This is a genomic window from Streptomyces cinerochromogenes (genome assembly GCF_014648635.1).
GTDB lineage: Bacteria > Actinomycetota > Actinomycetes > Streptomycetales > Streptomycetaceae > Streptomyces > Streptomyces cinerochromogenes.
On record NZ_BMRM01000013.1, the window covers coordinates 169,406 to 284,748 of the forward strand.

Annotated in this window: 82 protein-coding genes and 1 pseudogene (2 of these 83 running past the window's edge); 39 read left to right on the plus strand and 44 right to left on the minus strand. The window is 74.8% G+C overall.

What is annotated here, in order from left to right:
- Together IEZ20_RS24980 and IEZ20_RS24985 are read right to left on the minus strand one after the other, a co-directional pair.
- Window positions 1-114, minus strand: partial view of an FAD binding domain-containing protein gene (locus IEZ20_RS24980; protein ID WP_189302541.1) — the beginning only. 879 nt of this gene lie to the left of the window's left edge; the window shows 114 of its 993 coding nt (coding positions 1-114); it begins with the start codon at window positions 112-114; the stop codon falls past the left edge of the window.
- Window positions 111-692 carry a (2Fe-2S)-binding protein gene (locus IEZ20_RS24985; RefSeq protein WP_189302543.1) on the minus strand — a complete coding sequence of 194 codons (582 nt, stop codon included), beginning with the start codon at window positions 690-692 and terminating at the stop codon, window positions 111-113. Before IEZ20_RS24985 ends, IEZ20_RS24980 begins: the two co-directional genes overlap by 4 nt.
- Before the next feature lie 294 nt (window positions 693-986).
- Between IEZ20_RS24985 and IEZ20_RS24990 the strand changes: the two genes are divergently transcribed.
- Window positions 987-1,610 (plus strand): TetR/AcrR family transcriptional regulator, encoded by a 624-nt coding sequence (locus IEZ20_RS24990; RefSeq protein WP_189302545.1) that lies wholly within the window; start codon window positions 987-989, stop codon window positions 1,608-1,610.
- A gap of 123 nt (window positions 1,611-1,733) precedes the next feature.
- On the opposite strand, the gene IEZ20_RS24995 is transcribed toward IEZ20_RS24990, so the two are convergent.
- Window positions 1,734-2,231, minus strand: a complete 498-nt coding sequence (locus IEZ20_RS24995; RefSeq protein WP_189302547.1) for a CBS domain-containing protein — start codon at window positions 2,229-2,231, stop codon at window positions 1,734-1,736.
- A 420-nt stretch (window positions 2,232-2,651) separates the two neighbouring features.
- On the opposite strand from IEZ20_RS24995, the gene IEZ20_RS25000 reads away from it, so the two are divergent.
- The 4 genes from IEZ20_RS25000 (at window position 2,652) to IEZ20_RS25015 (ending at window position 5,912) form a co-directional block, all read left to right on the plus strand.
- Window positions 2,652-3,107, plus strand: a complete 456-nt coding sequence (locus IEZ20_RS25000) for a cyclic nucleotide-binding domain-containing protein (protein WP_189302549.1) — start codon at window positions 2,652-2,654, stop codon at window positions 3,105-3,107.
- Window positions 3,108-3,286: 179 nt separating this feature from the next.
- The gene (locus IEZ20_RS25005) at window positions 3,287-4,651 is read left to right on the plus strand and encodes an MBL fold metallo-hydrolase (RefSeq protein ID WP_189302552.1); all 1,365 of its coding nucleotides are present in this window, start codon (window positions 3,287-3,289) and stop codon (window positions 4,649-4,651) included.
- 59 nt (window positions 4,652-4,710) lie between these two features.
- Window positions 4,711-5,166 (plus strand): rhodanese-like domain-containing protein, encoded by a 456-nt coding sequence (locus tag IEZ20_RS25010; RefSeq protein WP_189302554.1) that lies wholly within the window; start codon window positions 4,711-4,713, stop codon window positions 5,164-5,166.
- Complete coding sequence (locus IEZ20_RS25015) at window positions 5,163-5,912, plus strand: sulfite exporter TauE/SafE family protein (RefSeq protein WP_189302556.1); 750 nt, start codon at window positions 5,163-5,165, stop codon at window positions 5,910-5,912. Before IEZ20_RS25010 ends, IEZ20_RS25015 begins: the two co-directional genes overlap by 4 nt.
- 177 nt (window positions 5,913-6,089) lie before the next feature.
- Here IEZ20_RS25015 and IEZ20_RS25020 read toward each other — a convergent pair whose 3' ends face one another.
- The gene (locus IEZ20_RS25020; RefSeq protein ID WP_189302558.1) at window positions 6,090-6,377 is read right to left on the minus strand and encodes a metal-sensitive transcriptional regulator; all 288 of its coding nucleotides are present in this window, start codon (window positions 6,375-6,377) and stop codon (window positions 6,090-6,092) included.
- A gap of 84 nt (window positions 6,378-6,461) precedes the next feature.
- Here IEZ20_RS25020 and IEZ20_RS25025 point away from each other — a divergent pair, with 84 nt between their 5' ends.
- Window positions 6,462-7,040: a rhodanese-like domain-containing protein gene (locus tag IEZ20_RS25025; protein ID WP_189302560.1), complete on the plus strand. Its 579-nt coding sequence runs from the start codon at window positions 6,462-6,464 to the stop codon at window positions 7,038-7,040.
- Between the two features lie 35 nt (window positions 7,041-7,075).
- Here IEZ20_RS25025 and IEZ20_RS25030 read toward each other — a convergent pair whose 3' ends face one another.
- Complete coding sequence (locus IEZ20_RS25030; RefSeq protein ID WP_189302562.1) at window positions 7,076-7,981, minus strand: universal stress protein; 906 nt, start codon at window positions 7,979-7,981, stop codon at window positions 7,076-7,078.
- 191 nt (window positions 7,982-8,172) lie between these two features.
- On the opposite strand from IEZ20_RS25030, the gene IEZ20_RS25035 reads away from it, so the two are divergent.
- Entirely contained in the window at window positions 8,173-8,868 is a 696-nt protein-coding gene (locus tag IEZ20_RS25035; RefSeq protein ID WP_189302564.1) for a response regulator, read from the plus strand.
- 32 nt (window positions 8,869-8,900) lie between these two features.
- Here the strand turns inward: IEZ20_RS25035 and IEZ20_RS25040 are convergent, their stop codons facing one another.
- A complete protein-coding gene (locus IEZ20_RS25040; RefSeq protein ID WP_189302566.1) occupies window positions 8,901-9,914 on the minus strand; it encodes a 2-hydroxyacid dehydrogenase in 1,014 nt (337 codons plus the stop codon).
- A gap of 169 nt (window positions 9,915-10,083) precedes the next feature.
- Between IEZ20_RS25040 and IEZ20_RS25045 the strand changes: the two are divergent.
- Window positions 10,084-10,525: pseudogene (locus IEZ20_RS25045) on the plus strand (GNAT family N-acetyltransferase); the annotation flags it as partial.
- A 284-nt stretch (window positions 10,526-10,809) separates the two neighbouring features.
- Complete coding sequence (locus IEZ20_RS25050; RefSeq protein WP_189302568.1) at window positions 10,810-11,814, plus strand: sporulation protein; 1,005 nt, start codon at window positions 10,810-10,812, stop codon at window positions 11,812-11,814.
- A gap of 312 nt (window positions 11,815-12,126) precedes the next feature.
- On the opposite strand, the gene IEZ20_RS25055 is transcribed toward IEZ20_RS25050, so the two are convergent.
- The 3 genes from IEZ20_RS25055 to IEZ20_RS25065 form a co-directional block, all read right to left on the minus strand.
- Window positions 12,127-13,401 (minus strand): MFS transporter, encoded by a 1,275-nt coding sequence (locus IEZ20_RS25055; protein ID WP_189302571.1) that lies wholly within the window; start codon window positions 13,399-13,401, stop codon window positions 12,127-12,129.
- 245 nt (window positions 13,402-13,646) lie between these two features.
- On the minus strand, window positions 13,647-14,570 hold the full coding sequence (locus tag IEZ20_RS25060; protein ID WP_189302572.1) for an aminoglycoside phosphotransferase family protein: 924 nt from the start codon (window positions 14,568-14,570) through the stop codon (window positions 13,647-13,649).
- Between the two features lie 61 nt (window positions 14,571-14,631).
- Window positions 14,632-17,586: an AfsR/SARP family transcriptional regulator gene (locus IEZ20_RS25065; RefSeq protein ID WP_189302574.1), complete on the minus strand. Its 2,955-nt coding sequence runs from the start codon at window positions 17,584-17,586 to the stop codon at window positions 14,632-14,634.
- A gap of 399 nt (window positions 17,587-17,985) precedes the next feature.
- On the opposite strand from IEZ20_RS25065, the gene IEZ20_RS25070 reads away from it, so the two are divergent.
- A complete protein-coding gene (locus IEZ20_RS25070; protein WP_189302576.1) occupies window positions 17,986-18,540 on the plus strand; it encodes a thioredoxin domain-containing protein in 555 nt (184 codons plus the stop codon).
- Window positions 18,541-18,620: 80 nt separating this feature from the next.
- Here IEZ20_RS25070 and IEZ20_RS25075 read toward each other — a convergent pair whose 3' ends face one another.
- Complete coding sequence (locus tag IEZ20_RS25075; RefSeq protein WP_189302579.1) at window positions 18,621-19,421, minus strand: GNAT family N-acetyltransferase; 801 nt, start codon at window positions 19,419-19,421, stop codon at window positions 18,621-18,623.
- Window positions 19,422-19,477: 56 nt separating this feature from the next.
- Between IEZ20_RS25075 and IEZ20_RS25080 the strand changes: the two genes are divergently transcribed.
- The 3 genes from IEZ20_RS25080 (at window position 19,478) to IEZ20_RS25090 (ending at window position 22,258) form a co-directional block, all read left to right on the plus strand.
- Window positions 19,478-19,729, plus strand: coding sequence for a hypothetical protein (locus IEZ20_RS25080; protein ID WP_189302583.1), 252 nt, complete (start codon window positions 19,478-19,480; stop codon window positions 19,727-19,729).
- A gap of 411 nt (window positions 19,730-20,140) precedes the next feature.
- Window positions 20,141-21,310: a carboxylate-amine ligase gene (locus tag IEZ20_RS25085; RefSeq protein WP_189302585.1), complete on the plus strand. Its 1,170-nt coding sequence runs from the start codon at window positions 20,141-20,143 to the stop codon at window positions 21,308-21,310.
- 108 nt (window positions 21,311-21,418) lie between these two features.
- Window positions 21,419-22,258 carry a maleylpyruvate isomerase family mycothiol-dependent enzyme gene (locus tag IEZ20_RS25090; protein ID WP_229896250.1) on the plus strand — a complete coding sequence of 280 codons (840 nt, stop codon included), beginning with the start codon at window positions 21,419-21,421 and terminating at the stop codon, window positions 22,256-22,258.
- Between the two features lie 89 nt (window positions 22,259-22,347).
- On the opposite strand, the gene IEZ20_RS25095 is transcribed toward IEZ20_RS25090, so the two are convergent.
- Window positions 22,348-23,448, minus strand: a complete 1,101-nt coding sequence (locus IEZ20_RS25095) for a PP2C family protein-serine/threonine phosphatase (protein ID WP_189302737.1) — start codon at window positions 23,446-23,448, stop codon at window positions 22,348-22,350.
- A gap of 565 nt (window positions 23,449-24,013) precedes the next feature.
- On the opposite strand from IEZ20_RS25095, the gene IEZ20_RS25100 reads away from it, so the two are divergent.
- The 5 genes from IEZ20_RS25100 (at window position 24,014) to IEZ20_RS25120 (ending at window position 33,018) form a co-directional block, all read left to right on the plus strand.
- A complete protein-coding gene (locus IEZ20_RS25100; protein ID WP_189302587.1) occupies window positions 24,014-26,806 on the plus strand; it encodes a SpoIIE family protein phosphatase in 2,793 nt (930 codons plus the stop codon).
- 187 nt (window positions 26,807-26,993) lie between these two features.
- Window positions 26,994-28,016 carry a LacI family DNA-binding transcriptional regulator gene (locus IEZ20_RS25105; protein WP_189302589.1) on the plus strand — a complete coding sequence of 341 codons (1,023 nt, stop codon included), beginning with the start codon at window positions 26,994-26,996 and terminating at the stop codon, window positions 28,014-28,016.
- A 219-nt stretch (window positions 28,017-28,235) separates the two neighbouring features.
- Window positions 28,236-29,354, plus strand: a complete 1,119-nt coding sequence (locus IEZ20_RS25110; RefSeq protein ID WP_189302592.1) for a glycoside hydrolase family 12 protein — start codon at window positions 28,236-28,238, stop codon at window positions 29,352-29,354.
- A 228-nt stretch (window positions 29,355-29,582) separates the two neighbouring features.
- On the plus strand, window positions 29,583-31,766 hold the full coding sequence (locus IEZ20_RS25115; protein ID WP_189302594.1) for a glycoside hydrolase family 3 N-terminal domain-containing protein: 2,184 nt from the start codon (window positions 29,583-29,585) through the stop codon (window positions 31,764-31,766).
- 157 nt (window positions 31,767-31,923) lie between these two features.
- Window positions 31,924-33,018, plus strand: coding sequence for a lytic polysaccharide monooxygenase (locus IEZ20_RS25120; protein WP_189302596.1), 1,095 nt, complete (start codon window positions 31,924-31,926; stop codon window positions 33,016-33,018).
- 52 nt (window positions 33,019-33,070) lie between these two features.
- Here the strand turns inward: IEZ20_RS25120 and IEZ20_RS25125 are convergent, their stop codons facing one another.
- Complete coding sequence (locus IEZ20_RS25125) at window positions 33,071-33,508, minus strand: PPOX class F420-dependent oxidoreductase (protein ID WP_189302598.1); 438 nt, start codon at window positions 33,506-33,508, stop codon at window positions 33,071-33,073.
- Window positions 33,509-33,538: 30 nt separating this feature from the next.
- Window positions 33,539-34,777: a PucR family transcriptional regulator gene (locus IEZ20_RS25130; RefSeq protein WP_189302600.1), complete on the minus strand. Its 1,239-nt coding sequence runs from the start codon at window positions 34,775-34,777 to the stop codon at window positions 33,539-33,541.
- Between the two features lie 222 nt (window positions 34,778-34,999).
- On the opposite strand from IEZ20_RS25130, the gene IEZ20_RS25135 reads away from it, so the two are divergent.
- The gene (locus IEZ20_RS25135) at window positions 35,000-35,998 is read left to right on the plus strand and encodes an esterase/lipase family protein (RefSeq protein ID WP_189302603.1); all 999 of its coding nucleotides are present in this window, start codon (window positions 35,000-35,002) and stop codon (window positions 35,996-35,998) included.
- Window positions 35,999-36,023: 25 nt separating this feature from the next.
- Here IEZ20_RS25135 and IEZ20_RS25140 read toward each other — a convergent pair whose 3' ends face one another.
- Entirely contained in the window at window positions 36,024-36,410 is a 387-nt protein-coding gene (locus IEZ20_RS25140; RefSeq protein WP_189302605.1) for a nuclear transport factor 2 family protein, read from the minus strand.
- Window positions 36,411-36,546: 136 nt separating this feature from the next.
- Between IEZ20_RS25140 and IEZ20_RS25145 the strand changes: the two genes are divergently transcribed.
- A complete protein-coding gene (locus tag IEZ20_RS25145; protein WP_189302607.1) occupies window positions 36,547-37,122 on the plus strand; it encodes a PadR family transcriptional regulator in 576 nt (191 codons plus the stop codon).
- Between the two features lie 131 nt (window positions 37,123-37,253).
- On the opposite strand, the gene vioD is transcribed toward IEZ20_RS25145, so the two are convergent.
- From vioD to IEZ20_RS25175, 6 genes are all read right to left on the minus strand, one after another.
- Window positions 37,254-38,426: a capreomycidine synthase gene (gene vioD / locus IEZ20_RS25150; protein WP_189302609.1), complete on the minus strand. Its 1,173-nt coding sequence runs from the start codon at window positions 38,424-38,426 to the stop codon at window positions 37,254-37,256.
- Between the two features lie 94 nt (window positions 38,427-38,520).
- Window positions 38,521-39,684, minus strand: coding sequence for a methionine adenosyltransferase (gene metK / locus IEZ20_RS25155; RefSeq protein WP_189302611.1), 1,164 nt, complete (start codon window positions 39,682-39,684; stop codon window positions 38,521-38,523).
- Between the two features lie 84 nt (window positions 39,685-39,768).
- Complete coding sequence (locus IEZ20_RS25160; RefSeq protein WP_189302613.1) at window positions 39,769-40,830, minus strand: aminotransferase class I/II-fold pyridoxal phosphate-dependent enzyme; 1,062 nt, start codon at window positions 40,828-40,830, stop codon at window positions 39,769-39,771.
- On the minus strand, window positions 40,827-41,951 hold the full coding sequence (locus IEZ20_RS25165; RefSeq protein WP_189302615.1) for an iron-containing redox enzyme family protein: 1,125 nt from the start codon (window positions 41,949-41,951) through the stop codon (window positions 40,827-40,829). Before IEZ20_RS25165 ends, IEZ20_RS25160 begins: the two co-directional genes overlap by 4 nt.
- 67 nt (window positions 41,952-42,018) lie before the next feature.
- Window positions 42,019-43,200 carry a KamA family radical SAM protein gene (locus IEZ20_RS25170; protein ID WP_189302618.1) on the minus strand — a complete coding sequence of 394 codons (1,182 nt, stop codon included), beginning with the start codon at window positions 43,198-43,200 and terminating at the stop codon, window positions 42,019-42,021.
- Between the two features lie 52 nt (window positions 43,201-43,252).
- A complete protein-coding gene (locus IEZ20_RS25175; RefSeq protein WP_189302620.1) occupies window positions 43,253-44,275 on the minus strand; it encodes a C-terminal binding protein in 1,023 nt (340 codons plus the stop codon).
- Window positions 44,276-44,903: 628 nt separating this feature from the next.
- On the opposite strand from IEZ20_RS25175, the gene IEZ20_RS40455 reads away from it, so the two are divergent.
- Window positions 44,904-47,324, plus strand: coding sequence for a helix-turn-helix transcriptional regulator (locus IEZ20_RS40455; protein ID WP_189302622.1), 2,421 nt, complete (start codon window positions 44,904-44,906; stop codon window positions 47,322-47,324).
- Between the two features lie 34 nt (window positions 47,325-47,358).
- Here the strand turns inward: IEZ20_RS40455 and IEZ20_RS25185 are convergent, their stop codons facing one another.
- From IEZ20_RS25185 to IEZ20_RS25235, 11 genes are all read right to left on the minus strand, one after another.
- Window positions 47,359-48,531 (minus strand): acyl-CoA dehydrogenase family protein, encoded by a 1,173-nt coding sequence (locus IEZ20_RS25185; protein WP_189302624.1) that lies wholly within the window; start codon window positions 48,529-48,531, stop codon window positions 47,359-47,361.
- Window positions 48,528-49,268, minus strand: coding sequence for a thioesterase II family protein (locus IEZ20_RS25190; protein WP_189302626.1), 741 nt, complete (start codon window positions 49,266-49,268; stop codon window positions 48,528-48,530). The genes IEZ20_RS25185 and IEZ20_RS25190 overlap by 4 nt, the downstream gene beginning before the upstream one ends.
- Window positions 49,265-50,704, minus strand: a complete 1,440-nt coding sequence (locus IEZ20_RS25195; protein WP_189302628.1) for an FkbM family methyltransferase — start codon at window positions 50,702-50,704, stop codon at window positions 49,265-49,267. Before IEZ20_RS25195 ends, IEZ20_RS25190 begins: the two co-directional genes overlap by 4 nt.
- Window positions 50,701-51,861: an alpha/beta fold hydrolase gene (locus IEZ20_RS25200; protein ID WP_189302630.1), complete on the minus strand. Its 1,161-nt coding sequence runs from the start codon at window positions 51,859-51,861 to the stop codon at window positions 50,701-50,703. Before IEZ20_RS25200 ends, IEZ20_RS25195 begins: the two co-directional genes overlap by 4 nt.
- The gene (locus IEZ20_RS25205) at window positions 51,861-52,820 is read right to left on the minus strand and encodes a chlorinating enzyme (RefSeq protein ID WP_189302632.1); all 960 of its coding nucleotides are present in this window, start codon (window positions 52,818-52,820) and stop codon (window positions 51,861-51,863) included. The genes IEZ20_RS25200 and IEZ20_RS25205 overlap by 1 nt, the downstream gene beginning before the upstream one ends.
- A complete protein-coding gene (locus IEZ20_RS25210; RefSeq protein WP_189302634.1) occupies window positions 52,817-54,649 on the minus strand; it encodes an amino acid adenylation domain-containing protein in 1,833 nt (610 codons plus the stop codon). The genes IEZ20_RS25205 and IEZ20_RS25210 overlap by 4 nt, the downstream gene beginning before the upstream one ends.
- A 78-nt stretch (window positions 54,650-54,727) precedes the next feature.
- The gene (locus tag IEZ20_RS25215; protein ID WP_189302636.1) at window positions 54,728-54,928 is read right to left on the minus strand and encodes an MbtH family protein; all 201 of its coding nucleotides are present in this window, start codon (window positions 54,926-54,928) and stop codon (window positions 54,728-54,730) included.
- 205 nt (window positions 54,929-55,133) lie between these two features.
- The gene (locus IEZ20_RS25220; protein ID WP_189302638.1) at window positions 55,134-60,536 is read right to left on the minus strand and encodes a non-ribosomal peptide synthetase; all 5,403 of its coding nucleotides are present in this window, start codon (window positions 60,534-60,536) and stop codon (window positions 55,134-55,136) included.
- Window positions 60,533-65,329: a non-ribosomal peptide synthetase gene (locus IEZ20_RS25225; RefSeq protein ID WP_189302641.1), complete on the minus strand. Its 4,797-nt coding sequence runs from the start codon at window positions 65,327-65,329 to the stop codon at window positions 60,533-60,535. The genes IEZ20_RS25220 and IEZ20_RS25225 overlap by 4 nt, the downstream gene beginning before the upstream one ends.
- Window positions 65,326-68,754, minus strand: coding sequence for a non-ribosomal peptide synthetase (locus tag IEZ20_RS25230; RefSeq protein ID WP_189302643.1), 3,429 nt, complete (start codon window positions 68,752-68,754; stop codon window positions 65,326-65,328). The genes IEZ20_RS25225 and IEZ20_RS25230 overlap by 4 nt, the downstream gene beginning before the upstream one ends.
- Entirely contained in the window at window positions 68,747-69,523 is a 777-nt protein-coding gene (locus IEZ20_RS25235) for a thioesterase II family protein (RefSeq protein ID WP_189302645.1), read from the minus strand. The genes IEZ20_RS25230 and IEZ20_RS25235 overlap by 8 nt, the downstream gene beginning before the upstream one ends.
- A gap of 461 nt (window positions 69,524-69,984) precedes the next feature.
- Between IEZ20_RS25235 and IEZ20_RS25240 the strand changes: the two genes are divergently transcribed.
- From IEZ20_RS25240 to IEZ20_RS25255, 4 genes are all read left to right on the plus strand, one after another.
- Window positions 69,985-73,395 carry a non-ribosomal peptide synthetase gene (locus IEZ20_RS25240; RefSeq protein ID WP_189302647.1) on the plus strand — a complete coding sequence of 1,137 codons (3,411 nt, stop codon included), beginning with the start codon at window positions 69,985-69,987 and terminating at the stop codon, window positions 73,393-73,395.
- A 146-nt stretch (window positions 73,396-73,541) separates the two neighbouring features.
- Window positions 73,542-74,432 carry a GNAT family N-acetyltransferase gene (locus IEZ20_RS25245; protein ID WP_229896253.1) on the plus strand — a complete coding sequence of 297 codons (891 nt, stop codon included), beginning with the start codon at window positions 73,542-73,544 and terminating at the stop codon, window positions 74,430-74,432.
- A gap of 53 nt (window positions 74,433-74,485) precedes the next feature.
- Window positions 74,486-75,562, plus strand: coding sequence for a guanitoxin biosynthesis L-enduracididine beta-hydroxylase GntD (gene gntD / locus IEZ20_RS25250; RefSeq protein ID WP_189302652.1), 1,077 nt, complete (start codon window positions 74,486-74,488; stop codon window positions 75,560-75,562).
- A 70-nt stretch (window positions 75,563-75,632) separates the two neighbouring features.
- The gene (locus IEZ20_RS25255) at window positions 75,633-77,108 is read left to right on the plus strand and encodes a condensation domain-containing protein (RefSeq protein WP_189302654.1); all 1,476 of its coding nucleotides are present in this window, start codon (window positions 75,633-75,635) and stop codon (window positions 77,106-77,108) included.
- Between the two features lie 47 nt (window positions 77,109-77,155).
- Here the strand turns inward: IEZ20_RS25255 and IEZ20_RS25260 are convergent, their stop codons facing one another.
- Window positions 77,156-79,633, minus strand: coding sequence for an amino acid adenylation domain-containing protein (locus IEZ20_RS25260; protein WP_189302656.1), 2,478 nt, complete (start codon window positions 79,631-79,633; stop codon window positions 77,156-77,158).
- 221 nt (window positions 79,634-79,854) lie between these two features.
- Here IEZ20_RS25260 and IEZ20_RS25265 point away from each other — a divergent pair, with 221 nt between their 5' ends.
- Both IEZ20_RS25265 and IEZ20_RS25270 read left to right on the plus strand, forming a co-directional pair.
- Window positions 79,855-81,222 (plus strand): condensation domain-containing protein, encoded by a 1,368-nt coding sequence (locus IEZ20_RS25265; protein WP_189302658.1) that lies wholly within the window; start codon window positions 79,855-79,857, stop codon window positions 81,220-81,222.
- 46 nt (window positions 81,223-81,268) lie between these two features.
- The gene (locus tag IEZ20_RS25270; protein ID WP_189302660.1) at window positions 81,269-81,562 is read left to right on the plus strand and encodes a phosphopantetheine-binding protein; all 294 of its coding nucleotides are present in this window, start codon (window positions 81,269-81,271) and stop codon (window positions 81,560-81,562) included.
- Between the two features lie 251 nt (window positions 81,563-81,813).
- On the opposite strand, the gene IEZ20_RS25275 is transcribed toward IEZ20_RS25270, so the two are convergent.
- Window positions 81,814-83,961: an FUSC family protein gene (locus IEZ20_RS25275; RefSeq protein ID WP_189302662.1), complete on the minus strand. Its 2,148-nt coding sequence runs from the start codon at window positions 83,959-83,961 to the stop codon at window positions 81,814-81,816.
- A gap of 248 nt (window positions 83,962-84,209) precedes the next feature.
- Between IEZ20_RS25275 and IEZ20_RS25280 the strand changes: the two genes are divergently transcribed.
- The gene (locus IEZ20_RS25280; RefSeq protein WP_189302664.1) at window positions 84,210-85,421 is read left to right on the plus strand and encodes a glycosyltransferase; all 1,212 of its coding nucleotides are present in this window, start codon (window positions 84,210-84,212) and stop codon (window positions 85,419-85,421) included.
- Between the two features lie 80 nt (window positions 85,422-85,501).
- Window positions 85,502-87,685 (plus strand): RNA polymerase recycling motor ATPase HelR, encoded by a 2,184-nt coding sequence (gene helR / locus IEZ20_RS25285; RefSeq protein WP_189302665.1) that lies wholly within the window; start codon window positions 85,502-85,504, stop codon window positions 87,683-87,685.
- A gap of 20 nt (window positions 87,686-87,705) precedes the next feature.
- Here the strand turns inward: helR and IEZ20_RS25290 are convergent, their stop codons facing one another.
- The 3 genes from IEZ20_RS25290 to IEZ20_RS25300 form a co-directional block, all read right to left on the minus strand.
- Window positions 87,706-88,566, minus strand: coding sequence for a C40 family peptidase (locus IEZ20_RS25290; RefSeq protein ID WP_189302668.1), 861 nt, complete (start codon window positions 88,564-88,566; stop codon window positions 87,706-87,708).
- 141 nt (window positions 88,567-88,707) lie between these two features.
- Window positions 88,708-92,604, minus strand: coding sequence for an nSTAND1 domain-containing NTPase (locus tag IEZ20_RS25295; protein ID WP_189302670.1), 3,897 nt, complete (start codon window positions 92,602-92,604; stop codon window positions 88,708-88,710).
- 217 nt (window positions 92,605-92,821) lie between these two features.
- Window positions 92,822-93,190, minus strand: coding sequence for a hypothetical protein (locus IEZ20_RS25300; protein WP_189302672.1), 369 nt, complete (start codon window positions 93,188-93,190; stop codon window positions 92,822-92,824).
- 674 nt (window positions 93,191-93,864) lie between these two features.
- Between IEZ20_RS25300 and IEZ20_RS25305 the strand changes: the two genes are divergently transcribed.
- Entirely contained in the window at window positions 93,865-94,659 is a 795-nt protein-coding gene (locus IEZ20_RS25305; protein WP_189302674.1) for an SDR family NAD(P)-dependent oxidoreductase, read from the plus strand.
- Window positions 94,660-94,694: 35 nt separating this feature from the next.
- Here the strand turns inward: IEZ20_RS25305 and IEZ20_RS25310 are convergent, their stop codons facing one another.
- The 3 genes from IEZ20_RS25310 to IEZ20_RS25320 form a co-directional block, all read right to left on the minus strand.
- Window positions 94,695-95,924, minus strand: a complete 1,230-nt coding sequence (locus IEZ20_RS25310) for a glycoside hydrolase family 88 protein (protein ID WP_189302676.1) — start codon at window positions 95,922-95,924, stop codon at window positions 94,695-94,697.
- A gap of 141 nt (window positions 95,925-96,065) precedes the next feature.
- Window positions 96,066-96,509 (minus strand): ester cyclase, encoded by a 444-nt coding sequence (locus tag IEZ20_RS25315; protein WP_189302678.1) that lies wholly within the window; start codon window positions 96,507-96,509, stop codon window positions 96,066-96,068.
- Between the two features lie 116 nt (window positions 96,510-96,625).
- Complete coding sequence (locus IEZ20_RS25320; RefSeq protein ID WP_229896255.1) at window positions 96,626-97,093, minus strand: hypothetical protein; 468 nt, start codon at window positions 97,091-97,093, stop codon at window positions 96,626-96,628.
- A gap of 172 nt (window positions 97,094-97,265) precedes the next feature.
- On the opposite strand from IEZ20_RS25320, the gene IEZ20_RS25325 reads away from it, so the two are divergent.
- Entirely contained in the window at window positions 97,266-98,375 is a 1,110-nt protein-coding gene (locus IEZ20_RS25325; RefSeq protein ID WP_229896256.1) for a pyridoxal-phosphate dependent enzyme, read from the plus strand.
- 217 nt (window positions 98,376-98,592) lie between these two features.
- A complete protein-coding gene (locus IEZ20_RS25330; protein ID WP_189302680.1) occupies window positions 98,593-99,249 on the plus strand; it encodes a maleylpyruvate isomerase N-terminal domain-containing protein in 657 nt (218 codons plus the stop codon).
- Between the two features lie 30 nt (window positions 99,250-99,279).
- Here the strand turns inward: IEZ20_RS25330 and IEZ20_RS25335 are convergent, their stop codons facing one another.
- On the minus strand, window positions 99,280-100,035 hold the full coding sequence (locus IEZ20_RS25335; RefSeq protein ID WP_189302682.1) for a VCBS repeat-containing protein: 756 nt from the start codon (window positions 100,033-100,035) through the stop codon (window positions 99,280-99,282).
- 185 nt (window positions 100,036-100,220) lie between these two features.
- Here IEZ20_RS25335 and IEZ20_RS25340 point away from each other — a divergent pair, with 185 nt between their 5' ends.
- The gene (locus IEZ20_RS25340; RefSeq protein ID WP_229896257.1) at window positions 100,221-100,976 is read left to right on the plus strand and encodes a hypothetical protein; all 756 of its coding nucleotides are present in this window, start codon (window positions 100,221-100,223) and stop codon (window positions 100,974-100,976) included.
- 16 nt (window positions 100,977-100,992) lie between these two features.
- On the opposite strand, the gene IEZ20_RS25345 is transcribed toward IEZ20_RS25340, so the two are convergent.
- On the minus strand, window positions 100,993-101,889 hold the full coding sequence (locus tag IEZ20_RS25345) for an NAD(P)-dependent oxidoreductase (RefSeq protein WP_189302684.1): 897 nt from the start codon (window positions 101,887-101,889) through the stop codon (window positions 100,993-100,995).
- Between the two features lie 258 nt (window positions 101,890-102,147).
- On the opposite strand from IEZ20_RS25345, the gene IEZ20_RS25350 reads away from it, so the two are divergent.
- From IEZ20_RS25350 to IEZ20_RS25360, 3 genes are all read left to right on the plus strand, one after another.
- Window positions 102,148-105,000: an AfsR/SARP family transcriptional regulator gene (locus tag IEZ20_RS25350; protein ID WP_189302686.1), complete on the plus strand. Its 2,853-nt coding sequence runs from the start codon at window positions 102,148-102,150 to the stop codon at window positions 104,998-105,000.
- Between the two features lie 39 nt (window positions 105,001-105,039).
- Entirely contained in the window at window positions 105,040-105,573 is a 534-nt protein-coding gene (gene cpt, locus IEZ20_RS25355; protein WP_189302688.1) for a chloramphenicol phosphotransferase CPT, read from the plus strand.
- Window positions 105,574-105,699: 126 nt separating this feature from the next.
- Window positions 105,700-107,343 carry an AfsR/SARP family transcriptional regulator gene (locus IEZ20_RS25360; RefSeq protein WP_229896258.1) on the plus strand — a complete coding sequence of 548 codons (1,644 nt, stop codon included), beginning with the start codon at window positions 105,700-105,702 and terminating at the stop codon, window positions 107,341-107,343.
- A gap of 321 nt (window positions 107,344-107,664) precedes the next feature.
- Here the strand turns inward: IEZ20_RS25360 and IEZ20_RS25365 are convergent, their stop codons facing one another.
- Window positions 107,665-108,819 (minus strand): CPBP family intramembrane glutamic endopeptidase, encoded by a 1,155-nt coding sequence (locus IEZ20_RS25365; RefSeq protein WP_189302692.1) that lies wholly within the window; start codon window positions 108,817-108,819, stop codon window positions 107,665-107,667.
- Window positions 108,820-108,956: 137 nt separating this feature from the next.
- Between IEZ20_RS25365 and IEZ20_RS25370 the strand changes: the two genes are divergently transcribed.
- The 3 genes from IEZ20_RS25370 (at window position 108,957) to IEZ20_RS25380 (ending at window position 112,799) form a co-directional block, all read left to right on the plus strand.
- Window positions 108,957-111,299, plus strand: coding sequence for a sensor histidine kinase (locus IEZ20_RS25370; protein WP_189302694.1), 2,343 nt, complete (start codon window positions 108,957-108,959; stop codon window positions 111,297-111,299).
- Window positions 111,300-111,304: 5 nt separating this feature from the next.
- Window positions 111,305-111,964 carry a response regulator gene (locus IEZ20_RS25375; protein WP_189302696.1) on the plus strand — a complete coding sequence of 220 codons (660 nt, stop codon included), beginning with the start codon at window positions 111,305-111,307 and terminating at the stop codon, window positions 111,962-111,964.
- An 85-nt stretch (window positions 111,965-112,049) separates the two neighbouring features.
- Window positions 112,050-112,799 (plus strand): SDR family oxidoreductase, encoded by a 750-nt coding sequence (locus IEZ20_RS25380; protein WP_189302698.1) that lies wholly within the window; start codon window positions 112,050-112,052, stop codon window positions 112,797-112,799.
- 72 nt (window positions 112,800-112,871) lie between these two features.
- Here IEZ20_RS25380 and IEZ20_RS25385 read toward each other — a convergent pair whose 3' ends face one another.
- A complete protein-coding gene (locus IEZ20_RS25385) occupies window positions 112,872-113,936 on the minus strand; it encodes a YihY/virulence factor BrkB family protein (RefSeq protein WP_189302701.1) in 1,065 nt (354 codons plus the stop codon).
- 47 nt (window positions 113,937-113,983) lie between these two features.
- Window positions 113,984-115,343, minus strand: partial view of an MFS transporter gene (locus tag IEZ20_RS25390; RefSeq protein ID WP_189302703.1) — the 3' portion only. It continues 206 nt past the right edge of the window; the window shows 1,360 of its 1,566 coding nt (coding positions 207-1,566); its start codon lies beyond the right edge, outside the window; its stop codon occupies window positions 113,984-113,986.

Sequence of the window (115,343 nt, forward strand, 5' to 3'; positions counted from 1 at the left end):
CATGAGGTCGACGAGGTTGGTGCCGCCTCCGAGGAAGCGGGTGTCCGGGTCGGCGTCGAGCAGTGCGACGGCGCCGGCGACGTCGTACGCCCGCTGGTAGTCGAACTCCCTCATGCCACGGTCTCCTTCGCGTTCGTCCCGGACTCCACGCTTCCCTCGTCCGTCCGGGCCCGCGCCGCGCGGGCCACCGCCTCGACGATCGAGACGTACGCGCCGCAGCGGCACAGGTTGCCGCTCATCCGCTCCCTGATCTCGTCGGCACTCAGGGCCGGCGGCCCCGCTTCGGGGCGGACGTCCTCGGTGACGGCGCTCGGCCAGCCCGCCGCGTGTTCCTCGATCATCCCGATCGCCGAGCAGATCTGGCCCGGTGTGCAGTAGCCGCACTGGTAACCGTCCAGATCGAGGAAGGCCTGCTGCACGGGGTGCAGCCGCTCGCCGTCCGCCACGCCTTCGATGGTGGTGATCTCCCGGCCCTCGGCCGCCACGGCCAGCTGCAGGCAGGCGACGGACCGGCGGCCGTCCAGCAGGACCGTACAGGCCCCGCACTGTCCCTGGTCGCACCCCTTCTTGGTGCCGGTCAGGTCGAGCCGCTCGCGCAGGGCGTCGAGCAGGGTGGTGCGGTGATCGACGGGCAGTGTGTACTTCTCGCCGTTGATCTTCAAGGTGATGACACTGGACGTCGAAGAGGCCATGAGCAAGCTTCTTTCGCATTTCAGGACAGACGGAGGACCTGCAGCCGGGGTCTGGGCGGCGGGGAGGTGCGTCGTGCTGGGCGGCGAGGGGGAGTGCGTCGTACGGGCCTGTGCCGCGGGGCCGTAGCGAAGGTGCGGGGGTGCCGGGGCCGAACAGTGCAGCTGACGACTGCCGTAGGGGCTCGTCCGCCGCTATGGTGGACGCGACCGGACAGCTGTCCGCTACTTGGAAACTTAACGGACAGCTGTCCGCTTAGCAAGGGCGAGGTTTTGGCCACGCCTCGAGGAGGACGAGTGCCTCAGCAGAAGGACTCACCCCGGCGTTCGGACGCACAGCGCAACCGCGAGCGCATCCTGGAAGTGGCCCTCACCGAGCTGTCGCGCTGCGCGGACGCCCCGCTGAGCGCGATCGCCAAGAAGGCCGGGGTCGGACAGGGCACCTTCTACCGCAACTTCCCCAACCGCGAGTCCCTCGTTCTGGAGATCTACCGCCACGAAATGCAGCAGGTCGCCGACAGCGCGCAGCGCCTGCTCGACACCCGGGCCCCCGACGAGGCCCTGCGCGCCTGGATGGACCGGCTGTCGGAGTTCGCCATGACCAAGGCCGGGCTGGCCGACGCGATCCGGCAGGTCACCGGCGCGCCGGGCGGCCCCGCGAAGCCGTCCCCCACGCCGGTGGCCCGCGCGGCGGAGCTCCTGCTCCGCGCCAACGAGGAGGCCGGCACCGTACGGCCCGGCGTCACCGCGGACGACTTCCTCCTCGCCATAGCGGGCCTGTGGCAGCTCGACCCGCGCGACGACTGGCGGCCTCGCGCGACCCGGCTCCTCGACCTGGTCATGGACGGACTGCGCACGGGAGCGGCCGGACGGTGTGAGGGGGCGGCGGCCGAACGGCGCGCGGGTGCTGCCGGCGCCTGAAGCGCCGCGGCCAGGGGAACGGGTGCCGCCGGCGCCTGAAGCGCCGCGGCCAGGGGAACGGGGGTTCGCCCGCTACGGAGGCTCGGACCTCAGGAACGCCCACGCCCGCGGAGGGTTCGCGCCCTACGGAACCGGTATGCCGTACTCCCGCTCCCTTCGGCGCGGCGGCAGCCCGGGCAGCGTGGCCCGCACCCATGGCGCCTGCTGCGCCGGTCCGGTCCGGCGGTGCAGACCGGCGGCGGCGGCCACGTAGTCCCGCGCCGTCAGCAGGCCGGTCAGCCGGCCGCGGGGGTCGGTGACCGGCAGCGCGTCGATCCGTTCCTCCGTCATCACGGCCGCCGCGCGCGGCGCCGGATCCTCGGCATGGACCGTGACCGTGCGGCGCCCGCGGACAAGGTCGCGCACCCTGCGGCGGGACAGCGTCACGGCCGGGTCCGCGCACGCGACGGCGAGTTCGGCGCGGTCCAGCAGCCCGGCACAGCAGCCGTCCCGCCGGACCACCGGCAGATGGCTCTGCCCGCACCGCTCGACCACCTCCCAGGCCATCAGCACGGTCTCGTCCTCGCCGATCGCGTACGGCGCTCCGTCCATGAGGGCGCCCACGGAAAGCCTCTCGTCCACGGCTGCCTCCTCCCGGTCAGCACCGGCCGCGTTCGGCGGGAAGCCGCTCGGGAGCGGCCCCGGACGGCCGGCCGGCGGCATGGCCGCCCCTTCCGCCCGGCACCACCGCCAGGGCGCGGAACAGCGGGACGCCGCAGCAGTACCGGATCACCACGGTGACTCGCCTCCTGAGGGGTGCCGGGAGCGCGGGCCCGGCGCCCGCGTCTCCCCGACCACCCACTCCCCACCCTCCACCGGTCCCTCGAGCGCGTCATGGGCCGGTGAGGCCGAGGCGAGGGGCCGATGGGCCCCCGTGCGGGACGGGGCGCGCGGTGCGCCGCATGGGCCGAAGAGCCCCCGTCCCGGGCCCGGGCGACCGGTGGTGCGGGGACTCGCCGGCGCGCAGGCTGGGATCAGGATCCCAGGAAGGGAGCCGGTGTGATGACCTCCGCCAGCATGACCGCGGCGCTCGAGCCGGTCTACCGGGAACAACTGATGGGGCTCGCCCGTGAGGTCTCGTTCGAGGCCGGGACCCGCCTCTTCGAGGAGGGCCGGCGCGCCGACCGCTTCTGGATCGTGCGCACCGGCACCGTCGCCCTCGACCTGCACGTGCCCGGCCGGCGCCCGGCCGTGATCGAGTCGCTCGGCAACGGCGAACTCGTCGGCTGGTCCTGGCACTTCCCTCCGCACCTGTGGCACCTCGGCGCCGAAGCGGTGGGCCCCGTACGGGCCTGGGAGTTCGACGCCGAGTCGGTGCGGACGATGTGCGCCGCGGACCCCGAGCTGGGCCGGGCGGTGGCGGTGTGGGTGGGTCGCGTGATCGCCCAGCGGCTGCACGCCACCCGGATCCGGCTGCTCGACCTCTACGCCCCCTACGGCAGCGGGGGCCTGACATGACCGCCGCGTCCCGGGCCACGCCCGCCGGGTGACCGGCCGGCGTGACCGAAGATCCGCTCGACCAGCACGCCGCACACCCCCTCACGCTCCTCCCACCCCTCCAAAAATACCCCCCGGGGTAATCGTGCTACCGTCCAGATATACCCCCGGGGGTAATTTTCACTGGAAGGGAGCACCCCGTGTTCTTCATCGACACGATCGAGGTGGCCGGGCTCGGCAACCGTGGTTATCTGGCAGGCGGCGGGCGGACGGCCGTGGTGGTCGACCCGCCGCGGGACATCGACCGGGTGATCGCGGCGGCGGCACGCCGGGGGGTGCGGATAGCCCAGGTCGTCGAGACGCACGTCCACAACGACTACGTCACCGGCGGCCTGGAGCTGGCCCGCGTCACGGGCGCCGCCTACCTCGTCCCCGCCGGGGCCCGCGTCTCCTACGACCGCGTCCCCGTGCACGACGGCGACCGCCGCGAGGTCGACACCACCGCCGGCCTGACCCTGCGCGCACTGGCGACGCCCGGCCACACCCCGCACCACACCTCCTACGTGCTGGAGGAGCACGGCACGGCCGTCGCCGTGTTCACCGGCGGCTCGCTGCTGATCGGCACCGTCGGCCGCCCCGACCTGGTCGAGCCACGGCTGACCGAGGACCTCGCGCGGGCGCAGCACGCCTCCGCGCGGCGCTTGGCCGCCGAGCTGCCGGACGACACGGCGGTGCTCCCCACGCACGGCTTCGGCAGCTTCTGCTCCTCCGGCCAGGCCGAGGGCGGGTCCACCACGATCGGCAGGGAGAAGACCTCGAACGAGGCGCTCACCCGGGACGTCGACAGCTTCGTCGCCGGCCTGCTGGCCGGCCTGGACGATGTTCCCGCGTACTACGCCCACATGGGGCCGGCCAACGCCGCGGGGCCGGCGCCGGTCGACCTCACCCCGCCCGCCGTCGCGGACGCCGAGGAGATCGCCGCCCGGCTGGCCGCCGGGGAGTGGGTGGTCGACCTGCGCAACCGGGTCGCCTTCGCCGAGGGGCATGTGGCGGGTTCCCTGAACTTCGAAGCGGAGGGACAGCTCGCCACCTACCTCGCCTGGCTGATTCCGTGGGGCAGGCCGGTGACGCTGCTCGCCGAGTCCGCCGAACAGCTCGCCGCCGCGCAACGGGAGCTGGTCCGGGTCGGCATCGACCGTCCGGCCGCCGCGGCCACCGGGGACCCGGAGCACTGGGCACGCCGGGGGGAGGCCCTCGCCTCGTTCCCCCGCGCCACGTTCGCCGACCTCGCGGAGCATCCGGGGGACGGTGTGGTCGTCCTGGACGTCCGCCGGGACTCCGAGCGGGCGTCCGGCTTCCTGGACGGGTCGGTCCACATCCCCCTCCACACCCTGCACCGCCGCCTCCACGAGGTGCCCGCCGGGCAGGTCTGGGTGCACTGCGCCGGCGGTATGCGCGCCGCCGTCGCCTCCTCCGTGCTGGACGCGGCGGGCCGTGACGTCGTCGCCGTCGACGACCCCTTCGCCGCGGCCGAGAAGGCCGGGCTCACCGTCCGGACGCCCTGACGGCAGCCACCGCGGACCAGTCGCACCGGACGACCGAGAGGAAAAGAAGGAGAAGCACGATGGGCCTCTTCAGAGGCGACGCGGGCAGGTCGGGCCATCCAGGCAGGCCGGGCACCCCGGGGGACCCCGGCGATCCCCACGAGCCGGGCGGGCCACTCCGGCTGACCGTGCGGGAGGCCGCCGCCCGCACCGGGCACGACGGCCGGGTGGCGGCGGTCGCCGCAGCCGCCGGGCTGAGGGACGTACGGGAACCCGACGAGTGCCGGACCGGTCACGCCCCCGGCACCGTCCCGCCGCCGCTCGCGGCGCCGGCCGCCGGTGCCGGGCTGCCCGCCGCGGCGGACGTCCGGCCCATGGTCGTGATCTGCCGGTCGGGGCAGCGCTCGCGGCGGACCGTCGAGCTGCTCCGGGCCCAGGGGGCCGAGGCCGTCGACGTCAGGGGCGGCGTGCGGGAGTGGGCCGAGGCCGGCCTGCCGGTCGTGGACGGGCGGAGCGGGAACGGAACCGTCGCGTGAGCACTGTGATACTCGCCCTGGCCGCCGGCGCCGTCATCGGCCTGGCGCTCGGAGCGCTCGGAGGCGGCGGCAGCGTGCTGTCCGTCCCCGTCCTGATCTACCTGCTCGGCCTGACCCCTGTCGCGGCGACCACGACCAGCCTGGTCATCGTCACCCTCACCTGCGCCACCGCCCTGACCGCGCACGCCCGTGACGGCCATGTGCGCTGGCGTGAGGGGCTGCTGTTCGCGGCGGCCGGTATCGGTCCGGCGATGCTGGGCGGCGTGCTCGCCGGGCACCTTCCGGCCACCGTGCTGACCGTGGCCTTCGCCGTGGTGGCGGCCGCCGCCGCGGCCCGGATGCTCAGACCCCGCTCCTCCGCCCCGGACGGCACCGTCGCCGTGCGGCCGGGCCGGGCGGCGGCCGCCGGGGCCGGACTGGGCGGGCTGACCGGAGTCCTCGGCGTCGGCGGCGGCTTCCTCGCGGTTCCCGCGCTGGTCGGTGTCCTGGGGATGCGGATGCGCTCGGCGGTGGGCACCAGTCTGCTCGTCATCACGGTCAACTCGCTGGCCGCCCTGGCGATGCGCGCCGGTACGGCCGACGGTCTGGACTGGGTCGTCACGGGACCCTTCGCCGGGGCGGCGGTCCTCGGCGCGTGGGACGGCAAGCGCCTCTCGGCGAGGCTGTCCGGGGACACCCTGCAACGGGCCTTCGCCCTCGTCCTGCTGGCCGTGGCCGGCCTCATGCTGCTGGACGTGCTGGTGTGACGCCCACCCGAACGCGAGCCGACAAGCCGGAAACCCCCTGGCCGGAAGCCGACATACCGGCACCCCCCCGACCGGCACCCCCCCGACCGGCAACCCCCCGACCGGCAACCGCCCGACTGGAAGCCGGCAGACCGGAAGCCGGCGAGCCGGCGCGTCCGTCACGCGCCGGCGTGTCCCTCACGCCAGTGACAGGAACAGCCGCTCCAGCCGCGCGCGCATCGCCTCGGTGTCCTCGCCGTTCTTCCGGCCGGACTCGATGTCGGTCACGCACTGCTGCAGGCCGGTGGCGATGATCGCGAAACCGGCGCGGTCGAGCGCCCGCGAGGCGGCGGCCAGCTGCGTGATGACGTCCTCGCAGTCCCGTCCCTCCTCGATCATCCGGATCACTCCGGCGATCTGCCCCTGCGCACGCCGCAGCCGGTTCAGCACCGCCTTCAGGGACGCGCCCTCAAGCTCCAGTTCCACCATCACTCCTCGAAACCCATACCCCTAGGGGTACTGTACGTCCCGGTTCGGGACGGCGGCGACAGATCAAGGATCACCTCTGCCATGACCACTCCCCTCACCCTCGGCACCGACCAGGCCCACGCCCGGCTGCACGAGCTCACCGTCATCGACGTACGCACCCCCGGTGAGTACGCCTCCGGCCATCTGCCCGGAGCCCTCAACATCCCCCTGGACCGGATCCGGCGGGCCCTGCCGGAGATCCGGCACGCGGCCGTCCGCGGCGAGGTCCTGCTGGTGTGCGCCTCGGGCGCGCGCTCGGAGAACGCCGGCAGGGTCCTCGCCGAGCACGGCGTCCCGACCGCCACCCTGGCCGGCGGGACCCACGCGTGGGCCGCGGCCGGGCACGACCTGCGGCGGCCCGCCGTCCGCGACACACGGGCCGGCTGGAGCATGGAACGCCAGGTGCGCTTCACCGCGGGCACCGCGGTACTGCTGGGCCTGCTCCTCGGCCTGCTGGTGCACCCGGCCTTCCAGGTCCTCTCCGCCGGCGTCGCGGGCGGCCTCGTCCTCTCCGCGCTCACCGACACCTGTGGCATGGCCCTCCTGCTGGCCAGGCTGCCCCACAACCGCCCCCGCCCGGCCGACCTCGCCGCGACACTCGCCGCACTGCGCCGACACTGACGGGGGCGGTGCGCGTCGTCATGGCGGCCCGCGGGTCAGTCGTGTGCCACGACCGCTACGGGGGCGGCGACGTGGTGCAGGGCGGCATGGGTGACATGCCCGATACGAGGGCCGAGGGGCGCGGCACGGACACGCCGGCCCACGACGACCAGGGACGCGTCCCGGGCGTCGTCCACGAGGCGCTGTGCCGCGCTGCCGCAGCGGCTCGCCGCGATCACGTCGACGCCCGGGAACCTCTGCCGCCAGGGACGGAGCACCTTGCCGAGGAGGGCGGCCTGTTGGCGTGCGAGCGCGTCGTACAGGTCGGCGTCATCGCTGAAGCCGTGGAAGGAGGTCGGCGGCTCCCACCAGGCGTGGACGACGCGCAGCGGGGCTCTGCGGCGCGCGGCGGCGTCGAAGGCGAACTCCAGCAGCGCGTCGTCCGGGGCGTCGATGTCGAGGCCGAGGACGACGGGCCGGAAGGGCGCCGCGGCGGACGGCACGCCCGCCGGATCCTTCGCGTGCTCGTCGGCGGCCTGCTCCCCCGCCCGGACCAGCACCACCGGACGCTCGGCGCGGGCCACGACGGCGAGGCTCACCGAGCCGACCAGGAACCCGCCCAGCGCGCCGCGGCCCCGCGAGCCCAGGACCAGCAGCTCGGCGAGGTCCGCCGCCGCGCGCAGGGTGGCGGCCGGGGTCCCGGTGAGCCGCTCGCCGACCACCTCGATACCGGGGTGCCGGAGCCGGATTCCTTCCGCGGACTCGCTCACCATCCGCTCGGCCCACTGCCGGTATGCCCCGGGATCCCACAGCGGGGACCGGGCGATGCTCGTGGGCGCCGGTTCCTCGACGTGCACGATCCTCAGCGGGAGCCCCCGCAGCAGTGCCTCCCGCGCCGCCCACTCGGCCGCGGCCCGGCCCTCGGGCGAATCGTCGAGGCCGACGGTGACAGGTGCTGACATGGTCTCCGCCTCCGGGCTGGAAGCCTCTCCCCCCGGCCGGCGCCGCACGATGTCCGGCTCCCTCCAGCGTGTGCCGTGGGGGCGGAACACACCAGGGGCCGGTCGGCCCTGGCCGTCACCGCGCCGACGGCTCATGCTCGAATTCCGGGGGAATCGGCAGTCCGCCGTCGTCCGCGGAACGCGAGGTCGCCATGGCCGAGGAACGCACCTTCAACGAGCAGCACCCGATCCGCGTGTTCCTGCTGGACGACCACGAGGTCGTACGGCGCGGACTGGCCGACCTGCTCGACACCGAACCGGACATCCGTGTGGTCGGCGACGCGGACACCGCGGCTCACGCGCTCGCGCGGGGACCGGCCCTGCGCCCGGACGTCGCGGTGCTGGACATCCGTCTCCCCGACGGCGACGGCATCACGGTCTGCCGGGAACTGCGCGACCGGATGCCGGAGCTGGCGTGTCTGATGCTGACCTCGTTCGATGACGAGGAGGCCCTGCTCGACGCCATCATGGCCGGCGCCTCCGGCTATGTACTCAAGCAGATCAGGGGCTCGGACCTGGTGTCGGCGGTGCGTACCGTCGCCTCGGGACAGTCCATGCTGGATCCGGCGACGACCGCCCGGCTCATGCGGTCGCTGCGCGCCGAGCCGGCCGCGTCGGTGCCCTCCGTGCCGCCCGAGGTGGCCGCGCTGTCGCCCCGGGAGCGGGACATCCTGGCGCTGATCGGTGAGGGGCTGACCAACCGGGAGATCGGCAGGCGGCTGTACCTGTCGGAGAAGACGGTCAAGAACCACATCTCGCGGATGCTGGCCAAGCTGGGTGTCCAGCGCCGGGTCCAGGCGGCGGTCCTCGCGTCCCACCTGGACCGGCACGGTTCCGAGGGCGGCTGAACGGCGCGGGAGCGCGGCGGGACGTCGCCGGTTCAGGCTGCCCGGGCCCTGACCAGCGTGTTGTCGCTGGTGCGGCCCGCGAGGTGGTCCTGGACGTTGTCCACCGTGCTCTGCGCGATCTGGGCGACGGCGTCGCGGGTGAAGTACGCCTGGTGCGAGGTGACCAGTACGTTGCCGAAGGTCATCAGCCGCGCGAGGCGTTCGTCGGTCATCACCTCCAGCGACTTGTCGCGGAAGAACACGCCGGCCTCCTCCTCGTACACGTCGAGTCCGACGCCGGTCAGCCGTCCCGCGCGCAGGGTCTCCAGCAGGGCGCCGGTGTCCACGAGACCGCCCCGGCTGGAGTTGACCAGGATGGCGTCGTCCTTCATCCGCGCCAGCGCCCCGGCGTCCACGAGGTGGTGGGTGTCCGGCAGCAGCGGCACGTGCAGGCTGACCAGGTCGGCCTCGGCGAACAGCAGCTCGCGCGGTACGTACTCCATGCCGAGCGCGAGGCAGTCGGGATTGTCCACGAGGTCCCAGCCGAGCAGCCGCATCCCGAAGCCGTGGGCGATCCGGGTGAACGCGGCCCCGATCTTCCCGGTGCCCACCACGCCGGCCGTACGGCCCCGGAGGTCACGGCCCATCAGCCCGTCGAGCCGGAAGTCGAACTCCCGGGTGCGGTGCGCGGCCCGGACGATCCGGCGGTTGACCGCGAGCGCGAGGGCCCAGGCGAACTCGGCCACCGAGTACGGCGAGTAGAAGGACACCCGGGCCACCGACAGGCCCAGGTCCTCGGCGGCGCCGAGGTCGATGTTGTTGTAGCCGGTGGACCGCTGGGCGATCATCCGGGTGCCGCCCTCGGCCAGTGCGCGCAGGACCCCGGCGTCCAGGGTGTCGTTGACGCTGCTGAGCACGACCTCGTGGCCGCGTGCGGTGGGCGCGGTGTCCCGGTCCAGGAAGAGTGCCAGACAGCGCAGTTCGTGCCGGTCCGCGAACGCCTTGTCGAACGCCTCCCGCAGCAGCGGCTCCTCGTCCGACTGGACGCCGTACGCAAGGATCTCCACGTGGTCCTCTTCCGTCGCTTCGGGTGGTCTGATGACCACCGTAGGCCGTGGCCGGGCCCCGGACAGGGGCTCACAGGGCCGGGCAGGTACCCCATCGGCCCTGTCCCGGGGGCGTCCGCGCACGATGAGACGATCGCCACGACGGACGCCGACCGCGTGAGGTGAGAGGGGCCGGGCCGGCACCTACGTGCCGGACGTCGCGGCCTTCTGCGCGGTGTCCGGCGACCCCGGCTCGGCGGCCTGGGCCGACCTGGCCCGGCTGCTCGGTCCGGGTGAGTTCGCCGGCATGTTCGGCTGCCCGGTGATCCCGCCGTCGGACTGGGAGCCGGTCTTCGTCCTGGAGGGCCGGCAGATGATCTGGTCCGGTGACCGCCGACCGGACCACCCGGACGCCGTGAGCGGCACCGGCGTGGTGGAGCTGGGTGCGTCCGACGTGCCCGAGATGCTCGACCTGGTCGCACGGGCCCGGCCCGTTCCGGCCGCGTACCCACGAACTCGGCACCTACCTCGGCGTCCGCGACAACGGCAGGCTGGTGGCCATGGCGGGCGAACGGCTCCGGCCTCCGGGATGGACGGAGATCAGCTCGGTCTGCACCGCACCGGAGGCACGAGCCGGAAACCCGTGACCTTCCGCGGCTTCCGCACTCCGTGAGGGGCCGCGGCACTCCCTGGACGACGCTCGTCCGGCAGGGCCGGTGCACGCTGTGCCGCAAGGCCGTGCCGGGCGTCGGACAGTGCGCTCTCGCGGGCATTCCCGCGCCGGGGCCGCCGCACCGCCGTCGTGGTGTGCTCGAACAGCCCTATGCTTCTACTCGCTTGTAGAGAACGACTGGGGTGCTCCCGGTCGTCCTCACGGACCTGGAAGACATACGCACATGAAGGAGTGGACGCCTCGATGGTGTTCAAACGGCTGCTCGGCTCACTCGGCATCGGCGGCCCCTCGGTGGACACGGTCCTCGATCCCGGGCCCGCTCTGCCGGGCCGCGGCCTGACCGGGCAGGTCCATCTGCGGGGCGGGGACGCCGACTTCGACATCGAGCACATCACGCTGGAGCTGGTGGCGCGAGTCGAGGCCGAGCACGACGGCGGGGAGAGCGAGGGGGTCGTCGCCTTCGACCGGTTCACGGTCGGCGGCGGCTTCCGGCTCGTGGCGGGTGAGCAGCGCAGCGTCCCGTTCAGCGTGACGCTGCCCTGGGAGACCCCGGTCACCGAACTGTACGGACAGCCGCTGGGCATCGTGCTCGGCGTGCGCACCGAGCTGGGCGTGGCCGGCGCCAAGGACAAGGGCGACCTCGACCAGCTGACCGTCGGACCGCTGCCGGCCCAGGAGGCGATCCTCGAAGCGCTGGGCCGGCTGGGCTTCGGCTTCAAGTCCGCCGACCTCGAGTACGGCCGCATCGGGGGCACGGGCCAGCAGCTGCCCTTCTACCAGGAGATCGAGCTGACACCGGCCCCGCAGTACGCGCACCAGGTCAACGAGATCGAGCTGACCTTCCTCGCCTCCCCCGCCGGCCTGGAGGTCGTCCTGGAGGCCGACAAGCGCGGCGGCCTCTTCTCCTCCGGCCACGACGCGCTGACCCGGTTCACCGTCGGCCACCACGACACACGGGACTGGAACGCCGAAGTCGACGGCTGGATCCGACAGTTGGTCGAGCACCGGGCCGCGTACGGCTCGCACGCCGCGTACGGGCACGGCGATCCGTACGCCGGCGGCCACGGGTATCACGGGCACGAGCATCACGAGCACCACGAGCACCACCGTTCCGGGCCGGGCATCGGCACGGCGGTCGCCGCCGGTGCGGCAGGTCTGGCCGTCGGTGTCGTGGGCGGCATGGTCGCGGCCGAGGTCGTGGACGAGATCGGCGACTTCTTCGAGGACGACGAGGACGACGAGGGCTGAGACCGGCGAGCGGACGGCGCGTCAGGAGCCGACCGTCTGCAGGAAGTGGCCGGCGTCCTCGCTGTCGGCCGCCCCGGGTGGAGCCCCGAACCGTCCGTGAAGCGCAGGTGGAGGTGGCGTTGGCCCGGCTCCCGGTGGATCCGGGCCTCGCCGTGCGCGTACTCCGTGACGATGTCGAAGTCGTCGGCCCTGAGTCGGGGGTGAGCAGCGGCGGGCGCCTGGGGCTGGGCGACTGCCCGTACCAACGCGGCAGCACCGGGCCTGCGGTGGGCTCGCCGTCGACGTCCGCCGGTGCACGTCCACGGGACCTGGTCAGGGTGCCGAGCGCCGGCCCGCGGTGGCGGCGACGGCCGGGAGGACGGCGAGGGCGAGGACGCCGCCGGCGAGGGCGAGGACGGGGTAGCCGGCGGTGGAGACGACGATGCCGGAGGTGAGGCCTCCGGTGGCGCCGGCGATGGCGATGGAGACGTCCACCAGGCCCTGGGTCCTGGCGCGCGTGGCGAGCGGTACGGCGTCGGTGACCATGGCGGTTCCGGAGACGAGGCCCAGGTTCCAGCCGATGCCCAGCAGCACCAGGGCGACGGCGAGCAGGGCGACGGAGTCGCCGGGCACGGTCGCGGCGGTGACGCCGGCTGCGAGGAGTGTGACGCCGGAGGCGGCGGCGACCGCGGTGGGGCCGCGGCGGTCGACGAGCCGGCCGGTCACGGGTGACGGCAGGTACATCGCGCCGACGTGGAGCGCGATGACGAGGCCGGAGGCGGCGGTGCCGTGGCCGTGGTCGTGCAGGTGGACGGGGGTCATCGTCATGATCGCGACCATGACGAGCTGGGTCAGGATCATGGTCAGCGCGCCGGGCATCAGGCCGGGGCCGCGGCCGGGCGCCGGACCCGGTTCGCTGTCGCCCGCGGTCCGCGCCGCGGCGGCCGCCTGCTGCTGGAGGTGGAGGCTGCGGGCGAGCAGCAGCGGGTCGGGACGCAGACGGACCGCGAGGACGAGGGCGGCCGAGGCGTAGGCGGTGCCGGAGAGGAGGAAGGGCCCGGCCAGGGCCGGGATGCCCAGGGAGCCGGCGAGGTCGCCGGTGGGAGCGGCCAGGTTGGGACCGACGACGCCGCCGAGGGTCGTGGCGACCAGGACGGTGGAGACCGCCCGGGCGCGGTGGGCGGGAGCGGCGAGGTCGGCACCGGCATAGCGGGCCTGGAGGTTGGTGGCGGTGCCGGCGCCGTAGACGAAGAGGGCGGCGAACAGCAGGACGGGGCTGTCGGCGACGGCGGCGGCGATGACTCCCGCGCTGCCGACGGCGCCGGTGAGGTATCCGGCGGCCAGCCCGGGACGGCGGCCCCGGGCCTGGGACAAGCGGCCCACGGCCACGGCGGCGAGCGCGGAGCCGGCGGTGAACAGGGCGCTGGGCAGGCCGGCGAGGCCGGTGGAGCCGAGCATGTCCTGGGCCAGCAGCGCGCCGACGGTGACGCCCGCGGCGAGCCCGGCGCCGCTGAGGAGCTGGGAGGCGACCAGGACCGTCAGGATGCGGCGCTGCGCCTCGGGCCGGGCCGGTATGCCCGTGGGGGTGTCCGGGGCGGTGCTCGTCACGGACGGGGTCTTCCGGTGAGGCGGCGGGAACTTCACGGCGGTGCCTTACGTGATCGGCCGGGAGGCGGGGGCGGTGGCAGGGGCGGCGGGGACTCGGGAGATCCCGCTGTGCGTGCGTGACGTCAGGTGTGTCGGGCGGTGTCCGGTGGAGGGGGCGGGGGATCCGGACACGGGCAGGAGTGGCGGCCGTGCGCCGATGCGGCACCCGGGATCCCTCTCGCCTCGGTGGGCGGCAGGGGGACGCGTCATGCCGTGCCGAACCAGGCCTCCGCCAGCGACGGCAGCGTCGCGTCGGCCGGTACGTGGAGTTCCCGCATGTACCAGGGGAGGTTGCTGTACACGTGCAGCAGGGTGTACGCGAGCAGCTGGGACGGGTCGAAGGTGTGGCCGTACGCCTTGCTGAGGCGGGTCATGAGGCCGGGGTCGCCGCGGGTGACGAAGAGGCCGACACCCACGAAGTCGTAGGCGCGGTCGCCGATCATGGCCGGCTCGAAGTCGAAGAACCCGGTCAGGCTCCAGCCGTCGGGGTCGACCAGGAAGTGCTGCCGCATCACCTCGGTGTGCAGCAGGGAACGGTGGGGGTCGCGTGGCAGCGGGACGGAGGCGAGGAAGTCCGGGATCTGTTCCAGCCACGCGGCCGGCAGTCCGCGGTCCCACTGCTGTTCCACGGCACCGGAACGCCGGCGGTCCAGGAAGGCTCCCCAGTCCCCGGGGCCGACGGCGTCGGCGAGGGGGCCGGGGTCGAGGGAGTGCAGCACCGCCAGGGTTTCACCGATCTCGGTGACGAACCGCTCACGGTGGCAGTCCGGTGCGAGGTCCCAGGCGCGGGCGAGGTTCTCGCCGGGGAGCCGGGACATCAGGACGTACTGCCAGCCGTTCTCGTACGGGCCGAAGTCGCGCACCCGTGGTGTCGGTACGGGCAGCCGTCCGTGGAGGTGGGTGAGGACGGTGCCCTCGGTGACGCCGTCCTGGGCGGCGGTGCCGGGGAACAGCTTGAGGACGTGCTCGTCACCCACCGCGTAGACCGGCTGGGACCCGTCCGGGAAACGGGTCAGCGGTGCGCCGGCCAGGCCGAGGCGTGCGCAGAGGTCCTCCGCGCCGGGACGCATGACCGTCTCGTCGGGGACGACCGCGTCCCACTGTTCGTCTGTTTCCACCGGCGGCAGCATGTCCCGGAACGTAGGCCACCAGCCGCCCGCGGACAACGGGATTTCCCGGCCCGGACGTCGCCTACGGCTTCCCGGCCGGCCCGTCCTGGAGGGGGCCGCCGCGGGCCAGCCGCTCCTCCGTCTCGGCGGCCTGGCCGAGGCGTCGCTGCGCGAGGTAGAGGGAGCGCGCCTGTTCCCATGCCGTGCGGGCCTGGGCCCACCGGGCCAGACCGGCGCAGACGTCCCCGATCCTCAGCAGGGTGTCCGCTTCCTCGAAGGCGTCGCCGAGTTCCCGGCGCAGGGCGAGGGCCTGGCCGTAGTGCGTGAGGGCGAGGGCGTGGTCACCGGTGCGGTGGGCGAGGTAGCCGAGGCTGTCCTGGGTGAAGGCCTCTCCCTCGCGGAACCCGTGCCGGCGGCACAGGACGAGCGCTTCCTCGCAGTAGCGGCGGGACTGCCGGTGGTGGCCCAGCCGGGCGTGGTACCAGCCCACCGCGTTGAGCGCCTCGGCCTCCCTCGGCGGGCTGTCGAGCCTTCTGCGGATCCGCAGGTTCAGGAGGGCGTGGGCCAGTGCCTGCCGGTCGTCGCCGTGTTTCTCCCAGGCCAGGGCGAGGTTGAGATGTGTCTGGGCCCTGCCCGCCGGGTCGTCGGCTTCCTCGAAAAGGGCGAGAGCCACACGCAGGTGGTCCAGGGCCTCGGTGTGCCGGCCCTGAGCGACGTGGGCGCGTCCGAGGAGCCGGTGGGCCAGGGCACGCTGTGCGCGGTCCCCCATGTTCTCCCCGGCGGCGAGCGTGGCCCGCAGCATGGCGGCGCGCTCGTCCAGGTTCCCCTGCCGCCAGTGGAAGGTGTCCAGGGACCAGGCCAGTTGCCAGGCCTGCCGGTAGTGGCCGTGTGCCAGGGCGAAGCGGTGCGCGTCGAGCAGGCAGAGGTGTTCGTCCTTGAACCAGGACATGGCGGTGTCGATGTCCGGGAGCGGGTGGGTGCCCCGGTCGGCGTCCGGCGGATCCGTCCGGAACGGTGTGCGCAGCGGCGACAGCAGCCGGTCGCCGTCGTGTGCCGTGTCGGCGTAGAAGTCCACCAGTCCGCGCAGCGCGTTGGCGAGGGTGTCGCCGGGCTGGTCCTGTGCGGCGCGTTCCGCGGCGTAGAGCCGTACCAGGTCGTGCATGCGGTAGCGGCCGGGACGGGTCTCCTGGACCAGGTGGGCGCCCTCCAGCCGGCGCAGGTGCGACCGTACTTCGGGGGCGGACAGCGCGGTCAGCGCGGATGCCGCGGCCAGGCCGATGTCCGGGCCGGGTGCCTGGCCGAGCAGTCCGAAGACGCGCGCCGTCGCCGGGTCGAGGGCGTCGTAGGAGGAGGAGAGCACGGCCCGCAGGTCGGCGATGGGGTCGTCGGTGCCGAGGGCGTCCAGCCGGGCGGCGCGGTCGCGGAGTTCGTCGGCGAGCGCGGCCAGCGGGAAGGCGGGGTGCGTGCCCGCGCGGGCGGCCACCACGCTGAGGGCGAGGGGCAGGCCCGCGCAGTAGCGAAGGAGCGCGGCCACCGCCTCCGGCTCCCGGGCGAGGCGTTCTGCGCCGAGGCGCTGTACCAGTATGTCCCGGGCCTCCGCCGCGGAGACCACGTCCAGGGCGAGCGGGCGGGCCCCGTGGGCGGTGACCAGCCCGGCGAGCCGGCGGCGGCTGGTGATCAGGACCGTGCAGGAAGGGGATCCCGGTAACAGGGGGAGGACCTGGCCGGCGTCGCGGGCGTCGTCCAGGACGATCAGCATCCGCCGGCCGGCGACCAGGCTCCGGTAGACCGCCGTCCGGCCCGGCAGGTCGACCGGCATCTCCGTGGACCCGAGCCCGAGGGCGTGGAGGAAGCCCTGCACCACTTCCGTCGCGGAGGCGGCGTCTCCCGCCGGGGAGAAGCCGCGGAGGTCGGCGTAGAGCTGACCGTCGGGGAAGGCGGCGGCGTTGCGGTGGGCCCAGTGCAGGGCGAGCCAGGTCTTGCCGATGCCTCCGATCCCGCCGATCGTGGAGATCACCACGGTGCCGCCCGGGGCACCGCCCGCGTCGAGCGTCTTGTCGAGTTCCGCGATCTCGCCGGCCCGCCCGATGAACGGGCCGGGCGGCGGGGGCAGTTGACGTGGCACGAGGGCGGGCGGGCGTGGGGCGCTCGGGGCGGGGGCGGAACCGGGGCCGGGGTCGGCGGGTGTGGGGACGGGGCCGGGTTCGGGGACGGGTACGGCGGGTGTGGGGACGGGTACGGCGGGGTCGGCGGGTGTGGGGACGGGGGTGGGGGCGGGGGCTGTGGGGCGCAGGGTCAGCGCGGGGTCCGTGGTGAGGATCTGCTGGTGCAGTCGCTGCAGGTCCGGGCCGGGGTCGGTGCCGAGTTCCGCCGATAATCGGCGCTGTACGCGCCGGTAGTGGGCCAGGGCGTCCGACCGCCGGCCACCGCGGTAGAGCGCCAGCATGAGCTGTCCGGCCAGTCGCTCGTCCAGCGGGTGCCGCTCGGCGCGTGCGGGGAGGTCGACCAGCAGCTCGGTGTGCCGGCCGAGCCGCAACCGGACGTCGGTGAGGTCGAGTTCGGCCGCGAGCCTCTCCCGGTTCCATGAGGCGCGCAGTGCGTTGAACCAGGGGGCGTCCAGGTCGCCGAAGGCGTCGCCGCTCCACAGGGCGAGCGCCTGGGCGAACAGCGCCTCGGCCCGGTCGTCGGCGGCGGCGCTGCGGGCCCGGGCGACCAGGTCACGGAAGCGGTGCAGGTCCACGGCGGACGGATCGACCGTCAGGACGTAGGACCCCGTCCGACGGGTGATGTGCGCCTCGCTGCTCGCCGTGGCCAGGGCCTGGCGCAGGCGGGAGACATAGCTGTAGAGCGTGGCGTGGGCCCGCCGCGGAGGCCGGTCCGCCCAGACCCGGTCCACGAGTCTGGCGGTCGGGACGGGAGCGTTCGCGTCGACCAGCAGCGCCCCCAGCACCGACCGCTGGCGGACCGGGCCCAGATCGACCGGAACCCCGTGCACGCGTGCCTCGATCCCACCGAGCAGAACGAAGTCCACGGACATCCTCCCCCCTCGCGCCGCCGGCCCGTCCCGGGGTCGGCGGGGCTCACCTGCGCATTCAAGGACTCTCCAAGGTTTGCCCAAAGCGCACCCATCAGTATCCCGAATGCCGAACGGCCGGGAGCACGACCGAGTCAAGGAGTGCGACGAGTACGAGGGGGCGGAGGAGCTGGACAGCAGGCCGGAGCGGTTCGTCCGGGGCCGACGCGTCGGCCGCGGCCCCGTGACACACGTGCCGCACCGGTGCGGGCTGCGGCGCCCGGGACAGCCACGGGCGGGCGTACCCCGCCGGCTGCTCGGCCGGCTGGGTGTCCAGCTGACGCCTCGTCGCGGTCCTGCCGGCCGCCGGGGGGTCCGGGTCGGATTTCTACGGCCCGTACGAGTACGACGCTGGGAGGCGTGATGCCTGTCCTCTTCGGGTTGGTCGCACTGGTGGGGGTGGTCTGCGCTCTGGACCTGGCCCTCACGGTCGGTGTCATCGAACGGCTCGTGGAGCAGTCCGAGAAGTGCGCCCGTCTCGGCCGGGGTCCGGCGTCCTCCCTCGCCGAGGGCGACCGGGTGGACGCGTTCCGGACCGTCACCGCGGACGGCCGTCCGTTGCACCGGGACCAGTTGCCGGACGGCACGGCGGTCGCGTTCTTCACGCCGGGCTGCGGGACGTGCCGGGAGACGCTGCCGAGGTTCCTGGAGTACGCGCGGGCGCTTCCGGGCGGGCGCCGGCAGGTGCTGGCGGTCGTGGTCGGCGAGGAGGAGGCGGCGGCCGGGTACGTCGCGCAGCTCGCGCCCGTGGCCCAGGTGGTGGTCGAGGAGCGCGGCGGACCGGTGTCGCTGGCCTTCGCCGTCATCGGTTTTCCGGCCCTCCTCCAGGTCGCCCGCGACCGGTCCGGCACGCTCGTCACGACCACCGGCAGCCTGGACCTCGGCCCCGCCGGTGCGCCGGTCTCCCGTGCGGCATGAGCCCGCGGAACCCGCGGTCCCGGCCCGGCGCCGCCGCACCGGGCCGGGCCGCCGGGCCACTCCTTGAGGCTGCCGTCCGGTCACTCCTTGAGGCCGTAGAAGTGCACCGGCGAGTTCGGTTCGAAGCCGATGCGGGGGTACACGGGTGCCCCGGCCTCCGTCGCGTGCAGGGTGGCCCGGGTCAGGCCGGTCGCCCGGGCCCCCTCGTACAGGGCCTTGCGGGTCACCGCTTCTCCGTAGCCCCTGCGCTGCCACTCCGGGGCGGTGGCGACGAGCACGACGAACAGGCGGCCGTCCGCCTCCACCGTCGCCGCGCACGTCACCGGGTCGCCGTCCCGCAGCCCCAGGTAGGCGTGAACCTCGCTCGTCCACAGCGCGGACCCGAGGAGCCCGTCCCGGCCGTCCTCCAGCGGGAAGCCGTAGGCGCGGGAGTTCAGGTCCGCGTACGCCCGGAGCTGTTCGTCCGCGGTGACGCGTACGAAGGTCAGGTCCGGGTGGGACGGCTCGGGGAGGGGCAGCAGGTCGCCGGCCATGCCGGTGCCCGGGAACGCGTACTCCAGGCCCGCCCGCTCGGCCGCCGACCGCACCCCGGCGCGTGCCTCGTCACCGAGCAGATCCTCGAAGAGCCACAGGAACCCGGGGTGCCGCTTGGACCGCATGATCTCCGCCGCCTGGCCGAGCCGGTGCTCGACCAGTGCCGCGTCCGCGTCGACGTCGGTCAGCGTGACGCAGTTCCAGAACGCGAACCGGCAGTCGGCCCAGCGGACGGCGATCCCCGGAAGGTCCCGCACATCGGCACCGGGATCCCGGTCGAGCACCATGGCCCGCCAGGCCACGGCGAGCTGCTCCATCGATTCGATCGACTCCGTACGGCCCGGCATCCGGCCTCCCTGGTGGTGGGGTGGGGCAAGTCCTCCCAGTCATACGCCACTTCGCCGTGCCGGCGCTCGCCGACACGGACGAGTTCCGGGAGACGGGCGACCGCCGGCGAGAGGCCGAAGCGCTGGGCGACCTCGGCCTCGTCCAGGCCCCTTCGGGCGGCCGGGAGGAGGACGGCACAGCATTCACGGAGGCCGCCGCCCTGTTCCGGGAGACCGGTGGCCTGGACGACGAACGCCGGGCCCTGGAATACCGGGCCGCGGTGCGGAACCCGGCGGACGGACGGCGACGGGACACAGGCGCATCATGACGCTCCGGGCGATGCCCGGCACTCTTTCCTGGTCGCGGCGCGGCGCGGCGGCGACGGTGTGGCGTCGGAGTTCGGCCACCCGGTCAGAACCCTCAGGCCGCGTGCGTCGCGGTGGAGCGGCGCGGCGCACCGGTCCGCCGGGGTCCGTCGTGCGGGAACCGCTGCCGGACCTGCGTCTTCTTCCGGCGGCGCGGTCCACGGCCGGCGGCGGGCCACGGGCGGCCCGGGCCCCTCGACGGTGACCGGGTAGCCGCTTGCCGCGCCCGCGGGGCCGGGACGACCATGAGGGGCCCACCCGCTGTTCGCACAGGGAGTGGCCCGTGTCTCCGAGCGTGACAGCAGTGATCGAGGGCCGCGAAGAGCCGGCGCCGAGCGGATGCCGGTGCCCCGTGTCTCCCGGAAGGGCTGGTCGTGCCAGAGCCGCTTGACGCCGTGACCCCTGCCGCCGCCGGTACGCCCGTGTTCCCGGCCGAGTTGACCGCGCCGCCGACGGTCGGCGTGGAGGAGGAGTTCGTCCTGGCCGATCGGCACAGCAGGGCGGCTGTGCACAGAGCCCCGGCCGTGGTGGGTGCCGCGCGCGGTCGCCTCGGTGCGCCGCACGCCACGGCGGAGGTCTCGCAGGCCCAGGTGGAGACGGTCAGCGCGGTGTGCCGCACGGCCGAGGACCTGGCGGCGGAGATCGTCCGGCTGCGCGGCGGCGCGGCCGTGGCGGCGGCCGAGTACGACTGCCTCCTGGTGCCAAGCGGCACCGCGGTGCTCGGCAGGCCCGGCCCGCCGCCCATCGTGGACAAGGCCCGCTACCGCGCCTTCGCCCGCCGCTTCGGGCCGCTCGCCCACGACCAGGGGGTGAACGCCTGCCATGTGCACGTCGGGGTGGACGACCGGGAGGAGGCCGTGCGGGCGGTCAACCACCTCCGGGGCTGGATGCCCCTGCTGCTGGCCGTCACCTGCAACTCCCCGTTCAGCGACGGGACGGACACCGGATACGCCAGCTGGCGCTCCATGCTCTGGGGTCGGTGGCCCGTGGCGGGCCCGCCGCCCTTTCTGCACGGCGCGGCCCACCACGAACGGGTCGTCGGCCAACTCGTCGCCTCCGGCGCGGCGATGGACCCGGCGATGGTCTACTGGCACGTCCGGCCCTCACCGCACCTTCCCACCGTGGAGGTGCGCGTCGCCGACGTGCTGCCGGAGCCCGCGGCCACCACGGCCTACGCGCTGTTGGTCCGTGCTCTCGTCGGCTGTGCCGTGGACGCCGTACGCGCCGGTGAACCCGCGCCCGTCGTCCCCGACCTGCTGCTGAGGGCGGCGTGCTGGCAGGCCGCCCGGTACGGCACACAGGGCACGCTGCCCGCCACCCACACCCCCGACTGCGCCCCCACGGCCGTGGGCCGGCTGGTGGACGAACTGTGGAAACGCGTCGAGCCGCACCTGACCCGCTACGGCGACGACCGGTGGGTCGGCGACTGGCTGAGCGACGTGCAGCGCGAGGGCACCGGCTCGGCGCGCCAGCGACGGATCGCGGACCACCACGGGGGCCGCCTCCAGTCCGTCGTGGACGATCTCGCCGTCGCTCCCGGCTGACACACGCCCCGGTGGCAGGCCGGCGCCGTACCGCCGGCCAAGGCGTCCGGACTTGCCTTCGAGTGGACTCCAGCCGTCACACTGGCCGTCACGAGAAGAGGGGCACCGGTGCCCGGGACAGAACGGCGGCAGCAGATGGCGACGACGAGCGCGGCGGGGCACCCCCTGCCGTACGACACCTACCGCGAGGCGATCGAGCGGGAGACGCGGCGGTTCGCCGAGGTGGTGCGGGGCGCCGACCCCGCGCGTGCCGTGCCCGCCTGTCCGGACTGGGCGCTGGCCGACCTCACCCGGCACGTGGGGTCGTTGCAGCGCTGGTTCTGCGCGCTGCTGACCCGGCGCGTGCAGGAGCCGCCGCGCAGCCGGGAGGTGGAGCTGGGGATGCCCGAGGACGTGCGGGAGCTCGCCGACTGGGTGGCGGCGGGGGTACCGGAGGTGGCGGCCGTACTGCGGGACACGGATCCGGGTGCGGCGATGTGGGCGTGGGGCGAGGACCAGCACGCGCGGTTCTGGGCGCGCCGGATGCTCCACGAGACGCTGGTGCACCGGGTGGACGCGGAACGGGCCGTCGGCGGCGAACCGGACGTGGATCCCGTGCTCGCGGCGGACGGGGTGGACGAGTTCCTGGTCAACCTGCCGTACGCGGGGATCTTCGCACCCGGTGTGACGAAGCTGCGTGGCGACGGCGAGACCCTGGCGTTCCGGTGCACGGGCGGCGACGGCGCGTCCGGCGGGCAGTGGCGGGTGCGCCTGGACCCGGACGGGTTCCGGCTGCTGCCGCGCACCAGCGGCGACACGGCGTCCGAGCCGGACACGGTGGCGGTGCACGGGCCGGCGGAGGACCTTCTGCTGCTGCTCTACGGCCGGCGGTCGTACCAGGAGCCCGTCTTCGACGTGTCGGGGGACGTCACGGTCCTCGACCGCTGGTTCGCCCACACGGCCTTCTGAGCCACAGCCTTCCGCGCCACGGCCTTCCGAGCGGCGTCTTGCGCGCGCCACAGCCTTCCGAGCGGCGGCCTTCCGAGCGGCGGCCCGGTTCAGCCGGCCGGGGACGGCGGCGGTGCGGACGGCGCTTCGGCGCAGAGGGAGACGGCCAGCGCCGCGATGTCGTCCTGCAGCCGGTCTCCGCTGTGGGCCAGCAGGTCGTGGTGGAGCCGTTCCAGCAGCTCCCGGGGCGGAAGGGAGCACCAGGGACGGAGGCGCTGGAGCAGGGGGTAGAAGGAGCCGGCCGCGTCGCGGGTCTCCGTGATGCCGTCCGTGTACAGCAGGAGCTGGTCGCCGGCCCGGAGGGGGTAGGCGTCGACGTGGTACGGCTCCCCGACCAGCATGCCGAGGTTGAGCGGCGGGGCCGAGCGGCCGCTGTCCAGTTCCCGGACCTCACCGGCCCTGAGGAGGACCGGGGGCGGGTGGCCGCAGTTGACGACGCGGATCAGTGGTTCCGTCGGGGGGATCTCGGCGAAGACGGCGGTGACGAACCGTTCGCCGGCCTCGCTCCCGGCCAGCAGCATCGCCCTGCGGTTCATGCTCGTCTCCACGCGGTCGGCCAGCGCGGGCAGGGCCGGTTCGTCGAACGCGGCCTCGCGGAACGCGCCGAGCAGGGCCGCGGCCGTCTCCACCGCGAGCAGGCCCTTGCCCCGGACGTCCCCGATGAGCAGCCGGACCCCGTACCGGGTGGGAACGGCCTCGTAGAGGTCGCCGCCGATGCGGGCCTCCGCCGCGGCCGACAGGTACAGGCTCTCCAGCTGGAGCCTGCCGATCCGGTGCGGAACCGGTCTGAGCAGGACCCGTTGGGCGATGTCGGCCACGAACCGGACGTCGGCCAGGGTGCGCTCGCGGCGCGTGCGGTGCGCGGCCAGGATCGTGCCGAGGACGCCCACCAGGGCGGTGCAGACGTAGGCGGCGACGTAGTGACGGTCCCACAGGTAGCCGACCGAGCGGCCCGCACAGCACGGGGTGCCGGCCAGGACGCCCTCCAAGGCGATGGCGAAGACCGTGGCGGCGGCGACGACGACCGGGCCGTGGGCGAAGGCGGCCACGAGGGGAAGGGCGATCAGCACGAAGCTCACCGGCCACTGCACGGGGGTCGCGGGCTCCAGCAGCAGAAGGACCACCACGTACAGGAGCGGCAGCCACCGCAGCCACGCCGGGGCCGCCGGCAACCGCGTCCGTGCACCGGCACCGTCCTCCGGCTCCCGACCGGTATGTCCAGGCCTCGGCATACGTGGTCTGCGCACACGGACTCCTGTCAGAGGAACTCGACAAGACTCCCAGCCTGGTCCGCGGGGCAACGACGCGCCGGTATTGCTCCACTCAACGGCATGTTCCACCGGGCGGGCGCCGACGGCTCCGGATCACCCGCGTCCGCCCCGGCCTCCTGGACACGGGCGGCGCCGGTCCGCCGCGCCGGAGACCGGCACCGCGACGCCGGGCCCCGTGCAGGAAACCCGAACCGCATGCGCCAGGCCCCGTGCCGGAAACCCGAATCGCGCCGCCGGGCCCCGTGCCGAAGACCCGCACCGCGGTGCCGGCGCGGCCCGGACTCCGCCGACCGCCACCCGTCCGCCGCGGGCCTGCGCGGCCCCCGACTCCACCGGCCGCCACCCGTCCGCCACCCGTCCGCCGCGGGCCTGCGCCATCGGCGGGTCACCGGTCGCGGCGGGTCACCGGTCGCCGTCGGCGGAGCTCCAGTGCTAGAAAAGGGAGATGAGCGGACGTTCCCGCTGGCCACGGGCAAGCGCGGCGCCGCCGCCCGGCACACGTGGGTCATCCGATCCGTCCCGTGGACGAGGGCCCTGGCCGTCACGCGGACGCCGCCTCTCGTCGTCCCTGAGCGTCCGCACGCTCGCCGCGCAGGTCTTCCTGCTCCAGGCGCTGATCATGCTGGTGCTGGTCACGGTGGCCGCCGCCGCCCTGGTGGTCCAGGGACGGTACGACGCCCAGCACAACGCCGAGGACCGCTCCCTGGCCGTGGCGGAGTCCTTCGCGCACGCGCCCGGAACGGCCCTCGCGCTGCGCACCCCCGACCCCACGGCCCGGCTCCAGCCGGCGGCGGAGCAGGCGCGCAAGGGCTCCGGCGTCGACTTCGTCACCGTCCTGGACCGGCACGGGGTCCGGCTCACCGACCCCGACCCCGCTCTGATCGGCACCAAGACCCAGGGCGTCGGCCGGGCCATCGCCGGCGAGACGTTCACCGAGACGTTCCACGGCCGGCCCGCCGACGCCGTCCGCGCGGTCGTCCCGGTGACGGACGCCAGCAGGCGCGTCGTCGGCATGGTCACCGCCGGGATCGAGTACGCCAACGTCAGCCAGGTGCTGGACCAGCAGATGCCGAAGCTGCTCGGCGCGGCCGCGGGGGCGCTCCTCCTCGCGACCGGCGGCGCGGCCCTGGTCAGCCGCCGCCTGCTGCGCCAGACCCACGGGCTCGGCCCCGCCGAGATGACCCGGATGTACGAGCACCACGACGCCGTGCTCCACGCGGTGCGCGAGGGGGTGCTGATCCTCGACGGCGACGGGCGCGTCCTGCTCGCCAACGACGAGGCGCAGCGGCTGCTGGACCTGCCCCCGGAAGCCGACCGGCGGCTGGTGCGGGAGCTGGGCCTGGGCCCGCGTCTCACCCGGTTGCTGAAGTCGCAGGAGGCCGCGAGCGACGAGGTCATCCCGGCCGGGGACCGGCTGCTGGCGGTGAACATCCGGCCCACCGCCCCGTACGGCGGTGCCCAGGGGCTGGTCGCCACCTTCCGTGACACCACGGAGCTGAGGGCGCTGTCCGGGCAGGCGGAGGTCGCGCGGGGCCGGCTGTCGTTCCTCTACGAGGCGGGCGTGCGGATCGGCACCACCCTCGACGTCCGGCGCACGGCCGAGGAGCTGTCCGAGGTGGCGGTCCCCCGCCTGGCCGACGCCGTCACGGTGGAACTCCTCGACTCCGTGCTGCGCGGCCAGGAGCCCACGAGCGCGGTCCACGAGATGCGCCGCACCGCGCTGCGGGCCTCGCGGACGGGGCACCCCCTGCAGCCGGTGGGCGATGTGATCCGGTTCGTGATGGCCGACACGCCGATGGTGGCGGCGCTCCGGCAGGGCAGGGCCGTCCTGGTGTCCGACCTGCGCACCGCCCAGGACTGGCGGGCCCAGGACCCCGAGGGGGCGCAGCGGGCGCTGGACTACGGCATCAGCTCGCTCATCACGGTGCCGCTGCGGGCCCGCGGTGTCGTCCTGGGCATGGTCAACTTCTGGCGCGGCGCGGGCTCCGCCCGGTTCGAGGAGGAGGACGTGGCCGTGGCCGAGGAGCTGGTGGCCCGGGCCGCCGTGGCGATCGACAACGCGCGCCGGTACTCCCGCGAGCACGAGCTGGCGGTGACGCTGCAGCGCAATCTGCTGCCGCTGGGCCTGCCGGAGCAGGACGCGCTGGAGGTCGCCTCGCGCTACCTGCCGGCGCGGTCCGGTGTGGGCGGCGACTGGTTCGACGTCATCCCGCTGCCCGGTTTCCGGGTGGCGCTGGTCGTCGGTGACATCGTGGGCCACGGGCTGCAGGCCGCGGTGACCATGGGGCGGCTGCGCACGGCCGTACTGAACTTCTCCTCGCTGGACCTGGCCCCGGACGAACTGCTCGGCCACCTGGACGAGATGGTGACCCGGCTGGACAGCCAGGGCGCGACCGCCGCCGACGAGGACGACCGGGTACCGCTGACCGGGGCCACCTGTCTCTACGCCATCTACGACCCGGTCGGCGGACACTGCACGCTGTCCCGCGCCGGACACCTCGCGCCCGCCGTGGTGGATCCCCAGGGCAGGGTAACCTTCCCGGACCTTCCGCTGTCGCCGCCGCTGGGGGTGGGCGGGCACCCCTTCGAGGCCGGGGAACTGGACCTGCCCGAGGGCAGCCGTCTCGTCCTGTTCACCGACGGGCTGATCGAGAACCGGGGAGGGGACATCGACGAGGGCCTGGAGCTGCTCTCCTCGGCCATCGCCCGCCCGGACCGGTCACCGGAGGAAACCTGCCACGCCCTCGTGGAGACGATGCTGCCCGCGCACCCCAGGGACGACGTGGCGCTGCTGGTCGCCCGCACCCGACGGCTCGCCCCCCAGTGCGTGGCGACCTGGGACGTCCCCTTCGACGTCGAGGCCGTGCCCCGGGTGCGCAGGGAGGTCAGCCGGCGGCTCGCCGGCTGGGGACTGGAGGGGACGGCGTTCGCCACGGAACTGATCCTCAGCGAACTCCTCACCAACGCGCTCCGGTACGGCGCCCCGCCCGTGCGGGTGAGGCTGCTGCTGGGCCGGACCCTGGTCTGCGAGGTGTCGGACGGCAGCAACACCTCCCCCCGGCTGCGCCGCGCGGCCACCACCGACGAGGGCGGCCGCGGTCTGTTCCTGGTCTCCCAGTTCGCCGACCTCTGGGGCACCCGCTACGCGGCGCGCGGCAAGGTCATCTGGACCGAGCAGACCCTGGACAGCGCCACGGAACCGGACCCGTCGGCCCTGCTGGACGCCCTGGACCTCTGACACCGGCCGGTCCGGACATCCGACACCAGCCGGTCCGGACATCCGACACCAGCCGGTCCGGACATCCGACACCGGCCGGTCCGGACAGGTGCGCGCGGCTGTCCGGACCGCGCCCCCGCGCGGGACACGCTGTGGGCCCGCTGTCGCCGGAGCCGTAATATCGGTGATCTCGTGGGGGGAGGTGGTCATGGGCAAGCGGCGCCCTGGCACGCCGACGCTGGAGGAGGTGGCCGCTCACGCCGGAGTGGGCCGGGGCACGGTCTCCCGCGTCGTCAACAACGAGGCGGGCGTGAAGGAGTCGACGCGCCGGGCCGTGCAGCAGGCCATCGCGGAACTGGGCTACGTACCCAACCTCGCGGCCCGTTCGCTCGCCGGCCGTCGCGCCGACGCCGTCGCGCTCGTGATGACCGAGCCGGACTGGCGGAACTTCGCGGAGCCCTTCTTCTCCGAGATCGTCACCTCGATCGGCGACGCCCTGACGGACACCGGCATGCAGCTGCTGCTGACACTGGTCCGCTCGGACACCGAACGGCGGCGTTTCCTGGAGTTCGCCCGCGGCGGCCGGGTCGACGGGGTGCTGCTGATGTCCGTGCACGCCGCCGATCCGCTGCCCGACATGCTCGCCGAGGCCCGGCTGCCCACCGTCCTGCTGGGCCGCCGCTCGGCCGACGAGCACGTCAGCTACGTCGACGCGGACAACGTCGGCGGCGCCCGCAGCGCGGTCGCCCGGCTGCTGGAGTCGGGCCGGCGCACCATCGCGACGATCACCGGGCCGCTCGACATGTACGTCACCCAGTGCCGGCTGCGCGGCTACCGGGAGGCCCTGGCCCAGGCCGGTGTCGAGGCGCGGCCGTCCTGGGTCGCCGAGGGCGACTTCACCGAGGAGAGCGGCCGGCGCGCCATGGCCCGGCTGATCGAGCGGCACCCGGAGATCGACGGCGTCCTCGCCGCCTCGGACACCACGGCCGCCGGCGCCCTGGAGGCGCTGCGCGCCGCGGGCCGGCGGATCCCGCAGGACGTCGCCGTCATCGGCTTCGACGACTTCCCGCTGGCCGAGCGGACCGAGCCGCGGCTGACGACCGTACGGCAGCCGCTGGAGGAGATCGGACGGGCCATGGTGCGGCTGCTCCTGGAGGAGCTGGAGGAGTCGTCCGTGGCATGGCGGCACGCGATCCTCCGTACGGAGCTGGTGGTCCGCGACTCGGGCTGAGTTGTCTCGGGAGCGCTCCCAAAACGCCTCCGATCTGTCGCACACCCACACTGTGACCTGCGGCTTCGAAACTCTTTCGACACTCACCCCCGCGCCCAGTCTTGTCAGGGGCATGAACTCTCCCTACAGTCCGTGCCCAACGGAGGAAATGGGAGCGCTCCCACCCCACGCCCCTGGGAGCGCTCCCGGCATCCCCCCACCGTCATGGAGAGGACCCGCATGCGACCGTCCAAGCACCATGCCCGTGGCACGCGCGGCCTGTTGGGCGCGCTCCTCACCGCCCTCGCCGCGCTCGCGGCGCTGCTCACCGTCGCCCCGGCGGCGCACGCCGACACCACGATCTGCGAACAGTACGGCTCCACGACGATCCAGGACCGCTACGTCGTCCAGAACAACCGCTGGGGCACCGGCGACACCCAGTGCATCACCGTGACCGACTCCGGGTTCCGCCTGACCCAGGCCGACGGATCGGTCCCGACGAACGGCGCCCCGAAGTCGTACCCGTCCGTGTTCAACGGCTGCCACTACACCAACTGCTCGCCCGGGACCAGGCTCCCGGCGCGGCTCGGCACCATCTCCACCGCGCCCACCAGCATCTCCTACAGCTACGTGAGCAACGCGGTGTACGACGCCGCGTACGACATCTGGCTCGACCCCACGCCCCGCACCGACGGCGTGAACAGGACCGAGATCATGGTGTGGTTCAACAAGGTCGGCTCCATCCAGCCGGTGGGCTCGCAGGTGGGCACCGCCACCGTCGCCGGGCGCACCTGGCAGGTGTGGTCCGGGAACAACGGCTCCAACGACGTCCTGTCGTTCGTCGCGCCGTCGGCGATCACCAGCTGGAGCTTCGACGTCATGGACTTCGTCCGGCAGGCCGTCTCCCGGGGGCTCGCGCAGGACAGCTGGTACCTGACCAGTGTGCAGGCGGGCTTCGAGCCCTGGCAGAACGGCGCCGGCCTCGCCGTGAACTCCTTCTCGTCCACGGTCGAGACCGGCAGCGGCGGCTCCGGGACCCCGGCGGCCTGCAAGGTGGCGTACGCGACGAACGTCTGGCAGGGCGGATTCACCGCCGACGTCACCGTCACCAACACCGGCTCCTCCCCCGTCAGCGACTGGAAGCTGGCCTTCGCCCTGCCCACGGGGCAGCGGATCACCAGCGCCTGGGGGGCCGGGGTGACGCCGTCCGCGGGCGCGGTCACGGCGAGCGGTCTCTTCTACAACGCGCAGATCGCGCCCGGCGGCCAGGTGACCTTCGGGTTCCAGGGCAGCTACGCCGGGACCTTCGCCAAGCCCGCCGGGTTCAGCCTGAACGGGACCGCCTGCACCACCGGGTGACCCGCGCGTCCACCGCGGCCCGACAGCGTGGCGAAGCCCCACCGCACAGCCCACCCGCACAGCCCACCGGCACCGCCCGCCGCGCCCCAGCCCGCCTGCTCCGTGCGGGCGGCGCACCCCACCCGCCCCGGGACCCGCTCGTCCCGCACCCGCCGATCGGGCGGGTCCCGGTTCCACAGGCGGCCCCGCTCCCGGCCGCCTCCAGGACTCCAGGAAAGGCCCGCCCGCATGAGCCTCCTGTCCGCCCGCCGCCGTCCGCTGACGGCCCTGGCCGTGTGTGCGGCGGCCCTGGCCCTCGCCGCGCCGGCCTCGGCCGTACCGGAGCCCGTGGCCGCACCGGCCGCGGTCCTCCCCTACCAGGACGCGTCCTTACCCGTGCCGGACCGCGTCGCCGACCTGCTGTCGCGCATGACCCTGGACGACAAGCTCGGCCAGATGACGCAGATCGAGAAGGACGCCCTCGTCCCGCAGACCGACCTCGCCGCCTACCGCATCGGATCGGTGCTGTCCGGCGGCGACTCGACCGTCAGCCCCAACAACGCCCAGACCTGGGCCGACACCTACGACTCCCTGCAACGCACCGCGCTGACCACACCGCTCGGCATCCCGATGATCTACGGGATCGACGCGGTGCACGGCCACAACGCGGTCCGCGGGGCCACCCTGTTCCCGCACAACATCGGCCTCGGCGCCACCCGCGATCCCGCGCTCGTCCAGCGGATCGGACGGGCGGTGGCCGAGGAGGTGTCGGGCACCGGCATCGACTGGGACTTCGCGCCGTGCCTGTGCGTGGCCCGCGACGACCGCTGGGGCCGTACCTACGAGTCGTACGGCGAGACGCCCGAACTGCCCTCGGCCCTCACCACGTTCATCACCGGCCTGCAGGGCGACACCCTCGGTGCGGGCCCGGCGTCCGTCCTCGCCACCGCCAAGCACTACCTGGGCGATGGCGGCACCGCGGGCGGCGTGGACCAGGGCGACACCCGGCTGTCCGAGGCCGACCTGCGTGCCGTCCACCTGCCGCCGTTCCGGGAGGCGGTGCGCCACGGGGTGGGCGCGGTGATGCTGTCGTACAGCAGCTGGAACGGGGTCAGGTCGCACGCGAACAAGTACCTGGTGACCGACGTGCTGAAGGGCGAACTCGGGTTCAGCGGGTTCGTCGTGTCCGACTGGGCCGCGGTCGACCAGCTCGACGGCCAGAGCGGCTTCACCGGCGCCGAGATCGCCACGGCCGTCAACGCGGGCGTCGACATGGTCATGGTCCCGCACGACTACAGGAAGTTCCTCACCCTGCTGCGCGGCGAGGTCACCGCGGGCCGGATCCCGCAGTCCCGGATCGACGACGCCAACCGCCGCATCCTCACCAAGAAGTTCCAACTGGGCCTGTTCGAGAAGCCGTTCACCGACCGCTCGTACACCGCCACGGTCGGCTCGGCCGCGCACCGGGAGCTGGCCCGGCAGGCGGTGCGCGCCTCGCAGGTGCTGCTGAAGAACGAGGGCGGTGTGCTGCCCCTGCCGAAGTCGGCCAAGCTGTTCGTCGCCGGCAAGTCCGCCGACGACATCGGCAACCAGAGCGGGGGCTGGACCGTCGGCTGGCAGGGCCGCAGCGGCCCGGTCACCGACGGCACCACGGTCCTGCAGGGCATCCGGGCCGCCGTCACCGACCCGTCCCGGGTCACCTACGACCGGTACGGCAACGGCATCGACTCCAGCTACCGCGCCGCCGTCGCCGTGGTCGGCGAGACCCCGTACGCCGAGGGCAGGGGCGACCGGCCGGGCGGCCTCGGCCTGGACCAGGAGGACCTGGGGACCCTCGCCCGGCTGAAGGCGAGCGGGGTGCCGGTCGTCGTGGTCCTGGTCTCCGGCCGTCCGCTGGACATCGCCGACCGACTGCCCGACTGGCGGGCGCTGCTGGCCGCCTGGCTGCCCGGTACGGAGGGCGCCGGCGTGTCCGACGTCCTGTTCGGCGACCACGCCCCCACCGGGAAGCTGCCGGTGAGCTGGCCGAGGACGTCCGCGCAGGAGCCCGTCAACGAGGGAGACGGCAAGGACCCGCTCTTCCCCTACGGGTACGGGCTGACGTACTCCGGTGCCGGTCCCGCGCCCACCCCGGCGCCGGGGGCGTGCACCGCGCGGCTGCGCACCACGTCCTCCTGGCAGGGCGGTTACCAGGCGGAGGTCACCGTCGAGAACACCGGCTCGGCCGCGCTGACGGGCTGGGCGGTGGACTGGGACCTGGACGGCTCCCGTGTCACCAGCCTCTGGAACGGTGCGCTGAGCACCGCCGACGGCCGGGCCACCGTCCGCAACGCCGCCTTCAACGGCTCCCTGCCGCCCGGCGGCACCACCTCCTTCGGCTTCACCGCGGACGGCACCGCCGGCACCCCCGGCCTCCACTGCGCCGGCGGCTGAGCACCCGCCCGCCGGCAGCACCACCTCCTACCCCCGCGCCACGAGGAGGTCCGGGGAACCCCGACGTACACCGGCGCCCCGACGCTCCCCGCGCACTCCGGTACGGCACCCGTCCGGGGTGCACCGCCCGACCGATCCACACCGGAAGGAGCAGAACGTGGCTCGACGCAACAGACTGGTGTCGGCGGCAGCGGCTCTCTCGACGCTGCTGGCCGCACTCGCCCTGACCCTGCTGGGACAGACCAGCGCCCAGGCGCACGGGGTGGCGATGCTGCCCGGCTCGCGCACCTACCTGTGCTACCTGGACGCGCACACGACGACGGGCGGCCTCGACCCGACCAACCCGGCGTGCCGGGACGCGCTGGCGCAGAGCGGTGCGACGGCGCTGTACAACTGGTTCGCCGTGCTCGACTCGAAGGCCGGGGGCCGTGGCGCCGGTTACGTCCCGGACGGCACGCTGTGCAGTGCGGGCGACCGGTCCCCGTACGACTTCCGCGCCTACAACGCGGCCCGGTCGGACTGGCCGCGCACCCATCTGACCAGCGGGGCCACGATCCAGGCCCAGTACAGCAACTGGGCGGCGCACCCCGGCGACTTCCGGGTCTACGTCACCAAACAGGGCTGGTCACCCACCTCCGCGCTGCGCTGGGCCGACCTGGAACTGGTCCAGACGGTCACCAACCCGCCGCAGCAGGGGTCGCCGGGCACCGACGGCGGCCACTACTACTGGGACATGAAGCTCCCGTCCGGTCGGTCCGGTGACGCGCTGCTCTTCATCCAGTGGGTCCGCTCGGACAGCCAGGAGAACTTCTTCTCCTGCTCGGACATCGTCTTCGACGGCGGCCACGGGGAGGTCACGGGTATCCGCGGCTCGAACGGCACGCCCACGCCCACCCCGACACCGACACCGACACCGACGGATCCGCACACCGGTTCCTGCATGGCCGTCTACTCCGTGGTGAACTCCTGGAACGGTGGCTTCCAGGCCTCCGTCGAGGTCATGAACCACGGCACGGAGCCGCTCGACGGCTGGGCCGTGGCCTGGCGGCCGGGAGCGGGCACCAGGATCAGCAGTCTGTGGAACGGCACGCAGTCCACCGCCGCCGACGGCACGGTCACGGTCCGCAACGCGGACCACAACCGGGTCGTGCCCGCCGACGGCAGCGTCACCTTCGGCTTCACCGCCACCTCGACCGGCAACGACGTCCCCGCCGGTTCGATCGGCTGCGTCACGGCACAGGGCACCGCCTGACCCGTGCCGGGCTCACCGCCCCACCGGTCCGTTCCGGACGGGGCGGTGAGCGTCACACGGCCCCGGGTGTGCCCGGCGGCATGGGTTCGACGCCGACGACGTGCCGCACCCTCGTCGGCTCGACGTACGCGATGACCCGCCGTTCGCCCGGGATCCCCCACTCGAAGCGCTCGGTACCGGCGTAGGCGGCCGCCAGCCGGTCCATGTTCCGGTCCGCTTCCGGGCCCTCGACGAACCGGACCACCCGGCCGCGGATCTGGACGCGGTCGTACGGGTCGGAGCGGTCCGCGTGGGAGAGGCACACGCGCGGGTCCCGGCGGAGGTTGCGCTCCTTGACGCGCCCGACGGCGGTGTTGAAGAAGACCAGGTCGCCGTCGAGCCCGACCCACATCGGGCTGACGTGGGGCGCCCCGTCGGCGTCCACCGTGGCGACGTACCAGATCTCCGGCGCTTCGATCCGTTCGCGGATCTCCTTGGGGAGGACAGTCATGGGGCACTTCCTGCCCTGCCGTGACACCGGTCAAGCGCGGGGCGCGGTCAAGGCCCGTGTGCGCAGGGCCAGCAGGGCCTCGAAGCGGAACGCGGGGTCGCTCAGCCGGTCCCCGAACAGTTCCTCCAGCCGCCGCAGCCGCTTCCGTGCCGTCTGCGGGTGGATGCCCAGCGCCCGTGCCACCTCCGGCGCCGTCCGGCTCCACGACATCAGCAGGGCGTCGAGGGTCTCCGCAAGCCGTGCGGCCCGCCCCGGCGGAAGGTCGCGGAGCACGCCGAGGGTCCGGTCGCCGAGCAGCCGCCCGATGTGGATGCCGTGGCGCAGGTGTGCCTCGGCGAGCCCGTCGCCCGCCCGGACGAACGCACCGCCGGCCGTCCCGTCCCCGGCCGCGGTGACGGCGTGCCCGGCCAGCATCAGCCGGGCGCAGTGCAGGGACACCCACGCGTCCCGGGGCGGCACCGCCGGGCCGAGCGCGGCCGTCCGGCCCCGTACGGCCGTCCGCAGCCGCTCCACCGTGCCGTTGCTCTCCGGGGCGGGGACGATCAGTACCAGATCCGCGCCGTGCGTCAGCGCGAGGACGTCCGCGCCGCCCTCCTGTCCCGGCCCGGACAGCCGTCCGCCGCCGGCGCCCTGGCGCACCAGCAGGCAGGCGACCGCGTCCGGCAGGGGCCACTGCGCCTGACGGGCGAGGCTCTCCACCACGTCCCGCCGGGCCGCGCGCTGCTGGTCCAACAGGCAGGCGGCCAGCGTGCGCCGGCTGCGCTGGAGTCCGCCCTCCGCCAGGGCCTGGGCGGCGGCGTAGCCCTTCACCGACTCGTTCGACAGGACGTTGATATGGGTCAGCACCGCCTCGTGCAGCGGCATCACCACCTCCAGCGGCAGCGAGGCGGACCGCGCGGTCTCGGCGTAGAGCCGGGCGCCGACGCGCGCGCCGACCCGGAAGGCGGCCTGGAGGGCGTCGGTGGTGCGCCCGTTGAGGAACTCCAGCCGGCCCAGGGTGCGGAAGTGCCGTACGTGGTGCTCCTGCCGGCTGTGCGGTTCCTCGGTCAGCTCGACGAACTGTCCGATCGCCCGGCGGACGGAGCCGGCCAGGTCCCGTCCGAGCGCGGAGTCCAGCGGCCGGCGGTAGGCGGGCACCTCGTCCCGGATGACGCCGATCATGTCCGTGGCGATCGCGTCCATCCTCGGCCGCAGCACCACGGCGAGCGCCGGCGGGAGTTCGTGCCAGGGGCGGCGGGTGAACACCTCGTCCGGCACCTGCATCGACATCGCCTCCTCTCCCCGCCCGCCAGCGTGCCCGGCGGTGTCCCCGTGTTGCGCCGTCGTCACGCAGAAGTGTCATGCGGATGACATCTTTTCCGTGCTCCGCGCCGCATCGCTGGTGCCGGCCGCGGCCCGGAGTCCAGCGTGATCCCGATGCTACGCGCCGGTAATCCCGCGGCTCCGCCCTCTCGCGGGCCGTCCCGGCGCCCTGGGACAAGGAGATCCAGCATGATCGGCAACGGGACCACACCCCTGCGTCCGCGCGACGGCCGGCGCGCACGGCGCCGACGCGGGCTGACCGCGGGCGCCACGGGCCTCGCGGTGGCCCTCGGCCTGGGCCTGACCTCACTGGCCCGCGCTCACGCCGAGACCGCCGAGGGCCCGGCGGACACCGGGACGGCCGGCGCCGTCACCGAGCCGCAGGGCCCCGAACAGAGCGACTTCTCCTCCGCGTTCGGCTACTCCCTCACCCACCCCACGGCCACGCCCGCCGGCACGAACGACTGGTCCTGCCGTCCCGGCCAGGCCCACCCCGAGCCGGTCGTCCTGGTGCACGGCACCTTCGAGAACCGCTACGCCAACTGGGCCGCACTCGCACCCCGCCTCGAGCGCGCCGGGTACTGCGTCTACGCGCTCAACTACGGCGCCCCGGATCTCGCCCCGCTGAAGGGCACGGGCGACATCGTCGCCTCCGCCGGACAGCTCGCCTCGTTCGTGGACCGCGTGCGTACGGCGACCGGCGCGGCCAAGGTGGACCTGGTGGGCCACTCCCAGGGCGGGCTCATGCCGCGCTACTACCTCGACAGACTCGGGGGTGCGGCCAAGGTGGACAAGCTGGTCGCGCTGACCCCGCCCAACCACGGCACCACCTTCCAGGGGCTGGGCCTCATGGCCCGCGCGACGCCGGGGGCCGACGCGCTCCTCGGCGGCTCCTGCACCGCCTGTGAGCAGCAGGTCGTCGGCTCGGGCTTCCTCAAGGACCTCAACTCCGGTGGCGCCGTGGCCCCGGACGTCGACTACACCGTGATCGCCACGGTCCACGACCAGGTGGTCACGCCCTTCACCTCGTCCTACCTGGGACCGGCGGCGAACGTCGACAACCAGACGGTGCAGACGTACTGCCTCACCGACACCAGCGACCACACCGACATCAGCTACGACCCGGTCGCCACCCACCTGGTCCTCGACGCCCTGGACCCGGCCCGGAGCACCCGCCCCGGCTGCTGAGCCGCCTCGCCCCGGCGCGCGGGGGTCAGCCGGCCTCCCGCGCGATCTGCTCGAACTGGGCACCCATGGCCTCGGCCAGCGCCTGCGCGGCGGAGAGCGGACGCACCATCACCGTGAACTCGTCGATCCTGCCGTCCTCGTCGACATGCAGGAAGTCGGCGCCCTGGAGCTCCTTGCCGGCGACGGTGGCGGTGAAGACGAGGACGTGGTCGCGGCCGTCGGGGTTCGCGATCTCGCGGACGTAGGTGAAGTCCTCGAAGACCCGGGACACTCCGCGCACGATCGCCGCGGTGATCGCCTTGCCCTGGTACGGCTTGAAGGCGACGGGACTGGTGAAGACGACGTCGTCGGCCAGCAGGCCGGCGACGGCGTCCAGGTCACCGCTCTCGACGGCCGCGCGGAAGGGATGCATACGCCACTCCTGATACTCAAAAAATTGAATAGCCGGACCGGCAGGCTACGGCCGTGCTCCGGTGGTTGTCCATGAGCGGAGGCATACGGCATCACTCACATCACTGATTACTCACCCTGGTGCTAACTTGTGCCCCATGGCTTTGCGGAACGCGGTGATGGCCGCCCTCCTGGAGGGTGAGGCGTCCGGTTACGACCTGGCGAAGGGCTTCGACGCGACGGTCGCCAACTTCTGGATGACGACGCCCCAGCAGCTCTACCGGGAGCTGGAGCGCATGGAGGCCGAGGGGCTGGTCTCGGCGCGCGTCGTCCAGCAGGAGCGCCGCCCCAACAAGCGGCTGTTCTCACTGACCGAGGCCGGGCGTGAGGCCGTACGCGCCTACACGGCCGAGCCTCCGGGCCGGCCGCCGGTGATCCGGGACGAGCTGCTGGTCAAGGTGCAGTGCCTGGACGCCGGCGACATCGCGGCGGTACGGAAGGCCGTCGCCGAGCGCATGGAGTGGGCCACGGCCAAGCTGGCCCGCTACGAACGGCTCCGGCAGCGCCTGCTCGACGGGCGCTCGGAGGAGGCGTACTTCGCCGAGGCCGAGCGCATCGGCCCGTACCTCACCCTGCTGCGCGGGATGTCGTTCGAGCGGGAGAACCTCCACTGGGGCGACATGGCACTCCGCAGACTCGACCAGCGCATGACGGCCCTCCGCACCGACGACTGACCCGGTCCGGAGTCGGCGAACCCGGCAACAGCACCAAGGCGACGCCCTCGCTCTGCGGGGACATCCTCGGCGACACGCGCATCACCACGCTGCTCCAGGACCCGCAGTACCGCACCACGCCGGCCGAACGTCTACACGCCCTGAATGCCGGTGCGCGCCGCGCGCGTCCTGAGGAACCGCGAGAGGTGTTCCAGGCCGGCGCGGAAGTCGGCTTCGGGGCCGCCGAAGCCGAGCCGCACCGCCTGGGGGGCGTCGAAGGCGGAGCCGGGGACGAGGAGGGTCTTGTGTTCCGCGAGCAGATCCCGGCAGAACTCCTCCACCGCGGTGCCGTCCCGCGCGGTGGCCAGTTCGCGGATCCCCAGCAGGCAGCACACCCCGCCCTCCGGCGCGGTCCAGTCGACGAGCTCCCGGTGCCGGGCCGCCCACTCGGTGAGATGGACGAGGTTGCGCCGGGCTTCCGCGGCACGCCGTTCGATGAGCCGGTCCGCGTGGCGCATGGCGTGCTCGGCGACGAGCTCGACCAGGGGTGACAGGAACAGGGTGGTGCGGTCGCGCAACGGGAAGGTGGCCCGCAGCAGTTCGGGGGAGGTGATCGCCCAGCCGACGCGCAGGCCCGGCAGCCCGAAGGTCTTGGAGAAGGTGCCGTAGGTGACGGTCCGCTCGTAGCGGGTCGCGGGGTCGGGCAGCGGCTGCCACCGGTGGGCGATCTCCGCCGTCGCGCCGTCCCAGACGAGGACGGCCCCGACGGCCTCCACCCGGGCCAGGAGGGCGTCCAGTCCCCGCGGGCTCAGGGTCCTCCCGCTCGGGTTGTGCGGGAAGTTGACGATGACGGCCGCCGTGTCCGCGGTGACCAGGCCGGTCAGCGCGTCCGGGGCGATCTCGCCGTCCCGGACGCGGTCGGCCGGCAGGGGCACCACCCGGCATCCCGTCCGCCGCGGGAAGTAGCCCAGGGAGTGGTAGATGCTCTCCTGCACCACCACCCGGTCACCGGGGCGCAGCAGGGCGTCGAGGGTCAGGGCGATCGCCTCGCTGGAACCGTGCGTGACCAGGACGCGGTCGGCGTCACCGGCGCAGTACCGGTCCGCGATCGCCCGGCGGATGCCGGCCCCGCCCTCGGAGACGCTGTCGTCCATGACGACCTCGTCCAGGTCCTCGACGCGCAGGCCGCACAACTCCCTGGTCTCCGCGAAGGTGTAGGGGTGGACTCCGCTGGAGCTGATGTCGTACCGGCAGGCGGTCAGATGCCTGCGGTACCACTCTTCGAGGACCGGGGGGTCCTCCTGCCGGATGCGGGCAAGGGCCATGGCTGCGGGGGCTCTCTTCTCGTCAGGAGGAGGCTCGTCGGGAAGGGTCTCGTCCGGGGGGCTCGTCAGGCGGCTCGGGGGTGCTCGTGCCCGGTCACGCGGAGGCGGTCTTCCCGTCGCCGAGCCGGGTGCGCAGGTCGTCGGCCAGGTCGAGCCGTTCCCAGGCGAACTCGGGGCGGCCGAAGTGGCCGTAGGCGGCGGTCGGCTGGTAGGCGGCGGTGCGCAGCGAGAGGCGTTCGATCACGGCTTCCACCCGCAGGTCCACCAGGTCCGTCAGAGCGGCGGCGATCCGTCGGGGGGCGGCCGTGGCCGTGCCGAAGCACTCCACGTCGAGCCAGACCGGCAGCGGGCGGCCGATGGCGTAGCCCAGGCCGACGCGGCAGCGCCCGGCGAGTCCGGCGGCCACGACGTTGGCGGCCAGGTAGCGGGCGACGTACGCGCCGGACCGGTCGACCTTGGTGGCGTCCTTGCCGGAGCAGCAGCCGCCGCCGTGCCGGACGAGGCCGCCGTAGGCGTCGACCATGAGCTTGCGTCCGGTGAGGCCGGCGTCGGCGGAGGTGCCGCCCACGACGAAGGTGCCCGCGGGGTTGACGTGGATGTCGGCGGGTACGACGCCGCGGTCCTCCAGCGCCGGTGTCACGATCTTCGCCTCCACCAGGTCGGCCAGCTCGTCCAGCGAGAGGTCGGCCGGGTGCTGGGCGGAGACGACGACGATCGCCCGGTCGGCGCCGTCCTCGCGGGCCAGGTCGACCTGGACCTTGCCGTCCGGTCCGAGCGCCGGCAGGCCGTCGGCGCTGGTGGCGCCGACCCGGCGGGCGATGTCGTGGGCGAGTACGCAGCTCAGCGGGAGCCGTTCCGGGGTCTCGTCGCAGGCGAACCCGTAGACGATGCCGGAGTCGCCGGCGCCGCCGCGGTCGACTCCGTCGGCGATCTCGCGGGACTGGCGGTCGAGGAGGACCTGTACGGTCGAGGTGTCGGCGCTCAGGCCGTGCCGCTCGACGTCGTGGTAGCCGATCTCGCGCAGCACGGAGCGGACCGTCGCGTCGACGTCCACCTCGGCGTTGGCGGTGATCTGGCCGGTGGCGATCACGTTGTCCCGGGTGACCAGGGTCTCGCAGTTGACCCGGGCGTAGGGGTCGATCGCCAGGAAGGCGTCGAGCACGGCGTCCGAGATCCGGTCCGCGACCTTGTCGGGGTGTCCGGCACACACCGATTCGGCGATCTGCGATCCGGACCGGAAGCTCAGCGGTACGGCCATGAGGGCTCCTTGTCTCGATGCAGCGGGAGGCGCAGTGCGAGGAGGGGGGCGTGCACGGGCGGGGTCCGCGGCGCGGCGGACGCCTCACGCCGTCCTGGACAGTTCGGCGAGGACCGCTTCGCGCTGCGCCGTTGGACCGATGCTCATCCGGAGGCAGTCGGTCAGGCCGGGTGCGGCCAGGTGCCGTACGAACACCCCTGACTGCGCGAGCCGTTTGGTGACGGCCCCGGCGGTCTCGGGGTCGGCGCACCGGAAGGTCACGAAGTTCGTCGTCCCCTCCAGCACGGTGAAGCCCAGCTCGGTCAGCCGCCGGCCGTAGTGCGCCCGGCCCTCGGCGGTGCGCCGGACGGTGTCGGTGAGGTGTCCGGCGGCGTCGAGCGCGGCGAGCGCGGCCGTCTCGGCGATCCGGCCGACGACGTAGTGTTCGCCGCCCCGGCGCAGTGCGGCCAGGAGCCCCGGCTCGCCGACGGCGTAGCCGATCCGCAGACCGGCCAGGGCGTGGGCCTTGGAGAAGGTGCGCAGCCAGAGCATGCGCCGGCCGGTGACCTCGTCGGCGCGCAACCGGTCGGCGGGCGGCTGGTACTCGGTGTAGGCGCCGTCGACCACGAGCAGGGTGCGTTCGGGCAGCCGGTCCGCGAGCCGCAGCAGGGCCGGGCCGCCGAGGGAGCGGCCCGTGGGGTTGTCGGGGTCGGCGAGGTAGACGACGTCCGCGTCGGCGTCGGTGGCCCGCTGTACGAGTGCCTCGGTGTCGACGGCCGTGTTCCGGTACGGCACGAGGTGGACGGCGGCTCCGCGGGCGCGGGCGAAGTAGGCGAAGGTCGGGTAGGTGGCGTCGCTGGTCACGGCGGTGCGGCCGGGGCCGAGGAAGGCGCGGGCGAGCACGCCGAGCAGTCCGTCGATGCCGGAGCCGATGTGCACGCCGTCCTTGGGGACGCCGAGGGTGTGCCCGAGCCGCCGGCGCAGCTCGTGGTGGTCGCAGTCGGGGTAGCGGTGACACTCCCGGGCCGCGGCGCCGATGGCGCGCACGACCTCGGGGGCCGGTCCGAACTCGTTCTCGTTGGTGCTCAGCCGCTCCCGCGCCCGCAGGCCGGTGGCGCGTTCGGTCATCTCCAGGGAGGGGAACGGGTTGTCCTCCTCGCCGGTCACCGGCTGCCCTCCGGGGGCAGGCCGGTGTCCCGGTCCGGTACGTCGGCGAGGCCGAGGCGTTCGCCGAGGTACTCGTTGTACCGCCGCATGGCGAGCATCCGCAGCACGCCTCCGGTGATGAGTTCCATGCTGGCGTCCGGCTCCGCCTCGACGATGGGCAGCACGACTCCGTCGAGCCACTCGGGGCCGTGTTCGGCGTCGCCCTCCATGTGGTTGAAGAAGAACTCGAAGTCGTGCTGGGCGGTGAAGCCGTGGCGTTCCAGGCCCTTGACCACCGCCGCGTCGCGGTCCACGTCGAACAGCTCGGGCATGGCCAGGCTGCCCAGCGCCTTGAAGTAGTGGCGCCGGTTGCAGGCCAGCAGGAAGTAGAGGTTGTGTCCGGCGTACGGCCGCCAGTCCTCCCAGGGCGGGACGGTGGGCAGTTCGAGACCGAGGCGGCGCAGGCTGCGGGTGAACTGCAGGGTGTGCGCGGCGTCGGCCCGGCCTTCCCCGCACTCGTCCCACATGTGTTTGCTGATCTCGTGCTTGACGCCCTCCATGAAGTGCGGCTGGGCCAGCACGAGTGCGTCGTAGAAGCGGTAGTTGAGGTAGCCGTCCGCCTGGATGAAGGCGGCGAGCTGCTCGATCGTGGCCTTCTCGGCCAGGTGGGTCTCCACCGCGCGGTCGAGGTCGTTGCGTTCCTTCGCCGCCGTGAGGAACCACTCGCGGACGAACCCGGGGCGCCGGGCGTCGGCCTCGGACGGCAGCCGGTCGGCGATCTCCTTGACGTCCGCGGCGAGGACGCTCTCCTCGTACTGGGCGCGGAACGCGTTGAACCAGGCGGTGCGTTCATGGCGGGCGGCCGGGCTCAGCGGGTGTCCCAGCAGCGTCTCGTAGACGGTGTAGGCGCTGCGGTGGACGTCGAGCAGGGCGTCGTCGTCCCCGTGGGACAGTCCCTCCTCGAGCCTCCGGTCGAGTGCGGTCAGCAGTTCGTCGTGGAGCGGGAGGTGCTCCACCGTCGTCTCGGGGCCGAGGAGGCACTGGTTCAGCCTGCGTTCCACCGATTCCGGCGGGGTCTCGTGCGGACCGCGCAGCACTCCGCCCCGAGCCGGCATCCGCTCCAGGCTCAGATCCCTGCTCACTCGCCTGTCCTCCGTCGCTGTCGTTCCGTGTGATGACGCGATGTGCCAGAGAGCCGGGGCCGGCTTCTCACACGATCTCCGGGTCGGGGTATTCGATGGGTTCCTGCTGCCAGTTGACGGCGCGCAGGACGCGGACGCCGTTGGCGTCGAGGGTGTGGCGCGGATACGCGTCCGGCGAGTCGATCAGCGGGACGGTGTACTTGCCCGTGGCGTGCGGCAGGACGTACTCGGGGACGGCGGGGTTGGAGATGTGCCGCTTGAGTGCGCGTACGATCTCCACCCCGCGGCGCACGGGCACGCGGAAGGCGCCGGCCTCGGGGCTGTGCGGCATGAAGTGGTACAGGTAGCCGGCGTGGACGCCGCGCCGGTACAGGCCCATGCACAGGTCCCGCATCGTCGCGGTGTCGTCGTTGACGCCGCCGAGCAGCGGCACGTTGGCGAAGAGGATGGGCACCGCGCTCTGCAGCCGGCGTATCGCCGTGTCGAAGTCCGCGCTGAGTTCGCGGGGATGGGTGATGTGCAGGCCCACCGCGGTGACCCCGTGCCGGGCCAGGACGGAGACGAGGCCGGGGTCGACGCGGTAGGGGTTGAACGTCAGCGACCGGGTGTGGATGCGCACGATCAGGTCGGGGCGGGCCGCGCGGGCCTCCGTCAGCACCTGGTCGATCTGGTCGTTGCTGTGCATGAGCGGTTCGCCGCCGCTGAGGATCATCTCCTCCACCTGCGGGTTGGCGCGCAGGAAGTCGAGCGTGGCCTGCCAGTGGCCGCGGTCGAAGGAGACCTTGGTGGAGTCCCGGTCCAGGGTGCGCAGCGCCTCGTAACAGAACTGACAGTAGGCGTGACAGACGTTGGCGTAGCGGACGATCACCCGGTTGTCGTACTTGTGCTGGGCGATCGGGGTGACCATCTCGCTGGGCAGCTCCCAGTTCTCGGTCTTCCCGTCGTACGTGTAGGGGTCGTCCCCGTCGCCCGTCCCGTCGGTGTCGAGCGGGACGACCTGCTTCCACAGCGGGTCGTCGGTCAGCGGGTTGCCCGTGGCGGGGTCCGTCCGGACGAGGCTGAGGAAGTAGGGCGTCGCCTGGAACCGCTTGGTCTGGTTGTGCCGGTCGATCCTCTCCAGCAGCCGCTGGTCGCAGTTGGGGAAGTGGCCTTTCAACTGGGCGGCGGTGCGCACGGCGTTGCGCTGCTGCCACTTCCAGTCCGTCCACGCTTGCCTCTCGGCGTCGGGGGACAGGGTTTCCACAGCCATTCCGGTCCTTCGGGGTCAGAGGCGGTGAGGTCAGGGGGCCGGCGCCGGCGGTTCAGGCCACGCGTACGGCCGAGGTGACCGGGGCCGCGGCGATCAGCTGCCGGACCGCCTCGGCGGCCCGGGTGCGCAGTTCGGTCAGCGATTCCACGGAGTAGAAGGCGGCGTGCGGGGTGAGCAGCACCCGGGGGTGGTCGCGCAGCCAGCGCGGCAGCTCGGGCTCGCCCTCGACGACGTCGAGGGCGACGCGTCCGGGGCGGCCGGCGGCCAGCGCCTTGGGCAGCGCGGACACGTCGACGACGGCACCGCGTGCCGTGTTGATCAGCAGGGAGCCGGGCTTCATCCGGTCCAGTTCGGCCGCGCCCAGCAGGTGGTGGGTGGCGGAGTCGAGCGGGACGTGCACGCTCACCACGTCGGCGTCCGCCAGCAGTTCCTCCAGGGAGTGCCTGCGTTCGATGCCGAGGGACTTCTCGACGCCGGGGTGGTTGCAGGGGTCGTAGAAGCAGACGCGTACGCCGAAGGCGCGTGCCCGCTGGGCGACGGCCGTGCCGATGCGGCCCAGCCCGACGATCCCCCAGGTCATGCCGCGTACGCGCGGGGCGTCGCTGATGGCACGCCAGTCCCAGCCTCCGTCGCGCACGTGCTCGCGGAGGTCGGCGAGTCTGCGGACCTGGGCGAGGAAGAGGGCGAGGGTGTGGTCGGCGACCTCCTCGGTGCCGTAGTGCGGGATGTGGAACACGCTGGTGCCGGCGGCGCGTGCGGCCTCGACGGCGACGTGGTCGTATCCGGTGCTGGCGCAGACGACGGCGCGGCACCGGGTGTTGTGGGTGAAGTAGGCGGCGTCGAGCGGGACGCGGTGCCAGAGGATCATGTAGTCGCACTCGGCCCGCAGCAGCCGGTCGCGCTCGTCGTCCGGCACGATGACCAGGCGTGCGGTGCCGTGCGGGCCGAGGACGCGTCCTTCGATGTCAGGGCTGTCGACGTAGCCGCCGCCCGGAGCGTCCACCACCCATACGACGGGGGTCGTGTCGTGGCCGTCTCCGGAGTCCTTCGGCACGTCAGGCGCCAGCTGAACCATCGCTCCCCTTTGAATAGGTGCGGATGACCTGGTTCGGATCCTTTATTCCAGCGGAAGAACCGGCAGAAGAAATAGAGAGGCTGCCTGGAAAAGGCGGTGAAATACGCCCGGTAACCACTCTGTTGTATCAGCTTGATAACTGCCGCACAAGGATGCGGTTCCATGCGTTCCAGCCGGTTTCACGTGCGTCGGCGCGGCAACCGCGGGGCGGAGGTGACTCAATCCTGACCGCACCTCGCCCGGGCAGCCAGGGTGAGAATCGGACATGCGGACGGCAGGATGCGGGAGAGCGCGAGATGCCCTTTTTGTCCCTTGTACGACATGTTGTTCTGACCTTTTCCGGCCATACTTGACCGGATAGAGCGGTTACCAGTCGGTTGATGTTCGTTCACGGTGGCCGGATACCGAACCTTTTTAAATTCTTTTCAGTACGCGGACGGCATCGCGATTCGGCAGGGCCGGTTCGTTGCGCGGTTTCACCGCACTACCGAATCCGGTCGTCAACTCGTTACTCTGGGATCCTGCCGCGGGCAAAAGCCACGCGTTGACCAGCGTCACCGGCCTCCCGGTATTTCTCCGGTTTCCTCGGGCTGACCCACCCGTGCTCAGATGAAAGAGGTGCGCTTACTTGCCCACCCGTGAGGACACTCGGCAAGCCGACCACGCAACAGCCCTCCGGGGCCCTTCCGACAGCCGGCCGACGACAGCCGACGGGCCCGCCCGCGCCCCGCACGGCAGAGCGCGGGAACTGGCCGCGCTGGACCGGGTCCTCGACCGGGACGAACCTGGCGTGCCGCTCATCGAGGTGCGGGGCGACCCTTGGATGGGCAAGTCGGCGCTCCTGGGCGCCCTGGGCGAACGCGCCCGGGAACGGGGGTGGACGGTGGCCGCCGCCGCGGGCGGATCGGTCCCCGAGGGGCTTCCCTTCGGGGTCTTCGCCGACGCCCTGGACGAGTTGCTGTCGTCCGTCGGCGAGCAGAGCGTGTCCTGGCTCTCCCCGCACCACCTGTCCTGGCTGGCCGGTATCTTCCCGGCCCTGTCCTGGCACGCTCCTGCCGTCGCGCTCCCCGCCGGTCCGTCGGAGCGTCACCACGTGCTGCACGCGGTCCGCGGCCTGCTCGGCCGTCTCGGCTCCCGCAACCGCCTGCTGCTGGTCCTCGACGACATGCACCTGGCCGACGAGGCGTCGGTCCTGCTCGTGCAGCACCTGCTGCGGCATCCCGCGCCAGGGGTCGTGCTGGCCCTCGCGCACCGGCCCCGGCAGAACCAGCAGAGCCTGCGCATCCTGCTGGGCGAGGCCGCGGCGGCCGGCCGGTCCGCCCGGCTGGAGCTGCCACCGCTGCCCGACGAGGAGATGAGCGGCCTCCTGCCCCGGCCGCTGCCGCCCGCCCAGCTGCGCAGCCTGCTCCACGCCTCGCAGGGCCGCCCGGGGCTGCTCCGTGCCCTCGCCCTGAGCGCGCCCTGGGCCGAGGGCGCACCGGGCGCGCCCCACTCCCCCGCCGATCCCTCGATGCCGCTGCTGCGCGAGTTCCGCGGACTGTCCCCGCTGGGACGGACGGTGGCGCACGCGGCGGCGGTCCTGCAGGAGCCCTTCGACACCGGGCTCCTGGCGCGGGCCGCGCAGGCCGGGGAGGACGAGGCCCGGGCCGGCGTCGACGAACTGCTGCGGCGGGACATCCTGCGCCCCGGCACCCTCCGGGGCACCTTCCGGTTCCGCGATCCGCTGGTGCGCCGTACCGCCCACGACACGGCGGGCGCCGCCTGGCAGCTGGGCGCGCACGCGCGGGCGGCCGCGGCCCTGCGCGACCGCGCGGCCTCCCCGGCACGCGTCGCCTGGCACCTCGGCCACGGCGCCCTCACCGGTCAGGACGGTGACGGCGTCCGCATCCTCCAGGAGGCGGCGCGCACCGTCCTGTGGCAGCGCCCCGACCGGGCGGCCGGCTGGCTCCGGGCGGTGCTCGGGCCGCGCCCCGGCACGGGTGATCCGCGGCAGCGGCTGCGGCTCGCGACCGCGCTGGCGCTGAGCGGAGAACTGGCCGAGAGCCTCGCCCTGTTCGACGGCACGCTGGCCAGGGGCTCGGTGGCGCATCCGGACGCCGAGCTGTGGCGGGCCCGGGTGCTGCGCCTGCTGGGGCGGCACGGCGACGCGGCGGACCTGCTGGAGAAGACGGCCGCCAACCTGGCGCCGGACGCCTGCGAGGTGCGGGCGCGTACGACGGGAGCGCTGCTGGCGACCTGCCTGGAGGCGGGGGAACGCCCGCGTCCGGCCCTGGTCGAGGACGCCGGCGCCGTCACGGAGACCGACCAGGCGCTCCAGGCCCAGCTGCTGGCGCTGCGCTCGCTGGCGTCCGGCGCCGACGGCGCCCCGGACGGCGGGCCGGCCGAACTGGTCCAGCGGGCGGCGCGTCTGGCGGACGGGCTGGGCGACGAGCCGGCCCGCCGCTCCCTGGACACGCTCTACTGGGTGGCCCGGGCCGAGAGCGCTCTGGGCCGGGACACCGCGGCACTCGGGCGCCTGGAGCGCGCCCTCGACCTCGCCCTGCGGCACCGGCTGCGCTACGTCGTCCCCCAACTGGCCACCGAGGCCGGCCGCATCCTGCTCGCCCGCGGGGACACGGCCGCCGCCCTGCTCCACGCCGACCACGCGCGGTGGGCCGCCGAGCGCATCCGCAGCGGTTTCCAGGCCGACGCGGCCGGCCGGCTCCGCGCGCGCATCGACCGGTCCGGTCCCCCCGGCCCGCCGCACGCCGGCCCCGCGGAGGACCTCGCCGGGCCCGGGCCGGAGCCCGGCACCGGCCAGGCCCCGCAGCCGGCGCCCCGGGGCCGTCCCGCGGACCCCTCGACCGGACTGGGCCGGCTCAGCGAACGCGAGCGGGAGATCTCCGTCCTGGTCAGCAAGGGCCGGACCAACCAGCAGATCGCGCGGGCGCTGGCGCTGAGCCCCAAGACGGTGGAGACGTATCTCGCCCGGGTGTTCAAGAAGCTGACGCTGTGCTCGCGGGCCCAGCTGGCCGCCCTCGTGGGGATGGAGGGGGGCCTGACCGGCTGAGCGGCCCCGGGCCCCGGGGCCCCGGCGCCGGTCCTCAGGACGCCGGTGTCCGCAGCACCGACCGGGCGACGAGGTCGCGCATCACCTCGCTCGGGCCGGCGGCGATGGTCGCCGCGCGGGCGTCGCGGTGGATCCGGGAGATCGCCGAGGAGTCCAGGTAGCCCGCCGAGCCCTGGAGCTGGAGGGCGGTGTCGGCCAGCCGGCACGCCAGTTCCGTCGTGTGCAGCTTGGCCATCGAGCACTCGGTGGCCGGCAGTTCCCCCTGCGCGTAGAGCCAGGCGGCGTGGTAGACGAGCTGGCGGGCCGCCGCGAGGTCGGTCGCGAGGTCGGCGATGCGGTGCGCGGGAGCCTGGAGATCGGCCAAGTGGCCCCCGAAGGCCCGGCGTCCGGTCAGGAAGCGCCGGGTCTCCTCAAGGCAGCGGTCCATGCCGCCCAGCGCCGCCGCTGCCGCCACGAGACGCTCCAGCTGCAACCCCCGCATGAGTTGGTAGAACCCGCTGCCGGGCCGCCCGAGCAGGCAGCCGGCCGGCACCCGCACCCCGTCGTAGGTCACCGTGGCCGTCCCGGCGGAGCGCCAGCCGAGCGTCGTCACCGGCTCGGTGGTGATGCCGGGCAGCCGGGCGTCGACCACGAGGAGCGAGAGTCCCGTCGTACCGCGCGGCCCGGAGTCGGCGGGAGGCGAGGTGCGGACGGCGACGACGTGGAAGTCGGCGGTCGTGCCGTTGCTGACCATGGACTTCACCCCGCGCACCACGAAGTGATCCCCGTCCGGTTCCGCCGTGGTGACGAGCCCCGACAGGTCCGCGCCCGCGCCGGGTTCGGTGATCGCCAGGGCGGCCACCCGTTCGCCGCGCACCGCGGGCGCGAGGCAGTCGCGGTCCAGGCCCGGGTCGCGGGCCTGCGCCAGATAGTGCGTGGCCATGTAGGCGTGCACCGAGACCGCCGCCCGGAAGCCGCCGAACCCGGTGCGCCCGAGTTCCTCCAGGAACACCACCGACGTGAACAGGTCCTGCTCGGTGCCGCCCGCCCGCCGCGGGTGCAGCAGTCCCAGCAGGCCCTCGTCGCCGAGGACCTTCCACGCCGTACGCGGCAGTGCGCCGTCCCGCTCCCAGGACTCGCCGGCCGGCAGGACGAGCGCCTCCAGCACCGCGCGGACCCACGTGCGGAACTCCTCGTGCCGTTCGGTCAGGTGGACGGATCGGGTCATCCGGCGGCTCCGAGTTCGCGGTTGAGCAGGTCCACCACACCGGCGGACGGGTCGGACAGGAAGAAGTGGCCCCCGCTCACCTCGTGGCCCCTGAACCCGGCGGACGCCAGACGCCGCCACGCCCGTACGGCGCCGCGCGGGGCGACCGGGTCGGTGTCGCCCCACAGCACGGTGACCGGGACGGGGACGGGACGCGGCGGGTGCGCCGGCCATGTCTCGGCCAGCCGTACGTCGGCGCGCAGCGCGGGTTCGAGCAGCCGGAACAGGCCGGGACTGGCCAGGACCTCCTCCGGTGCACCGCCCAGGTCCCGCAGGCCGGCGGCGAACTGCGGCCCGGGCAGGTGGTGGATGGCCGGCAGCGCGCGGGCGACGCCCGGGGCCCGGCAGGCGGAGATGACGACGCGCTCCGGCGGACGGCTCAGCGCGGCGGTCACCGTCTCGTACGCCAGCATGCCGCCCATGCTGTGCCCGAAGAGGACGTACGGGGAGGGGACGTGCCGCATCAGTGCGCGGCCGAACGCGTCGGCCAGCGTGTCCCAGTCGGACAGGGGTGTCTCGCGCAGCCGGCTCTCCCGGCCGGGCAGCCGTACCCACACCGGCTCCACGTCGGGGGGCAGCGCCTCGGTCCAGTGCCGGAAGACCGCGGCGCCGCCGCCCGCGTACGGCAGGCCCACCAGCCTGATCCGGGCGGCGGGCCGGTGGAGGGGGCGGTGGAACCACCGGCCGGCGGACGTCACCGGGACCGGGCCGGTTCGGAAGGGGGCTCGCCGGAGGCCTCGACGGCGGCGGCCAGCGCGCCGAAGGTGCTCTCGGTGAAGATCATGTCCGGTTCCAGCACGTCCTCGCCGAGCTGCTCCTCCAGCCGGGCCAGCAGGCGCATCGCGATCAGCGAGTCGCCTCCGAGGTCGAAGAAGTCCGCGTCCGGCCGGACCGCCTCCGCGCCGAAGATGCTCGCCCAGATCCGGCTGAAGACCTCGACGCGGGCCGTGCGCGGGAGGGTGGCCGGGGGCACCGCTTCCGGCCGGGCCGGCGCCGTGCCGAGGTCGGTGGTGAGTTCGAAGCGGCCCGGGGCCGGGCTGCCGGGGAGCCTGCGCGCCAGCAGGTCCAGGAGTTCCGCCTCCAGCCGCCACATCACCGGCCCGGGGTCCGGGTGGTGCGCGGTCGCGGGCGGGGCGGAACCGGTGGGCGCGGGTGCGCCGGGGCGCCGGGCGTAGACGTTGACGCAGGCGGTGTCGGCCAGCCGGGCGTCCTGTTCGTGGACGACGGTGAAACCCCGGTGCTCCAGGGTCTTCGTGACGGACGCCAGGCGTCCCTCGATGTCGTGCACCTCCATCACGATCTGCCGGATGCCGTCCCACAGTTCGGGGCTGATGCCCCGCAGCACGTCCTCCTCGGCCTTCTCCACATCGATCTTGAGGAGGTCGATCCGGGTCAGCGCGTGGTCGGCGGCGATCCGGGCGAGCGTGGTGACGGCGACCCGCCGGTGCTCGCCGGCGAGCAGATCGGCGGCGAGCCGGTCGGCCATGATCCGGTCCTGCGGGTCCGCGCCCCCGGTGCCGGCGCCGGTGAGGAGATAGCCGCGCAGGGTCCGCCGGTCGTCGTCGGCGTCGGCGAACGCGCCGGACATCACGCTGTTGTGCGGGTAGTAGGTGAAGTCGGTCTCCCCCTCGGCGGCCCCGACGGCCTTGCCGACGACCGAGACGTCCGCCGCGTGCAGTTCGGCGTTGACGGCCACGGCGGCGGCGAGTTCGGCGAGCGGTTCGCAGGCGATGATCCGCGCTCCGGGGCTGCGGCGGGCCGCGCACAGGGTGAACATGCCGATGTTGGCCCCGACGTCGACGACGACGGCACCGGGGGGCAGCTCGACACCGTGCCGGAAGTAGACGTCGTCCACGAAGATCTCGCGGTGCAGGAAGTCGCTCTCGCTGCGGTTGACCCCGGCCACCCGCAGGTCGGCGGCGGGCTCGTGCCAGCTGAGGGTGCCGAGCCGGCCGGCCGCCTCCACGGCCGCCGAGCGGTACAGCAGCGGTGCCCGCTCGGGGTCGGGGACCAGGCGGACGACGCTCGCCCCGCCGCCGTCCGGTGTCTCCACGGCGGCGTCGGCCACGGCGGCGTGCTCGCGCAGCACCGCCACGAGCCGGCCGCTCCGGTCGGTGTCCTCGAACTGCCTCATGCGTCCTCCAGGACGTCGCTCAGGAACCGCTCGGCGATGCGGACCACCTCGGGGCCCGCGTCGAACGCGGTGAGGTGGTCGCCGGAGGGGCGGGTGACCAGCCGGGCCCGGGGCAGACGGGCCGCGACGTACTGCGATCCGGCGGGGTGGGCGGTGGTGTCGTCCCGGCTGGTCACCACGAGGGCGGGCTGGGCGGCCGACAGGTACGGGCGGGAGTCGTGGGACATGATCGCTCCGTTGAGCAGGCCGTAGCGGTGCAGCAGCAGCGGTGTCGCGTAGGGGTAGATGAGGTGGTGGGCGATGTCGGGGCGCATCGAGTCCAGCACCACGGGGCGGCGCATCAGCCGGTGCACGCCCGTCGCCTTCTCCTCGCTGCGGGCGGTCATCGCCATCATGGCCTGCATGTCCCGCTGGTGCTCGGTCCTGGGGGCCGCGTCCCGCAGGTCGTAGTCGCCGTGCCACAGGCTCAGCGAGCCGACCCGGTCACCGGCGGTGGCCGCCGCGGCCAGGGCGACGACCGCTCCGCCGCACAGTCCCATGACATGGGCGCCGGCGATGCCGAGGGCGTCGAGTACGGCGGTCAGGTCGCCGGCCTGGGAGGCGACGTCGTACGCGGCGAGCGGGGCGGGGCCGTGCCCGCCCGGTTCGGCGAACATCCCGCGGCTCTCCCAGGTCACCACACGGAACGGTCCGGCCAGCGCCCGCATCCAGCCCGCGGCGAGCCCCGCCGGCATGCCGCACGCCGTCACCAGGACGACGGCCGGGGCGTCCGCGGGCCCGGCCGACCAGCAGCGCAGCGGGGTGCCGTCACCGGCCCGGACCGGTATCGGCCCCTCGCCCCACCGCGCCGCCGCCGGACGTGCCGGTGCCCCCGCCCCGCCGGACCCGGCGTCCGGCCCGCCGTCCGTGGCGTCCCCGGCGCTCGCCCGGGCCAGGTGCCGGCTGAGGGCCAGCTCCACGGACCACAGACCGGCGGGATCGGTGACCACCTCCAGCCGGGGCAGTCCCAGGGACCCGGTGACGGCGTCCAGCCGCTCCTGGGACAGCGGGGCGCGGCCCTCGGAGGCGATCCGCAGGCCCGGCACCGCGCGGACGAGGGGGTCCGCGTCGAGGAGCGCCTCCGCCACCCCCGAGGGCCGGGGCCCCGGCGCGTCCATCACCGGGCCGCCGGCCGGGACCGGTGCGGGAACGGCACGCCCCGGGTGGTGTGTTCGGCGAGCGTGTTGTGGCCGTACCGGTCCTCGCCGCTGACCAGCACCGCGCCGTAGCGGTCCAGGCTCACCGTGCCGCCGTACTCCTCGATGACCTCGGTGTCCGGGTAGATCCGCACCGACGTCGGGACGTACCGGGCGGCGTAGCCCATCCTCATCTGCTTGCTCGTGCCGGCGTGCGGGTGGGAGGCGTGCATGAGGGTCGACCAGAAGACGATGAACTGCCCGGCCCGCATCTCCATGGACACGGCCTTCGACTCGTCCGGCTTGAAGTCCGGGTCGATCTGCAGTTCCCGGTAGTCGTATCCGAAGAAGCCGCGCCGCACGCCGTCCTTCACCACCGACGCGTTGCGTTCCGGGGCGTAGTGCATGCGCTTGGTCTCGTCGTAGTTCATGGACTCGTGGGTGCCGGGGATGAACTGCAGGCAGCCCATGTCGACGGTGGCCTCGCTGAAGGCGCACCACACGGTGATGGTGCCGCCGAACCGGGACTCGCCGGGCCACAGGATCTGCGGACTGCCGGAGGCGTTGGCGAAGGTGTCGGCCTGGTGCCAGTCGGTGCCCTCGTCGCCCGGGTTCTTGGGGAAGAACTCGGTGCGCCAGCACAGCACGTCGGGGCCGAGGATGCCGGCGACGCGGTCCACGATCTCCGGGCGGGTGATGTGCCGGGCGAGGAACCGGTGGTCGAGGTGGCGGTCGTAGTTGGCGATGTTGTTGCCACCGGAGACGGCGGCCTCGTCGCGGTAGACGGCGTGGCTGCGGTCGAGCAGCTCCAGCCGGGCCCGGCCCCACTCCTCGGCGATCTCCTCGGGTTCGTAGAGGGTGAAGGGTCCCGCGAAGCCGTCGCGGTGGAAGGCCGCCAGTTCCTCGGGGGTGAGGGAGAAGTCCGTGGTCTGCGCCGTCATGGTGTCTCCGTAAGGTGTCCGGCGCGCTGGGCCAGCGCGGCGTCGACGTGCGGGGTGAGCGCGCCCACCGTCGCCCCGCCGATCAGGACGGTGATGTCGAGGTCGGTCTGGAACTCCTCGTTGACCCGGGCGAACATCCGCACGAGGGTCAGGGACGTGCCGCCCAGCGAGAAGAAGTCCTCGTCGTCCCCCACGTGGGGCACGTCCAGCACGGACCGCCAGATCGCGGCGATCCGCCGTGCGGTGCCCCGGGCGGGGCCGGCCGCCGGGCCGGCGGGTCCGTCCGCGCCCCGCGGTGCGGGCAGCCGGGCCCTGTCGACCTTGCCGTTGCCGGTGAGCGGCAGTTCGGCCAGCGCGACGTACCGGGACGGGCACATGTGGGCGGGCAGCAGTTCCTCGGCGCGCTTGGCGAGTTCGGCGGCGAGGGACTCGGGGTCCGCGGCGGACTGCACGTACGCGATGAGCCGGACGTCGGCGTCGCCGTAGTCGTGGGCGACGACGACGGCACGCCGGACCTCGTCGTGACCGGCCAGCACCGCCTCGACCTCGCCCGGTTCGACGCGGTGGCCCCGGATCTTGAGCTGGTCGTCGACGCGGCCCAGATAGCCGTAGCCGCCCTCGGGCAGGGCGACGACCCGGTCCCCGGTACGCAGCCGGCGATGCCGTACGCCGTCGGCTCCGACGTGGACGACGAACCGCTCCGCCTCCAGTTCCGGGCGGCCCAGATAGCCGCGGGCCAGACCGGGGCCCTCGATGAACAGTTCGCCGGGCTCGCCGTCGGCGGGCGGCGTCCCGTCGTCGCCGAGCAGGTGGAAGGAGAGGTCGGCGAGCGGGGTGCCGATGGGGCTGGGTCCGCGCCGGTCCAGGTCGGCGCGGACCAGCCGGCGGTACGACGCGTGGACCGTGGCCTCCGTGATGCCGTACATGTTGACCAGCCGGGGGCGGTCGGTGCCGTAGCGGTCGGTCCAGGGACGCAGCGCCGCGACGTCCAGGGCCTCGCCGCCGAGGACGACCAGCCGCAGCGCGCCCGGGTCGGCCGCGGTCCGCAGGTCGGCCGCCACGAGCGCGTGGAACGCCGACGGGGTCTGGCTGAGCACGGTGACGCCCTCGGTGCGCAGCAGGGCGCGGAAGCTCTCCGGCGCCCGGGCGGCCTCCCGGGGGACGATCAGCAGGCGCCCGCCCGACAGCAGCGGACCCCAGATCTCCCACACGGAGAAGTCGAACGCGGCGGAGTGGAACATCGACCACACGTCGTGCTCGTCGAAGGCGAGGTGCTCCCCCACGACGTCGAACAGGCGCAGCACACTGTGCTGTTCCACGAGGACGCCCTTGGGATCGCCGGTGGACCCGGAGGTGTAGATGACGTACGCGAGGTCGTCGCCGTCCCCGGCGGTGTCCGGGGCGGTGGTCCCGGCCGGCTCGCCGGGCACCCGGTCGAGGGTGACGAGGCGCAGGCCGGGGGGCTGCCGCGCTCCCGTCAGCAGGTGTGCGGTGGCGGTGGTGACGACGGCCAGACCGGAGCCGCTGTCGCGGACCGTCCAGGCGATGCGGGCCGGCGGGTACTCCGGGTCGATCGGCAGGTAGGCGGCGCCCGCCTTGAGGATGCCGAGCATCCCCACGACGAGGTCCGTGCGGCGCGGTGTCAGCAGGGTCACCAGCGAGCCCCGGCGCGCGCCCGCCCGGACGAGTTCCTCGGCGAGCGCGTCCGAGCGCGCGTCCAGTTCGCGGTAGGTGAGGTCACCGTCCGGCGCGGTGACCGCTGTCCGGTCCGGGAATTGCGCGACCGCACCCCGGAACGCCTGGGGGATCGTTCGGGCTGCCTGGGGCATCCGTCCTCCTTGTGTGTCGGCTCGGTTCCTGCGGGACGTCGGCGTGCTCCGGGACGGGACGTGACCGGCCGGCGGCGGTCAGGGCTCCATGGCGCGGCGCAGGCTCAGCGGCCGCATGTCGGTCCACCGGGTCTCGATGTCGGCGAGGCACTCGTCCTTGGCCGCGGCCTGGCCGACCGCCCGCCAGCCGGCGGGAACCTCTCGGCCGGCCGGCCAGATGGAGTACTGCTCCTCGTCGTTCACGACGACGACGTACTGCTCGGTCACGGCGTCGGTCATGTCCGCTCCCTGTGGGTCGGTCCGGTTCGGTACGTGCTGCGTGCCGCGTGGTGCGCGATGCGTGCCGCGCTGCGAGCGGCGTGGTGCTTGTCGTGTGCCGTGCGCGGCGTGCGGCGGGAACGCTCCGCTCGCACGTCGGGTGATCTTGACGGCAGCTTGCCAGCCGGGGCGGCCGGGCGAGAGTCGGGAAGCTCCCGCACAGCCCTCATGGCCGGGTGTCCGGTGCGGTGTCGGGGAGTTGCCGGGCTTGCCCCTCGCCGGCCAGCAGCTGCGCCACCTGGTCGTCGGACAACTCGGCCAGCCAGCCCAGCACTTCGTCCAGTTCCTCGCCGTCGGTCTGGGCCAGCTGGCGGGTCTGGACCAGGGCGGCCAGGCGCTCGATGGTCAGCGGGCCGCCGCCCAGCAGCTCCCCGACCGGCAGCTCCAGCCCGAACACGGCGCGGATGCGCACGGCGAGCCGGGTGGCGAGCAGCGAGTGGCCGCCGAGGGCGAAGAAGTCGTCGGTGACGGAGGGCTGTTCGCTGCCCAGCACCTCCCTCCAGATGCCGGCCAGCGTGCGTTCCACGGCGTCGCGGGGGGCGATCCGGGCCTGCGGTCCCGGGCGGCCGGCGACCTCGTGGGCGCTCGGTTCGGGCAGCGCGGCCACGTCCAGTTTCCCGTGCGGTCCGACCGGCAGCCGGTCCACCAGGCACACGGCGTCGGGCAGCAGCCCGGGGGGCAGCCGCTCGGCCAGGAAGGCGCGCAGTTCGCGGGGGTCCGGTGCCGGGGCCGTCCCGGCGACCGCCCAGGCCAGCAGCCGGGGCCGGCCGTCCGGCCCGGGACGGGCCGCCACCACGGCGGCCCGGACCGCGGGATGGCGGCCGAGGACGGTCTCGATCTCCCCGGCCTCCACACGCTGTCCGCGGATCTTGTACTGCCGGTCGGCCCGGCCGAGGAACTCCAGCCTCCCGTCGGGCAGGTGGCGCCCGCGGTCACCGGTGCGGTACAGCCGGGCACCGGGGACGAAGGGGTGGGGGACGAACCTCTCCGCCGTGAGCGCCGGCTGCCCGAGGTAGCCGCGGGCCGGTGCGAGCCCGCCGATGTACAGCTCGCCCGGCGCCAGGGGCGGGGCGAGGTGTCCGGCGGCGTCCAGGACGTACACCTCGGTGCCGGCGATCGGCCGCCCGATGGGCAGGCGGGCGCCCGCGTCCGGCGGCAGGGGTACCGGATGGGCGGTGACGTCGATGGCCGCCTCGGCGGGCCCGTACAGGTTGTGCAACCGGACCCCGGGCAGAACCCGGGCGAAGCGCTCGGCGAGGGCCACGGTCAGTTCCTCACCGCTGCACACCACCCGGCGCAGCACGGACGCGCAGGACGCCGCCAGGGGTTCCTCCAGGAAGGCGTCGAGCATGGACGGCACGAAGTGGCAGGTGGTGATCGCGTGCCGGGTGATCAGGCGGGCGAGGTAGGAGGGGTCGCGGTGCCCCTCGGGGCGGGCCAGGACCACGGTGGCGCCGGTCGTCAGCGGGGCGAGGAGTTCCCAGCCGGCGACGTCGAAGCTCACCGGTGTCTTGTGCAGCACGGCCTCGCCGGGGCGCAGCCCGTACTCCTGGTGCACCCACACCAGGCGGTTGGCGAGCGCGGCGTGCGTGGTCATGACCGCCTTGGGTTCGCCGGTGGAGCCGGAGGTGTGCAGGATGTTCGCCAGGTGTGCGGGCCGCACCCGGGGCGCCGGTTCCTGCCGGGCGAGCGGCTCGTCCGCGGGGTCCGGGCCGAGCACGGCCGGTGCGGTGGCGGTGTCGCCGAGTGCGGACAGCGAGCGGCGCGCCGTCTCCTCCGTGCCGATGAGCACCCGGGGGGAGGTGCCGGTCAGCTGCCGGGCGAGCCGGGCCGGCGGGTGGGTGGGGTCGAGCGGCACATAGGCGCCGCCCGCGACCAGTACCGCGCACACCGCGACGACGAGGCCCGGCGAGCGGGGCAGGCACACGGCCACCGGCTGGTCCGGGCCGACGCCGAGCGCGTTCAGCCGGGCGGCCAGACGGCGCACGCGCGTCATCAGCTCGCGGTAGGTGAGTGCCCCCTCGTCCCAGACGACCGCCCGGACGTCCGGGTGGTCACGGGCAACCCGCTGGAGGAGGTCGTGCACGATGCCCTCGCCGAGGGCGGGGGGACCGCCGTCGCAGACGGCGCGCACCCGTTCCCGGGCCTCTTCGTCCGTCAGCAGCGGCAGGTCGGCGACAGGGGTGGCGGGCCGGGCGAGCAACGCGGCCAGCAGGCTCGGCAGGCGGTCCATGAGACCGGCCACGGTCGCCTCGTCGAAGAGGTCGGCGGCGTACACCGCGTGGCCCGCGAGCGAGCCGTCCGGACGCTCGCCCAGATGCACCGAGAGTTCGAACTGGGCGCCCGGCGAGGGGAGTTCGAACGGCTCGGCCCGGACGCCCGCCGCCTCCCAGGGTTCGACGGGGAGATTCTGCAGCACCAGCAGCGTGCGGACGACGGGGGCCCGGCTGCCGTCGGGCCGTCCGCCGAGCGCGCGGACGATGTCGTGGAACGCGTTTCCCGGGTGGCCGTGGACGGCGAGACAGGCGGCGCGCACCCGGTCGAGGACGGTCGCGAAGTCCGCCGGGGCGGGCGCCGGGCCGTCGTCGCGCGGTCGCAGGCTGACGCGGATCGGCACGGTGTCGGCCAGCAGACCCACGTACGCGGTGTCCTCGGCCCGCCCCCGGCCGGACACGACCGTGCCGACCACCATGTCGTCCTGGCCGCTCCACCGGCCGAGCAGCACCCCGAACGCCGCCATCAGCACCATGAACGGGGTGGCCGCGTGCTCCGCCGCCAGCGCGCGCAGCCGGCCGGCGAGGTCGGCGTCGACGTGGACCGGTACCGCTGCCCCGCGCCAGGTCGGCAGGGCGGGCGCCGGTCGGTCGGTGGGCAGGGCGACCGGCTGTGCCGTGCCGATCTGCCCCCGCCAGAACGCGGCGTCGGCCTCGCCGAAGGCGGGGTGGGGCGCCGGTGGCCTGCCGGCGGCCGGGCGCGGCGGGGCCCCGCCCTGTGTCGCCCGCCGGTAGTCCTCGGCGAGCCGGCGCAGCAGCAGGCCCAGGGACCAGCCGTCCAGCACGATGTGGTGGGCGACGAGGCCGAGCATCCAGCGCGCCGGCCCCAGCCGGACCAGCAGCACCCGTACGAGCGGACCGGCGGCGAGGTCGAACGGCTCGGCCGCCAGTCGCGCGAGGAGTTCACGGGCACGCGCCTCACGGCCGGCGTCGTCGTGCGGACCGGGTGCAACCACCAGGTGACCGGGCGAGTCCGCCATGGGACCGGGCGAGTGCGCTGCGGGAGGGGGCGGGTCCGCCACGGGACCGGACAGGTCCACCACGGCCGGCCGAGGGCTGTCGTCGGCCGGCCGGACCTCCACCGTGGGCAGACCGTCGGGTCCCGCCGGGAACACCGAGCGCAGCACGGGTGTCGTGGCGAGGAGCCGGACGAGGCACTCCTGGAACACCTCGCTGTCCAGTGGTCCAGTGAGGTCCAGTCCGCCCGCGATGTGGTAGGCGCCGCCCGCTCCCATCCGGTCCAGCAGCCACATCCGCTCCTGAGCGGCCGTCAGCCCCGGGGGTCCGTCGGCGGTGGGTCCGTCCTGCTCCTCCTGCGGGAGGCCGGCGAGTTCCCGGGGGGTGAGTCCGCCGAGCAGGGCGGCGAGGGACACGGCGGCCTTGTGCTCCTCCCGCAGCGCCGCCAGCAACCGCATTGCGCGCAGCGAGTCCAGGCCCTGCGCGACCAGCGGTACGTCCGGGTCGAGGGCGGCCGGTGACGTTCCCAGCTCGGCGGTGACGAGCCGGAGGAGGCCGGAGGGCAGCGCGGCGGAGGCGGGCGGGGCAGTCGGCTCCGCCCGGACGGCCGGGGCGGCCGGGGTGGCCGGGGCCGCCGGGGATGCGGCGATGGGCGGGAGGTGACCGGCCAGCCATCGGGTACGGCACTCCGCCCGGCGGATCTTGCCGCTGCTGGTCCGCGGGATCGCGCCGAGCCGCACCAGGACGACCTCGTCGACGCTCACCCCGTGCCCGTCGGCCACGCTCTGCCGTACCGCCGCGGTGATCCCGGCGACGTCGTCACCGGACGGCCGCCCACGGACCTCGTGGACCAGGACGATCCGGCTGCCGGCCTCGTCGTCCACGGCGAACGCGGCGCTCCGCGCGGGCCGGAGCGCCGGGTGCGCGGCCTCCGCGGTCTGTTCGAGGTCCGGAGCGTAGTGGTTGCGCCCCCGGACGATCATCAGGTCGTCGTCGCGGCCGGTGAGGAAGAGGTCGTCGCCGTACCGGAAGCCCAGGTCCCCGGTGCGCAGGAACGCGCGTCCGGGGTGGCCGTCGGCGCGGGCGGCGAAGGTGTCGCGGGTCTGCCGGGGCCGCTGCCAGTAGCCGAGCGCCACCGTCGGCCCGCTGACCCACACCTCGCCCACCTCGCCGTCGGGCAGCGGGCGGCCCGTGGCGGGGTCGGCCACGAGCATGACGTCCTCGCCGGCGGCCCAGCCGCAGCCGACCAGTTCGCGGGTCCGCGGGCCGTCGGGCGCGACGACGGCCCGGCCCGCGTCCAGCGCGGCGCGCTCCACCCGCAGCCGGGCCGCGTCGCCGGTGCCGCGGGCCCTGCCGGAGACGAAGAGCGTCGCCTCGGCGAGGCCGTAGCAGGGGACGAAGGCCGACCGGCGGAAGCCGGTGCTCTCGAAGGTCTCGGCGAACCGGTCGAGGGTGGCGCCGCGCACCGGTTCCGCGCCGACCAGGGCGTGCCGCAACGCGGAGAGGTCCAGGACGCGGCGTTCCTCGGGGGTGACCCGCCGGACCGCCTCACCGTAGGCGAAGTCGGGTGCGGCGGTGACCGTGGCGCGGGTGCGGGTCAGTTCGTCCAGCCAGCGTGCCGGACGGTACATGAAGGCGAGCGGGGACAGCAGGGTGCACGGGAAGCCGGTGTGCAGCGGTTGCAGGATGCCGCCGATCAGCCCCATGTCGTGGTACGGCGGCAGCCAGCTGACGCCCCGGCTGTCCTCGGTCAGCCCGAGGGCGCGCGCGATGACGGCGGAGTTGTGCACCAGGTTGCCGTGGCTGACCATGACGCCCTTGGGGCGCCCGGTGGAGCCGGAGGTGTACTGGAGGAACGCCAGGTCGTCCAGGGCGGGGCGGTGCTCGGTCCAGTCCTCGGCCCGGGCCGGGTCGACGGCGTCTCCGGCCGCCCAGTGCACCGTACCGTCCGCACCGGGTTCCTCCCGCGCCCCGCCCGGCCCGGACAGGAATTCACCGTCGGCCAGGGCGAGTTCCGCGCCGGCGTCGGCGATCACGGCGGCCAGCCGTTCCCGGCCGCGCGCTCCGGTGGGCGGGTAGACGGGCACGGCCACCGCGCCGGCGTACAGGCAGCCGAGGAAGGCGCTGACGTAGTCCGGCCCCGGCTGATGCACGATCAGGACCCGGGCCCCCGGGCTGACGTGCTCCTGGACGAGCGCGGCGACGGCACGGGCCCGCCGGTCGAGTGCGGCGTGGTCCAGAGGCAGCCGGGCGTCCTCGCCCAGCACGAACTCCAGGGCGAGACGGTGCGGCGCCGTCGCGGCCCGCTCGCGCAGCAGTTCCACGAAGCCGGCGCTCATCGGCCCTCCTCCGCCTCGTGTTCGCCGATCAGGTGTCGTGCGGCGCGCTGGATGGGCACGGGTTTCGCCGCCGTGTCCGCGGCCCGGTCCAGCAGGTCGGCGACGGCGGCGACGGTGGGGGCGCGCAGCAGGGCGCCGACGGACAGCTCGCCGCCGGGCAGCGCCCGCAGCCTGCCGACCAGTTGGACGGCCAGGAGGGAGTGGCCGCCCAGGGCGAAGAAGTCGTCGTGGACACCGATGCGGTCGACCCCGAGGACCTCGCACCACACCCGCGCCACCGCTCGTTCGGTCGCGGTGCGCGGCGCCACGAATCCGGTGGCCAGCGTCGGGCGCAGTCCGTCGGGCGCGGGCAGGGCGGCACGGTCCAGCTTGCCGGTGCGGCCGAGCGGCCACTCCTCCAGGACGACCAGCGAAGCCGGGACCATGAAGTCGGGCAGTGTCCGGGCGAGGTGCTCGCGCAGGCCGGCGACGAGGAGCCGCTCACGTGCCGCCCGCTGCGGGTCGTTGGTGTACGCGGCCCAGCCACCGGTGTCCCCGCGGGGGGTGGGCAGCGGGGCGGGAGTGGCGGAGCCCGCCGGTGTCGGGGCGGAACCCGCGGGCGCCGAAGCGGAAGCCGCTGGTGACGAGGCGGAAACCGCAGACGCCGAGGCAGAAACCGGAGACCCCGAGGCGGGAACCGCGGCCCCCGAGGCGGCGGTGGCCGCGGGCGCCGGGGCAGGAGCCGGCGGCCCCGGGACGGGAGCCACGGACGCCGTAGCGGAGGCCGCCGGTCCCGAGGCGGGAGCCGAGAACTCCAGGTCCAGTGTGCCCGGTTCGGCTCCCAGGCGGGGCGTCATCGTGCGGCCGGTCGTGCGGGTGTGTTCGGCGAGGGCGGCCGGGTCGGCGGCGGGGGTGTCGGGGCCGGTGGCCAGGGTGCGGCGCAGGTCGTCGACGGTCTGGTCGTCGCCCGCCGCGCGCAGCGCGCGGACGGCGTGCAGGTCCGCGGCCAGCCGGGCGTCGGGGACGGCGCGCCAGCCGAAGGGGCGCGGCTCGCCGGCACCGGGGAGCGCGGCCGGTCCGGGCCAGGGCCGCCAGTCGGTCGCCGGGGCGGGGGGCGCCCCGGGCGGCCGGGCGGTGAGGACGACGTCGTAGCGGAACCGGGTCAGTTCGTTGCGGTACGGCGAGGTCTTGGCCAGGACGGTGACGTCGGCGTCGGTGCCGGCCACCGCCTCGAACAGGGCGGGGTGCACGAGGAGTTCCTCCTCGCGTGCCGCCTGCCGCGCCACCAGCCGGCGCAGCGCGCGCACGGGGGTGTCGGGCGGGAGCCGGTGCAGGAGGAGGGAGGTGTGCAGCGCGTCGAGCAGGAGCAGGTTGCGTACGTCGCCGAGGAACAGGTGACCGCCCGGGGCGAGCAGGGACAGCGCCCCGCGCACCACGCGCACCAGGTACTCGGCGTCGGGGAAGTACTGGACGACCGAGTTGAGGACCACGGTGTCGAAGCCGCCCGCGGGCAGGCCGGAGAAGTCGTCGGCGGCCCGCCGCGAGAGCTGCACGTGCGTGCCGGCGAACCGCTCGGTGTGGGGGCGCAGCCGCTCGATGACCTCGGCGGAGACGTCGGTGCCGTGGTAGAGCGCGCAGTCGGGGGCGATCCGGAACAGCAGCAGCCCGGTGCCGCAGCCGATCTCCAGCACCCTGCGCGGGCGCAGCGCGCCGATCCGCGCCACCGTCTCCTCGACCCAGGCCCGCATCTCGGTGTCGGGGATGGGGTCGCCGGTGGCGGAGTCCACCCAGCCGACCGTGTCGAACGTGGGGTCCTCGGGGCGGGAGTCCCGGTAGGTCGCGTCGAAGACGGTGCGCCACCGGTCGACGTGTGCGGCGTGCTCGACGGAGGGCTCCTCGCGCGGACCGGCCGCCCGCGCGCGCAGGCCGACGTAGGCGGCGAGCTGGAGGTCGCCCGCCGCGTCCCGGTACGGCTCGACCGCCGCCCGCTCGACGGCCGGGTGGGCGCCGAGCACCGTCTCGATCTCGCCGGGCTCGATGCGCTGGCCGCGGATCTTGAGCTGGGAGTCGAGCCGGCCGAGGAAGTCGAGGGTGCCGTCCGGCAGCCAGCGGGCCCGGTCTCCGGTGCGGTACAGGCGCCGGCCGGGTTCGAAGGGGTCGGGCGGGAAGCGGTCCGCGGTGAGGGCGGGGCGCCCGCGGTAGCCGCGGCCCACGGGGAGTCCGCCGAGGAAGAGTTCTCCGGGCAGGCCGGGCGGCACGGGACGCAGCCGCTCGTCCAGGACGTACGTCCGCGCGCCCGCGATCGGCGTGCCGATCGGCAGCCGGGCCCACGCCTCGGGGTCGAGGCCCTCGGGCACGGTCCACGCGGTGACGTCGATGGCCGCCTCGGTCGGACCGTACAGGTTGTGCAGGGCCACCCCGGGCAGCACCTCCTGGACCCGGGCCGCGAGTCCGGGCGGCAGGGCCTCTCCGCTGCACACGATCCGCCGCAGTGGCCCTGCGCAGCCGGCGGCCGCGGGGTCGTCCAGGAAGATCCGTAGCATCGAGGGGACGAAGTGGCAGGTGGTCACGGCGTGTTCGCGGATCAGCCCGGCGAGGACGGCGGGGTCGCGGCGCCCGTCCCCGTCGGCCACCACGACGCGGGCTCCCACCGCGAGCGGCCAGAGCCATTCCCAGACGGAGACGTCGAAACCGAGCGGGGTCTTGTGCAGGACCGCCTCGCCGGGTTCGAGCGGGTACCGGTCCTGCATCCACCGGATCCGGTTGACGACGGCCGCGTGTTCGTTCACGGCGCCCTTCGGACGTCCCGTCGATCCGGAGGTGTACAGCACGTAGGCGCCGTTGCCGGGCAGGACCGTGACGCCGGGGCGGGTTTCGGGGGCGAGGCGGATCTCCTCGTCCGTCAGGCTGAGGACGGGCGGCGGCGCCGGCTGCCCTTCCTCCCGTGCGGCGGCGAGGAGGCGGCGGGCCGTCGTGCCGGTGTCGGCGAGCACCGCGTGGACCGCGGCGTCGGCGGCGAGCCGGGCAAGGCGCCGCGGGGGCAGCGCGGGGTCCAGGGGCAGCCAGGCCGCTCCCGCCTTGAGCACCCCGAGCATCGCGGCGATCGCGTCCGCCGACCTGGGCACGGCGATCCCGACCACGTCCTCGGGGCCCACGCCCCGCGCCCGCAGGCCGTGGGCGACCCGGTTCGCACGGCGGTCCAGCTCGGCATAGGAGACCACCTCGCCGTCGTGCACCACGGCGGGGGCCGAGGCCCGCTCGTCCGCCGTCCGCTCGAACAGCCCGGGCAGGCTCTGCCCGGCCACGTCGTACGCCGGTGTGCCGCACGCGTACCGGGTCACGAGGTCGCGGTCCTCGTCGCCGAGCACGTTCAGGTCCCGGACCGGGGTGTCCGGCCGGTCCACGCCGTCGGCCAGGAGCAGCCGCAGTCCGTGGGCGAGCCGGGTGACGGTGGACTCGTCGAACAGTTCCCGCGCGTACTCGATCCAGCCGGTGAGGCCGCCGTCCGGGGTGGGCGCCAGCTCGATCTCCAGCTCGAACTTGGCGGTCCCGGTCTGCACCGGCAGGACGGCCACCTCGAGGCCCGGCAGGTGCAGGCGGGGGCGGGGAGTGTTGTGCAGGACCAGCATGTGCCGTACCAGCGGCACCCGTGCGCCCGGGTCCCGCTCGGGCCGCAGGGCCTGCACGATCCGCTCGAACGGTACCTCCTGCCAGGCGTAGAGATCGGTGCAGGCCTCCCTGGCCCTGCCCACCAGGGTGCGCAGCGAGGGGTTCCCGCTCAGGTCCAGCCGCAGGGGCAGGGTGTTGACGAAGAACCCGATGAGCGGTTCGATCTCGGTGCGGTCGCGTCCGGCGACCGCGCAGCCCAGCAGGACGTCCTCGGCCCGGCCGGCCCAGCGGGCCAGCAGCGCGGCGAACGCGGCCGAGAGCACCATGAAGGGCGTGGCCCGCTCCCGGTCGGCGAACCGCTTGATCCGGGCCACCAGTTCCGGGGGCAGTTCCAGATCGGCCCAGCCGCCCGCGTACGACTCCTCGGTGCGCCGGGGCCGGTCGGTCACCAGGTCGAGCGGGGCGGCCCCGGCCAGCCGGTCGGTCCACTTCTCCAGCAGCTCGGTGTGGCGGGGTTCCCGGGTCAGCTGCCGCTGCCAGCGGGCGAAGTCGGCGTACTGCACGCCCAGGTCCGGCAGCGGCGAGGGGCGTCCCTGCTGGAACGCCTCGTAGAGGGTGCCGAGTTCGCCGATGAGGACACCGAGCGACCAGCCGTCGGCGGCGATGTGGTGCATGGACAGCTGCAGGAGGTGTTCGTCCGGGGCGAGCCGCAACAGCGCGCAGCGCAGCAGCCGGTCGCGGGCCAGGTCGAACGGGCGCGCCGCCTCCGCGGCGAGGTGCTCCCGCACGGCCGCCGAGCGCCGCTCCTCCGGCAGGCCGGACAGGTCCGTCTCGCGCAGGTCGACGGGGCCCGCCTCCTCCACGCGCGCCCAGGGCTCGTGCTCGCCGGGGAAGGTGGTGCGCAGCGACTCGTGCCGGCGCAGCACCTCGTCCAGGGCGCGGCGCAGCACGCGGGTGTCGAGGGCTCCGCGCAGCTGTGCGGCGCCGCTGATGGTGTACAGGGAGGAGCCGGGCCGGACCCGGTCGAAGAACCAGATCCGCTGCTGGGCGAAGGACAGTTCGGACCGTGTCCGGTCGGCGGCACCCGGCACGAGCGCCGCCCGGCCCGGCTGCCCGGCGCGCTCCGGCCGCCCGGCCTGCCCGGCCTCTTCTTCGAGGAGCCGGTCCAGCAGCCTGCGCTGGTCGGCGGTGAGGCGGGCGCTCATTCGGCCAGGCTCCTTTTCACCTGTTCCTCGGACATGGCGCCCACCTGGAGCACCAGGCGTGCGACCCGGTCGGCGTCCACGCCCTGCGTGTCCGCCGTCACCCGCAGGTGGGCGGCCAGGGCGGGCAGGGTGCTGGCGGCGAGGAAGCCGCGGATGGAGAGGTCCACCCGGAACAGGTCGCGGATCCGGGAGACCGCCTGGGTCACCAGCAGGGAGTGGCCGCCGAGTTCGAAGAAGTCGTCGCCCGCGCCGACCCGGTCCACCTTCAGCACCTCGGCCCAGATGCCGGCCAGCACCTCTTCCAGGGGGCCGGCCGGTGCGACGTAGGCGACGGCCTCGGGGCGGACGGGTGCGACGTCCGGGAGCGCGGAGCGGTCGAGCTTGCCGCTGGGCAGCAGGGGCAGCCGGTCCAGCAGGACGAAGGCCGACGGGACCATGTGCTCGGGCAGCCGCTCCCGCAGGAACCGGCGCAGCTCCCCTGAGCTGGGCGGCAGCGGGCTGGAGGCGGTGAGGTAGGCGACCAGCCGCTGGTCCGGCGCCTCCCCGCGCAGCAGCACCACTCCGCGTTCCACGTCCGGGTGCGCCGCGAGCGCGACCTCGATCTCCCCGGGTTCGATGCGCAGGCCGCGCAATTTCACCTGGTGGTCGAGGCGGCCGAGGAACTCCAGCTCGCCGGAGGAACGCCAGCGGGCCGCGTCACCCGTGCGGTACAGGCGGCCGCCCGGTACGGCACCGAAGGGGTCCGGCACGAACCGCCGGGCGGTCAGGGCCGGCCGGCGCCAGTAGCCTCGGCGTACGGCCGCGCCGCCGACGAACAGTTCGCCGCGCACGCCGACGGGCACCGGTTCGCCGTGCCGGTCGAGGACGTAGACCCGCTGGTTGGGCAGCGGCCTGCCCCACGGGATGCTGCCCGGGACGGGTTCGGGCCGGCGCACCAGGTGGTAGAGCGTGCAGTACGACGTCTCGGTCATGCCGGCCAGGTTGTACAGGCGGACACCGGGGACCAGGGCGGCCAGCCGGTCGGCCAGGGTCGGCGCGGGCCGGTCGCCGCCGAGCACGGCCAGCCGCAGGGCGCTGTCCGGCAGGCCGCCGTGTCCGCGGGCGTGGGCCACCAGCATCTCCAGCAGGGCGGGCGCGCTGCTCCACGCGGTGACGCCCGCCTCCCCGAGCAGCCGGCGCAGGCGTTCGGGGTCGGTGACGTCCTCGTCCCGGGGCACGACCACACAGCCGCCGGCCAGCAGCGGGCCGAAGATCTCGTACACGGACATGTCGTAGTTCAGCGAGGAGATCGCGAGCATGCGGTCGGAGGCGTCCAGGCCGAGGCGGTGGTTCAGGCCGAGGAGGGTGTTGACGACGCCGCCGTGCTCGTTGGCCGACCCCTTGGGCACGCCCGTGGAGCCGGAGGTGTAGATGACGTAGGCGAGGGTGCGTTCGGCGGCGAGGTCGGCCGGTGGATCGGTCCGGCGGCGGGTGGACTCCTCGACCAGGACCAGCCGGGGGCCGGTGCCGCCGTCGGGCGGGGCGAGCAGCCCTCCCGCCGCCACGGCCGCGTCGGTGATGACGACGGGCACCCGGGAGTCGTTGAGCATCAGCCGGACGCGCTGCTGCGGATAGCGGGGGTCGAGCGGCATGTAGCCCGCTCCCGCCTTGAGGATGGCGAGCAGGGCGACCACCATGTCCGCGGACTTCGGCAGGCAGACCCCCACCAGCTGTTCGGGGCCGGCACCGAGGTCGCGCAGCTCGTGGGCGAGCGCGTTGGCGCGTTCCACGAGTTCCCGGTAGGTGAGGGTGACCTCGCCGCAGGTCACCGCGGGGGCGTCCGGGTGACGGGCGGCCGTGCGGTCGATGAGGGGGTGCAGACAGCCGGCGGTGTCCGCGGCGCTCGCGTCGCCGTCGCCGGACAGGTCGTACAGGACGCGGTCGCGTTCCTCCGGGGAGAGCAGGGGCAGCCGGTCCACCGGCACCTCCGGGTTCCCGGTGGCCGCCGTCAGCACGTGCACGAACGCCCGCCCGACGGCCTCGGCCGTGGTGTCCGCGAACAGGTCGGTGCTGAACTCCACCCGGCCGCGCAGCCGTCCGTCCCCGGCCGCGACGAGGTCGAGGACGAGGTCGAACTTGCTGGAGCGGCCGCTGAGCACCACCTCCAGCTCCTCCGCCCGCACACCGTCGAGCGGCAGTCCCTCGGCCGGTGAGTCGCGCAGCGCGAGCATCACCTGGACGAGCGGGACCGGCCCCTGGGAGCGGTCCGGGGCGAGCGCCTGCACCAGGTGGCCGAACGGCACGTCCTGGTGGGCGTAGGCGTCGGTGCAGGTCACCCGCACCTGTTCGAGGAGCGTGGCGAACGACGGGGCGCCGTAGAGGTCCACCCGCAGCGGCAGCGTGTTGACGAAGAACCCGGCCAGCCGCTCCAGTTCGGGGTGGCTGCGGCCCGCCACGGGCGAGCCGATCACCAGGTCCGGCTGCCCGCTCCACCGGGACAGTACGACGGCGAACGCGGCGACGAGGACCATGTAGGGGGTGACGCCCGACCGTTCGGCCAGCACGCCCACCTCCCGCCACAGCCGCGCGGGCACGGTGAACGGCACCGAGGCACCCCGCCAGGTCCGCTCGGTGGTGCCCGGATGGTCGGCGGGCAGCTCCAGCACGGGGGTGTCACCGAGCCGTTCCCGCCAGTAGGCGAGCTGCTCCTCCAGCGGCCCCTGGTCGAGCCAGGCGCGCTGCCAGACCGCGTAGTCGGCGTACTGCACGTCCAGTTCGGGCAGGCCGTGCTCCACGCCGTCGCGGTAGGCGTTGTACAGCACCCCGATCTCGTGCTTGAGCACGTCCAGGGTCCAGCCGTCGGCGGCGATGTGGTGCAGGCTCAGCAGCAGCACGTGGTCGTCGTCGGCCAGGCGCAGCAGCCGGGCGCGCAGCATCAGGTCGCGGGTGAGGTCGAAGGGCCGGGACGCCTCGGCGCGGCAGCATTCGGCCACGGCGGCCTCCTGCTCCTCGGGGGCGGCCGTGCCGAGGTCGGTGACGGGCAGGGGCACGGGGCGGGGGCGTCCGACGCACTGCTCGGGCTTTCCGCCCTCGGCCGGGAAGGTGGTCCGCAGGGCCTCGTGGCGGCGCACGATCTCGGTGAGCGCCCGGCCCAGCGCCTCCTCGTCCAGTGGTCCGCGCAGCCGCATTCCGCCCGGCATGACGTAGGCGGTGGTGCCGGGGTCCGCCTGGTCGAGGAACCACAGCCGTTCCTGCGCGTAGGAGAGCGGGAAGCGTGGTTCGGGGCCCTGCCTCGGGCGGCGTACCGGGCGGTTCGCCGCGGACCGGCGCCGGGCCAGTTCCAGGGTGAGCAGGGCGCGGCGCTCGGCCGGGAGGGCGTCCACGCGTTCCCGGGGGTCCTGCGCGGTGCTGCGGGGGTCCCGCGCGGTGCTGCGGGGGTCAGCCATGTGCGACTCCTTCTGCCGCGAGCAACCGGCCGCCCACGGCGGCGTCGGCGTCCTCGACCAGGGCGGTGAGCATCTCGTCCTGCGACTGCTGGGGAAAGAAGTGGCCTCCGGGGAAGGTCCGCACGGTGTGGCCGGCCGTGGTGCGGCCGGCCCAGCCCTCGGCGGCCAGGCGCGCGTCGACGGTGGTGTCCCGCGCGCCGAGGTAGACGTGGACGGGGCAGTCGAGCGGCGGCGTCTCGTCCGCGGCCCGGCCGCCCACCAGGGCGAGGTCGGCGCGGACCAGGGGGAGCGTCTCGGCGAGGTACCGGGGGTCGTCGAGGAGTTCCGCGGTGGTGCCGCCCCAGGCCCGCAGCAGGCCGGTCAGATCCGCGTCGGACAGGGCGTCGAGGCCCGCGGGCAGCGGCCGGTCCGGCGGGTCACCGGCGGCGGCGACCAGGGCGGCCGGCCGCCAGCCGCGCTCGGCGCGCAGCAGCTGGGCGAGGTCGTGGGCGATGACCGCTCCCATGCTGTGGCCGTAGAGCAGCACCGGCCGGCCCAGCAACGGCACGACCTCGGCGGCGAGTTCGGCGCACAGCGCGTCCAGGTCGGTGCACGGCGGCTCGGCGGACCGGGCGCCGTGTCCGGGCAGTTCCACGGCGGCGATGCCCAGGGCCGGCGGAAGCCGGTCGGCCCAGCTCCGGAACTGGTGCGCGCCGCCGCCTCCGGGCGGCAGGCACAGCAGCCACATCCGGACCTCCTCGCTCCTGTACCAGAGCCGCAACGAGTTCATGGGGCCAGGGTCTTGGCGCGCCCGGGCGGGGAACAGTCGGGACATTCCCTTACCCCGGGGCCGGGCCCGTGGCGGGGTCCCATGGCCGGGGGGTCCATGACAGGGGGCCGGGCCGACGTGGTGCTGCCGACGTGGTGCTGCCGACGTGACGCTGCCGCGCAGGGGCCGCGCGGGCGGGACGGGGCGGGGCGGGGCGGGCAGGGACGGCAGCGCAGCCGGTGCGGCCCACGGAGCAGCTTCGGTTCCGGGTGCGGGCGGGGCCAGTCAGGAGAACTCCCGATTGGCGGGCCGTTGGCACCCTGACAGAGTCGGTCCATGACCTTGCGGACTGTGGCGTGCGGCATGCGCGGAAGCCTCCGGGCACCGGCGGGATCACCGCCGCCGGTGCGGCAAGGGGCAAAGGCAGCGCGACGGGCGCCGGTGGCGGCGCGGCGGATGGCCGTGACGGGCCGGCCCGCGTCATGACGCACCGGCCGGAGCCCCGCGATCCGGGGCCGATCGTGCCCGCCCGCCACGGGCCGGCACCGGTGCTGTCCTTCGCCCAGCAGCGCATGTGGTTCGCCGAGCAGCTGGCTCCGGACCGGCCCGTCTACAACGTCCCCGTCTCCGTCCGGCTGTCCGGCCCCCTCGACCAGGAGGCCCTGCGACGGGCCGTCACCTGGGTGATGCGGCGGCATGAGGTGCTGCGGACCGTGTACCCGCCGGACGGGGACCGGCCGGTGCCCCGGGTGCGGGAGATGACGCGGGCGGACCTGCCCCTGGTGGACCTGTCGGCGCTGCCCGGTGAAGCGGCCCGGGAAGAGGCGCTGCGGGCCCTCGTGGACAGCGAGTCGGAGCGCGTCTTCGACCTGGCGCGGGACGTACCGGCGCGCTGGCTGCTGGTCCGGCTCGGCGAGGAGGAGCACGCCCTGGTGGCGACGCTGCACCACATCGCCGCCGACGGCTGGTCCATCGGCCTGCTGCTGAGCGAACTCGCCGCGTACTACGCCACTCCCGTGTCGGCCTTGCGCGAACCGCCCGCCCTGCCGCTCCAGTACGCCGACTACGCCGCCTGGCAGCACGCCCGCTGGGAGGCGGGCGCGTTCGACGGGCAACTGGACTACTGGCGTGCGCGTCTGGCGGACCTGACGCCACTGGACCTGCCCGCCGACCGTCCGCGCGGCGCCGCCGGTCCACCGCGGGGCGGCCGGTTCACCATCGTGCTGGACGCCCCGCTCGCCATGGCCCTGCGCAAGCTGGCGGCGGAGCGGGACGTCACCCTGTTCACCGTCGCCCTCGCCGCGTTCCACCTCACGCTGGGCAAGCTGGCGGGCCAGGACGACGTGGTCGTCGGCACGCCCGTCGCCGGTCGCACGCGGATCGAGCTGGAAGAGCTGGTGGGTTGTTTCGTCAACACGCTCGCCGTCCGGGCCGACCTGTCGGGCGACCCCTCGTTCGCCGAGCTGCTCGGGGCGGTACGGGCCGAGGTGCTGGGCGCGCTCGGCCATCAGGACGTGCCGTTCGAGCGGGTGGTGGAGGCGGTGGCGGGCGAACGGGACCTGACCCGTACGCCGGTCTTCCAGGCCATGTTCACCTTCCAGGACGCCGTCGTGCCCATGCTCGACCTCGGCGGCCTGCGGATCGCGCCGCTGGCCACCGACCGGGGCGTGGCGCCGCTCACCGACGTCGTCTGCACCCTGACGGAGGACGGCGACCGGCTGTCGGCCTGCTTCGAGTTCGACGCGGACCTGTTCGACGAGTCGACCGTGGCCGGCTTCGCCCGCTGCTACCGCCGGGTCCTGGAGCAGGTGAGCGCGGACCCGCTCCGGCCGCTGTCCGGCGTCGACCTGCTGGACGACGCCGAGCGCCTGCGCGTGCTGACCGAGTGGAACGACACCGGCCGCCCGCTCCCCTCCGCCGCCGTGCACGAGCAGATCGCCGGACGCGCCCGGCACACCCCCGCGCCCGTCGCCGTCGAGGACGGGACACGGCGGCTGGACTACGGCGAACTCGACGAAGAGGCCGAGGAGTTGGCGCTCCGGCTCGCCGCCGAGGGGGTCGGTCCGGAGTCGGTCGTGGCCCTCGTCACCGAGCCCACCGCGGAGCTGGTGGTCGCGATGCTGGCCGTCCTGAAGGCGGGCGGGGCCTTCCTGCCCCTGGACCCCGGGTATCCGCCGGCCCGGCTCCGCAGCGTCCTCGGTCACGCGCGGCCCCACCTGGTCCTCGCCGACGCCGCCTCGGCCCGCGCGCTCGACGGCGTGGTGGCCGGCGACGCCCTGCGGGTCCTGGGCGCGTGGCCCGACGGCCGGCCCGCGCCGCCCCGAGCCCTGCCGGAGACGGCCCACGCGCAGAGCCTGGCCTGTGTGTTCTACACGTCCGGCAGCACCGGGACGCCCAAAGGTGTCGCCGTCACCCACGGCGCACTGGCCAACTACACTCGGGCCATGGTCGAACGGTTACAGCTGACCCGTGACGACCGCTTCCTGCAGCTGGCCTCGATCGGCTTCGACGTCCTGCTCGAAGAGGTGTTCCCGGCCCTGGCGGCGGGCGCGACCGTGGTGATGCCCGGCCACCCCCTCGTGGCCGCCGGGACGGACCTGACGGCGTACGTGGAGGCGCACGGCATCACCTGCCTGGAGCTGACCACCGCGTACTGGCACACCTGGGTGGACGACCTCACCGCCCGCCGCCGGAGCCTGCCGGCCTCGCTGCGGCTGGTCGCCATGGGCGGTGAGCAGGTGCTGGCGGACCGGCTGGCGGCCTGGCACGCCCTCGGCGTCCCGCTGCTGCACGTCTACGGCCTGACCGAGGTGACCTGCACGTCCACCGTGCACCTCGTGCCGGGCCGGGAGCCCGGGGACACCGGGGACGGCGGCTCCGGCCTGCCGATCGGCAGACCCCTGGACAACACCCGGGTCTACCTCCTCGACCGCCACCTGCGTCCCGTGCCGGCCGGGGTGCCCGGCGAGCTGTACCTGGGCGGCGCCGGGCTCGCCCGCGGCTATCTGCACCAGCCGGCGCGCACCGCCGACCGCTTCCTCCCCGACCCGTTCGACCCGGCGCCCGGGGCGCGGATGTACCGCACCGGCGACCTCGCCCGCCACCGGTCCGACGGCAGCCTCGACTTCCTGGGCCGCGTCGACAACCAGGTGAAGCTGCGGGGCTTCCGCATCGAACTCGGCGAGGTGGAGGCCGCGTTGGCCGAGCACCCCGGGGTGTCCGCCGCCGTGGCCGTCGTCCGTGAGGACCGTCCGGGCGACAGGCGACTCGTCGGCTACGCCGCACGCGCCACGCCCCCTGGAACCGACCCGGCAGGCCCAGCGGACGTAGCGGCCCCGGCAGACGTCGTGGCCCCGGCAGACGTCGTGGCCCCGGCAGCCCCGGCGCCGGCCCGAGCGGCCTCGACAGCCCCAGCCGCCCCGGCGGATCCCGACACCCCCGCCGACCCCGAGGCCCTGCGCTCCTTCGTCCGGGACCGGCTGCCCGCCTACATGGTCCCCTCCGCCGTCGTCGTCCTCGACGCACTCCCCCTGACCGCCAACGGCAAGGTGGACCGCGCCGCGCTCCCCGCACCGGGCCGGAACGCCCCCGCGTCCCCGGCGCAGCCCCCGCGCACCCCGATGGAGGACCGGCTCGCCGCGCTCTGCGCCGAGTTGCTGGACCGGGACGGCATCGGCGTGGACGACGACTTCTTCGCCCTCGGCGGCCACTCCCTGCTGGCCACCCAGCTCGTCACGCGGGTGCGGACGGAGTTCGCGGTGGACGTCTCGCTGCGCGCCTTCTTCGAGGCGCCCACTGTCGCCCGGCTGGCGGAGCAGGTCCTCACCCTGCAGGCCGCCGCCCTGGACGAGGCGGAACTCGACTCCCTGCTGGCCGAACTGACCGACGAATGACCCGTAGTGCCCCTGCCCGACATACGACCCGTACCGCCCCTGACCGACGCACGACCCGTACTGCCCCGACTAGCACCGCCCTGGAGAACAGCATGCTGGTACGCGCCCTTTCCGCGAGCGAAGCGGCACGTGCTCTCGACTGCACCGTGAGCGAACCGATCGACTGGGTCGGCCCCGACCAGCTCGAAGACGGGCTGAAGACCGGCCACTACCGGCCGGAGTGGATCTGGGTAGCCGAGGACGGCGGGCAGTTCCTCGCCCGCGCGGTGTGGTGGGGGCTGCCGGACGGCGCCCACCCCTTGGCGCTGGACTGCCTGTACGTGCACGAGTCGGTCGGCGACCGGCAGGCGCTCGCCGCCGAGCTGATCACCTCGGCACACCGGCGGTTCCGCTCCCAGGGCATGACCCGGCTGCCGGAGTTCCACCTCTTCTCCCGCAACGACGCGCCCCCGGCCCGGTCGGCGGCCGCGCTCGACTGGCGGATCGGGGCGGCCTCGGCGGCGGGCCTCACGGACGTGCTGCGCAGGCTCCGCTACGAGTGGACGGCCGACCGGACACCGCCCGCGGCCCCCGAGCGGCTGGTGTTCCGGCCCGAACCGGACGACGAGGTGTTCCTCGGCGTCTTCCGCGAGGTGGCCGAGGGAAGCCTCGACACCACGACCCGGCGCGCGGTCGCCGAGCACGGCGTGGAGAAGGCGGCCCGGGACGATCTGGAGGGCTACCGGGGGATGCCCGGCGACCGGGACTGGTGGCGTCTGGCCCACACCCCGGACGGCACCCTCGCCGGCTTCCTCGTCCCGTCCCGCAACGACCAGAGCTTCGTGGTCGGTTACCTCGGCGTGGTGCCGTCCCTGCGCGGCCGGGGATACGTGCACGAACTGCTGGCGGAGACCACCCGCATCCTGCTCGACGCGGGCGCCCGCCGGATCACGGCCGACACCGACCTGGTCAACCGTCCCATGGCAGCCGCGTTCGACCGCGCCGGCTACCGCAACTTCGCCTCCCGGACCGTGCTCGCCGCCCCCGCCGACAGCTGAACGGCCCGCCGCACCCGCATCCGGCCGGCCCCGCCCTTCTGTGGAGACCTCTGATGCCGATCCCCCATGCCAGTCCGCACCCCGGGCCCCCGGTGACCGACCCGGGCGCGGACGGTTTCGTCCACCGGTGCGTCCTCACCGGCACCGAGGCCGAGCAGGCCCTCGACCTGGCGCACCAGTGCCTCCGGGAGTACGGCCGGGTCGACGATCCCCGCTTCCTCGCCGAGGCCGGCGTGCTGGCCCACACGCTGCCCCGGCGGGCCCGGCACATCCTGCTCGCCGCCTGCCGGGACAGCGGCCGGGCGGTCACGGTGATCTCCGGCAACCACGTCGACTCCGGGGCGCTGGGCCCGACCCCGGCCGGGTGGCAGGCGGCGGACACCCCGGCCAGCCTGCCGTACGCGTTCCTGCTCATGCTCTTCGGCGCCCTGCTCGGGGACACGATCACCTGGCGGACCCAGCAGGCGGGACGGATGGTCGGTGACGTCGTCCCGACCGAGGGGATGGAGCACAGCCTGATCAGTGCCAGCAGCCACAGCGAACTCAGCTGGCACACGGAGGACGCCTTCTCCCCGTACCGGGCCGACTGGGTGGGGCTGTTGTGCCTGCGCAACGCCGATCTGACCCCCACGACCCTGGCCGTCCCCGATCTGGGCACGGCACCGGAGGGGGTGGTCGACGTGCTGCGCCGACGGCGCTTCTTCGTGGTCCCGGACAACGCGCACGCCGACGCGCCCGCCGGCGGCACGGACACCGGGGAGGTGACCGGCGCACTGACCGATGTGGCGCTGGCCCGGCGCAGCCCGCCGCCGATCCCCCTGGTCAGCGGCCCGCCCCAGGCACCGGTGGTGCGCGTCGACCGGGACTTCACCTCGGTGGCCCCCGGTGACGGCGAGGCGGCGCGGGCACTGGACTGGCTGATCGCCCACCTGGACGCGAACCTGCGCGAACTCCCGCTGGCGCCGGGCGACATCGCCTTCATCGACAACCGCACCGCCGTCCACGGGCGGCGGCCGTTCCATCCGCGCTACAACGGCACGGACCGCTGGCTCAAACGCGTCAACATCGTGCGTGACCTGCGCAGGACCCGTCCGGGGCGGGCCTCGGCCGCCTCCCGGACGATCGGCTGACCCCGGCGGCGCGGCCGCACCCCCGCCGGACCCCTCGGCACACGTGTGACAACGGACTTCGGAGGTCGCGGTGACAGCGGACATGACCCGCCGTACGGCACTCGCCCAGCGGCTGGCGGGCCTCTCGCCGGACCAGCGTGCCGAGTTGGAACGCCGGCTCGCCGAGCGGGCGCGGCCGCCGGCGCCGGGAGGCACCGCCCGCATCCCGCCGCGTGCCGCCGGCGCGGGCCCGCTGCCGCTGTCCTGGTCGCAGGAGCACATGTGGCACCGGCACCGGGCCGACCCCAGCGGCGCGGCCTACTTGGTGCCGCTGAGGGTACGGATCGAAGGCGACCTGCGGACCGAGGTGCTGCGGGCGGCGTTCGGGGACCTCGTCGCGCGGCACGAGATCATGCGGACCACGTACGGCGAGCGGGACGGGGTCCCGTACCAGCTCGTCCACGACGATGCCGGCGACGGCGGCGTGGAGGTGGGGTTCGCCGATCTGCGGGGCGCGCAGGACACCGGGGCCGAGGTCGCCGCGCGCCTCGCCGCGGAGGCGGCCCGCCCGTACGACCTGGCCGAGGGGCCGCTGTTCCGGGCCGTCCTGCTGCGCACGGCGGACGAGGCGCACGTCCTGAGCCTGGTCCTGCACCACATCCTGACGGACGAGCAGTCCGCCGGCCTGCTCCTCGCCGAGTTCGTGGAGGCCTACGAGCGGCGCCTGAACGGCCGTCCGCCCGCCGCCGCCCCCCGCCTGCAGTACGCGGACTACGCCGTGTGGCAGCGGTCCGGGCCGGCCGGCGGCTCCGCGACGGCGGGCCTGCGCCGCTGCGTGGCCCGGCTGGCGGGCATGCCCGGCGAGATCCGTCTGCCGGCCGACCGGCCCCGGCCGCCGCGGCCGACCGGCCGGGGCGGTGCCGTCGGCGCGACCGTCGGCCCGGAGCCGTGGCGCCGCCTGCGGGAACTCGCCCGCGAGGCGCAGGCCACGGAGGTGATGGTCCTGCTGGCCGTCTTCCTGGTGCTCCTGCGGCAGGAGTCCGGGCAGGACGACATCACCGTCACGCTTCCGGAGGCCGGCCGTGTCCATCCCGACCTGGAGGACGTGCTCGGCTGCTTCTTCAACACCGTCGCCGTGCGCTGCGACCTGTCGGGCACACCCGGTTTCCGTACCCTGCTCGGGCGGGTCCGCGCCGGGTGCCTGGAGGCGTACGACGACCGGGACGTGCCCTTCTCCGAGGTGGTGGACGCGGTCACCGGGGGCCGGGCGGAGAGCCGGCACCCGCTCCTGCAGACGATGCTGATCTTCGAGCGGGAGGGCGCGGGACGTCCCGTCGAGTTCGCCGGGCTGCGGATGACGCCCCTGCGGGCGCCCACGGCCCACCGCGGCGCGCGGGCCAAACGGGACCTCACCCTGGTCGCCGTCGACCAGGGGGACACGGCACGCGTCGACCTCGTCTACGACGCGGACCTGTTCGACCGGGCGACCGCCGAGGCCCTCCTCGGCCGCTACCTGACCCTGCTGTCGTCCCTGCCCGCCGACCCGGACGGCCGCCTCGGCGCCTAGCGGGGTTCGGGCCGTGGCACGTACGTCCTCACCGGTCTCGTACGTCCTCACCGGTCCGGGCGGGCGAGGGCGAGCCGGTCGACCTTGCCGTTGGCGTTCAGCGGCAGCCGCTCCAGCCAGGTGACGTCGGCGGGCACCATGGCCGAGGGAAGCGTCCGGGCGAGGAAGGCGCGCAGCTCGGGCCGTGCCTCCCCCGCGGCCACCGCGAAGGCCCGCAGCATGGGCAGGTCGGGCACCGTGCGGTCGGCCACGACCACGGCCGAGGCCACCGCGGGGTGTTCGGCCAGCGCCGTCTCGATCTCGCCGAGTTCGATGCGCACCCCCTGGATCTTCACCTGGAAGTCCTTGCGGCCCAGGATCTCCAGCTCCCCGTCGGGGAGGTAGCGGGCGATGTCCCCGGAGGCGTAGACGCGTTCGCCGAGGCCGGGCACCGGGCGGAAGCACGCGGCGGTCCGTTCCCCGTCCCGCCAGTAGCCCTGGGCCAGCCCCACCTCCGAGGCGATGTGGATCTCTCCCGGGACCCAGACGGGGCACGGCTGGAGCCGTTCGTCCAGGACGTGGTAGCGCTGGTTGGCCATGGGCCGGCCGAGCGGGATGCCCGTGGCGGCGGGCCCGGCCGGGCCGACGGCGTGGATCACCGACAGCACACAGCTCTCGGCGGGGCCACCCGCGTTGAAGACCCTCACGCGCGGGTTCAGGGCGCGCAACCGGCCGGGGAGCGCGACGGGCAGCATGTCCCCGGCCTGGATCACCGTGCGCAGCCGGGCGATCCGCTGCCGCTCGCCGCCGCTTTCCAGGTGCGCGGCCAGCATCTCCAGCAGCGCGGCCACGGCCAGGACGAACGTCACACCCGCGGCGTCCATGAGCCGGGCCCAGTGGCCGGGGTCCGGGTACGGCGACGGATCCGGGACCACCACCGCCCCGCCGGCCGCGGTCACGCCGAACGTGTCGTACACCGACAGGTCGAACCAGATGCCCGACAGGGCCAGGCACCGGTCACCGGGCCCCATGCCCACGCGCCGGTTGACGTCGTGGAGGGCGTTGAGCGCACCCCGGTGGTCGACCATGACTCCCTTGGGGGTGCCGGTCGAACCGGAGGTGAAGATGACGTAGGCGAGGTCGGTCTGCCGCTGCACCGGCTCCAGCGGGCCGTCGTCGACCGCGTCGAAGTCGGTGTCGACGCACAGCCGTCGGACGCCGTCCGGCCAGGTGACCCGCGCGTCGGTCCGGCTCTCGGTCAGCACCAGCCCGGCCCGTGCCCGGTCGAGCAGCCGGCGCAGCCGCTCCGCCGGCACGGCCGGGTCGACCGGCACGTAGGCGGCGCCGGAGGCGAGGACGCCGTGCAGGGCGACGACCTGTTCCCAGCCCTTGTCCATGACGACGGCCACCAGCCGGCCGGGCCGGGCGCCCAGTTCCCGCAGGCGGCGCCCCACCTGGTTCATCCGGCGGTGCAACTCGCCGTAGTCGAGGGTGCGGTGTGCGGTGATCACGGCGGGGGCGTGCGGGCGCAGCCGGGCCTGCTCGATGACGGGGGTGTGCAGCAGACCGCCGGGCAGCGGGGTCTGTGTGGCGTTGACCCGTGCCCGCAGGGCGAGTTGCTCCTCCGGTACGAGCCGCAGGTGCTCCGACGTCCAGTCCGGGCCGTTCCCGCCCAGCCGTTCCAGCAGCAGCCGGAAGGCGTCCGCCATCGCCTCGGTCGTGCCCGGGGGGCAGCGGTCGGCCGGCCACTGCCACACCGCCGCGACGGCACCGCGTTCGTCCCGGGTGACGTCCACGCCGAGCAGGCCCTGGGGCCGCGGGGAGAGTTCCACGGCCGGCGGGCCGGAGCCCGCGGGCGGTGCACGGTGCAGGGCCGTGGTGAGAACGACGGGGGACGACGGGTCGGGTGCGCTCGCCCGGGGCCGCCGGGCCCGCTCGGCGAACGTAGCGCCGTCGGCGTCCCTCTCCCACTGCGCGGACCTGATGCCACGGGTGCCGACGCAGACGTGGGTGAAGCCGAAGCGGTGCGTGGTGCTCCAGGTGCGGAGCACCTCGGCGAAGGCGGCCACGACCGCGTCGCCGGCCGTGACGCCGTACGACCGTGCGGCCTCGGCCAGCCCCTCCCACACGCCCGGGGCGGTCGAGCGGTACGCACGGCACCAGGTGGGCGGCGCGGCCGGGTTCCGGGCCGGGGCGACGGGGAGCGCGGGCGGCGGGGCGGGATCACCCGTGCACCGGACGCGCGACCGGTCGGGTTCGGCTCCCCGGCCCGCGCCGTCACCGCCCGCGGTGGGCGGTACCGGGTCGGGCAGCAGTACGTGCGCGAGGTTCCGCCGGCCGGCCACGGCCGGGTCGACGGCGGGGCGGAGGCGGGTGCGACCGCCCGGCAGCGGGGTGAGAAGCACGTCCCAGGGCCGGGCGGCGCCGTCGGTCCCGGGCGGGCCACCGAGCACGCGCCGGCGTGGCACGATCACGCCCCGAGCGCGCCGGAACGCCGCGGTGTCGAACGCGTCGGACTCCCACTCCACGTAGGGGCGGTCTGGCATGCGGGCCTCTGCTCGGTCGAGGGGGCGGCACGGAGGGCCGGCGGACACGGCCCGGTCACCGCCATGATCCGGCCGGACACCGGGGGCGACGAGTCGGGAGAACACCGATCGCCGTACCGCTGTCAGGGAGGTTCCCGACTGGGCGAGTGCCGACGGCTGATCACAATGGGGACGAGCCGTTGTGTTCCAGTGCCCCAGTGCCCCCAGCGCAGAGGAACCGGATGCCCCGAGATCTGTACGTCCTGCCTGCCTCGCCCGGCCAGGAGTGGATGTGGCTGATCCATCACATGCTCCGGGACGCCTCGCCGTACGTCATCGCCGGCATGGTGCGCGTCCGGGGGCGCCTCGACCCCGGCGCTCTCCGGCGGTCCCTGGACCTGCTGGTCGAGCGGCACGAAGCGCTGCGGACGGTGTTCCGCATGGACGCTTCGGGCGAGTTGAGCCAGGTGATCCGGGAGGCGGAGCCGGTCGACCTCGTCGGGTACGACCTCGGCGGCGGCACCGGTCCGGCGGGCGACCGGATCCGGGCGGACTTCCAGCGGTTCGCCGGCCGCCCGTTCGACCTGGCCCAGGGGCCGCTGCTGCGGGCGTGTCTCGCCCGGGTCGGGCCGGAGGACCACGTGCTCGGTCTGGCCGTCCACCACATCGTCGGCGACGGCTGGTCGATGCGCCTGATGACGTCGGAACTGACCGAGCTGTACCTCCGGCTGGCCGCCGGCGGCGTCCCCGATCTGCCCGAACCGCCGCTGCAGTACGCGGACTTCGCCGTCTGGCACCGGGAGTGGCTGACGTCCGAGCCGGCCCGGGAGCATCTCGCGTACTGGTCCCGGAAGCTGGACGGCGCGACCCCGCTGCGGCTGCCGCCCGACCCCGTCCCGGAGCCCGTCCCGCCCGGTGTCCGTCCCGCGCCGTCGGCCGCCGTGCGGATCGGCCCTGCCACCACCGTCGCGCTGACCGAGACGGCCCGCCGGCACGGCGCCAGCCTGTTCATGCTGCTGCTCACCGCGTACGCCGCGACCCTGGCCCGCTTCACCGGTCAGCGGGACTTCGTCCTGACGGTTCCGGTGGCCGGGCGTTCCCGCGAGGAACTCACCCGGACCGTCGGCTTCTTCGTGAACACGCTGCCGATCCGCGTGGACGCGTCCGGCGATCCCACGCTGCTCGAACTGCTCCGCCGTGTCCGCCTGACCTGCCTGGAGGCGTACGACCACCAGGACCTGCCCTACGAGCGGATGGTGCGCGGCGCGGTCTGGCGGCGCGACCGGCACCACACCCGTCTCGGGCCCGCCATGTTCGCCCTGCGCGTCCCGCTGCTCGCCCCGCGGCGGCTCCCGGGCGGCGCCACGGTGGAGGTGCTCGAACCGCCGCCGACGGCAGGGGAGATGGACCTGCTGACCGAGGTCACCGAGACACCCGGTCAGGGTCTGCACGGCTACCTCGCCGGACAGGCCGGCCTCTTCCGCCCGGACACCCTGAACCTCCTCGCCGGGTCCTTCACCGACGTCCTGACCATCGCCGCCACCGGCGGTGCGGTACCGCTGGCCGAACTGCCCGTGACCGTACGGGCGGTGCAGCGGCAGAGCGGGTGACGGCGATGCCGGCGCCCACCCACGCGGCCTTCCGAGGAGGCACAGCATGACGGCCGAGACCGACACCCCCGAGACGGGCCCCGCGCCCAGGGCGCCGAGGGGCCCCGAGGAAGAGAGGATCGCCGGGATCTGGTCCGCCTTCCTCAGAGCCCCGGACCCCCCGGCCAACGTCAGCTTCTTCACCCTGGGCGGCTACTCGCTGGGCCTCATGCGCCTCGGCCTGCGCCTGCAGCAGGAGTTCGGGATCGTGATCCCCGTACCCGACCTGTTCGAGAGCACCACGATCGAATCCCAGGCCGTCCTGGTGAGAGAGATCCTGGACCGGAGCCCCGGCGCGTGACCCCGGCGGCCCGCGGGGAGACCGGGGGCGACGCCGGGGATCGTCTCATTCGCCAACTCGCGTGTCTGTCAAGGGCGATCACGAGCGGGCCCGGGACACCACCGGGCTCCACGCGCCCGCGACGCGCACCCTGTCACGCTCTGCGTCGTCGCACGTCCGCTCTGTAATGTCCGGAGCGTGTCCTGTGGTGACGGGCGGCCACGCCCGGCGTGGCCGCCCGTCCGTGGGCGCGGAAGCCGGCGGGGGCGTCGTCATGTTTTCCCCGGCGGGCCGTGCGTGATCCGGGTGAGGTCGGTCATCAACGCGCTGAGCCAGGCCACGGTCGCGTAGTAGCGCCGCGGAGCACCGGGCGGCTCGGCGGTGAAGCCGGCGAGGACGGGGTCGGTCAGGGACGGGGGCGCGTCCGGGGCGTCGTCCGCCGGGTCCAGGGCCGCCGAGACGAGCAGCATGCGTCCCGCCACCCGCTCCCCCAGCGTGCCGGCCGATTCGGCGGCCTCCGGGCTCAGCGCGGTCGGCGGCGGCTCCAGCAGCCGGGCCGAGCCCCACAGGGTGTGGTGACCGGCGATGAGCGTCGCCTGCCAGTCCACCGTGCGCGGGTCCGCCCCGCGCCCGCCGCCCCCGAAGGGCGTCGGTTCGCTCTGCACCTGCGCGTACGCGGACTCCGCGAGGACGACGGCCCGCTGCAGGGAGCGGTGGCCGGGCACCCCCGACGGCGTGGCCGCGGCCGCCCCGGCCGTGACCGAGGCGCTGGTCGCCACGACGGTCTCCGCGGCCCGGCGCAGGAGGTCCGCCGCGGCCCGGTGCAGTTCGTCATGGGCGCCCCGGGGCCAGGCCAGCACTCCGAAGACGGCGCCGATCGCGCTGCCGATCAGCACGTCCAGCATCCTGACCTCGGCCAGCCGCCACGTCGGCTGCGCCAGCTGCGCGAAGACCAGCGCGACGAGCACGGTGAACATCCCCTGCGCCCAGCCGACGCCCCGGACCGGGCCCACCGTGAAGGCGCACAGCATCCACACCGGCAGCAGGACGGCGTACACGGCGGTGTCGGACCCCACCAGGATGAGCACGCCGGCGCTGAGCAGGGCCCCGGCCAGGGTGCCCGCGAGCGCCAGGCGGATGGTGCTCCAGGTCTCGCCCAGGGTGGTCCGGGTGAGGGTGAGGGTCGCCAGCATCGCCCAGAACCCGTGCGGCAGCGTGTCCACTCCGGCCACCAGCCGGACGGCCGTCAGGGCCAGGGCCATGCGCACCGCGTTCTGGAAGAACACCGAACGGCGTCCGGCGTGGCCGCACGCCCGGTGCCACCACAGCAGCGGAGCCGGGGTCGTGGCGTACCAGAAGCGGCCGGGCGGCAGCGGGACCGCGGCGTGCCGTCCGCCCACCGCGAGACCGGCCGCCGCGCCCATCGCGAGAGCCGCGTCGGCGACCTCCAGCACGGCCGCGTGGCAGCGCAGGACATCGGGCGGAAGGCAGGCGCCGGGGGACGGGTGGCCGGCGGACACGGCGGACAGGCGTGCGCGTGCCGTGAGCAGTTCCTCGCGCGGGGCCACCGCGGACGTCCCGGTGCGCAGACAGCCGGCGGTGGCCGTGGCGAGGCGGGCCACCGCCCGCAGTACGGCGGTCACGTCGGGTGCCGTCGCGTCGTCCCGCACGGCGGGCAGCCGGGCGAGTCTGCCGAGCAGAGTGCGGATGGCCAGGCCGGTGTGGCTGAGGGCGCGCTCGCGTACGCCGGGTCCCGCGGGGCGCTCCGCCTCCGGCACGCTGAGCGGGCGCAGCGCCTGGCTCGCCTCCTGGGCCGCCCGGATGTCGGTGCCGGTCAGGGCGGTGCGGGCGGCGGCGAGCCGCGCCGCGCACCTCTCGGCGACCAGGGCCGCGCGGGCGGCCCGCTCCCGGTACGACGGCGGGGCGGGCTCGGGCAGGAGCAGTGCCTCGGCCGCGACGAACAGGGCCACGCCCGTGGTCGTCCCGAGCAGCCGGTCGCCGAGCGAGCCGGGATCGTACGGCGGGAAGGACGGCAGGATGTAGAGGAGCTGGAGGCCCGGCGCCGCCCCCGCCGGACGCGGTCCGCCCACGGCGGAGAAGGCCAGCGTGAAGCCGACCACCAGCATGCCGAGGACGGCGCTCCACGTGCGCACCGACAGACAGGTGCCGAGGACCACCAGGACCCAGCACACCGGCAGCAGGCGCGCGATGAACGCCGCGCGCTGCCGGCCGGTGCCGGGGATCCTGGACAGTCCGCCCAGAGCCACCACGGTGAACAGGGCGTACGTCGCCGCCACGGGGCGGTCGAGGCCGTAGCGGAAGGCGTAGAAGCCCGCCGCCGCGACCAGCGTCACGCGCAGCGCACGACGGCCGGAGGCGGCGTAGGCCGTCGGCAGCCGGGCCGCCGGGACACCCCACACCCCTACAGAATCGCCGACGGCCGGGGGTCCGGCACCTCACGGCCCGGCGCAGCGGGCGGCTGGGAACGAGGCGGGAGGAAAGGCGCGGACAGCACACCGGAATCGGCGGCAAAAACGAAGGCAAGGAGGACACCCACTCCTTGCCACTCTCAACTTATAGCGCACTGGGGGGCTTGCGGCAAGGCCCCCGTCGTCCCGCAGAATTGCCGGCCGAAGCCAGGAAGCTGCGGAAATTGGAGATTCACTCAGTGCGTGTGCTTTTGTCGACGTATGGGTCGCGCGGGGATGTCGAACCGATGGCCGGACTCGCCGCGCGGTTGCGGGAGCACGGCGCACAGGTGCGGGTCTGCGCGCCGCCGGACGAGGACTTCGCGCGACGGCTGGCCGATGCCGGCGTGCCGCTGATACCGGTCGGCCCGTCGGCGCGCGAGCTGACCAGGGCCCGGCCGGAGCCCGCGTCCCTGCCGCAGCGCGCGGCCGGGTTGATCGCCGGTCAGCTGGAGACGCTCCCCGCGGCGGCCGAGGGCTGTGACGTGCTGGTGGCGACCGGTCCGCTGCCCGCCGCGGCCGGCGCGCTGTCGGTGGCCGAGCGGCTCGGTGTCCGCGCCGTGTCCGTGACCTTCCAGCAGCTCACCGTGCCGTCGCCGCACCACCCGCCACTGGCCTATCCGGGCCGGCCGCTCCCGCCGGAGGTGACGGACCACCAGGCGCTGTGGGACCTGGACACCCGGCACACCGACGCGCTGTTCGGCGAGGCGCTCAACACGAACCGGGCCGCGATCGGCCTGCCGGCGGTGGACCACGTCCGTGACTACGTCGTCGGCGGCCGGCCGTGGGTGGCGACGGACCCCGTCCTGGACCCGTTGTACGAGCGGCCCGGCCTCGACGTCGTCCAGACCGGCGCGTGGATCCTGCCCGACGAACGCCCGCTCCCCGCCGAGCTGTCGGCGTTCCTGGACGCCGGTGCGCCGCCGGTGTACGTGGGTTTCGGCAGCATGCCCCTGCACGCGTCGCCGGACGCCGCCCGGGTCGTCGTCGAGGCGGTCCGCGCGCAGGGCCGCCGTGTGGTCCTGGCCCGCGGCTGGGCCGGTCTGTCCCCGGTCGACGGCCAGGACGACTGCTGCGTGGTCGGCGAGGTCAACCAGCAGGCCCTGTTCGGCCGGGTGGCGGCCGTCGTGCACCACGGCGGCGCCGGCACCACGACGACGGCCGCCCGGGCCGGCGCGCCCCAGGTGGTGGTCCCCCAGGTGGCGGACCAGCCGTACTGGGCCGGCCGGGTGGCCGAGCTGGGGATCGGCGCGGCCCACGACGGCCCCACGCCGGCGTTCGACTCGCTGTCCGCCGCGCTCGAGACGGCCCTCGCCCCCGGCACCCGCGCCCGGGCCGGTGCCCTGGCGGGCCGGGTCCGCGCCGACGGGGCGGAGGTGGCGGCACGGCTGCTGCTCGACGCGCACGGCTGAGACCACCAGGTTCGTCGCAGCCGTCCGGACGCCCCGCCGCGCGCATGGTCGCGAGCGGCCTCACCACGGAGCCCACTGATATGACACAGCCCCTGACCACCGGCGCCTTCGATCTTCCCGAGCGCCTCGCCCCCAAGGCCGACCCGGCCCTGATCGCCGGCGACGAGCAGCACTTCGCGGCCATCGCGGCGTGTCTCGAGCAGACGATCGCCGACCTGACCCGACGCCTGGACGCCGAGCGCAGGGCGCCGGGCGGCATGGGCCGGCAGGCGATGGACCGGGATGCGGAGATCCACCGGCTGACCGCCCGCCTGCGCACCCTGCGCCGGTTCGGCCTGGACCTGTGCCTCGGCCGCATGGTCGGCGCGGACGGCTCCGAGCCCGTGTACATCGGGCGGCTCGGCCTGACGGACAGCACGGGCCGCCGGCTGCTGGTGGACTGGCGCTCCCCCGCCGCCGAGCCCTTCTTCGGCGCGACCCACGCCAACCCGATGGGGCTGGTGAGCCGCCGCAGGTACCGCTGGACCGACGGCCGGATCAGCGACTACTGGGACGAGGTGTTCACCCCGGACGGGCTGGCCGGGCATGCCGCCCTGGACGACCAGTCCGCGTTCATCGCCAGCCTCGGCGACACCCGTTCGCCGCGGATGCGGGACGTGCTCGGCACCATCCAGGCCGACCAGGACGCCGTCATCCGGGCGGGGTCGCGCGGCGCTCTGGTGGTCGACGGCGGCCCGGGGACGGGAAAGACGGTCGTCGCCCTGCACCGCTCCGCCTACCTCCTCCACTCCGATCCCCGGGTGGGCCACCGCCGGGGCGGCGTCCTGTTCGTCGGCCCGCACCGGCCGTACCTGGCCTACGTCTCCGACGTCCTGCCCAGCCTCGGCGAGGAGGGCGTGCAGACCTGCACCCTGCGGGACCTCGTCGCGGAGGGCGCGGACGCCGTGGCCGAGACCGACCCGGAGGTGGTCCGGCTGAAGTCGTCGGCGGACATGGTGAAGGCGATCGAGAAGGCCGTGCGGTTCTACGAGGAGCCGCCCGCCGAGGGCATGACGGTCGGCACCCCCTGGTCCGAGGTCTGGCTGAGCCCCGGCGACTGGGCCGTGGCGTTCGACGCGGCGGAGCCCGGCGCCGCGCACAACGAGGCCCGCGAGCAGGTCTGGGAGGAGCTGCTGACGATCCTGGTGGACAAGCTGGACGGCGACGTCGACGGCGGTGCCCCGCCCGAGCTGCTGCGCAGGGCGCTGCGGCAGAACCGGGAGCTGCGCACGGCGTTCGACCGGGCGTGGCCGCTGCTGGAGGCGGCCGATCTCGTCGGGGACCTGTGGTCGGTGCCCGCCTACCTGCGGCTGTGCGCCCCCTGGCTGACCCGCGAGGAGGTACGGCGGCTGCAGCGCGCGGACGCCCAGGCCTGGACGGTGTCCGACCTGCCGCTCCTCGACGCGGCACGGCAGCGGCTCGGCGACCCCGAGACGGCCCGGCGCAGGCGCCGGCAGGAGGCCGTCCTCGCCGCGCAGCGCGAGCGCATGGCACAGGTGGTCGACAACCTCATCGAGGCGGCGGCCGCCTCCGGTGCCGACGGAGACGACGGCGAGGGCCTGGTGCGGATGTTGCGCGGGGAGGACGCGAAGGTCAGCCTGGTCGACGAGTCGGAACTGGCGGCCGCCGACCCGGACCTGCTCGCCGGCCCGTTCGCGCACGTCGTCGTGGACGAGGCGCAGGAACTGACCGACGCGGAGTGGCAGATGCTGCTGCTGCGCTGCCCGTCCCGGAGCTTCACCGTCGTCGGGGACCGCGCCCAGGCCCGGCACGGCTTCACGGAGTCCTGGCGGGAACGGCTCGAACGGGTCGGCTTCGACCGGATCGAACTGGCCTCGCTGAGCATCAACTACCGGACGCCCGAGGAGATCATGGCGGAGGCCGAGCCGGTCATCCGGGCGGTGCTCCCGGACGCCAACGTGCCGGTCTCCATCCGCAGCGGCGGTGTCCCCGTCGTCCACGGGTCCGTGGCGGACCTGCGCCCGTTCCTCGACACCTGGCTCGCCGCACACGCCGACGGGACCGCCTGTGTCATCGGCGATCCCGCGTTCCGGTCGACGTCCCGGGTGCGCTCGCTGACCCCGGAGCTGGCGAAGGGCCTCGAGTTCGACCTGGTCGTGCTGGTCGATCCGCAGGGGTTCGGCGCGGGTGTGGAGGGTGCGGTGGACCGCTATGTCGCGATGACCCGGGCGACCCGGCAGCTCGTCGTCCTCACCAGCGTCTGAACCCGGCGGGGCCCGGCCGCTCAGGTGGTGCAGGCCGGTACGCCGTCCAGCCAGGCCGGGCCCTGGATGTAGATGTTGGTGACCCAGGCGCGGTAGTCGGGGAGGTAGGACCAGGCGTCGTTGGTGTAGCCCTCGGCGGTGACGGGTTCGGCGTGCTTCTGGCAGGCGACGCGGATCGTCGTGGGGCCGGGGAAGGCGTAGACGCGGGCGGCCCGGACGGAGGGCTGGGCCTTGGTCCACACGCCGGTGCCCCAGGTGCGCAGGACGGGCCCCTCGACGGTGCCGGTGTTGACGCGGACGGCCCCGAAGTAGTCGCCGCCGAGGCGGACGTCACCGACCATCAGCTTGGTGCCGGACTGCCGGGCCTCCACCATCCTGCCCGCGCCGAGGTAGAGGGCGATGTGGTGCAGGTCGGCCGAGGTGCCGTAGGCGAGCAGGTCCCCGGGGCGCAGCGGGGCGAGGCCCTCGGCCGCGGTGAAGCGGGCGGCGGTGCGGTGGGTGTAGTACTGGGCGCTGGCGTCGCCGTCGAGGATGTCGGCCCCGGTGGCTCGGGCGTAGGCGTAGCGGACGAGGCCCGAGCAGTCGAAGCCGAGGCGCTCGGGATCGTGTTCGCTGGCCGGGTCGGTCGGGTCGACCTTGCCGTAGGTGGGGCCGGGCTGCGCGCCGTGGCCGCCGCCCCAGGTGTACCAGACACCGGCCGCGACCTGCGCGCAGGCGGTGTCGACGGCCCGTTCGGCCGCGGCCGTGGCGCCCGGGGCGAGGACGGCGCAGCCGCCGTCGGCCGGCCCGGGGAGCCGGCCGGCGGCGAGCGCCGGCCGGGTGAGGAAGAGTGCTGTGAGCAGGGCGATGAGCGCGCCGATGGCGCCGGTCCGCCGGAGCATGCCGGAACCCCCGTTTCGTTCTGTGGTGTGGTCGGTGGACAGCCTTCCCGGGCACGGCGTGCCGGTCGACAAGGACGCGCGGGCCTTCTGCGACGGGCAACGGGAAACGTTCGGGAAACCCCCTGCCGTCAGGGCGGTTGTTCAGTTCCGCGGGCACGCGGAGGCGCCGGGGGCGGGCTCGCCGGGGAGCAGGGAGCGGCGGGTCGCCGGGTCCGTCCCGCGGTCCAGGCGGCAGATCTCCGCCAGCCGGGTCCCGGTGTCCGGGTTCCACAGCCGTACCGTGCCGTCGTAGCTGCTGCTCGCCACCGTCCGCCCGTCGGGGGCGAAGGCCACGCCCCACACGGCGTCGGTGTGCCCGGAGAGCGTGGCCCACGGCCGCCGTCCGGGCACGTCCCACAGCCGTACCGTACGGTCGTTGCCGCTGCTGGCGAGCAGCCGGCCGTCCGGTGAGAACGCCAGGCCGCGCACCGAGCCGGTGTGGCCGGTCAGCGAGTCGAGGAGCCGGTGCCGGGCGGCGTCCCACAGCCGTACGGTGCCGTCGTTGCCCGCACTGGCCAGGGTGCGGCCGTCGGGGCTGAAGGCGACGCCCCGCACGGCACCGGTGTGGCCGGTCAGCCTGGCCAGCGGGCGGTGGGTCCGGGCGTCCCACAGCCGGACCGTCAGGTCGTCGCCGACGCTGGCCAGTTGGCGGCCGTCGGGGCTGAAGGCGACGCCGTTGACGTAGTCGGTGTGGCCGGTGAGGACGGTGAGCGGGCGGCGGCCGGGGACGTCCCAGAGGCGGACGGTGCGGTCGGCGCCCGCGGAGGCGAGGGTGCGGCCGTCGGGGGCGAACGCCACGTCGAACACGGCTCCGCGGTGGCCGTGCAGCACGGTGCGCGGGCGGCGGGCGGTGGTGTCCCAGAGCACCACCGTGCCGTCGGAACCGGCCGCGGCGAGGGTGTGCCCGTCCGGCGCGTAGGCCACGGTGGTGACGCTGCCGTGCTGTCCCGTCAGGGTCGTGGGGGTGCCGCGCCGGCGGGCCGGGTCCGGGTCCCACAGCCGTACGGTGTGGTCGGCGTCCGCGGTGGCCAGCTGCCGCCCGTCGGGCCGGTAGGCGACGGCGGAGACCTCCGTGAACGGGCGGGCGGCCAGGGTGCGGCCGCGCAGGTCCCACAGGACCACGGACTGGTCGAACCCGCCGGTGGCGAGCAGCGTGCTGGTGGTGTCGACCGCCACGGACATCACGTAGTCGGTGTGGCCGCTGAGGGTGGTGACGAGCCGTCCGCTCCGGATGTCCCACAGCCGGGTCGTGCCGTCCCCGCTCGCGCTGATCACGGTGGTGCCGTCGCGGGTGTAGGCGACCGCGTTGACGTCGTCGCTGTGCCCGGTGAGTGTCGCGGTGACCCGCCGGCGTCCGACGTCCCACAGCCGTACGGTCCGGTCCACTCCCCCGCTGGCCAGGCCGCGGCCGTCGGGGGCGAACGCCAGGCCGAGCACCGTGTCGGTGTGACCGCGCAGGACGGCCGGCCGCCGGGCCCGGCCGGGGTCCCACAGCCGTACGGTCCGGTCCGCGCCGGCGGAGGCGAGCGTACGGCCGTCCGGGGCGAACGCGAGCGCGTCGACCTCGCCGGAGTGCCCGGTGAGGCGGGCCGTCCGCCGCGGGGCGCGGGCCGTGTCCCAGAGCTGGACGGCTCCGTCGGCGGCGGCGACGGCGAGGGTGTGCCCGCGCGGGGCGAAGGCGACCGCGCGGGCCGCTCCGGTGTCCGGCAGCAGGGTGGTGCGGGACGGGCGGGACGGCGACCACAGCCGTGCCGGTCCGTCGGTCGAGGTGACCGCGAGGGTACGGCCGTCCGGGCTGAAGGCGAGGGCACGGACCCGGCCGGGAACGCTCAGCGTCGTGGTCGTCCGGTGGTCGGTCAGGCGCCGCAGCCGGACCGTGCCGTCCGAGCCGGCGGTGGCCAGCAGACGGCCGCCCGGGGCGAAGGCCACCGCGTTGACCGGGCCGCGGTGGCCGCCGAGCCGGGCTGCGAAGGGCTCGGCCTGCGTGCTCAGCAGGGCGCCGCGGGTGGTGGCGGTGGGCTGGGTGCGGTAGGCCTCGGCGGCGAGCAGCATCGAGGCCTCCGGGCGGCCCCCGGCCAGCAGGGTGGACCGGACGGCCAGGGCCTGGGAGCGGGCGAGGCGTTCCTGGGCGAGCGCGTCGGCGCGCTGCCGGTGGGCGAGGCCTCCGGCGGCCAGGGCGCAGCCGAGCAGGACGACGAGGGTGGCCGTCATCGCCTGCCGCAGCCGGACCTGACGCCGTGTCTGCCGCTGCCGGGCCTCCTCCTCGGTCTCGCTGGCGTGCAGGAACGCCTCCTCCACGGGGCCCAGCGGGCCGAGTCCCCGCGTGTCCGCCGCCCAGGAGCGCACGGTGTCCAGCCGGGTGCCGCGGTAGAGCGCCGACGGGTCGCGGCCCTCGCGTTCCCACGCGGCCGCGGCGTGGCCGAGTCGCTGGCGGACGAGCAGGCCGGCCCGGTCGGCGCTGATCCAGTCCCGCAGCCGGGGCCAGCTGTGCAGCAGGGCCTCGTGGGCGATCTCCACGCTGTCGCTGTCGACGGTGACGAGCCGGGCGCGGACGAACACGTCGAGCGCGGTGTCGGCGCCCGCCGCGTCGGACGACTGTGCCATGAGCTCGGTACGGCGGACCCGGCGCCGGGTGGCGCCGGTGCCGTCGGAGACGTGCACGAGCCGGGACAGGATGCGGCGGATGGTCTGCTGCTCGGCGGGGTACAGCTGGGCGAAGGCGTCCTCGGCGGTGCGTGCCACGGCGCCCTGGATGCCGCCGGTGCTCTCGTACCCGGCGACGGTGAGGGTGTCCCCCTCGCGGTGGCGCCAGGTGGCGAGCAGCGCGTGGGAGACCAGGGGCAGCGCACCGGAGGGCACGCCCCGGGCGCCGGGCGCGCCGGGTGCGCCCGGTGTGCCGGGCTCGCGGGGGTCGCCGGTGTCGCCGGTGAGTCCGGCGTCCCGCAGCAGCAACGGGACGAGCCCGGGTTCGAGGGTGAGCCCGGCGAGTTCGGCGGGGCGGGTGATGGACTCGATCAGCTCCGCCGTGGACATCGGGGGCAGGACGTGCAGGCCGTCGGTGAAGGCGGGGGCGAGTTCGGGCAGGTCGAGGCAGCGGCCGGAGAAGTCGGCGCGTACGCCGAGGACGACCACCGCGGGATCGTGGGCGGCCGACGGTGCGGGCGCGGCCAGCGCGCACAGCACGCGGGCGAAGGTGCGCCGTTCGTCCTCGTCGGCGCAAAGGGTGAACAGTTCCTCGAACTGGTCGACCAGCAGGACGAGCCGGGGCGGGGGTGGTGGCCGGCGCCCCGCCGGGGGCGTGTCCGCGCGGGTCCGTACGGCGTCGAGGAGGGCCTCGGGCCGCTCGGCCAGCCGGGCGGCGGTGAGGTCCAGGTCGCCGCCGAGCACCTTCGCGGCGCGCTCCAGCAGTTCCCGCGACGGGTGCGCGGTGGGCGTGAGGGTGACGACCGGCCAGCGGTCGGCGCCGGCCATCGGGAAGCCGCCGGGCCGCCACAGGGCGGGCACCAGACCGGCGTTGAGCAGGGACGACTTGCCCGCGCCCGAGGGGGCGACGAGCAGCAGCGGTCCCTTGCCGACCCTGCCGAAGACCCGTTCCACGAGGGCGGCCGTGGCCCGCTCCCGGCCGAAGAAGCGGCCGGCGTCCTCCGTGGTGAACGCCGACAGGCCCGGGTAGGGACAGGCAGGGCCGGTGACATCGTTGCCCTCGGCGGTGCGTGCCGGGCGCGGTGGGACGACCAGGGCCAGCAACTCGCCGTCCGCGCGCAGGATCCGGTCGCAGCGGCTGGCCACGTCGACGGTCGGGCGCTTCGCGCCGGTCTCGATCTTGCTCAGGTACCCCTTGCTGTAGTGGGTCTGTCGGGCCAGGTCGGCGAGTGACAGACCGCGCTGCTGCCTCAGTCGTCGTAGGTGTGCGGGGAAGGACGGTGTGGTCGGCACCGCCCGGTCCCCGTCGTTCTCGTTCCGGTAGCCGTTGCCGGCTCCCTGTCGCGGCTCCCCCAAGGGTCCCCCATGGCAAGCGTGCCCAGGCCGTGAGACGGCGGGAGCCCAGGTTACTGCCGGGGTCGGACAGGTGGCCCAGCCATGCGTGCACAGTGGCCGAAATCAAGCTTCCGCCAACCGCGGTCACGGTTCCGGAAGCCTCCCCCGTGGTTCCCCTTCGGCCGGCCGTGGGTGGGGTACGGCGGCCGAGGGTCCGCGGTCCTCTTCTGCCGTTTCCCTACGGCCGGTTGAGGGTGATGGAGTTGATCGGCGTCAGGTCGGCGTACACGCCGGTCCCCTCGGCGACGGGTTCGCCGCAGCCGGTGCCGTTGTAGCCCGTGCACAGGCTCGCGGTGGCCCCGCCGTACTGGTTGTTGAGGACCCAGTGCCGGCCGACCTGGTTGCTGAGGTTGTGCGGGCCGTAGCTGTAGAGGACCAGGCTCGGCGACCGGGCCGGGTCCTGGTTCTGCGGGTAGACGCAGACCGCGCCGTCCGGGCAGCCGGCCCACGGGTCGGCCGCCGGCCGCGCGTGGGCCGCGCCGCTCATCGCCAGGAGCGCCGCCGTGGCGGTCGCGAACGCGGCGGCCCCGCGAATCATCGTGCGCATGGTTCCCCCTTGCAGTTCTCCTGCGTCGTCGCAGGCCGTGACTGGTGTTGACGGCTTCACGGTCCCGCGGCGCCCGGCCGGGGTCGACGGGTTTCCCGTCGCCCGTCGCCCCCGCACCCGGGAAACCGGCCGTGACCGGCGGGAGGGGGAGCAGCGGGCAACGGCGTACGGACGGACCGGGGCCGGCCTTCCCTCGGACGGGCCGCGAACGGCCTTGCCCTCGGTCGGGTCGCGGACGGCGTTCCCGCAGACGGGCGGGGAACGGCCTTGCCTCGGACGGGCCAGGGACGGCGTTCCCGCGGAGGGGCGGGAGACGGCCTTCCCTCGGACGGGCCGCGAACGGCCTTGCCCTCGGTCGGGTCGCGGACGGCGTTCCCGCAGACGGGCCAGGGACGGCCTTGCCTCGGACGGACCGGGGACGGCCTTGCCTCGGACGGACCGGGGACGGCCTTGCCTCGGACGGGTCGGGGACGGCCTTGCCTCGGACGGGTCGGGGACGGCGTTCCCGCGGACGGGCGGGGGACGGCCTTGCCTCGGACGGGCCGGGGACGACCTTCCCGCGGACGGGGCCGAACGGCCCAGCGCGGTCGCGCCGTTCGCCGATTCCGCGCTCCCGGCCGTCAGACTTGGCGGCCCGTGGCATCCACGCGCGCTCGAAGGGAACCCGCCGACCCATGCAGATCGACCTGACAGGACGCACCGCGCTGGTCACCGGCTCGACGCAGGGCATCGGTGCCGCCATCGCCGTCGCCCTCGCCCGGGCCGGTGCCCGCGTGGGCGTCAACGGCCGCGACGAGCGGCGGGTGGCCGACAGCGTCGCCGCGCTGGCACAGCGGGCTCCCGGCGCCGAACTGGTGCCGGTGGCCGCCGACGTGTCCGACGACGAGGGCGCGGCCCGGGTGGCGGAGCTGCTGCCGCAGGTGGACATCCTCGTCAACAACCTGGGCGTCTTCGGCGCCGCGGACCCGTTGGAGATCACCGACGACGAGTGGCGGCGCTACTTCGAGGTGAACGTCCTCGCCGGCGTACGGCTGACCCGGCGGTATCTGCCGGGCATGACCGAGCGCGGCTGGGGGCGCGTCCTGTACGTCGCCAGCGACTCGGCGGTGGTCATCCCCGCCGAGATGATCCACTACGGGATGTCGAAGACCGCGCTGCTGGCGGTGAGCCGCGGCTTCGCCAAGAAGGCGGCGGGCACGGGCGTCACGGTGAACTCGGTCATCGCGGGTCCCACGCACACCGGCGGCGTCGAGGACTTCGTGTACGACCTCGTCGACCGGGACCTGCCCTGGGAGCAGGCGCAGCGCGCGTTCATGCGCGAGTACCGCCCGCAGTCGCTGCTGCAGCGGCTGATCGAGCCGGAGGAGATCGCCCACATGGTCGTCTACCTCAGCTCCGAGCAGGCGTCGGCCACGACCGGCGGAGCGCTTCGGGTGGACGGCGGGTACATCGACTCGATCCTGCCGTGACGGCGGTCGCGGGTGCCGGGGTGCCGGTGGGCGCGTCAGCGCGGCTGTGACAGATCGATGGCCCGGTCGACGTCCTCGGGCCGGAGCACGCGCAGGATGCCTTCGAGCAGGTAGTAGTCGGCGTAGGGCAGTGAGATCTCGATGCCGTCCTCGGCCGGGCGGTTGCGGGTGCAGCGGGCCACGACGGCGTCGGCGCGGGCCGAGTTCCTCGTCAGGCAGGTGTCCGCGAGCGCGGTGAGCAGGCGCAGCGCCACCTCGCGGTAGGTGTGGCTGCCCGTGGCCGCGTGCAGGTCGAGCAGGCCGCAGGCCATGACGGCGCCGGCGGAGGCGTCCTTGACGTCGTACGGCTGCTGCGGCGCGCGGTAGTCCCAGACCGGGACGTGGTCCGAGCTCAGCGCCCCGATGGCGAAGTCGGCCAGTCTGCGCGCGGTGTCCCGGAACTCCGTGTTCCCGGTGCGCCGGTACATCGTGGTGAAGCCGTAGATCCCCCAGGCCTGTCCGCGTGACCAGCAGGAGGCGGGGCTGTACCCCTGGACGGTGTTCGGGCCGATCGGCGCGCCGGTGTCCGGGTCGAAGTCGAAGACGTGCGGGGTGGATCCGTCCGGTCGGGGGAAGACGCGCTGCGCGGTCTTCGCGTGCTCCACGGCGATGTCCAGGTACCTGTCGTCGCCGGTCTCCCGGCTGGCGAAGGCCAGCAGGTCCAGGTTCATCATCGTGTCCATGATGACGCGGCCCGCGTTGGTGCGGTCCGTCAGCGCGCCCCAGGCCCGGATGAACCTGCCGCGCGGGTTGTACCGCCGGCTCAGGGAGTCGGCGGCCTGGAGCGCCCCGGTCCGCCACGTCTCGTCGCCGGTCAGCCGCCACGCGGTGACCCACGAGGGGGTGAAGAGGAAGCCGAGGTCGTGGGTGCCCGTGTCGTACTGACGGGGGGCGAGGCCGCGGGCCGAGTCGATCGCCCATGTGCGGAAGGAGTCGTCCTTGGTGTGGAGCCAGGCCATCCACAGGGTTCCGGGCCAGAATCCGCCCACCCAGTCCCCGGTGCGGGAGTACGTCCACTTCTCGAACTTCGTGCCGACCGGGAAGCCGGTCACGCCCGGGGCGACGGTGCGGACCTTCTCGACGGCGTAGTCCGCCGCCGACCGGAGCGTCCGCAGGGTCGCCGTCGGTGCCTGCCGGTCCGTTGCCCCCGCGGCCGGCACCGCGGAGGCTCCTACGGCCGCCGCACCGGCCGCCGTGGCCAACAGCGCACGCCGGGAAACGCTCATGGTCGCCCTCCCACTCCGCCTCGGACAAGAGAAGTCGGCTGAGCTTGGCACAGCAGCACCGACCCTGTACACCCACATGAGCAGAGTTCATGGACATGAACGCGGACCGCGGACCGGGCGGCGTACCGGCCGGGGAAGGTGTCAGGACGGGAGGTCCGGCGCCACGCCCAGCTGCCGCAGCTGGGCCAGGACGTCCACCACACCCCAGATCTCGGCGACGCGGTCCTCCGCGAAACGGACGATGAAGATCTCGCCGTACCGGACGGGCTTCCCGGTGGGCGGCAGGCCCCGGTACTCGCCCAGGTGGGTGCCGGTGACCGTGTTGCGGAGGACGAGCCTGTCCCCTTCGGCGACGGTGTCCTCCGTCGTGACGCGCAGGTCGGGGAACGCGCGCAGCAGCACCTCCCACACCTGTTTGAGCGCCTGCACCCCCGTCATGCCCATCGGTACCGGCGCGTGGAACCGCAGGTCCGGCGCGACCGTCTCGTCGATGGTCTTCCAAACGGTCTCCAGGTCGCCGCTGTTGACGGCGTCGTGCAGACGACCGAACGTCGCCTTGTTGCGTTCCGCCTGCGCTGTCGGCATGCGTTCCTCCCCTGTGGGCGTGAGGCATGGGCCTCGGGTCCGTTGTCGTTCCCTCACCTCCTACGACGGGACGGCGCGCCAGGATGTGACATGGCCCCCGACGGCCCCGCCCCTCTTCACCCTCCCTCGCATCCGTCCTCCAGCCGGCGCCGCCACCACAGGTGCGCGTGCCACTGGCGCCGGCCGGCGAACGGGTCCGGCAGGGTGCGTGCCGCGTACGCGGCGTCCAGCACCCGCACCCGGCGCCTCAGTTCGGCACGGGGGCGGGGCGGCAGCTGCCGCAGAACCTCCTCCAGCACGTCACGGGCATGCCGTACGTCGTCGAAGGAGCAGCCCCGGCAGTCGCACCCCGAGAGCCGCGGATACAGGGGGCGGCGTCCGGGCGGACCGAGGAACGCCCGGTACCGGCGCAGGGCGCGGGCGGTGGCGCCGGGGTAGAGGTAGTAGTCGTCGGAGAGCCGCTCCACGTGCTCGATCGCGCGGCTGGTCCGCGGGGAGAGGCCGTGGATCCGCCGGGTCGGGAGGTCCCGTGGGGCACGGGAGGGCTGTCGGGAGCGCAGCGCGCCGGGCCGCTTACGCGGCATCGGCCTTTCGGTCGTCGGTCATGACGTTCATGACGGCCATCATGCCAGCCCGGACGCCGCCCGGCGCACGGCCTCGCGGCACGGCCCGGGCCCGAGTCACCGGCTTTCCTGACGAACACAGGTCGGAGACATCCGCTGGACCGAGGAGAGGGGGGCGCGGCAGGCTGAGGGGGTGCGAGAGAAGACCGTGTCGTCCACCGGGGCGCCGCCGTGGTTCGTACGGCCGGCCGCCCGCTCCTGGCGCTGCGCGCCGGCCCCCGCGGAGGTGCGGGAGTTCCACGCCTCCCTGCCCGGTCACGCCCCGACCCCGCTGAGGGAACTTCCCGGGCTGGCGGACGAGTTGGGGGTGGGCCGCGTCTTCCTCAAGGACGAGTCGGCGCGCCTGGGTCTGCCCGCGTTCAAGGTGCTGGGTGCGTCGTGGGCGGTGCACCTGCTCCTGGCGGCGCCTGCGCGGGGGCCGGTCACCCTGGTCTGCGCCACGGACGGCAACCACGGCCGGGCCGTGGCCCGGCTGGCCCGGCTGCACGGCCTGCGCGCGCTCGTCTTCGTCCCTCGCGGGGTCCATCCGGACGCCGTGGCGGCCATCGCGGCCGAGGGCGCGGCGGTGACCCGGGTCATGGGCCCGTACGAGGAGGCCGTGCGCCGGGCGGACGAGGCGGCCGGGGCACCGGACACGGTGCTGGTGCAGGACACCGCGTGGGAGGGGTACGAGACGGTCCCCGGCTGGATCGTCCAGGGCTACTCCACCCTGTGCGCCGAGATCGACGAGCAGCTGGCGGCCGCCGGTGCCGCCGCGCCGGGGCTGGTGGCCGTCCCGGTGGGGGTCGGGTCGCTGGCGCAGGCCGTCGTCACCCACTACCGCAGCCGTACGGCGACAGCGGCCACGGCCCTGCTGGCGGTCGAACCGGAGTCCGCCGCCTGCCTCCTGGCGAGCCTCACCCGGGGCGCCGCGGTCGGTGTCACCACCGGCGAGACCGTCATGGCCGGGCTGAACTGCGGGACACTGTCCCGTACGGCCTGGCCCGTGCTGCGCGCCGGGCTGGACGCCGCTGTCGCCGTCACCGACGCCGACAGCACCCGTGCGGCGGCGGACCTCGCCGGGCTGGGCGTCTCCTCGGGACCCTGCGGTGCGGCCGCGCTCGCCGGGGTCCGCGCGGCCCTCGGCGGCGACGGTGCCGGGGAGCGCCGGGACCTGCTGGGGCTCGGCCCCGGCTCGGTGGTCGTCCTGCTGAGCACCGAGGGCACCGCCGCCAACCCGCACTCCCCCACGCCCATCCGCTGAACACCCCGCTCACCGGACACCTCGAAGGACACCGCCGGGGTGCACCTCTTCCCCCGCCGCCACGGCCACGCGTCCGCCGGGCCCCCGACGGGGCCACCGGTGCCGTGCTCATCGGCTTCGGCGTCGCCCTCGCGGCCTCCTGAGGAGGAGTGCGGCGGTCGTCCCGAGCCGGGGGAAACGGCTCGAAGGACCGGCGGGGCGCTGCTAGTTTGCGGCCGTGGATCTCTTCTCGCGCTCGTGGACGGCCCTGCGCGCGGCGGTCGCCGGACTCCGCGACGAGGACTTCGCGCGGCCGTCGGGCTGTACCGGCTGGCTGGTCCGGGACCTCGTGTGCCATCTGGTCATCGACGCCCAGGACGTGCTGATCACCCTCGTGACACCGGCCGCTGCGGAGCCGACCCGCAACGCGGCGACGTACTGGAACGTCACCGGGACACCGCCGTCCGGTGACGACCCGCTGGACGCGCTGACCGTCCGGCTGGCCGCCGCCTACCAGGACCCGAAGCTGCTGAAGTTCCATCTGGACGACGTCGGTTCGGCCGCCGGGCGGGCGGCGGAGCTGGCCGACCCGGGACAGCGGGTGAGCACCCAGGACATGGTCCTCACCGTGGGCGACTACCTCTCCGCGTACGTCCTGGAGTGGACCCTGCACCACCTGGACCTGACCGCCCGCCTCCCCGGCGCGCCGGAACCGCCCGCCGAGGGCCTCGCCGGGGCCCGCGCCCTGCTGGAGGAGATCGCCGGAGCACCCTTCCCCGCCTCGTGGTCCGACCAGGACGCCCTGCGCATCGGCACGGGCCGCCGCACCCCGACCGGCACCGAGCGGGCCGAACTGGGCGAACTGGCCGCGAGACTCCCGCTCGTCCTCGGGTGAACGCCCGCCGCCGGGTCCACCGGTACGGTGTCATCCGGCCGGCCGCCGTGCCCCGCACGCCGGGTAGAACGGTGTGAGGCCGGAGCCGGAGAGGGTGGCCGGGGGGTCGTAGCCCGTGCCCGGGGCGTCCGTGGTGTAGGCGCGGGTGTCGGGGGCGAGGCCGGTGTGCGGGTCGCCGAGGCGGGCCTGGGTCTCGTAGACGCCGTCGCCGGCGTAGGTGTACGCCGCCAGGTCGGGGTGGCGGTCGTGGTCGTAGTCGGCCACGGCGATGTCCTTCGTGGCACCGAGGTCGAGCCGGACGGTCCGCCGGCTGCGGCCGGTGCGGGAGAAGGGGCCGAACCTCAGCTCGGCCACGCGGGGCGGGACCGGGTCGTCGCCGCCCTGCTCCTTGCCGGCCACGACGACCAGATCGCTCCAGCCGTCCCGGTCGAAGTCCGCCACGGCGGCGCGCACGTACTCCTGCCGGCGCCCGGGGCGGTCGGCCAACCCCCGTGCGGAGACGGTCACTTCGTGCGGCGAGCCGAGGGCGAAGGTGACGGCCAGCAGGGCGCCGCGGTGGGACGGGTCGGTGATCCGGTCCGGCCGGCCGTCGTTGTCGACGTCGGCGATCAGTTCCCCGGACGTGGTCAGACACGCGGTGACGGCGGGCGGTGCGGTCGGCCGCGGCGGAGGTTCGCCCAGCGCGTCCTCGCCCCCGGCGAGCAGCAGCAGACCCGCCGCCGTCAGGGAGGCGGTACGGGTGAGGGGTCGGGACCGGGGAGGTCCGCCGGGTCCGGGCGCGGCCATGGGCAGGGATCGTAGCCGGGTGCGCCATCGGCATCAGGAGGCAGTCGGCTTCCGGGGCCGCGACGACCTCACGCGCAGGGCCTCCGCCCGGCTACGCTCACCCTGCCGGTGACTGCGCCAACGGTGAAAACGGGTTGACCCGCCCGTATCATCCTGGTGTCGCACCGTCAGGAGCGGAGGGAAAGATGCCGGAAAGCGCTGGGCCCGTCACCGAGCTGACCTCTCAGTACGTCAGCCAGGTGACCAACGACCTCGAAAGCAACCTCAAGGAGCAGGAGCGCATCACGGCGGAGATCGCCGCCCTGCAGGAACAGTTGACCACCCTGCAGCACGACCACGCCATCCTGCTCAGCATGCGGCAGGCCCTCGGCATCACCGCGCCGGCCGGCGGGGTGGTCGTCCCCTCCCCCCGGAAGAGGAGCGGCGGCACGCGGCGCGCCGACGCCAGAAAGCCGGCGGTGAAGAAGACAGCTGCGAAGAAGGCAGAGGCGAAGAAGCCGGAGACGAAGAAGCCGGAGACGAAGAGGGCGGAGACGAAGAGGGCGGAGACGAAGAAGACGGCGGTGAGGAAGCCGGCGGCCCGGAAGGCGGCTGTCCGGAACGCGGTTTCCCAGCCGGCTCAGCCCACGCTGGTGGAACTCGTCCGCCGGCACCTGACGGAGCAGAGGGAACCGCGCTCCGCCGCCGAGGTCGCCGAGGCGCTGGTCCGGGCGCACCCCGAACGCGGCATCCAGACCAAGGTCGTACGCACCACTCTGGAGAACCTCGTGGCCAGGAACGGCGCCCAGCGCACCAAGCAGGGCTCGTCCGTCTTCTACACCGTGCCGGGGGAAGCGGCGGGGGAACCGGCGGCGCCATCGGCAGCGGAACCGGGATCGGAATCGGAATCGGCAGGGCAGTCGCCGGCGGAGACGACGGGAGGACCGCACACCTCCGCCTGACGGTTCGGGGCCTAGCTCAGGCCGGCGGCCGGTCGTCGGTGTCGAAGCTGGCGAAGTAGGCCGCGGCCATGTCCTCGTCGGCATGGCCCTGTGCGGCGGCGCGCTCGAGTCGTGCGGCGCTCGCGGCGGCCACGTCCAGACGCACGCCGTGCTCCTCGCCCGCCCGGACGATGAGCCGGGCGTCCTTGACGGCCGTGGCCACCGCGAACTGCGCCGGGGACAGCCGGTCTTCGAGGATGAGCTTCGACTTGGCCCGCAGGTATCCCATGTCCAGCGGGCCGCCCTCGATCGCGTCGAAGAAGCCCTGCGGGTCCACGCCGAGCGCCTTGGCCAGGGCCAGCACCTCGCCGGTCGCGGCGGTGGCCGCGAGGACCCAGCTGTTGGCGACCAGCTTCAGCCGGGTCGCGGTACCGGCCGCCCCGTCCTCACCGGTCCACACGGTACGGGTGCCGACCGCGTCGAACACCGGGGTCACGGCGGAGCGGTGGTCGCCGGGACCGGCGGCGATGACGAGCAGCCGGCCGGCCTCGGCGGGCTCGCGGGTGCCCAGCACCGGCGCGTCGAAGAAGACCAGGCCGTGCTCGCGGGCGAACGCGGCCAGGTCGCCGAGGGCCTCCACACCCGCGGTGCCGGCCTGCGCCCAGGCGGTGCCGGAGCGCAGGCCGGGGGCGGCCTCGCGCATGACGTCCAGGGTGACCGGGCCGTCGTGGAGCATGGTCAGGACCACGTCGGCGCCCTCCACCGCCTCGGCGGGCGTGCCCGCGACATGGACGCCGTCGGCGGCGAGCGGTTCGGCCTTGGCGCGGGTGCGGTTCCAGGCGCGGACGGTGTGTCCGGCCCGCCGGAGACTGCGGGCCATCGCGGCGCCCATGATGCCGGTGCCCAGGACGCTCACGGTGAGTGTGTCGGTCATGACCTCAACTTCCTGACGGGACTTGATCGGGAACTGGTGCAGGGGACGGATGCAGGGGACTGGCGTGGGTGGCTGATGCGGGGGGACTGACGCGGGGGCCCGCGGCGGCCACGGAGAGATCTTCCACCAGCCGGGCGCGCGGCGCGCCGAGCCCCTCCCCCGGCGTGCCGCCCCCGCCGGTCGCGGCCGCACCGCTCCTGTCGTACGTCCGTGAACCCGTACAGTCGGTGGCGGGAGAGGGAGAGCGGGAGGGGCGGGATGCCACAGGGGAGTTCGGTGCGGTTCGCTGTGCTGGGACCCGTGCGGGTCTGGCGCGGGGCGGACGAACTGGATGCCGGCGGCCCCCAGGCCCGGACGCTGCTGGCCCTGCTGCTGCTCCGGGCGGGCCAGCCCGTCCCCGTACCCGAGATCGTCGACGTGCTGTGGGGACCGGGCCCGCCGCCCACCGCCCTCAACGTGGTCCGCCGCCATGTCGGTTCGCTGCGGCGGCTGCTGGAGCCGGGACTGCCCGCGCGGGCGGCGGGACGCCGGCTGGTGCGCGGAGCGGGCGGCTACCGGCTGGTCACCGACGGGGACGAGGTGGACCTCGTACGGTTCCGGGAGCTGCGGAAGGAGGCCCGACGGGCCGTCGCCGAGGGCGCGGCCGGGCGGGCCGTCGACCTCCTCACACAGGCGCTGACGCTGTGGCCGGGACCCGTCGCCGCCGGGCTCGCACCGGACGTACGGGCCCGGCTCGGTGCCGACGGGCTGGAGCGCGAGCGGCTCGCAGCGCTGCGGGAGGCGGCCGACGCGGCGCTGCACGCGGGCGTGCCGGGCGCGGTGCTGGCGCGGCTGCGGGAGGCCGCCGCCGCGCATCCGCTGGACGAGCCCCTGCTGGCCCGGCTGGTCCTGGCCCTCGCGGCCACCGGGCGGCGGGCCGAGGCGCTCGCCACCTACCGGAACGCCTGCCGCGGCCTCGCCGAGGAACTCGGCATCGACCCCGGGCCCGAACTGCACGAGGCCCACCGGACGGCACTCGGGGACCCGCGGGACGACGGCCCGGCGCCGACTCCGTCCACGGAGCCCCTCGCCGTGCGTCCCGTCGTACCGGCCCAACTACCGCACGACCTGGCCGCGTTCACCGGCCGGCAGGCCGAGCTGGCCGAGCTGCTCGACCCGCTCGCCGACGCCGCGGAGCCCGCCGGGACGGTGCTGATCTCCGCGCTCGGCGGGATGGCCGGCGTGGGCAAGACCACCCTCGCGGTGCACTGGGCCCACCGGGTCGCCGACCGGTACCCCGACGGGCAGCTCTACGTCGACCTGCGCGGCTTCGCCCCCTCCGGATCGGCCACCGACCCCGGTGAGGCGGTCCGCGGTTTCCTGCACGCGCTCGGGGTGCCGCCCGAGCACGTCCCGCGGGGCCTGGCCGCACAGTCCGCGCTGTACCGCAGCGTGCTGGCGGGGCGGCGGGTGCTCGTGCTGCTGGACAACGCCCGGGACGCCGAGCAGGTACGGCCGCTGCTGCCCGGCACGCCCGGCTGCCTCGCCGTCGTCACCAGCCGGGACGAACTCACCGGCCTGCTGGCCGCGCACGGCGCCCGCTCGCTGACCCTGCGGCCGTTCGACGCGGACCAGGCGCGGGAGCTGCTCGCCGCGCGGCTGGGCGCCGCGCGGATCGCCTCGGAGCCGCGGGCGGTGGACGAGATCGTCGCCCGGTGTGCCGGACTGCCGCTGGCCCTGGCCTGTGTGGCCGCCCGTGCCGCGCTGCGCCCGCAGGTTCCGCTGGCGGCCGTGGCCGCCGAGCTGCGGGAGGCGCCCGGCGGCCTCGACGCGTTCGCCCGGCCCGGCACCCCGGTCGACGTCTCCACGGTCTTCTCCTGGTCCACCCGGGCCGTGTCCCCGGCCGCCGCCCGGCTCTTCCGGCTGCTCGCCCTGCACCCGGGCCCGGACGTGGACGCGGCCACGGCCGCCGCGCTCGCCGGGCTGCCCCGGCGCCCGGCGCGCTCGCTGCTCGCCGAACTCGCCGGCGTCCACCTCCTCACCGAGCCGGCGCCCGGCCGCTACGGCTTCCACGACCTGCTCCGCGCCCACGCCGGCGACCTGCTCGCCGAGCACCACACCGAGACCGAACAGCAGGAGGCCCTCGACCGGCTCCTCGGGCACTACGCGCACACCGCCCACGCCGCCGGGACCCTGCTCGACCCCGCCGGGGACGCCCCCGGGCCGACGCCCGAACCGCCGGGCCGGCAGGCCGTTCCGTTCGCCGACGACACCGCGGCCCTGGACTGGCTCACCGCCGAGCACCCGGCCCTGCCGGCCCTCGTCCAGACGGCGGCCGCCTCCGGCCACGACCGGTGGGCGTGCCTGCTGGCCTGGGCCCTGGAGCCGTACTTCGAGCGGCGCGGCCACTGGCACGACGGGCTGGCCGCCCAGCGCGTCGCGCTCGGCGCCGCACGGCGGCTCGCCGACCCCGCGCTGGAGGCCCGCGCCCTGCGCGGCGTCGCCCGGGCCGAGGGCAGACTGGGGCTGCTCGACGACAGCCGGGGCCGTCTCGACCGGGCGCGGGCCCTGTTCACCGCCGCCTCCGACGTCCTCGGGCTGGCCGGCACCCACCGCAGTCTGGGCTGGCTGTGCGAGCAGGAGGGCGACCTGCCGGGGGCGCTGCGGCACAACCGGCTCGCCCTGGACCTGTACCGCACCATCGGATCCCGGCCCGCGCAGGCCAGCGCCCTCAACTCGGTCGGCTGGTACCACGCGCTGCTCGGCGAGTACCGGCCCGCGCTCGCGCACTGCTTCGAGGCGCTGACCCTGCTCCAGGACCTGGGCGACCGGTACGGCCAGGCCGCCACCTGGGACAGCATCGCCTACGCCTACCACCGCCTCGGCCGGCATCCGCACGCCCTGCTCGGCTACCGCAACGCGCTCACGCTGTACCGGGCGCTCGGGGCACCGTACCCGGAGGCCGACACGCTCACGCGCATGGGCGACACCCACCTGGCGACCGGTGACCGGGAGGGGGCGCGGGCCGCCTGGGAGCGGGCCCTCGCGCTGCTGACGGCGCTCGGGCATCCGGACGCGGACCGGGTCCGGGAGCGGCTCGGCGGAGCGGAGGAGCAGCCCGATACGGGATGAGGGTGGTCCGCCGGCCTCGCGGGTTCGTAGTGTGGCCCGGTGACGACTCAGGTGATCCTTCTCAACGGTGGTTCCAGCGCGGGCAAGTCAGGGATCGTGCGGTGCCTGCAGGCCGTACTGCCCGACCCCTGGCTGGCGTTCGGAATCGACGCGTTCGTGGACGCGCTGCCGCCGGCGCTGCACGGGGCGGACGGCGGGATCGAGTTCGCCGCGGACGGCGGGGTGCACGTCGGGGCGGACTTCCGGGCGCTGGAGGCGGCCTGGATGGAGGGCGTCGCGGCGACGGCCCGTGCGGGCGCCCGGGTCGTCGTGGACGACGTCTTCCTCGGCGGCGCGGCCTCCCAGGAGCGGTGGCGGAAGGCCCTGTCCGGGCTGGCCGTGCTGTGGGTCGGCGTCCGGTGCGACGCCGAGGTCGCCGCGGCACGGGAGATCGCCCGGGGGGACCGGACGCGGGGCATGGCGGTGGCGCAGGCCGGCCTGGTGCACGAAGGGGTGTCGTACGACCTGGAGGTGGACACCACCCGCACCGAGTCCCTGGTGTGTGCGCGCACCATCGCGGCCCGCGTCGACTGACGGAAGGAAGCGGGGATGCGGGTGCCGGCCGGGGTTGACGAAGGACGCGGAGACGGCCGCGGGGCCGGGCGCGGCGCAGGGCGCGGTGACAGGAGCGGCGCCGGGCGCGGAGACGGACGCGGTGACGTGCTGCGGTTCGAGGTGCTCGGGCCGTTGCGGGTGCTGCGCGGCGGGACCGAGCTGGGGCTCGGGTTCCCGCAGGCGCGGGCCCTGCTCGGGCTGCTCCTGCTGCGGCCGGGCCGGGCCGTGGGGATGAGCGGGATCATCGACGTCCTGTGGCCCGGACCGGCGCCCGCCGGCGCCCCGAACGCGGTACGCCGGCACGTGGGTGCGCTGCGCAGGCTGCTGGAACCCGGGCTGGCGCCCCGTGCGCCCGGGCGGCGCCTCCTCGGCCGTACCGGCGGCTACCTGCTGGAGGCGGAGACCGACGAGGTCGACGTGCTGCGGTTCCGCGCGCTGACCCGGCGGGGCATGCGGGCCGCCGCCACCGGCTGCCCCGAGCAGGCGGTACGGCACTTCACCGGCGCGCTGCGCCTGTGGCGCGGGCCCGTGGCGGCCTGCCTGCCCGAACCGGTGCGCGCGCACCCGCGGTTCGCCGCCGTGGACCGGGAGGTCGTCCGCACCGCGCAGATGGCCGCGGACGCCGCGCTGCTGTGCGGCCGCGCGGACCAGGTGCTGCCGAGCCTGCGCAGAGCCGCCGCGACGGACCCGTTGGCCGAGCCGCTGCTGGCCCGGCTGGTGCTGGCCCTGGCCGCCTGCGGGCTCCAGGCGGAGGCGCTGGCCGCCTACGAGGCCGCGCGCGCCGGCCTCGCCGCGCGGCTGGGCGTCGCCCCCGGTGCCGAACTGGCCGCGGCCCACGCCCGGGTCCTGCGGCAGCAGGTACGGCCCGCCCGGCGACGGGTCCCGGCGGCGCCGGCCGAGCCCGTACGTCCCTTCGTGCGGCCCGACCAACTGCCGCCGGGTCTCCCGGTCTTCGCCGGCCGCGAGGCCGAGCTGGCCGAGCTGGACGCCCTGGCCGAGGAGGCCTCGACGCGGGCAGTGCTGATCAGCGGTCCGGCCGGCATCGGCAAGACGGCCCTCGCCGTCCACTGGGCGCACCGGGCCGCCGACCGCTTCCCGGACGGCCGGCTCCACCTCCAGCTGGGCGGATCGGCCGCCCGCCGGGCCGCCCTGGAGCCCGCCGAGGCCCTGCGCCGACTGCTCGCCGCGCTCGGCGTGCCCGCGCGGACCATGCCGACGGGGGTGCCCGCCCTCGCCGCGCGCTACCGCGAGGTGCTGTCGGACCGCCGCGCCCTCGTCCTCCTCGACGACGCCGTCTGCGCGGGCCGGCTCCTCCCCCTGCTCCCGGCGGCCCCCGGCTGCCTGACCCTGATCACCAGCCGCTCCCCCCTGCTTCCGCCGACGGACCCCTCGGTGCCACAGACGGACCCGCTGCTTCCACGGACGGGCCCTCCGGCCACACCCCTGCCGACGGGCACCCGGCCGCCGCCCCAGAACCCCCCGCCCACCGCAGACGTCCGTGCACTCCCCCTGGACCTGCCCACCGCCGTGGACGCCCGTGCTCTGCTGGCGCGGCGGATCGGGGCCGCGCGGGTGGCGGCGGAGCCCGGGGCCGTCGAGGAGATCGTCCAGCGGTGCGGCCGGCTGCCCCTGGCCCTGGCCCTCGTCGCCGCGCGCGCCGTGAGCCGCAGGGAGTTCCCGCTGGGCGCGCTGGCAGCCGAGCTGGCCGACCCCGTCCAGGAGGCGGAGCCCTTCGGCCGCACCGGGTGACGGCGGGCCGGGTGCCCCGAGTGCGGCACCGGGCGAATCCGTGCACTGTAGACACACCGACGGTGCGCGGCCGGGCACATGCCCCGTGCCCGGAGATGCGATGTCCGATGCCGTGGCACCGGTGAACCCGTGCGGGCGCCCGGGGCGGCCGAGTTCGCGGCGGCGACCGCCGGCCCGCCCTCCGTGACCGGGTGGAACAGCACCCGCTGCGCCGGCGGGATCCCCCTGCGGGGGCACCCACGCCGCCGAGGCCGCCGTCATCATGGCCGTCCGCGCCCCGCACGCGGCCCTGCACACCGCCTGACCCGGCCCGCCCCGGGCTCAGGTGCGCTCCGCGCCGTCTTCCGGGGCACCCGGCGAGGCGGGCGGGGAGGCCGTACCCGGCGCCGGAACGGCCGAGGCCGCACCGGACTGACCCGCCCACGGCGAGCCACCAGCCGCACCCACCCCCGGCTGACCCGCCCACGGCGGCGTCGTGGGGATGGTGGCTGCCGGGTGGGCCGGCCAGGCGGACGGTGTCGCGCTGACGTACGGGTACGCCATGACGAAGCCGGGCGGCTGCGGCACGGGCTGCGGGGCCGGGGCCGTGCGTTCCAGCCGGCGGCGGCGCAGCCACCACGCCACGGCCGCCGTGTACAGCGCGATGGCCGGCACGTCGAGCGCGACCAGCTGCCAGCCGGCGTCGGCGGCGGTCTCGTCGCTGTCGAGTCCGCCCACGACGGCGGCCGCGACGCCGAAGGAGAAGAGGTTGTTGACCGTGTGCAGGGCGATGGACGCCTCGAGTCCGCCCGTCCGCCAGGTCAGCCAGCCCGCGGCCAGCGCGAACACCACCAGGTCGGCGAAGCCCCAGGGAGTGCCGAGGCCGTGCGCGGCGGCGAACAGGACGGCCTGGGGCAGGATCGCGGCCCACGGGGAGCGCAGGAACGCACCGGCGGTCTGCGTCAGCCAGCCGCGGAACACGTACTCCTCGGCGGCGGCCTGCACCGGCACGAGCAGCACCAGCATGGCGAGGGCCCGCGCGAAGGCCGGCCACCCCACCCACTGGCTCTCCGGCCCGCCGTCCGCGGGCAGCAGGAACACACCGGCCATCGACAGGCCCAGGACCGGTACGGCGGTCAGCACGCACAGCAGCAGCCAGCGCCACCTCAGCCGCCCGGTCACGGAGGAGACCGTGCCGGCCGGGCGCTTGCCGATCCAGCGGACCGTCAGCAGCACGACGGGTATGCCCACCGCGATCGAGAGCAGGTCGAGGGCGGTGCCCGACACGGGGCCGAACTCCGGCCAGCCGTCGGCGTCTTCCCGGTATCCCATGGCCAGGCCCAGGACCGTGGTCAGGACCATGAGGGCGACCAGCGCGACCACGTAGGTCACCGCCACGACCAGGGTCCCCAGCAGGGGACGCCACCAGCCGTAGCGCGGGGAGAGCCTGGCCAGGCGGTGGTACGGGAGCTGCTCGGCGAGCTGTGGCTGTGTCATGCCGCAAGACTGCCAAAGGCACGCGGGCCCGCCATCGGCCCGGGGCACGAACGGCGTCTCTATCTCCGGGTGGGGACGGGCCTCCCCCTCAGGTCCGGTGCCGGCCGCACGGGGCGGCCTCTACGCTCGTCGGCGAGATGGAGACGCTACGCAACTGGCTGCTGCCCCTGCTGCTCGCGACCGGGCAGGGCGCCCTCATGTGGCCCGGGGTGGGCCCCGACAGCCCGCCCGGTGCCCCGGCCCTGTTCGGCGTGGTGGCCGCGCTGACCCTGGAGACGGCCGCGCTGGGGTGGCGCCGCACCGCCCCGGTACGGGCGCTGGCCTGGACCCTGGGTGCCGCGGTGCTGGGCTCGCTCGCCTGGCCGGACGGCTACCTGGCCCTCGGCCCGCTGATCGCCCTGTACTCCGTCGCCGTCCGCTGCCCCGTGCCGGTGACGGTGCGGGCCGTGGCCGCCGGGGTGGGTGTCGAGTGGGTGCTGGCCGCCGTGCTGTGGGAGTCGCGGGCCGCGGTGCTGTCCGACATGGCGATCGCACTCGGTGTGTACCTGCTGTGCGCGGGGTTCGGCGAGGCACGGCGGCAGTGGCTCACCGGCCGGCTCACCGCGGCCCGGCGGCTGGCCGGGGCGGAGCACACCCGTCGGCTGGCGGGCGACCAGGAGCGCCGGCGGCTGGCCCGCGAGCTGCACGATGTGAGCGCCCACCACCTCACCTCGGTCGTGGTGACCGTCGACGCCGCGCACCGGCTCCAGGACAGCAGGCCCGATCTGGCCGCGGAGGCGCTGTCGTTCGCGGAGCGCACCGGCACCGAGACCCTGACGGCGCTGCAGCGGCTGGTGGGGCTGCTGCGGGACACCGACCGGCCCGGCCACGGGCCGATGAGCGGTCGGATCGAGGAACTGGTCGCCGGTTTCGGCCGGCTGGGCCGCCCGGTCACCGCGCGGATCCCCGCCGGCCTGGCCGGCCCCTCGGCCGAGGCGATCCACGGCATCGTCCGCGAGGCCCTCACCAACGCGCTGCGGTACGCCCCGGGCGCCGCCTGCCGGGTGATCGTCCGGCGGGCGGACGGTCTGCTCGAACTGACCGTGGAGAACGCGCCGCCGCGCACCGCGTCGCAGGCTGCCGGGGGTCTGGGCGCGGGGCACGGCCTGACCGGGATGCGGGAGCGGGCCGCCGCGGCCGGAGGCGAACTGACCGCCGAGCCCACCCGGGAGGGCGGCTGGCGGGTGCGCGCGACGCTCCCCGACGGCGCCGAACCGGGGTCGCACGAGCCGGGCCGGCGGCGTGACGTGCTGCGCGAGCAGCGGCTCGCCGACCCCGCGCTGGCGCTGGCCGCGATGATCCTGCCCGTCTCGTTCGCGCTGGCGCTCACGGAGGACTGGTCGGCCGCCGCCCGGCGTGCCGCGCTGCCGGCGCTGCTGCTCGTCTGCGGACTGCTGGTGCTGCACGCGCTGCCCCTGCTGTGGCGCAGACGGGCTCCGTGGACCGTCCTCGGCGCGGTGCTCGCCACGGCCTCGCTGGGGCCGGCGGCCGTCGTCGCCTGCCATGTGCCGTCCCGGGTCACGGAGTTCCTCGTCCTGGGGACGCTCGTGGAGACGCTGGCGGTGTACGCGGTCGCCGGGTACGGGCAGGGGCCCGGGCGCACCTGGCCGGCGCCCGCCGCGGCGACGCTCGTGACGGCCTGTGCCGTGACGGCGATGTCCTGCGCGGACGGTTCGGTGGGGGATGAGCCGGTGGGTCCGGGCGGCGCCGTCCTGCTGGCCTTCCTGCTGTCCGTCCCGCTGGCACCGGTGTTCACCGCAGTGTGGGGGGCCGGTCTGTTCGTGCGGCGGCGCCGGCTGCGTGCCCTGGCGTACGACGACTTCGCTTTCGCCGCCTCGATGTGGCAGGCGGACCGGGCCGCGGAGGCCGAACGGCAGCGGCTGGCGGCCACGTTGCGCGACGCCGTGCTGGAGCACACGCGGGCGCTGGTCGCCGCCGCCCGGCGGGGTGACCTGGCGGAGGTGGCGGACACGGCCAGGGCGGCGCTGGCGGCGATGCGGGAGATGCTGCACGGCCTGGGCGGTTCCGCGGGCGGCGGTGGGGGGCCCGGCGGCCGGCTCGCTCCGTCGCCGGCCGTCGCCGACCTGGACGCGCTGTGCGGCGCGTTGCGGTCCGCCGACCGTGACGTGCGGGTGCGGGGACTCGTGGAGGCCGCCCGGGAACTGCCGCCGTCCGTCCAGGTCTCGGTGTACCGGATCGTCGAGGCGGCGCTCGGCGCGGGCGACCTGGGGCCGGCCCGGGTGACCCTGCGGCGGCGGCGCGGCACCCTGCGGATCACGGTGACGGGGGTCCGGCTCGCCGTCGCGGGCCCGGTCGCCGAGCGCCTGCGGGTGCAGGTCGCCGCGGGTGAGGGGCGGATCCTGTGCGAACCGGCCGGTACCCTACGGGTGTCGTTGCCGGTCGGAGTCGTTCCGGCCCCCGTCCAGGAGGTGTCCCCGTAGTACGCGTGATCGTCGTGGACGACCAGGCCGTGGTCCGGGCCGGATTCGCCGCCATCGTGGCCGCCGAGCCCGATCTGACCGTGGTGGCCGAGGCCGGCGACGGGGCGACGGCGGTGTCGCTCGCCGCCGAGGAGAAGCCCGACGTCGTCCTGATGGACATCCGGATGCCGGGCATGGACGGCCTCACCGCGACCCGGCTGATCACCACGCCGGCCGACGGGCCGCGGGTGCTGGTACTCACCACGTTCGACCTGGACGAGTACGTGTACGAGGCGCTGCGCGCCGGGGCGTCCGGGTTCCTGCTGAAGGACGCCCGGCCCGAGGAGCTGCTGTCCGCGATCCGGGTGGTCGCGGCCGGCGACGGCATCCTGGCGCCCGCCGTGACCCGCCGCCTCATCGACACCTTCGCCCGCGGTGCCCCGCCCCCGTCCCCGGCCGCCGGCCCCCTCGGCCGGCTCACGCAGCGGGAACGCGAGGTCCTGCTGAAGATCGCCTCCGGGCTGACCAACGCCGAGATCGGCGCCGAACTCGGCGTCACCACGGGCACGGTCAAGAGCCATGTGAACGCCCTGCTGTCCAAGCTCGGGCTGCGCGACCGGGTCCAGGCCACGATCCTCGCCTACGAGACCGGTCTGATCAGCCCGGGCGGTGTCCCGCGCGGCTGACCGCGTACCGGCCCGCACCGGGCCGGTCGAGCTCGATGTCCGTTGCCCGCCGGTGTTCCCCCCGGCCCTCGGCTGGGATGGGGGCATGAAGTCACGAACGGAACTGCGGGGCAGGACGGCACTGGTCACCGGCGGCAGCCGGGGCATCGGCGCGGCGACGGCACGGCGGCTGGCGCGGGAGGGCGCGGACGTGGCCGTGACCTATGTGCACGGCAAGGACGCGGCCGACGACGTCGTACGGGACATCGAGGCGATGGGGCGGCGGGCGGTGGCCCTGCGCGCGGACTCCGCGGACGCGGCGGAGGCGGCGGGCGCGGTACGGCGCGCGGCGGAGGAACTGGGCGGGCTGGACGTGCTGGTGGGCAACGCGGCCATGGGGGTGATGGCGCCGCTGGAGAGCCTGTCCCTCGCCGACGTCGACCGGCTGCTCGCGGTGAACGTGCGCGGCGTGTTCCTGGCCGCCCAGGCCGCCGCCGCGCTCATGGGATCCGGCGGCCGGATCATCACCGTGGGCAGCTGTGTCGCCGCGCGGGTGCCGGGGCCGGGGGCCACGCTGTACGCGATGAGCAAGTCGGCCGTCGTCGGCCTGACGAAGGCCCTGGCGCGGGAGCTGGCCGGGCGCGGCATCACGGCGAACGTCGTGCATCCGGGACCGACCGACACCGACATGAACCCCGCGGACGGCCCGTACGCGTCGGACCAGGCGGCCATGACCGCGCTGGGCCGCTACGGCACGGCCGAGGAGGTGGCCTCCACGGTGGCGTTCCTCGCGGGGCCGGAGGCCGCGTACGTGACGGGCGCGGAGTTCTCGGTGGACGGCGGGTACGGCGCGTGAGGGGCGCGGAGTACCCGGTCGAGGGCGGGTACTCCGCGTGACGGGCCGGGGAGGATCCGCGCGGCGGGCCCGTCAGGGTTCGTCCAGGCGGCGCAGGTCCTCCTCGTCCCACTTCCTGGTGTCGCGGGGCTGGGTGTAGGGCTCGGCCTGGGGCGGGTGGCCGCCGGCGATGGCCCGTTGCCGTACGGCCTCCGCGTCGAACTCCAGGCCCAGCAGGATGGCCAGGTTGGTGATCCACAGCCAGACCAGGAAGACGATGACGCCGGCCATGGTGCCGTAGGTCTTGTTGTACGAGGCGAAGTTGGCGACGTAGAACGCGAAGCCGGCGGAGGCGGCCATCCAGATCAGCAGGGCGAGGACGCTGCCCGGGGTGACCCACCGGAAGCCTTTGACCTTGGCGTTCGGGGTCGCCCAGTACAGGATGGCGATCATCACGGTGACGAGCAGGACCAGCACCGGCCACTTGGCGATCGACCAGGCGGTCAGAGCGGTGTCGCCGAGCCCGATGGCCTGCCCGGCGCGGCGGGCCAGACCGCCGGTGAAGACCACGATCAGCGCGCTCGCCACGGCGAGGACCATCAGCACGACGGTGACGCCGACCCGTACCGGCAGGATCTTCCACACCGGGCGGCCCTCGGGCATGTCGTAGACGGCGTTGGCGGCGCGCATGAACGCGGCCACGTAGCCGGACGCCGACCACACGGCGAGCACGAGGCCGACGAGGGCCACGACCGAGCCGACGCCGGCGCCGTTGCGCAGTTGCTCCACGGCCCGGGTGATGATGTCCCGGGCGGGGCCGGGCGCGAGGTTCCGCAGGTTGGCCAGCACCCGGTCGGTGGCCGAGCGGCCGGCGACGGCCAGCAGGGAGACCAGGACCAGCAGGGCGGGGAACAGGGACAGGACGGCGTAGTAGGTGAGCGCCGCGGCCCGGTCGGTCAGTTCGTCGTCCCGGAACTCGTGCAGGGCGCCCCGGAACACCGCGGCCCACGCCCGCCGGGGCAGTTTCGCCGGGGTGTCCGGTGCGCGCCGCTCGACGTCCGGGGCGGGACCGGCCTCGTCCGGGTCCGGGATGTGCGGCTCCGGGGTCTCGTCGGCGGCCTGCCGGTGGTGCAGCCGGGGTACGTGCAGCTTCGCCATACCGGCCGGGTATCCCCGCCGGGCGGCTTCAAGCCCCGGTGTGCGGTTCAGTCCCCGGTCCGGCGGGGGCGCAGCATCAGGGCCGCGAGCAGCGCGGTACCGGCGAGGCCGGCGGCGGCGATGGCGGTCACGGCGGTGAATCCGCGGTCGTAGGCGTGCCGGCCGGCCTCCCGCAGGGCGTCGGCGGTGCGGGCGGGCAGGTGCGGGGCCAGGTCCTCCATCGCCGCGAAGGACTTCTCGGCGGTGGCCCGGTCCCCGCCGCCGAGTCCGGGGACGGAGGGCAGGCCGGTGCGGTAGGCGGCGGTCAGTACGGTCCCGAGCACGGCGACGCCGAGGCCGGAGCCGAGTTCGAAGGAGGTCTCCTGGATGGCGGCGGCCTCGCCGGACCGCTCCGGCTGGGCCGCGCTCATGATGGAGTCCGCGCCGAGGGTCATCACGATGCCGGCGCCGTATCCCGCGCAGAGCAGCGGTACCAGCAGGGCGCCGTAGCGGCCGGTGTCGCCGGTGAGGGCGATGACGGCCATGGCGGCGGCGAACAGGGCGAGAGCGGCGGTGAGCGACCAGCGGTTGCCCCAGCGGTTCGCGGCCCACGGTGCCGTCACGGCGCCGACGGCGTTGGCGCCGGCCAGCGGCATCAGGGCGAGTCCGGCGTGCAGCGGGGAGTACCCGCCGACCTGCTGGAGCCACTGGGTGAGGAAGAACAACAGGGCGACGTAACTGCCGAAGCAGCCGATCACGCACAGGGTCGCGGTGGTGAACCGGCGTTCGCGGAACAGGGAGAAGTCCAGCAGGGGTTCGGGGATGCGGCGCTGGCGGCGGACGAAGACGTACAGCAGGGCGGTGCCGGCGACGGCGGTGGTGAGGATGACGCCGTCGACGCCCGCGTGTTCGCCGGCCTGCTTGAGGGCGTAGACCACGCCGGCCAGGCCGGTGACGGAGAGCGCGACGCTGGCGACGTCCCAGCGGCGCGGGAGCGGGTTGCGGGACTCGGGGATGACCTTGGCGCCGACGGCCAGGATGACGACGATGACGGGGACGTTGATCAGGAAGACCGCGCCCCAGCCCCAGGTCTCGGTGACGATCCCGCCGACGAGGGGGCCGATGGTCGCGCCGACGCTGTGGGCGGCGGTCCAGATGCCGATGGCGACGGCCCGTTCCCGGTCGTCGGTGAAGACGACCCGGATGATCGCCACCGTGGACGCCATGATCATGGCCGCACCGACGCCGAGCGCGGCACGCGCCGCGATCAGCTGTGCGGTGGTCGTGGAGAAGGCGCACGCCGTGGAGGCGAGGCCGAAGGTGAAGAAGCCGCTGAGCACCATCCGGCGCCGGCCGATCCGGTCGCCGAGCGTGCCGCAGGTCACCAGCAGCGCGGCGAGGGTGAGGGAGTAGACGTCGACGATCCAC

Bases quoted from the DNA above. Each gene is read 5' to 3' on its own strand.
- IEZ20_RS25270 (WP_189302660.1), top strand. From the start codon at position 81,269: ATGACGGCCGAGACCGACACCCCCGAGACGGGCCCCGCGCCCAGGGCG.
- IEZ20_RS25025 (WP_189302560.1), top strand. From the start codon at position 6,462: ATGACCACTCCCCTCACCCTCGGCACCGACCAGGCCCACGCCCGGCTG.
- IEZ20_RS25195 (WP_189302628.1), bottom strand. From the start codon at position 50,704: ATGAGGCAGTTCGAGGACACCGACCGGAGCGGCCGGCTCGTGGCGGTG.
- IEZ20_RS25200 (WP_189302630.1), bottom strand. From the start codon at position 51,861: ATGGACGCGCCGGGGCCCCGGCCCTCGGGGGTGGCGGAGGCGCTCCTC.
- IEZ20_RS25385 (WP_189302701.1), bottom strand. From the start codon at position 113,936: ATGGCGAAGCTGCACGTACCCCGGCTGCACCACCGGCAGGCCGCCGAC.
- IEZ20_RS25340 (WP_229896257.1), top strand. From the start codon at position 100,221: ATGCCGGAAAGCGCTGGGCCCGTCACCGAGCTGACCTCTCAGTACGTC.
- helR (WP_189302665.1), top strand. From the start codon at position 85,502: ATGACACAGCCCCTGACCACCGGCGCCTTCGATCTTCCCGAGCGCCTC.
- IEZ20_RS24985 (WP_189302543.1), bottom strand. From the start codon at position 692: ATGGCCTCTTCGACGTCCAGTGTCATCACCTTGAAGATCAACGGCGAG.
- IEZ20_RS25380 (WP_189302698.1), top strand. From the start codon at position 112,050: ATGAAGTCACGAACGGAACTGCGGGGCAGGACGGCACTGGTCACCGGC.
- IEZ20_RS25060 (WP_189302572.1), bottom strand. From the start codon at position 14,570: ATGCTGCCGCCGGTGGAAACAGACGAACAGTGGGACGCGGTCGTCCCC.
- IEZ20_RS25265 (WP_189302658.1), top strand. From the start codon at position 79,855: ATGCCCCGAGATCTGTACGTCCTGCCTGCCTCGCCCGGCCAGGAGTGG.
- IEZ20_RS25175 (WP_189302620.1), bottom strand. From the start codon at position 44,275: ATGGTTCAGCTGGCGCCTGACGTGCCGAAGGACTCCGGAGACGGCCAC.
- IEZ20_RS25240 (WP_189302647.1), top strand. From the start codon at position 69,985: ATGACGCACCGGCCGGAGCCCCGCGATCCGGGGCCGATCGTGCCCGCC.
- IEZ20_RS25110 (WP_189302592.1), top strand. From the start codon at position 28,236: ATGCGACCGTCCAAGCACCATGCCCGTGGCACGCGCGGCCTGTTGGGC.
- IEZ20_RS25100 (WP_189302587.1), top strand. From the start codon at position 24,014: ATGAGCGGACGTTCCCGCTGGCCACGGGCAAGCGCGGCGCCGCCGCCC.
- IEZ20_RS25290 (WP_189302668.1), bottom strand. From the start codon at position 88,566: ATGCTCCGGCGGACCGGCGCCATCGGCGCGCTCATCGCCCTGCTCACA.
- IEZ20_RS25225 (WP_189302641.1), bottom strand. From the start codon at position 65,329: ATGAGCGCCCGCCTCACCGCCGACCAGCGCAGGCTGCTGGACCGGCTC.
- vioD (WP_189302609.1), bottom strand. From the start codon at position 38,426: ATGGCCCTTGCCCGCATCCGGCAGGAGGACCCCCCGGTCCTCGAAGAG.
- IEZ20_RS25300 (WP_189302672.1), bottom strand. From the start codon at position 93,190: ATGCGCACGATGATTCGCGGGGCCGCCGCGTTCGCGACCGCCACGGCG.
- IEZ20_RS25335 (WP_189302682.1), bottom strand. From the start codon at position 100,035: ATGGCCGCGCCCGGACCCGGCGGACCTCCCCGGTCCCGACCCCTCACC.
- IEZ20_RS25125 (WP_189302598.1), bottom strand. From the start codon at position 33,508: ATGACTGTCCTCCCCAAGGAGATCCGCGAACGGATCGAAGCGCCGGAG.
- metK (WP_189302611.1), bottom strand. From the start codon at position 39,684: ATGGCCGTACCGCTGAGCTTCCGGTCCGGATCGCAGATCGCCGAATCG.
- IEZ20_RS25115 (WP_189302594.1), top strand. From the start codon at position 29,583: ATGAGCCTCCTGTCCGCCCGCCGCCGTCCGCTGACGGCCCTGGCCGTG.
- IEZ20_RS25350 (WP_189302686.1), top strand. From the start codon at position 102,148: ATGCCACAGGGGAGTTCGGTGCGGTTCGCTGTGCTGGGACCCGTGCGG.
- IEZ20_RS25315 (WP_189302678.1), bottom strand. From the start codon at position 96,509: ATGCCGACAGCGCAGGCGGAACGCAACAAGGCGACGTTCGGTCGTCTG.
- IEZ20_RS25070 (WP_189302576.1), top strand. From the start codon at position 17,986: ATGCCTGTCCTCTTCGGGTTGGTCGCACTGGTGGGGGTGGTCTGCGCT.
- IEZ20_RS25145 (WP_189302607.1), top strand. From the start codon at position 36,547: ATGGCTTTGCGGAACGCGGTGATGGCCGCCCTCCTGGAGGGTGAGGCG.
- IEZ20_RS25320 (WP_229896255.1), bottom strand. From the start codon at position 97,093: ATGCCGCGTAAGCGGCCCGGCGCGCTGCGCTCCCGACAGCCCTCCCGT.
- IEZ20_RS25105 (WP_189302589.1), top strand. From the start codon at position 26,994: ATGGGCAAGCGGCGCCCTGGCACGCCGACGCTGGAGGAGGTGGCCGCT.
- IEZ20_RS25135 (WP_189302603.1), top strand. From the start codon at position 35,000: ATGATCGGCAACGGGACCACACCCCTGCGTCCGCGCGACGGCCGGCGC.
- IEZ20_RS25035 (WP_189302564.1), top strand. From the start codon at position 8,173: ATGGCCGAGGAACGCACCTTCAACGAGCAGCACCCGATCCGCGTGTTC.
- IEZ20_RS25345 (WP_189302684.1), bottom strand. From the start codon at position 101,889: ATGACCGACACACTCACCGTGAGCGTCCTGGGCACCGGCATCATGGGC.
- IEZ20_RS25205 (WP_189302632.1), bottom strand. From the start codon at position 52,820: ATGACGGCGCAGACCACGGACTTCTCCCTCACCCCCGAGGAACTGGCG.
- IEZ20_RS25185 (WP_189302624.1), bottom strand. From the start codon at position 48,531: ATGACCCGATCCGTCCACCTGACCGAACGGCACGAGGAGTTCCGCACG.
- IEZ20_RS25305 (WP_189302674.1), top strand. From the start codon at position 93,865: ATGCAGATCGACCTGACAGGACGCACCGCGCTGGTCACCGGCTCGACG.
- IEZ20_RS25000 (WP_189302549.1), top strand. From the start codon at position 2,652: ATGACCTCCGCCAGCATGACCGCGGCGCTCGAGCCGGTCTACCGGGAA.
- IEZ20_RS25220 (WP_189302638.1), bottom strand. From the start codon at position 60,536: ATGAGCGCCGGCTTCGTGGAACTGCTGCGCGAGCGGGCCGCGACGGCG.
- IEZ20_RS25365 (WP_189302692.1), bottom strand. From the start codon at position 108,819: ATGACACAGCCACAGCTCGCCGAGCAGCTCCCGTACCACCGCCTGGCC.
- IEZ20_RS25370 (WP_189302694.1), top strand. From the start codon at position 108,957: ATGGAGACGCTACGCAACTGGCTGCTGCCCCTGCTGCTCGCGACCGGG.
- IEZ20_RS25170 (WP_189302618.1), bottom strand. From the start codon at position 43,200: ATGGCTGTGGAAACCCTGTCCCCCGACGCCGAGAGGCAAGCGTGGACG.
- gntD (WP_189302652.1), top strand. From the start codon at position 74,486: ATGCCGATCCCCCATGCCAGTCCGCACCCCGGGCCCCCGGTGACCGAC.
- IEZ20_RS25215 (WP_189302636.1), bottom strand. From the start codon at position 54,928: ATGACCGACGCCGTGACCGAGCAGTACGTCGTCGTCGTGAACGACGAG.
- IEZ20_RS25075 (WP_189302579.1), bottom strand. From the start codon at position 19,421: ATGCCGGGCCGTACGGAGTCGATCGAATCGATGGAGCAGCTCGCCGTG.
- IEZ20_RS25260 (WP_189302656.1), bottom strand. From the start codon at position 79,633: ATGCCAGACCGCCCCTACGTGGAGTGGGAGTCCGACGCGTTCGACACC.
- IEZ20_RS25140 (WP_189302605.1), bottom strand. From the start codon at position 36,410: ATGCATCCCTTCCGCGCGGCCGTCGAGAGCGGTGACCTGGACGCCGTC.
- IEZ20_RS25010 (WP_189302554.1), top strand. From the start codon at position 4,711: ATGGGCCTCTTCAGAGGCGACGCGGGCAGGTCGGGCCATCCAGGCAGG.
- IEZ20_RS25130 (WP_189302600.1), bottom strand. From the start codon at position 34,777: ATGTCGATGCAGGTGCCGGACGAGGTGTTCACCCGCCGCCCCTGGCAC.
- IEZ20_RS25210 (WP_189302634.1), bottom strand. From the start codon at position 54,649: ATGCCCCAGGCAGCCCGAACGATCCCCCAGGCGTTCCGGGGTGCGGTC.
- IEZ20_RS25230 (WP_189302643.1), bottom strand. From the start codon at position 68,754: ATGGCTGACCCCCGCAGCACCGCGCGGGACCCCCGCAGCACCGCGCAG.
- IEZ20_RS25030 (WP_189302562.1), bottom strand. From the start codon at position 7,981: ATGTCAGCACCTGTCACCGTCGGCCTCGACGATTCGCCCGAGGGCCGG.
- IEZ20_RS25235 (WP_189302645.1), bottom strand. From the start codon at position 69,523: ATGAACTCGTTGCGGCTCTGGTACAGGAGCGAGGAGGTCCGGATGTGG.
- IEZ20_RS25310 (WP_189302676.1), bottom strand. From the start codon at position 95,924: ATGAGCGTTTCCCGGCGTGCGCTGTTGGCCACGGCGGCCGGTGCGGCG.
- IEZ20_RS25050 (WP_189302568.1), top strand. From the start codon at position 10,810: ATGGTGTTCAAACGGCTGCTCGGCTCACTCGGCATCGGCGGCCCCTCG.
- IEZ20_RS25065 (WP_189302574.1), bottom strand. From the start codon at position 17,586: ATGTCCGTGGACTTCGTTCTGCTCGGTGGGATCGAGGCACGCGTGCAC.